Source organism: Pseudomonas sp. NPDC089406 (assembly GCF_044900265.1).
GTDB classification, from domain to species: domain Bacteria; phylum Pseudomonadota; class Gammaproteobacteria; order Pseudomonadales; family Pseudomonadaceae; genus Aquipseudomonas; species Aquipseudomonas fakonensis.
In genome coordinates, this window is sequence record NZ_JBJDNC010000006.1 from 1 (window position 1) to 115,343 (window position 115,343).

General features: G+C 61.7%; 97 protein-coding genes, 2 tRNA genes and 1 other RNA gene (1 of these 100 running past the window's edge). 48 read left to right on the forward strand and 52 right to left on the reverse strand.

The window, feature by feature from the left end:
- Positions 1-162 precede the first annotated feature (162 nt).
- The 9 genes from msrQ to mrcB all read right to left on the reverse strand — a co-directional run bounded on the left by msrQ (position 163) and on the right by mrcB (position 9,976).
- Positions 163-759, reverse strand: a complete 597-nt coding sequence (gene msrQ / locus ACI2KK_RS05825; RefSeq protein ID WP_404668225.1) for a protein-methionine-sulfoxide reductase heme-binding subunit MsrQ — start codon at positions 757-759, stop codon at positions 163-165.
- A complete protein-coding gene (msrP, locus tag ACI2KK_RS05830) occupies positions 759-1,772 on the reverse strand; it encodes a protein-methionine-sulfoxide reductase catalytic subunit MsrP (RefSeq protein ID WP_404668226.1) in 1,014 nt (337 codons plus the stop codon). The genes msrQ and msrP overlap by 1 nt, the downstream gene beginning before the upstream one ends.
- 77 nt (positions 1,773-1,849) lie before the next feature.
- Complete coding sequence (gene pssA, locus ACI2KK_RS05835) at positions 1,850-2,701, reverse strand: CDP-diacylglycerol--serine O-phosphatidyltransferase (protein WP_217841754.1); 852 nt, start codon at positions 2,699-2,701, stop codon at positions 1,850-1,852.
- A 152-nt stretch (positions 2,702-2,853) separates the two neighbouring features.
- Positions 2,854-3,870: a ketol-acid reductoisomerase gene (gene ilvC, locus ACI2KK_RS05840; protein WP_027594992.1), complete on the reverse strand. Its 1,017-nt coding sequence runs from the start codon at positions 3,868-3,870 to the stop codon at positions 2,854-2,856.
- A gap of 55 nt (positions 3,871-3,925) precedes the next feature.
- A complete protein-coding gene (gene ilvN, locus ACI2KK_RS05845; RefSeq protein ID WP_003250040.1) occupies positions 3,926-4,417 on the reverse strand; it encodes an acetolactate synthase small subunit in 492 nt (163 codons plus the stop codon).
- 1 nt (position 4,418) lies between these two features.
- Positions 4,419-6,143 (reverse strand): acetolactate synthase 3 large subunit, encoded by a 1,725-nt coding sequence (locus ACI2KK_RS05850; RefSeq protein ID WP_217887706.1) that lies wholly within the window; start codon positions 6,141-6,143, stop codon positions 4,419-4,421.
- A 407-nt stretch (positions 6,144-6,550) separates the two neighbouring features.
- Positions 6,551-6,883, reverse strand: coding sequence for a YqcC family protein (locus ACI2KK_RS05855; protein WP_404668227.1), 333 nt, complete (start codon positions 6,881-6,883; stop codon positions 6,551-6,553).
- Positions 6,880-7,629 (reverse strand): M48 family metallopeptidase, encoded by a 750-nt coding sequence (locus tag ACI2KK_RS05860; RefSeq protein WP_217841751.1) that lies wholly within the window; start codon positions 7,627-7,629, stop codon positions 6,880-6,882. The genes ACI2KK_RS05855 and ACI2KK_RS05860 overlap by 4 nt, the downstream gene beginning before the upstream one ends.
- A 25-nt stretch (positions 7,630-7,654) precedes the next feature.
- Positions 7,655-9,976 (reverse strand): penicillin-binding protein 1B, encoded by a 2,322-nt coding sequence (gene mrcB, locus ACI2KK_RS05865; RefSeq protein WP_404668228.1) that lies wholly within the window; start codon positions 9,974-9,976, stop codon positions 7,655-7,657.
- 118 nt (positions 9,977-10,094) lie between these two features.
- On the opposite strand from mrcB, the gene ACI2KK_RS05870 reads away from it, so the two are divergent.
- The 3 genes from ACI2KK_RS05870 to ACI2KK_RS05880 all read left to right on the forward strand — a co-directional run bounded on the left by ACI2KK_RS05870 (position 10,095) and on the right by ACI2KK_RS05880 (position 12,743).
- Positions 10,095-11,657, forward strand: a complete 1,563-nt coding sequence (locus ACI2KK_RS05870; protein WP_404668229.1) for an AAA family ATPase — start codon at positions 10,095-10,097, stop codon at positions 11,655-11,657.
- A gap of 98 nt (positions 11,658-11,755) precedes the next feature.
- The gene (locus ACI2KK_RS05875; protein WP_217887702.1) at positions 11,756-12,103 is read left to right on the forward strand and encodes a pentapeptide repeat-containing protein; all 348 of its coding nucleotides are present in this window, start codon (positions 11,756-11,758) and stop codon (positions 12,101-12,103) included.
- Between the two features lie 361 nt (positions 12,104-12,464).
- Positions 12,465-12,743: a TfoX/Sxy family protein gene (locus ACI2KK_RS05880; protein WP_217887701.1), complete on the forward strand. Its 279-nt coding sequence runs from the start codon at positions 12,465-12,467 to the stop codon at positions 12,741-12,743.
- 229 nt (positions 12,744-12,972) lie between these two features.
- Here the strand turns inward: ACI2KK_RS05880 and ACI2KK_RS05885 are convergent, their stop codons facing one another.
- The 4 genes from ACI2KK_RS05885 to ACI2KK_RS05900 are packed head-to-tail and all read right to left on the reverse strand — an operon-like array spanning position 12,973 to position 16,548.
- A complete protein-coding gene (locus ACI2KK_RS05885; protein WP_404668230.1) occupies positions 12,973-13,851 on the reverse strand; it encodes a ChaN family lipoprotein in 879 nt (292 codons plus the stop codon).
- An 11-nt stretch (positions 13,852-13,862) separates the two neighbouring features.
- Positions 13,863-14,630, reverse strand: coding sequence for a heme ABC transporter ATP-binding protein (locus ACI2KK_RS05890; RefSeq protein ID WP_404668231.1), 768 nt, complete (start codon positions 14,628-14,630; stop codon positions 13,863-13,865).
- The gene (locus tag ACI2KK_RS05895) at positions 14,630-15,667 is read right to left on the reverse strand and encodes a FecCD family ABC transporter permease (RefSeq protein WP_404668232.1); all 1,038 of its coding nucleotides are present in this window, start codon (positions 15,665-15,667) and stop codon (positions 14,630-14,632) included. The genes ACI2KK_RS05890 and ACI2KK_RS05895 overlap by 1 nt, the downstream gene beginning before the upstream one ends.
- On the reverse strand, positions 15,664-16,548 hold the full coding sequence (locus tag ACI2KK_RS05900; protein ID WP_404668233.1) for a hemin ABC transporter substrate-binding protein: 885 nt from the start codon (positions 16,546-16,548) through the stop codon (positions 15,664-15,666). Before ACI2KK_RS05900 ends, ACI2KK_RS05895 begins: the two co-directional genes overlap by 4 nt.
- A 146-nt stretch (positions 16,549-16,694) precedes the next feature.
- Here ACI2KK_RS05900 and ACI2KK_RS05905 point away from each other — a divergent pair, with 146 nt between their 5' ends.
- A complete protein-coding gene (locus ACI2KK_RS05905) occupies positions 16,695-17,039 on the forward strand; it encodes a Rieske (2Fe-2S) protein (RefSeq protein WP_404668234.1) in 345 nt (114 codons plus the stop codon).
- Here the strand turns inward: ACI2KK_RS05905 and sfsA are convergent.
- Together sfsA and ACI2KK_RS05915 are read right to left on the reverse strand one after the other, a co-directional pair.
- Complete coding sequence (gene sfsA, locus ACI2KK_RS05910; RefSeq protein ID WP_404668235.1) at positions 17,002-17,715, reverse strand: DNA/RNA nuclease SfsA; 714 nt, start codon at positions 17,713-17,715, stop codon at positions 17,002-17,004. The genes ACI2KK_RS05905 and sfsA overlap by 38 nt on opposite strands.
- Complete coding sequence (locus ACI2KK_RS05915; RefSeq protein WP_404668236.1) at positions 17,715-18,887, reverse strand: pyridoxal phosphate-dependent aminotransferase; 1,173 nt, start codon at positions 18,885-18,887, stop codon at positions 17,715-17,717. The genes sfsA and ACI2KK_RS05915 overlap by 1 nt, the downstream gene beginning before the upstream one ends.
- A 213-nt stretch (positions 18,888-19,100) precedes the next feature.
- Here ACI2KK_RS05915 and dksA point away from each other — a divergent pair, with 213 nt between their 5' ends.
- From dksA to ACI2KK_RS05985, 14 genes are all read left to right on the forward strand, one after another.
- The gene (dksA, locus tag ACI2KK_RS05920; RefSeq protein WP_217841741.1) at positions 19,101-19,544 is read left to right on the forward strand and encodes an RNA polymerase-binding protein DksA; all 444 of its coding nucleotides are present in this window, start codon (positions 19,101-19,103) and stop codon (positions 19,542-19,544) included.
- Positions 19,545-19,634: 90 nt separating this feature from the next.
- Positions 19,635-20,522, forward strand: a complete 888-nt coding sequence (gene gluQRS, locus ACI2KK_RS05925; protein WP_404668237.1) for a tRNA glutamyl-Q(34) synthetase GluQRS — start codon at positions 19,635-19,637, stop codon at positions 20,520-20,522.
- Between the two features lie 413 nt (positions 20,523-20,935).
- On the forward strand, positions 20,936-21,112 hold the full coding sequence (locus tag ACI2KK_RS05930; RefSeq protein ID WP_003250005.1) for a hypothetical protein: 177 nt from the start codon (positions 20,936-20,938) through the stop codon (positions 21,110-21,112).
- Complete coding sequence (locus ACI2KK_RS05935) at positions 21,096-24,071, forward strand: sensor histidine kinase (protein WP_404668238.1); 2,976 nt, start codon at positions 21,096-21,098, stop codon at positions 24,069-24,071. Before ACI2KK_RS05930 ends, ACI2KK_RS05935 begins: the two co-directional genes overlap by 17 nt.
- A gap of 4 nt (positions 24,072-24,075) precedes the next feature.
- Positions 24,076-25,527, forward strand: a complete 1,452-nt coding sequence (locus ACI2KK_RS05940) for a sigma-54-dependent transcriptional regulator (protein WP_404668239.1) — start codon at positions 24,076-24,078, stop codon at positions 25,525-25,527.
- Positions 25,528-25,871: 344 nt separating this feature from the next.
- The gene (locus tag ACI2KK_RS05945) at positions 25,872-26,384 is read left to right on the forward strand and encodes a hypothetical protein (protein WP_404668240.1); all 513 of its coding nucleotides are present in this window, start codon (positions 25,872-25,874) and stop codon (positions 26,382-26,384) included.
- Positions 26,378-27,772, forward strand: coding sequence for a polynucleotide adenylyltransferase PcnB (locus tag ACI2KK_RS05950; protein ID WP_217841737.1), 1,395 nt, complete (start codon positions 26,378-26,380; stop codon positions 27,770-27,772). The genes ACI2KK_RS05945 and ACI2KK_RS05950 overlap by 7 nt, the downstream gene beginning before the upstream one ends.
- Positions 27,769-28,251 (forward strand): 2-amino-4-hydroxy-6-hydroxymethyldihydropteridine diphosphokinase, encoded by a 483-nt coding sequence (gene folK, locus ACI2KK_RS05955; protein WP_404668352.1) that lies wholly within the window; start codon positions 27,769-27,771, stop codon positions 28,249-28,251. Before ACI2KK_RS05950 ends, folK begins: the two co-directional genes overlap by 4 nt.
- 245 nt (positions 28,252-28,496) lie before the next feature.
- Positions 28,497-29,297 (forward strand): 3-methyl-2-oxobutanoate hydroxymethyltransferase, encoded by an 801-nt coding sequence (gene panB, locus ACI2KK_RS05960; protein WP_217841736.1) that lies wholly within the window; start codon positions 28,497-28,499, stop codon positions 29,295-29,297.
- Entirely contained in the window at positions 29,294-30,157 is an 864-nt protein-coding gene (gene panC / locus ACI2KK_RS05965; protein ID WP_404668241.1) for a pantoate--beta-alanine ligase, read from the forward strand. The genes panB and panC overlap by 4 nt, the downstream gene beginning before the upstream one ends.
- 272 nt (positions 30,158-30,429) lie before the next feature.
- Positions 30,430-32,094 (forward strand): glucose-6-phosphate isomerase, encoded by a 1,665-nt coding sequence (gene pgi / locus ACI2KK_RS05970; protein WP_404668242.1) that lies wholly within the window; start codon positions 30,430-30,432, stop codon positions 32,092-32,094.
- A 238-nt stretch (positions 32,095-32,332) separates the two neighbouring features.
- Positions 32,333-34,267: an acetate--CoA ligase gene (acs, locus tag ACI2KK_RS05975; RefSeq protein ID WP_404668243.1), complete on the forward strand. Its 1,935-nt coding sequence runs from the start codon at positions 32,333-32,335 to the stop codon at positions 34,265-34,267.
- 37 nt (positions 34,268-34,304) lie between these two features.
- The gene (locus ACI2KK_RS05980; protein WP_404668244.1) at positions 34,305-35,174 is read left to right on the forward strand and encodes an oxygenase MpaB family protein; all 870 of its coding nucleotides are present in this window, start codon (positions 34,305-34,307) and stop codon (positions 35,172-35,174) included.
- A gap of 79 nt (positions 35,175-35,253) precedes the next feature.
- Positions 35,254-38,190, forward strand: a complete 2,937-nt coding sequence (locus ACI2KK_RS05985) for a DUF748 domain-containing protein (RefSeq protein ID WP_404668245.1) — start codon at positions 35,254-35,256, stop codon at positions 38,188-38,190.
- 259 nt (positions 38,191-38,449) lie between these two features.
- On the opposite strand, the gene ACI2KK_RS05990 is transcribed toward ACI2KK_RS05985, so the two are convergent.
- Entirely contained in the window at positions 38,450-38,863 is a 414-nt protein-coding gene (locus tag ACI2KK_RS05990; protein WP_404668246.1) for a VOC family protein, read from the reverse strand.
- A gap of 61 nt (positions 38,864-38,924) precedes the next feature.
- Here ACI2KK_RS05990 and ACI2KK_RS05995 point away from each other — a divergent pair, with 61 nt between their 5' ends.
- Positions 38,925-39,227, forward strand: a complete 303-nt coding sequence (locus tag ACI2KK_RS05995) for a putative quinol monooxygenase (protein ID WP_404668247.1) — start codon at positions 38,925-38,927, stop codon at positions 39,225-39,227.
- A gap of 285 nt (positions 39,228-39,512) precedes the next feature.
- Here the strand turns inward: ACI2KK_RS05995 and ACI2KK_RS06000 are convergent, their stop codons facing one another.
- A complete protein-coding gene (locus ACI2KK_RS06000) occupies positions 39,513-39,863 on the reverse strand; it encodes a BON domain-containing protein (protein ID WP_217887683.1) in 351 nt (116 codons plus the stop codon).
- 285 nt (positions 39,864-40,148) lie between these two features.
- Here ACI2KK_RS06000 and ACI2KK_RS06005 point away from each other — a divergent pair, with 285 nt between their 5' ends.
- Positions 40,149-40,595, forward strand: a complete 447-nt coding sequence (locus tag ACI2KK_RS06005; RefSeq protein ID WP_404668248.1) for a hypothetical protein — start codon at positions 40,149-40,151, stop codon at positions 40,593-40,595.
- A gap of 203 nt (positions 40,596-40,798) precedes the next feature.
- On the opposite strand, the gene pnp is transcribed toward ACI2KK_RS06005, so the two are convergent.
- From pnp to rlmE, 15 genes are all read right to left on the reverse strand, one after another.
- Positions 40,799-42,904 carry a polyribonucleotide nucleotidyltransferase gene (gene pnp, locus ACI2KK_RS06010; protein ID WP_404668249.1) on the reverse strand — a complete coding sequence of 702 codons (2,106 nt, stop codon included), beginning with the start codon at positions 42,902-42,904 and terminating at the stop codon, positions 40,799-40,801.
- A gap of 249 nt (positions 42,905-43,153) precedes the next feature.
- Positions 43,154-43,423: a 30S ribosomal protein S15 gene (gene rpsO, locus ACI2KK_RS06015; protein WP_110735089.1), complete on the reverse strand. Its 270-nt coding sequence runs from the start codon at positions 43,421-43,423 to the stop codon at positions 43,154-43,156.
- Positions 43,424-43,573: 150 nt separating this feature from the next.
- Positions 43,574-44,491 carry a tRNA pseudouridine(55) synthase TruB gene (gene truB, locus ACI2KK_RS06020; RefSeq protein WP_217887681.1) on the reverse strand — a complete coding sequence of 306 codons (918 nt, stop codon included), beginning with the start codon at positions 44,489-44,491 and terminating at the stop codon, positions 43,574-43,576.
- Positions 44,492-44,494: 3 nt separating this feature from the next.
- Positions 44,495-44,893 (reverse strand): 30S ribosome-binding factor RbfA, encoded by a 399-nt coding sequence (gene rbfA / locus ACI2KK_RS06025; protein ID WP_025340699.1) that lies wholly within the window; start codon positions 44,891-44,893, stop codon positions 44,495-44,497.
- Positions 44,894-45,010: 117 nt separating this feature from the next.
- Entirely contained in the window at positions 45,011-47,548 is a 2,538-nt protein-coding gene (gene infB, locus ACI2KK_RS06030) for a translation initiation factor IF-2 (RefSeq protein WP_404668250.1), read from the reverse strand.
- Between the two features lie 27 nt (positions 47,549-47,575).
- The gene (gene nusA / locus ACI2KK_RS06035; RefSeq protein ID WP_217841723.1) at positions 47,576-49,057 is read right to left on the reverse strand and encodes a transcription termination factor NusA; all 1,482 of its coding nucleotides are present in this window, start codon (positions 49,055-49,057) and stop codon (positions 47,576-47,578) included.
- A 59-nt stretch (positions 49,058-49,116) separates the two neighbouring features.
- A complete protein-coding gene (gene rimP / locus ACI2KK_RS06040; protein WP_217843515.1) occupies positions 49,117-49,575 on the reverse strand; it encodes a ribosome maturation factor RimP in 459 nt (152 codons plus the stop codon).
- Positions 49,576-49,703: 128 nt separating this feature from the next.
- Positions 49,704-49,780 (reverse strand) — tRNA-Met (locus tag ACI2KK_RS06045).
- A 99-nt stretch (positions 49,781-49,879) separates the two neighbouring features.
- A tRNA-Leu gene (locus tag ACI2KK_RS06050) sits at positions 49,880-49,965 on the reverse strand.
- Between the two features lie 20 nt (positions 49,966-49,985).
- Positions 49,986-50,384 carry a preprotein translocase subunit SecG gene (gene secG / locus ACI2KK_RS06055; RefSeq protein ID WP_404668251.1) on the reverse strand — a complete coding sequence of 133 codons (399 nt, stop codon included), beginning with the start codon at positions 50,382-50,384 and terminating at the stop codon, positions 49,986-49,988.
- Positions 50,385-50,388: 4 nt separating this feature from the next.
- The gene (tpiA, locus tag ACI2KK_RS06060; RefSeq protein ID WP_404668252.1) at positions 50,389-51,144 is read right to left on the reverse strand and encodes a triose-phosphate isomerase; all 756 of its coding nucleotides are present in this window, start codon (positions 51,142-51,144) and stop codon (positions 50,389-50,391) included.
- 66 nt (positions 51,145-51,210) lie between these two features.
- A complete protein-coding gene (gene glmM / locus ACI2KK_RS06065; protein ID WP_404668253.1) occupies positions 51,211-52,551 on the reverse strand; it encodes a phosphoglucosamine mutase in 1,341 nt (446 codons plus the stop codon).
- Between the two features lie 16 nt (positions 52,552-52,567).
- Positions 52,568-53,419 carry a dihydropteroate synthase gene (gene folP / locus ACI2KK_RS06070; protein WP_404668254.1) on the reverse strand — a complete coding sequence of 284 codons (852 nt, stop codon included), beginning with the start codon at positions 53,417-53,419 and terminating at the stop codon, positions 52,568-52,570.
- A gap of 8 nt (positions 53,420-53,427) precedes the next feature.
- Positions 53,428-55,335, reverse strand: a complete 1,908-nt coding sequence (ftsH, locus tag ACI2KK_RS06075) for an ATP-dependent zinc metalloprotease FtsH (RefSeq protein WP_217841718.1) — start codon at positions 55,333-55,335, stop codon at positions 53,428-53,430.
- 201 nt (positions 55,336-55,536) lie between these two features.
- Positions 55,537-56,163 carry a 23S rRNA (uridine(2552)-2'-O)-methyltransferase RlmE gene (gene rlmE / locus ACI2KK_RS06080; protein WP_217841717.1) on the reverse strand — a complete coding sequence of 209 codons (627 nt, stop codon included), beginning with the start codon at positions 56,161-56,163 and terminating at the stop codon, positions 55,537-55,539.
- A 102-nt stretch (positions 56,164-56,265) separates the two neighbouring features.
- On the opposite strand from rlmE, the gene yhbY reads away from it, so the two are divergent.
- On the forward strand, positions 56,266-56,574 hold the full coding sequence (yhbY, locus tag ACI2KK_RS06085; RefSeq protein WP_060509368.1) for a ribosome assembly RNA-binding protein YhbY: 309 nt from the start codon (positions 56,266-56,268) through the stop codon (positions 56,572-56,574).
- A gap of 153 nt (positions 56,575-56,727) precedes the next feature.
- On the opposite strand, the gene ACI2KK_RS06090 is transcribed toward yhbY, so the two are convergent.
- The 8 genes from ACI2KK_RS06090 to grpE all read right to left on the reverse strand — a co-directional run bounded on the left by ACI2KK_RS06090 (position 56,728) and on the right by grpE (position 67,136).
- Complete coding sequence (locus tag ACI2KK_RS06090) at positions 56,728-57,168, reverse strand: MFS transporter (RefSeq protein ID WP_404668255.1); 441 nt, start codon at positions 57,166-57,168, stop codon at positions 56,728-56,730.
- On the reverse strand, positions 57,146-57,628 hold the full coding sequence (greA, locus tag ACI2KK_RS06095; RefSeq protein ID WP_217841715.1) for a transcription elongation factor GreA: 483 nt from the start codon (positions 57,626-57,628) through the stop codon (positions 57,146-57,148). The genes ACI2KK_RS06090 and greA overlap by 23 nt, the downstream gene beginning before the upstream one ends.
- Complete coding sequence (carB, locus tag ACI2KK_RS06100) at positions 57,625-60,846, reverse strand: carbamoyl-phosphate synthase large subunit (protein ID WP_404668256.1); 3,222 nt, start codon at positions 60,844-60,846, stop codon at positions 57,625-57,627. Before carB ends, greA begins: the two co-directional genes overlap by 4 nt.
- A 106-nt stretch (positions 60,847-60,952) precedes the next feature.
- A complete protein-coding gene (gene carA / locus ACI2KK_RS06105; RefSeq protein ID WP_060509372.1) occupies positions 60,953-62,089 on the reverse strand; it encodes a glutamine-hydrolyzing carbamoyl-phosphate synthase small subunit in 1,137 nt (378 codons plus the stop codon).
- 312 nt (positions 62,090-62,401) lie between these two features.
- Entirely contained in the window at positions 62,402-63,208 is an 807-nt protein-coding gene (gene dapB / locus ACI2KK_RS06110; protein ID WP_369989611.1) for a 4-hydroxy-tetrahydrodipicolinate reductase, read from the reverse strand.
- A gap of 13 nt (positions 63,209-63,221) precedes the next feature.
- Positions 63,222-64,346, reverse strand: coding sequence for a molecular chaperone DnaJ (dnaJ, locus tag ACI2KK_RS06115; RefSeq protein ID WP_217841711.1), 1,125 nt, complete (start codon positions 64,344-64,346; stop codon positions 63,222-63,224).
- A gap of 208 nt (positions 64,347-64,554) precedes the next feature.
- Positions 64,555-66,480, reverse strand: coding sequence for a molecular chaperone DnaK (gene dnaK, locus ACI2KK_RS06120; protein ID WP_217841710.1), 1,926 nt, complete (start codon positions 66,478-66,480; stop codon positions 64,555-64,557).
- A 101-nt stretch (positions 66,481-66,581) separates the two neighbouring features.
- Positions 66,582-67,136 carry a nucleotide exchange factor GrpE gene (gene grpE, locus ACI2KK_RS06125; RefSeq protein WP_217841709.1) on the reverse strand — a complete coding sequence of 185 codons (555 nt, stop codon included), beginning with the start codon at positions 67,134-67,136 and terminating at the stop codon, positions 66,582-66,584.
- A 181-nt stretch (positions 67,137-67,317) separates the two neighbouring features.
- On the opposite strand from grpE, the gene recN reads away from it, so the two are divergent.
- A complete protein-coding gene (gene recN / locus ACI2KK_RS06130; RefSeq protein ID WP_404668257.1) occupies positions 67,318-68,991 on the forward strand; it encodes a DNA repair protein RecN in 1,674 nt (557 codons plus the stop codon).
- A 205-nt stretch (positions 68,992-69,196) separates the two neighbouring features.
- Here the strand turns inward: recN and fur are convergent, their stop codons facing one another.
- Entirely contained in the window at positions 69,197-69,601 is a 405-nt protein-coding gene (gene fur, locus ACI2KK_RS06135; protein WP_217841707.1) for a ferric iron uptake transcriptional regulator, read from the reverse strand.
- 97 nt (positions 69,602-69,698) lie between these two features.
- Here fur and bamE point away from each other — a divergent pair, with 97 nt between their 5' ends.
- The gene (gene bamE / locus ACI2KK_RS06140; RefSeq protein WP_369989607.1) at positions 69,699-70,220 is read left to right on the forward strand and encodes an outer membrane protein assembly factor BamE; all 522 of its coding nucleotides are present in this window, start codon (positions 69,699-69,701) and stop codon (positions 70,218-70,220) included.
- Between the two features lie 197 nt (positions 70,221-70,417).
- On the opposite strand, the gene ACI2KK_RS06145 is transcribed toward bamE, so the two are convergent.
- On the reverse strand, positions 70,418-70,852 hold the full coding sequence (locus ACI2KK_RS06145; protein ID WP_217841705.1) for a type II toxin-antitoxin system RatA family toxin: 435 nt from the start codon (positions 70,850-70,852) through the stop codon (positions 70,418-70,420).
- Between the two features lie 161 nt (positions 70,853-71,013).
- On the opposite strand from ACI2KK_RS06145, the gene smpB reads away from it, so the two are divergent.
- Entirely contained in the window at positions 71,014-71,496 is a 483-nt protein-coding gene (smpB, locus tag ACI2KK_RS06150; protein WP_011532120.1) for an SsrA-binding protein SmpB, read from the forward strand.
- A 160-nt stretch (positions 71,497-71,656) separates the two neighbouring features.
- Here smpB and ACI2KK_RS06155 read toward each other — a convergent pair whose 3' ends face one another.
- Positions 71,657-72,424, reverse strand: a complete 768-nt coding sequence (locus ACI2KK_RS06155) for an FCD domain-containing protein (protein ID WP_217841703.1) — start codon at positions 72,422-72,424, stop codon at positions 71,657-71,659.
- A 259-nt stretch (positions 72,425-72,683) separates the two neighbouring features.
- Here ACI2KK_RS06155 and ACI2KK_RS06160 point away from each other — a divergent pair, with 259 nt between their 5' ends.
- The 17 genes from ACI2KK_RS06160 to ACI2KK_RS06240 all read left to right on the forward strand — a co-directional run bounded on the left by ACI2KK_RS06160 (position 72,684) and on the right by ACI2KK_RS06240 (position 91,013).
- Positions 72,684-74,354: a lactate permease LctP family transporter gene (locus ACI2KK_RS06160; protein WP_404668258.1), complete on the forward strand. Its 1,671-nt coding sequence runs from the start codon at positions 72,684-72,686 to the stop codon at positions 74,352-74,354.
- A 60-nt stretch (positions 74,355-74,414) separates the two neighbouring features.
- Positions 74,415-75,560, forward strand: a complete 1,146-nt coding sequence (gene lldD / locus ACI2KK_RS06165; RefSeq protein WP_217841701.1) for an FMN-dependent L-lactate dehydrogenase LldD — start codon at positions 74,415-74,417, stop codon at positions 75,558-75,560.
- Between the two features lie 74 nt (positions 75,561-75,634).
- Positions 75,635-78,445, forward strand: a complete 2,811-nt coding sequence (locus ACI2KK_RS06170; RefSeq protein WP_404668259.1) for an FAD-binding and (Fe-S)-binding domain-containing protein — start codon at positions 75,635-75,637, stop codon at positions 78,443-78,445.
- 345 nt (positions 78,446-78,790) lie between these two features.
- Complete coding sequence (locus tag ACI2KK_RS06175; protein ID WP_404668260.1) at positions 78,791-79,039, forward strand: hypothetical protein; 249 nt, start codon at positions 78,791-78,793, stop codon at positions 79,037-79,039.
- A 305-nt stretch (positions 79,040-79,344) separates the two neighbouring features.
- Positions 79,345-80,616 (forward strand): PAAR domain-containing protein, encoded by a 1,272-nt coding sequence (locus tag ACI2KK_RS06180; protein WP_404668261.1) that lies wholly within the window; start codon positions 79,345-79,347, stop codon positions 80,614-80,616.
- Complete coding sequence (locus tag ACI2KK_RS06185) at positions 80,597-81,175, forward strand: hypothetical protein (protein WP_404668262.1); 579 nt, start codon at positions 80,597-80,599, stop codon at positions 81,173-81,175. The genes ACI2KK_RS06180 and ACI2KK_RS06185 overlap by 20 nt, the downstream gene beginning before the upstream one ends.
- 167 nt (positions 81,176-81,342) lie before the next feature.
- Positions 81,343-81,921 carry a hypothetical protein gene (locus ACI2KK_RS06190; RefSeq protein ID WP_404668263.1) on the forward strand — a complete coding sequence of 193 codons (579 nt, stop codon included), beginning with the start codon at positions 81,343-81,345 and terminating at the stop codon, positions 81,919-81,921.
- A gap of 142 nt (positions 81,922-82,063) precedes the next feature.
- Positions 82,064-82,639, forward strand: a complete 576-nt coding sequence (locus tag ACI2KK_RS06195) for a hypothetical protein (RefSeq protein WP_404668264.1) — start codon at positions 82,064-82,066, stop codon at positions 82,637-82,639.
- Positions 82,640-83,055: 416 nt separating this feature from the next.
- Positions 83,056-83,295 carry a hypothetical protein gene (locus ACI2KK_RS06200; protein ID WP_217887659.1) on the forward strand — a complete coding sequence of 80 codons (240 nt, stop codon included), beginning with the start codon at positions 83,056-83,058 and terminating at the stop codon, positions 83,293-83,295.
- Positions 83,292-83,543 (forward strand): DUF3077 domain-containing protein, encoded by a 252-nt coding sequence (locus ACI2KK_RS06205; protein WP_217887658.1) that lies wholly within the window; start codon positions 83,292-83,294, stop codon positions 83,541-83,543. Before ACI2KK_RS06200 ends, ACI2KK_RS06205 begins: the two co-directional genes overlap by 4 nt.
- Positions 83,544-83,709: 166 nt before the next feature.
- A complete protein-coding gene (locus ACI2KK_RS06210; protein WP_404668265.1) occupies positions 83,710-83,958 on the forward strand; it encodes a hypothetical protein in 249 nt (82 codons plus the stop codon).
- A 92-nt stretch (positions 83,959-84,050) separates the two neighbouring features.
- Positions 84,051-84,344: a hypothetical protein gene (locus tag ACI2KK_RS06215; protein ID WP_217887657.1), complete on the forward strand. Its 294-nt coding sequence runs from the start codon at positions 84,051-84,053 to the stop codon at positions 84,342-84,344.
- A 102-nt stretch (positions 84,345-84,446) separates the two neighbouring features.
- Positions 84,447-84,838: a transfer-messenger RNA gene (gene ssrA / locus ACI2KK_RS06220) on the forward strand.
- A gap of 187 nt (positions 84,839-85,025) precedes the next feature.
- Entirely contained in the window at positions 85,026-86,282 is a 1,257-nt protein-coding gene (locus tag ACI2KK_RS06225; RefSeq protein ID WP_404668266.1) for an integrase domain-containing protein, read from the forward strand.
- Positions 86,283-87,523: 1,241 nt separating this feature from the next.
- Positions 87,524-88,978, forward strand: a complete 1,455-nt coding sequence (locus ACI2KK_RS06230) for a DUF262 domain-containing protein (protein WP_404668267.1) — start codon at positions 87,524-87,526, stop codon at positions 88,976-88,978.
- Positions 88,975-90,168, forward strand: coding sequence for a DUF3696 domain-containing protein (locus tag ACI2KK_RS06235; protein ID WP_404668268.1), 1,194 nt, complete (start codon positions 88,975-88,977; stop codon positions 90,166-90,168). Before ACI2KK_RS06230 ends, ACI2KK_RS06235 begins: the two co-directional genes overlap by 4 nt.
- Positions 90,165-91,013, forward strand: coding sequence for a hypothetical protein (locus ACI2KK_RS06240; RefSeq protein ID WP_404668269.1), 849 nt, complete (start codon positions 90,165-90,167; stop codon positions 91,011-91,013). Before ACI2KK_RS06235 ends, ACI2KK_RS06240 begins: the two co-directional genes overlap by 4 nt.
- A 468-nt stretch (positions 91,014-91,481) precedes the next feature.
- Here the strand turns inward: ACI2KK_RS06240 and ACI2KK_RS06245 are convergent, their stop codons facing one another.
- The 4 genes from ACI2KK_RS06245 to ACI2KK_RS06260 are packed head-to-tail and all read right to left on the reverse strand — an operon-like array spanning position 91,482 to position 98,968.
- Complete coding sequence (locus ACI2KK_RS06245; RefSeq protein ID WP_404668270.1) at positions 91,482-94,532, reverse strand: type I restriction endonuclease subunit R; 3,051 nt, start codon at positions 94,530-94,532, stop codon at positions 91,482-91,484.
- 2 nt (positions 94,533-94,534) lie between these two features.
- The gene (locus tag ACI2KK_RS06250; RefSeq protein ID WP_404668271.1) at positions 94,535-97,300 is read right to left on the reverse strand and encodes an N-6 DNA methylase; all 2,766 of its coding nucleotides are present in this window, start codon (positions 97,298-97,300) and stop codon (positions 94,535-94,537) included.
- A complete protein-coding gene (locus ACI2KK_RS06255; protein ID WP_404668272.1) occupies positions 97,293-97,472 on the reverse strand; it encodes a hypothetical protein in 180 nt (59 codons plus the stop codon). Before ACI2KK_RS06255 ends, ACI2KK_RS06250 begins: the two co-directional genes overlap by 8 nt.
- Positions 97,469-98,968, reverse strand: coding sequence for an N-6 DNA methylase (locus tag ACI2KK_RS06260; RefSeq protein WP_404668273.1), 1,500 nt, complete (start codon positions 98,966-98,968; stop codon positions 97,469-97,471). The genes ACI2KK_RS06255 and ACI2KK_RS06260 overlap by 4 nt, the downstream gene beginning before the upstream one ends.
- Before the next feature lie 1,173 nt (positions 98,969-100,141).
- Between ACI2KK_RS06260 and ACI2KK_RS06265 the strand changes: the two genes are divergently transcribed.
- The 4 genes from ACI2KK_RS06265 (at position 100,142) to ACI2KK_RS06280 (ending at position 104,267) form a co-directional block, all read left to right on the forward strand.
- Positions 100,142-101,179, forward strand: a complete 1,038-nt coding sequence (locus tag ACI2KK_RS06265; protein ID WP_404668274.1) for a helix-turn-helix transcriptional regulator — start codon at positions 100,142-100,144, stop codon at positions 101,177-101,179.
- Between the two features lie 25 nt (positions 101,180-101,204).
- Positions 101,205-102,305: a hypothetical protein gene (locus ACI2KK_RS06270; protein WP_404668275.1), complete on the forward strand. Its 1,101-nt coding sequence runs from the start codon at positions 101,205-101,207 to the stop codon at positions 102,303-102,305.
- A 67-nt stretch (positions 102,306-102,372) separates the two neighbouring features.
- Positions 102,373-103,995 carry a hypothetical protein gene (locus ACI2KK_RS06275; RefSeq protein WP_404668276.1) on the forward strand — a complete coding sequence of 541 codons (1,623 nt, stop codon included), beginning with the start codon at positions 102,373-102,375 and terminating at the stop codon, positions 103,993-103,995.
- Positions 103,992-104,267, forward strand: a complete 276-nt coding sequence (locus ACI2KK_RS06280; RefSeq protein WP_404668277.1) for a YkgJ family cysteine cluster protein — start codon at positions 103,992-103,994, stop codon at positions 104,265-104,267. Before ACI2KK_RS06275 ends, ACI2KK_RS06280 begins: the two co-directional genes overlap by 4 nt.
- A 138-nt stretch (positions 104,268-104,405) precedes the next feature.
- Here ACI2KK_RS06280 and ACI2KK_RS06285 read toward each other — a convergent pair whose 3' ends face one another.
- Both ACI2KK_RS06285 and ACI2KK_RS06290 read right to left on the reverse strand, forming a co-directional pair.
- Positions 104,406-106,811, reverse strand: a complete 2,406-nt coding sequence (locus tag ACI2KK_RS06285; RefSeq protein ID WP_404668278.1) for a TonB-dependent siderophore receptor — start codon at positions 106,809-106,811, stop codon at positions 104,406-104,408.
- A 279-nt stretch (positions 106,812-107,090) separates the two neighbouring features.
- Complete coding sequence (locus ACI2KK_RS06290) at positions 107,091-108,422, reverse strand: MFS transporter (protein WP_404668353.1); 1,332 nt, start codon at positions 108,420-108,422, stop codon at positions 107,091-107,093.
- Between the two features lie 436 nt (positions 108,423-108,858).
- Between ACI2KK_RS06290 and ACI2KK_RS06295 the strand changes: the two genes are divergently transcribed.
- Complete coding sequence (locus ACI2KK_RS06295; protein ID WP_404668279.1) at positions 108,859-109,836, forward strand: hypothetical protein; 978 nt, start codon at positions 108,859-108,861, stop codon at positions 109,834-109,836.
- 184 nt (positions 109,837-110,020) lie between these two features.
- Here ACI2KK_RS06295 and ACI2KK_RS06300 read toward each other — a convergent pair whose 3' ends face one another.
- Positions 110,021-111,052: a YhcG family protein gene (locus ACI2KK_RS06300; protein WP_404668280.1), complete on the reverse strand. Its 1,032-nt coding sequence runs from the start codon at positions 111,050-111,052 to the stop codon at positions 110,021-110,023.
- Between the two features lie 119 nt (positions 111,053-111,171).
- On the reverse strand, positions 111,172-112,563 hold the full coding sequence (locus ACI2KK_RS06305) for an amino acid permease (protein ID WP_369989556.1): 1,392 nt from the start codon (positions 112,561-112,563) through the stop codon (positions 111,172-111,174).
- A gap of 427 nt (positions 112,564-112,990) precedes the next feature.
- Here ACI2KK_RS06305 and ACI2KK_RS06310 point away from each other — a divergent pair, with 427 nt between their 5' ends.
- Both ACI2KK_RS06310 and ACI2KK_RS06315 read left to right on the forward strand, forming a co-directional pair.
- A complete protein-coding gene (locus ACI2KK_RS06310; RefSeq protein ID WP_404668281.1) occupies positions 112,991-114,190 on the forward strand; it encodes an NAD-dependent formate dehydrogenase in 1,200 nt (399 codons plus the stop codon).
- A 5-nt stretch (positions 114,191-114,195) separates the two neighbouring features.
- Positions 114,196-114,672 carry an HPP family protein gene (locus ACI2KK_RS06315; protein ID WP_404668282.1) on the forward strand — a complete coding sequence of 159 codons (477 nt, stop codon included), beginning with the start codon at positions 114,196-114,198 and terminating at the stop codon, positions 114,670-114,672.
- 545 nt (positions 114,673-115,217) lie between these two features.
- Here the strand turns inward: ACI2KK_RS06315 and ACI2KK_RS06320 are convergent.
- On the reverse strand, positions 115,218-115,343 hold the 3' end of the coding sequence (locus tag ACI2KK_RS06320; protein WP_404668283.1) for a LysR family transcriptional regulator. 771 nt of this gene lie beyond the right edge of the window; the window shows 126 of its 897 coding nt (coding positions 772-897); the start codon falls outside the window, past its right edge — the gene reads right to left on this strand; its stop codon occupies positions 115,218-115,220.

Genomic DNA, 115,343 nt, shown 5'->3' on the forward strand with positions numbered 1-115,343 from the left:
TTGATTCTCAAGGAGTTTCGCGTTCCGTTGTCGCTGGAAGTGGGGCGCATTATAAGGGGATCTGAAACCCCGTCAACCCTTTATTTCAAATAATTGAAATATTTGCAGAAAAGGCCGGAGGAAGGCTTCCGAGGGCCCGCCACAATACATTCCACACCACCATCACCCCCTCCCCCACCTCGGCAACCGCCTCATCACACCTGGCACCCGCAACACCATCAACACCCCACCCACCGCCGCATAAATCGCCCACTCCCGCAAATCCGAACGCACGATCCACAAGAAATGCAGCAACCCCAACCCAAGCACGACATAAACCAGCCTGTGCAGCTTCTTCCACCTCGCCCCCAAGCGCTTCTGGCTGTATCGGTTGGAGGTGACCGCCAACACCAGCAAACCCAAAAACCCCAGCGCCCCCACAATAATGTAAGGCCGCTTGCGCAACTCCACCCCGAACTGCCCCCAGTCCAGCCCCAGGATGAACACCAGGTAAGCCGCTAGGTGCAGCACTATATAAGCAAAGCACCACAACCCCAGTTGCCGGCGCACCACCACCCACCCCGACCAGCCACTCAAACGCTGCAGGGGCGTCATGCTCAAGGTAATCAGCAGGAATACCAGCGCCCCCAGCCCCAGGCGAACCATAAGGATCTTCCCAGGGTCAGGGTCCAGTTGCCCGGTCAGTGCCTGATACAACCACCACACCGGAAACAGGCACCCGGCAATGAAGATGCCGAAACGAAACCACGGATAGCGCATCAATAGTTCTTCCGCAGGTCGAGCCCGCTATATAAAGAGGCCACCTCATCGGCATACCCGTTGAACATCTGCGTCTCCCGCACATTGGGGCTGAACAGCCCGCTGGGCAGGCGTCGCTCACGGGCCTGGGTCCAACGCGGGTGGTCGACCGTCGGGTTGACGTTGGCATAGAAGCCATACTCGGTCGGCGCCAACCCCTGCCAGGTAGTCGCCGGCTGCTCGGCCACCAGGCTGATGCGCACGATCGACTTGATGCTCTTGAAGCCATACTTCCACGGCACCACCAAACGCAGCGGCGCACCGTTCTGGTTGGCCAGCTCCCGCCCATACATGCCCACCGCCAGAATCGCCAGCGGGTTCATCGCCTCATCCAGGCGCAGCCCCTCTACATACGGCCAGTCGATCAGGGCAAAACCTGAGCGCTGGCCCGGCATGCTTTTCGGGTCCTGCAGGGTCTCGAAGCGCACATAACGCGCCTTCGACGTTGGCTCTACCTGCTTGAGAATCTCGGCCAGCGGAAAGCCCAGCCACGGGATCACCATCGACCAGGCCTCGACGCAACGCAGCCGGTAGATGCGCTCTTCCAACTGATAGGGTTTGACGAAGTCTTCCAGGGCATAGCGCCCGGGCTTGCCCACCTCGCCATCCACCACCAGGCTCCAGGGTTCGGTCTTCAGGCTGCCGGCATTGGCCGCCGGGTCGCCCTTGTCAGGGCCGAACTCATAGAAGTTGTTGTAGTGGGTGGCATCCTTGAACGGGGTAATGGCCTCCCCCTGCACAGTCACCGCCTGCCAGCGCGTGGCCCCCAGCTTATCGGCGAACCACGCCGGCGCCTTGCCGGGCTCGACATCGGCATAGCGCGATACCTCGGCGGCGGCCCCAAGCCGCGGCAAGGCGCCCACGGCGAGGCCCGCCAGGCTTGCACCCAGCAAATGGCGACGAGAGAGATAGATACCTTCGGGGGTGATCTCCGATGCTTTGCAATCGGAAGACCGGGGAAGCTTGATGAGCATGGCGGCTCCACAGTACGGGTAACTGATGTACCCGTAAGACTATGGAGCCGGCAGGTTATTCCGCGATTAAATCTTTGTCAGGTTTTGCGACGACGGGTGCGCAGCAGGTACTGCACCGGGCCGGAAATCGCATAAGCGAGGAAGATCAGCAGCAGAATGCGCGGCGGGTCGCTGAACACCACGGCGAACACCAGCACCACCGCCAGGATGGCTACGAAGGGTACGCGCCCCTTGAGGTCCAGTTCCTTGAAGCTGTTGTACTTGACGTTGCTGACCATCAGCATGCCCGCGGCAGCCACCAGCAGCGCCACCAGGAACGACAGCTTGGAGCCCTGGATACCGTAGTCGCTGAACGCCCACACGGTACCGGCCACCACACCTGCCGCCGCCGGGCTGGCCAGGCCGATGAAGTAACGCTTGTCGGCGGTGCCGACCTGGGTGTTGAAGCGTGCCAGGCGCAGCGCGGCGCCGGCCACATAGATGAAGGCGACCATCCAGCCGACCTTGCCCATGTCGCCCAGCGCCCAGCCAAACGCCAGCAGCGCCGGCGCCACACCGAAGGCGACCATGTCCGACAGCGAGTCGTACTCGGCACCGAAGGCGCTTTGCGTGTTGGTCATGCGCGCCACACGGCCGTCGAGGCCGTCGAGCACCATGGCGACGAAGATCGCGATGGCAGCAAAGGCGAAGTACTTGCTCGCCTCGCGCGGGTCACCGGCACTCAGGGCGCTCTGCGCGCTCATCGAGCTGATGATGGAATAGAAGCCGGCGAACAGGTTCGCGGTGGTGAACAGGTTGGGCAGCAGGTAGATGCCGCGGTGCCGGACCTTGCGCCCTTCGGCGTCGTGGCCTTCTTCAACATGCTCATCGACAGGTAGCAGGCTTTCGGCGTCGGAGGGCTTGTTCGGCTCTTCGGGACGTTCGCTCATTAAAAGTACCTTGCAACAGGGTGGAATATGTTCGACATGGGCCCGCGGAATGGGTTCTGACGGCGAGCCACTGATCGCTTTATACCAGATGCAGCCCGCACAAACGAAAAAACGCGGCCGAAGCCGCGTTTTTCATCTACCGAAGCAGGGCCTTAGTTCTTGGCCTTGTCGACGATCTTGTTAGCCGAGATCCAAGGCATCATCGAACGCAGTTGCTCGCCGATGATTTCGATGCCGTGGGCGGCGTTGTTGCGGCGCTTGGCGGTCATCGATGGGTAGTTGGTGGCGCCTTCGCTGATGAACATCTTCGCGTACTCGCCGTCCTGGATGCGCTTCAGAGCGTTGCGCATGGCCTTGCGGGATTCTTCGTTGATGACTTCCGGGCCGGTGACGTACTCACCGTACTCGGCGTTGTTGGAGATCGAGTAGTTCATGTTGGCGATACCGCCTTCGTACATGAGGTCAACGATCAGCTTCAGCTCGTGCAGGCACTCGAAGTAGGCCATTTCCGGCGCGTAGCCCGCTTCGACCAGGGTTTCGAAACCGGCTTTGACCAGCTCGACGGTACCGCCGCACAGAACGGCTTGCTCACCGAACAGGTCGGTTTCGGTCTCGTCCTTGAAAGTGGTTTCGATGATGCCGGTACGGCCGCCACCGACGCCTGCGGCGTAGGACAGGGCGACGTTCTTGGCGTTGCCCGAAGCGTCCTGGTAGATGGCGATCAGGTCAGGGATGCCGCCGCCTTTGACGAACTCGGAGCGAACGGTGTGGCCCGGGGCCTTCGGCGCGATCATGATCACGTCGAGGTCGGCACGCGGAACGACCTGGTTGTAGTGGATCGAGAAGCCGTGGGAGAAGGCCAGGGTGGCGCCTTTCTTGATGTTCGGCTCGATTTCGTTCTTGTACAGAGCGCCCTGGAACTCGTCCGGGGTCAGGATCATGACCAGGTCGGCAGCAGCGACGGCGGTGGCCACGTCGGCAACTTTCAGGCCGTGGGCTTCTGCCTTGGCAACGGTGGCCGAGCCTTTACGCAGACCGACGGTAACGTCTACACCGGAGTCCTTCAGGTTGCACGCCTGGGCGTGGCCTTGGGAACCGTAGCCGATGATGGCGACTTTCTTGCCCTGGATGATGGAAAGGTCGCAGTCTTTATCGTAGAAAACTTTCATGAAATACCCCTGGTTATATCTCGGCCCCCTGCGGAGCCATCGCTAATTTTTGAAGTTAGATGCTGAGCACTTTGTCGCCACGGGCAATGCCGGTGACGCCGCTGCGCACGGTTTCGAGAATCGATGCAGTGCCGATCGCCTGGATGAAGCTGTCCAGTTTGTCGCTGGTGCCGCTCAGCTGCACGGTGTACACGCTGGCGGTCACATCGACGATCTGGCCACGGAAGATATCCGTGGTGCGCTTGATCTCGGCACGCTGGGCACCGGTGGCCTTGACCTTGACCAGCATCAGTTCGCGCTCGATGTGGGCGCTCTCCGACAGGTCGACCAGCTTGACCACTTCGACCAGCTTGTTGAGGTTCTTGGTGATCTGCTCGATCACCTCATCATGGCCGACGGTGGTCAGCGTCAGACGCGACAAGGTCGGGTCTTCGGTCGGGGCCACGGTCAGGCTTTCGATGTTGTAGTTGCGCTGGGAAAACAGGCCGACCACGCGAGACAAGGCACCGGGTTCGTTTTCCAGCAGCAAAGAGATGATGTGCCGCATATCAGGTACGCTCCGTCTTGCTCAGCCACATGTCACGCATCGAGCCGTCCTTGATCTGCATCGGGTAGACGTGCTCGGTACGGTCGATCGCGATGTCGATGAACACCAGGCGATCCTTCATCGCAAAGGCCTCTTCCAGTTTCGGCTTGAGGTCTTTCAGGCTGGTGATGCGGATACCCACATGGCCATAGGCCTCGGCCAGCTTGACGAAGTCGGGCAGCGACTCGACGTAGGAGTGCGAGTGGCGGCCGTTGTAGGCCATGTCCTGCCATTGGCGGACCATGCCCAACACACCGTTGTTCATGTTGACGATCTTCACCGGCAGGCCGTACTGCATGCAGGTGGACAGCTCCTGGATGTTCATCTGAATGCTGCCTTCGCCGGTGACGCAGGCCACGTCCTGATCCGGGAAGTTCAGCTTCACGCCCATGGCCGCCGGGAAACCGAAGCCCATGGTGCCCAGGCCACCGGAGTTGATCCAGCGGTTGGGTTTGTTGAAGCGGTAGTACTGCGCCGCGAACATCTGGTGCTGGCCCACGTCGGAGGTGACGAAGGCATCACCATGGGTGACTTCGCACAGCGTCTCGATCACGTGCTGCGGTTTGATCACGCTGCCGTCGCCCTTGTCGTAAGGGAACAGGTCGCCATCGCCACGCCATTCGTCGATCTGCTTCCACCAGGCATCCAGCGCCGCCTTGTCAGGCTGCTCACCGATTTCTTTCAGAATGCTCAGCATCTCGTTGAGCACGCTTTCCACCGGGCCGACAATCGGCACGTCGGCCTTGATCATCTTCGAGATCGACGCAGGGTCGATGTCGATGTGGATGATCTTGGCGTTCGGGCAGAACTTGGCCGGGCCGTTGACCACGCGGTCATCGAAACGCGCACCGACGGCGAAGATCACGTCGGCGTTGTGCATGGCCAGGTTGGCGGTATAGCTGCCGTGCATGCCGAGCATGCCGAGGAACTGGCGGTCGGTACCCGGGAAGCCACCAAGGCCCATGAGGGTGTTGGTGACCGGCAGGTTCAGCGACTTGGCAATCTCGGTGAGGGCTTCGGAGCCACCACCCAGAATCACGCCGCCACCGGAGTAGACGATCGGGCGCTTGGCTGCCAAGAGCATTTCGGCGGCCTTGCGGATCTGGCCGGAGTGGCCACGTACAGCCGGGCTATAGGAGCGCAGCTTGACCTTTTTCGGGTAGATGTACTCGAACTTCTCGGCCGGGTTGGTCATATCTTTTGGAATGTCGACCACGACCGGGCCAGGGCGGCCAGACTGTGCCAGATAGAAGGCTTTTTTCAGAACTTCAGGGATTTCCGAGGCGTGCTTGATCATGAAGCTGTGCTTCACGATCGGCCGGGAAATACCGATCATGTCGGTTTCCTGGAAGGCATCGGTGCCGACCATGGTGCTGGGCACCTGGCCAGACAGGATGACCATCGGGATGGAATCCATGTAGGCGGTGGCAATGCCGGTGATGGCATTGGTCGCGCCTGGGCCGGAAGTCACCAGTACCACGCCGGCCTTGCCGGTGGCACGAGCGTAACCGTCCGCCATATGGGTAGCAGCCTGTTCGTGACGGACCAGGATGTGCTCGACTTCCGGTTCCTTGAACAGTGCATCGTAAACATGCAGGAGAGCACCGCCTGGGTACCCGTAGATATGCTTAACGCCTTCGTCGCGCAAGAAGCGGACGACCATTTCAGCGCCGGATAAGAGCTCCACGTTGTTCACCTCTAAAACGCCAGAATACCGCCCTCACTGGGCGGGTCTTAATAGGTTTACTGCCAAGCAGAGCATGAGCGAACGTCAGCACTGACTGAGCAAGTATTGGGAAAGCCCTGGTGTGTTGCGGGTCTTCCCACCCAGCGCGAGGTAACGCGTTGCGGGGTGTTACAAGTCGGCGCGGGTGTGCGCCTCATGATCTGCTTAGCGGGTCTGCTTCTGGCAGTCCCCCTACAGCGGAATCTGGATTCTTGTGATTTGGCGCCTACAAGTCAAGAAAAATTATTGCCAATTTTTCCGCAAGATGAATCGCAACCACCACTAAAAACCGATGCAGCAGCAGGAAAAACAAGATTTCCATAAAAAAGGGCCACAATCTGCGGCCCTTGAAGGAAAAACTGAAGAAATCAGGCGGATGGGCTGATCAATTGATCGAATGCTGCCAACAGCCGCCGCAGCTCCCGGCTTTGCTCCGGGCGGTCGGTGAACACCGTTTCGGCCATCACCAGGATGCCCGAGGCGCTGGGCAGCGGGTGGCCCTGTTCGAGAATGATCGCCATGCGCGGCAGGAAGATCCACTGCAGCCACTGCTCGAAGGCCATGCTGTCGACCGCGAACGGCACCGTGCTGGCCAGTGCTTCGGCACTGGGGGTGGCATCGCTCCACCAGCCCTGCACCTTGAGTTCGCGCTCGATCAGCAGCAGGTGGTCGGCGATATCCAGAATGCGCTGTTCCATCACAGGTTGACCTGCGCCTTCTGCCGCGCCAGTGCAGCACCGGCGCTGTCACCCTGCTTCTCGCGGGCCTGGGCGATGGTGTTCCACAGCTGGGCTTGCAGGTCCGGGCGGCCATTCGCGTAGGTCAGGGCGCGGCGGGCCAATTGCTCGGACTGCGCGGCATCCCCTTGCGACAGACGCACCTGGGCCAGGCGGAACAGCACCTGCGGCTCGCGCGGGGCGATGCGCTGGGCACGCTCCAGGCTGGAGGCCGCGCCGTTGAAGTCGCCACTGCCCTGCTGTTGCTGGGCAGTGGTCAGCAGCGCCAGCACCGGGCCATCGAGCTGCTCGTCGGCAGACAAGCCGCCGCTGCTGGCCCGCGGGATGCCGGTCGGCGCCGGGGTAGCGGCCGGGGCGCTCATCGAGGCGATGTCGAACGGCTCGTCAGCCACCGGGTTGGGGTTGGTGCTGATCGGGCCACTGCTGACCGGGCCCGGGGTGATCGGGCCGGTGCTGATCGGCGTGGTACTGATCGGCGAACCGCCGCTGCCCTGCGGGATCATCACGGTCACGCCGGAATCTTCCGGCAGCGACTGCGCCTGGCTGCTGCCACCGCTGGTCGGGTAGGCCGACGTGCGGTTGGCCGAGACGCGCTCGCTGTTGGAAACCCGGGTGCTCGAATCCACCACCGGGATGTTGCCACGCGGGACGCTGGCGCAGCCGTGCAGCACGGCCACCGCGGTCAAGGCAGGTATCCACCACTTGTTCACTTCACACCCTCTTCAAAGCTCGTGCTCAATTCATCCAGCCCTTAACCCAGTCCATGACCGATTCAGCCGGGTTCTGCTCGCCACCACAGGCAGCGCCGACGGGCGGTTCGCTGCCGCGAATATACGGCATCTGCACCGCTCCCGGACAGCTGGCGTCGGAACCCTGGCCGGTATGCGGGTCGATCCAGGCCTGCACCACGTTGTCCGGCTGCGGCATGTCCAGCGGCAGCGGGTCGGCCTTCTTCATGAAGCTGGTCCACACCTGCAGCGCGCCGGTGGCACCGGTGAACGGGGTCTTGCCGTTGTCGTCGCGGCCCAGCCACACCACCGCCAGCAGGTCCTGGCTGAAGCCGGAGAACCAGCTGTCGCGCGAGTCGTTACTGGTGCCGGTCTTGCCCGCCAAAGTCAGCGAGCTGGGCAGCACGTTGTACACCGAGCGGCCAGTACCTTCACGCATTACCCGCTGCATGGCGTTCTGCACCAGGTAGATCGAGCCCGGGTCGAAGGTCTGCTGAATCTGGAACGGGTAGCGCTTGAGCGGCTCGCCTTCGGCGGTGAGCACGCTGCGGATGCCGCGCATCGGCGTGTTGAAACCGCCATTGGCGATGGTCTGGTACATGGTCGCCACCTGTATCGGCGACATGCCGCCAGCACCCAGCAGCATCGCCGGGAACGCCGGCCAGTCCACCTGCACGCCCAACCGGCCGATGGTCTTGATCACGTTCGGCACGCCCACTTCCAGGCCCAGCTTGGCGGTGGACAGGTTCAGCGAGTTGGCCAGGCCCTGGTACAGGTAGATGGTGCCATGCGGGCGGCGGTCGTAGTTCTGCGGCCGCCACACCTGGCCATCGGCGCCCTTCACCGAGAACGGCTCGTCCTGCACCCAGGTGGTCAGGGTGTACTTGCTCGGTTGCTCCAGCGCGGTGAGGTACACCGACGGCTTGACCAGCGAGCCGATCGGTCTTGAGGCGTCCAGCGCCCGGTTGAAGCCGGCAAAGCCCGCCTGGCGGCTGCCGATCAGGGCCTGCACCTCGCCGGTTTCCGGGTTGGTGACCACCATCGCCGATTCCACCTCGTCGGCGCCCTTGCGCCCGGCCAGGCGCTTGAAGGTCTCGCTCATGGCGGTTTCGGCCTTCATCTGCAGAATCGGGTCGAAGCTTGTGAAGATGCGCAGGCCTTCTTCGGTCAAGTCTTCGTCGCGGTAGTCCTGGCGCAGCTGGCGCTTGACCAGGTCGAGGAAGGCCGGGAACGAGCTGTCCGCCAGGCTGCCGCGCTTGGTCACGCCCAGCGGCATCTTTTTCGCGGCATCGACCACTTCCTGGCTGGCCACGCCCTGCTCGGCCAGCAGGTCCAGCACCAGGTTGCGGCGCTGCAAGGCGCGCTCGGGGTAGCGGCGCGGGTTGTAGTAGGACGGGCCCTTGACCATGCCCACCAGCAAGGCGATCTGGTGCAGCTTCAGCTCCTGCAGCGGCTGGCTGAAGAAGAACTGGCTGGCAAGGCCGAAGCCGTGCACCGCGCGCTGGCCGTCCTGGCCGACGAACACCTCGTTGAGGTAGGCCTCGAGGATGTCACGCTTGTCGTAGTGAATCTCCAGCAGCACCGCCATCATCGCCTCGGTCAGCTTGCGGCTGAGGCTGCGCTCGTTGGTGAGGAAGAAGTTCTTAACCAGCTGTTGCGTCAGCGTACTGCCGCCCTGGCGCATGGCACCCGACGAGGTGTTGACCCAGATCGCCCGGGCGATCGACTTGGGCGACACGCCGAAGTGGCTGTAGAAGTCGCGGTCTTCGGTGGCGATCAGGGTTTCCAGCAGGTACGGCGGCACCTGGTCGATCTTGATCAGGATGCGGTCTTCGAGGTTTTTCGGGTAGATGCCGCCGATCATCAGCGGCTCCAGGCGCACCACGTCGAGCTTGCCGCCATTGGCGCCATTGAGCCCGGCCACATAGTCGCCCGAGAAGCGCACCCGCACGAACTGCGCTGGCTCCATGCCCTCGTAGAACTGGAAGCCACGGGTGTTGATGTCGATGGTGTTGCCGTTGACCGACGCCGCACCCGGCCCGTTGGCCGCGCTTTCCCGGCGGTAGCCGAGGGCATCGAGTTCGGTGAGGAAGTCGTTCTTGCTCAGCTTCTGGCCGACGAACAGCTCCAGCGGCCGGGCGTACACCTTGGCCGGGATGGTCCAGCGCTTGCCGGAGAACTTCTCCTGCACGGTGGCATCGAGGTAGACCGCGAAGCCGGCGATCACTACCAGGCCAACCAGGCTGAGCTTGATTGCCCAGCCCAGCCAGGCGCGGGCGCGGCCGGTCGGGCGTTGTTTGGGGGTGCGGGAATTTCGGGTACGTGTCATGGCGGCGGATTATACGCACTTTATAAAAGGGAGGCAGACGCCCCATTGGCGGTTTGCAGGGGCGGCACCATTGACCATAATGGCGCCTTCGAATTCCCTGACTCCCAAAGGAAGATCCGTGAGCCAAGCCCTGATCACCGCGTTGCAGAATCCCGCCCTTTATCCGCACCCGGTCGAAGGCTTCCAGCTCATCGAGACGCATATCTCCTGGGTGCTGCTGACCGGCGAGTACGCCTACAAGGTCAAGAAGCCGATGAACTTCGGCTTTCTCGACTTCACCCGCCTCGACCAGCGCGGCCACTTCTGCCGCGAAGAGCTGCGCCTGAACCAGCGCCTGACCGAAGGCCTGTACCTGGACGTGCTGCCGATCACCGGCAGTGCCGACGCCCCGCAGCTCGGCGGCGAAGGCGAGGCGATCGAGTACGTGCTGAAAATGCGCCAGTTCCCCCAGGGCCAGATGCTCAACACCCTGCAGGCCAACGGCGAGCTGAACGCCGGGCACATCGACCAGATGGCCCGGCAGATCGCCGAATTCCACTTGCAGGCGCCCAAAGTGCCGGTCGAGCACCCGCTGGGTACCCCGGACGCGGTCATGGCCCCGGTAGAGCAGAACTTCGAGCAGATCCGCCCGTTCCTCACTGACAAGGCCGACCTGCAACAACTGGACAACCTGCAAGCCTGGGCCCAGGACAGCTTCAAGCGCCTGCACGGCCTGCTCGAGGCGCGCAAGGCCAATGGCTTCATTCGCGAATGCCACGGTGACATTCACCTGGGCAACGCCACCCTGATCGACGGCAAGGTGGTGATCTTCGACTGCATCGAGTTCAACGAACCGTTCCGCCTGACCGACGTCTACGCCGACGTCGGCTTCCTCGCCATGGACCTCGAAGACCGCGGCCTCAAGTGCCTGTCGCGGCGCTTCATCAGCCAGTACCTGGAACTCACCGGCGACTATCAAGGGCTGGAGCTGCTGAACTTCTACAAGGCTTACCGCGCCCTGGTGCGGGCCAAGGTCGCCCTGTTCAGCATGCCTGCCGACGCCGACGGCGTGCAGCGCGCCACCACCCTGCGCACCTACCGCAACTACGCCAACCTGGCCGAAAGCTACAGCGCCATCCCGTCGCGCCTGCTGGCCGTCACCCACGGGGTTTCGGCAGTGGGCAAGAGCCACGTGGCCATGCGCCTGGTCGAAGCCCTGGGCGCCGTGCGGGTGCGTTCGGACGTGGAGCGCAAGCGCCTGTTCGGCGAGCAGCAGCAAGCCGAAGCCGGCCAGCTACAAGCCGGTATCTACGATGCTGATGCCAGCGCCGCCACCTACCAGCGCCTGCACGAGCTGGCCGCCACCATTCTGCGCGCCGGCTTCCCGGTGGTGCTCGATGCCACCTACCTCAAGGCCGAGCAGCGCCAAGCCGCGGCAACTGTCGCCAGCGAAACCGGCGTGCCGTTCCTGATCCTCGACTGCCACGCCCCGGAAGCGGTGATCGCCAGCTGGCTGGAGCAGCGCCAGGCCGAAAACGACGACCCGTCCGACGCCACCCTCGAGGTGGTCCAGGCGCAACAGGCCAGCCGCGAGGCACTGAGTAGCGATGAGCTCAAGCAAAGCACCCGCGTCGACACCCAAGCCGCCAGCAGCATGGACCAGGTGATCGAGCAGATCCGCCAGCGCCTGCCCGGCCTGTAACCTGCCAGGCGTGAAGCAGTCGACAGTTCACGCCTGAAGTCAGGCGCCTCCTGCGTGATGGCATTACAGTATCATCACGACCCAAAGGAGGCGCCGCCATGAACCAACCCCGTCAGCTGGACAACGTGCTATTTACCCTGGTTCGCGACGAGAAGATCGCCGAGTTCAACCGGGTCAAGGCCGCACACCCTTCTATCGACTTTCGTGGCGGCGATTTCCGTGGCCTCGACCTGCGCGAGCTGGATGTGAAAGGCATCGACTTCGCCGACGCGTACTTTCGCGCCGCCGACCTGCGCGGGCTCGACCTGCGCGAGAACGGCCTGGAAGGCGCAAGCCTTGCCCATGCGCAGATCTCCGGCACCTACTTCCCTGCCGAGCTGAGTGCCGACGAGATCCTGATGTCGGTGAAGTACGGTACCCGCATGCGCTACCGCACCGTGCGCTGACCGTTAACACAGGCTTGAGCATGTGACCTGTAGGAGCGGCCTTGTGTCGCGATGGGGCGCGTAGCGGCCCCACGATTTCGGTATCACGCGAAATCGCCGGGGCTGCTGCGCAGCCCATCTCGACCGGACGGCGCCCCGGCAAGGCCGCTCCTACAGGGATTGCATGAGCTTCAGGACAGGCAATAGACAGTTGCCACACCCGTTCATATACCTTCCCGCATTGACCTCAACCCACGCAAACCAAGCCCTCCGGTCGGCCCCGCTGGCAAAAGGCCGCGCATTCGCCAACCCCCGCTACACTCCTTCCTGACCTGCTCGCGATTTATCCCCATGACCCGTTCAGCCATCGCAAGGAGGCTCGATGAACGATGAATTGCAGCACCTGAAAAACCTTGGCAAGACCTCCGCGCAATGGCTGCACGCCGTGGGTATCCACAGTGCATCGGACCTTCGCCGCCTGGGCGCGGTGGGGGCGTACCAGGCTGTGAGAACGCGAGGCTTCCGGGCTTCAAAGGTGTTGCTGTACGCCATTGAAGGCGCCCTGCTGGACATGCACTGGAACGACCTGCCGGCCGAACGCAAGCAGGCGCTCAACCAGCAACTGGATGCAAAGTGCCCCGCAGCACGCGGCGAAAAATAATTTCGCAAAAGCCATTGACTGGGAAATGAGAATCGTTATGATTATCACAACTGGTCGCGAGACTGGTTGGATAAACTGAAAGCCCCTGGTTCGGACTCTCAGATTATCTCCTCATCAGGCTAATCACGGTTATTGACCCGCCAATTTGGCGGGTCTTTTTTTTGGCCCACCGAAAACACCGCAGGCCAGCGTGGGAGCGGGCTTGCCCCGCGATGGGCCCGGCGCCGCTTCAATGCCCCTCGCGCAACTGCGCGCAATAATCCTGCTCAGGCAACGCCGCGGTGTACCAGACGAAGTCGGCCATCCCGGGCTCCACCTCCTCCCCCACCTCGACCAACAGCACCACCTGGCTCTGCCCCTTGGCCCCCAGGTCTGCCAGGTGCAGCGGCACCCCCAAGTCTTTGCGCGCGTGATAACTGCCGGCAAACAACAGCGCCGGCTGCGGCGCTGCCAGCAAACGCTCGGCAATACGCCGGTCACGCAGCTGTTGCACAGCCAGCATCGCCGGCAGCTGGCTTTCGGGTAGCAGGTTGCAATGCCCGCCACGCACCTGCTCGCGCAACTCATCCAGCACGGCAGGCGCATTGGAGCGCGCCCCCGGCGGGCTCACAGGGTGGCGGTAAGCATCACGAACTTCGCCGGGCGACAGGTTCGCAGCCAGCAGCGGGTAAGGCTGCGCCAGCGCATGGCGCACGATCGGCCCATACAGCGACCAGTCCCAGCCGTCCTGCCAGGCCAGCGCCTTGGGTAAATCCGCCGGTAACGGCGCTTTGAGCGCATCCACCAAAGCCTGCTGTTCGGGCTGCAGCATCTCCAGCAACAGGCTGCCTTGCGGCCGGCGGCTTTCCAGCGCGCGCAACAGCCAAAGCTGCAGCGCATGGTGATCGGGGTTGTCGTGCTTCTCGCCCACCAGCACCCGCGGCGCACCGGCCAGGCGCTGCACCAGTTGCTCAGGCGCCAGCACCTGCCCAGTGGCCAGGTCGATTATCTGCCCAAGTTGCGCGTGGGTGCGCCCTTCACTGGCTTGCCAGGCCGGCAATGGCGCAAGGCTGGCCTGGCAGCCTGCCAATGCCAGGCATATCGGCAGGCACAACAGCAGTTGGCGCATGGTGCAGGCTCCTAGCGGGTGATGATCAGTGGGTGGCCACGCTCCGGGTGCGGCTGCACCAGCACCTCGATGCCGAACACCGCTTTGAGCGCCGTCGGCGTCAGTACCTGCTGCGGCGTGTCCAGCGCATGGCAGCGGCCCTGCTCCAGCAGCAGGATGTGATCACAGTAACGCGCCGCCAGGTTGAGGTCATGCAGGATCACCAGCACCGCCGCGCCGCGGTCGGCAAAACTGCGCACCGCCTGCAAGGTGGTGTGCTGGTGCAGCGGGTCGAGCGCCGAGGTGGGCTCGTCGAGCAGCAGCGTGGTGCCAGGCTCGCCCGGCCACAGCTGGGCCAGCACCCGCGCCAGGTGCACGCGCTGGCGCTCGCCACCGGACAACGCCAGGTAGCTGCGCTCGACCAGGTGCAGGGCATCGGCCGCCTGCAGCGCCGCCGTGACGATTTCGCGGTCACGCTCGCGGCCGCTGGCATGGGGCAGCCGGCCCATGCCGACCACCTCGGCCACGCTGAACGAGAAGCCCAGGGTCGACACCTGCGGCAATACCGCCAGGCGCCGGGCCCGCTCCTGCCCGGGCCAGTCGCTCAAGGCGCGGCCATCCAGCTGCACGCGCCCGGCGCTCGGCGCCAGCTCGCCACACAGCGCCCCTAAAAGGCTGCTCTTGCCGGCGCCATTGGGCCCAAGCACACCCAGCACTTGCCCCGGCTGCAGGCGCAGATGGATATCGTGCAGCACCTCGGTGTTACCCCGGGTCAGCGAGAGCCCTTCGACATCGAGCATCAGTTACGCCCTCGCACCAGCAAAAACAGGAAGAACGGCGCACCGATGAACGCCGTGACAATACCGATCGGCAGCTCGGCCGGTGCCAGCGCCAGGCGTGCGATCAGGTCGGCGAACAGCAACAGCGCGCCCCCCGCCAGCAACGAGCCCGGCAGCAATACCCGGTGGTCGGGCCCGGCCAGCAAACGCACCAGGTGCGGCACCACCAAACCAATGAAACCGATCAGCCCCGCCGCCGCCACCGCAGCCCCCACCCCGAGCGCGGTGCAGAACACCAGCTCGCGCTTGAGCGCCTCCACATCGACGCCCAGGTGGCGCGCCTCCGACTCGCCCAGCAGCAGCGCATTGAGCGCCTGCGCCCGGCGCGGCAGCCACAGGGCCACTGCCGCCGCCACCAGCAGCAACGGCCACAACCGCTCGTAACTGGCGCCATTGAGGCTGCCCAGATTCCAGAAGGTCAGGGTACGCAAGGTCGCGTCATCGGCCAGATACGTGAACAAGCCCACCGCCGAGCCGCCCAGTGCGGTCATGGCGATACCGGCCAGCAGCATGGTGGCGACGTTGGTCTGCCCGTCACGCCGCCCCAACCGGTAAACCATCGCCGTCACCCCCAGCCCGCCGATGAAGGCGCACAGCGACAGCAGGTAGGGCGCAAACCATTCAGGCATGCCGCCCAGCCAGCTACCGCCGACAATCGCCACCGCCGCGCCCAGCGCAGCGCCACTGGCCACGCCGACCAGGCCGGGGTCGGCCAGCGGATTGCGAAACAATCCCTGCATGGCCACCCCCGACAGCGCCAGCACCGCGCCCACCGCCAACCCCAGCAGGGTGCGTGGCAGGCGAATCTGCCCAAGGATCATCTCGGCCTGCTCAAGGCCGTCACCCGAAAGCGGCACCCCCAGCAAGCGCAAGCCCGCGCGCAGCGTGTCGATCAGCGGCAGGCTGACCGGCCCCAACGCCAACGACAGCCACACCGCCAGTAGGCACAGCAGCCCCAGGCCGATAAACAGCGTGCGCGGCCGGACCCGCGGCCTCATGGGTTGAGGCTGGGCTTGGCGGCCGGGTAGAAGCTGGCCGCCAGCTCATGCAGGGTGGCCGGCAGGCGCGGGCCCAAGCCACCGACCAGCAGGGTCGGGTCGAGGGACACCAGGCGCTTTTCGCGCACCGCGCGCGAGCCTGCCAGCGCCGGGTTTTCCTTGATCAGCGCCTGCAAGGCCTGCTCGCCGCTCAGCGCCCGGTCGGAGAACACCACCACGTCCGGGTCCAGCGCGGCCAGCGCCTCTACCGAGAAATTCTTGTAACCCTGGTGTTCAGCCAGGTTGCGCCCACCGGCCTGGCGCAGCACCCAGTCACCCGAGGTGCCCTGCCCGGCGATCAGCGGCTTGGCCCCGGCATGCCCGACCAGCAGCAACACACCCGGCGCCTTCTGCCCGGCCTGGGCCTGCTTGATCTGGCCTTGCAGCGTCTCCAGCTGGTGGCGGTAGTCGGCGGCAAGTTCAGCAGCTTTCTGTTCGCTGCCCAGCAGCACGCCCAACTGCTTGAGGTTCTCGTCCACTGCACCCAGTTCGGCCTTGCTGGAGAACAGCTCAACCCGCACCCCGGCCTTGCGGATCTGCGCCAGCACCGGCGGCGGGCCCATTTCGTCGGTGCCCACCAGCACATCCGGGCGCAGGCTGAGAATGCCCTCGGCCGACAATTGGCGCTGGTAGCCGATACTCGGCAGTGCCTTGAGTGTTTCGGGGTGCTGGCTGGTGGTATCGACCCCCACCAGCCGCTGCTCGCCCCCCAGCGCGCTGATCCATTCGCTGAGGGCGCCACCGGCGCTGACCCAGCGCTGCGGCAGTTCTGCAGCCAGGGTGTGGGACGACAACAGCAGGCCTGCGCACAGGGCAATCAGGGCAGAAGGGCGGCGCATCACGGGATTCCTTTGCAGAAGAGCGGGGCCGCACGCCTTGTGGCGGTCGGCAGAACTGCGCACCATAGCCAGCCTGGCGCGGCGAATGCGGGCAATTTGATAATTGTTCGCATTGAAGCGTCAAGTCACCCACCATTAAGATGGCTTAAATGCACTACCTTTGCCCCAGCGCCGCCCTTGCCGAAGGCCACAGCCGCGCGTTCAAGGTTGCCGACCTGCAACTGTTCGGCATCCGCCGCCACGGCACCGTCTACCTGTACCGCAACCGCTGCCCGCACCGCGGCATTGGCCTGAACTGGAACGCCGACAGTTTTCTCGACGACAGCGGCACGCTGATCCAGTGCGCGCACCACGGCGCGCAGTTCATCATCGACAGCGGCGAATGCATCACCGGCCCCTGCGCCGGCGATTGGCTGGAGGCCCTGGACTGCCTGGAAGACAGACAGGGCATCTGGCTCAACGACCCAGCAGCACCGGCAGCGGGCGATCGATGACGATACGCTCGGCATCCAGCCGCGCGCCATAGGCCAATACCTCGACACCATCGGCCACCGCTGCGCGCAGGGCCTGGGCGTAGGCCGCGTCGATCTCCTCGGCCGGGCGCACCGCCTCGATACCGGTCAGGTTCACGCAGTACAGCTGCACCGCGCGAATGCCCTGGCGCGCCAACGCCGCCAGCTCGCGCAGGTGCTTGGCGCCGCGCTGCGTCACCGCGTCGGGGAAGGCCGCTACGTTGGTGTCGGGGTAACCCAGGGTGACGCTCTTGACCTCGACATACGCGGGGCCTGAGTCGAACTCCAGGTAGAAGTCGATGCGGCTGCGCTCCTCGCCATAGGCCACTTCACGGCGCAGCGCGGTGAAACCGGCAAGCTCGGTGATAACCCCGGCGCGCAAGGCTTCTTCAACCAGCGGGTTGGCCCGCCCGGTGTTGACGCAGGCCAGCCGCCCCTGGGGCGTTTCGCTGATTTCCCAGGTGCCCGGCAGCTTGCGCTTGGGGTCGTTGGAGCGGCTGAACCACACCTGCCCGCCTTCACGCATGCAGTTGAGCATAGAGCCGGTGTTGGGGCAGTGAATGGTCAGCTGCTCGCCGTTGGGCAGCTCGATGTCGGCCAGAAAGCGCTTGTAGCGGCGCAGCAAGCGCGCCTGTTCCAGTGCAGGTAAGAACTCCATCAGCCTTGCCAACTCCGCAGGCCACGGGCAATGCGCTGCACCGCCTCTTCCAGGCGCGGCAGGCTCTGGGTGTAGGCGAAGCGCACATGGTGGCCGGCCTGGTGGCGGCCGAAGTCCAGGCCCGGGGTGAAGGCCAGGTGCTCGGTTTCGAGGAAGTGCCGGCAGAACGCGAAGGCATCACCGCCGAATGCGCTGATATCGGCATATAGATAGAAGGCCCCCTGGGGCTCTACGGCGATGCCGAAGCCCAATTCGCGCAGGGCCGGCAGCAGGTAGTCACGGCGGCGCGCGAACTCGCCGCGGCGCGCTTCCAGAATGGCCAGGGTCTCGGGCTCGAAACACGCAAGCGCAGCATGCTGGGCCATGCTCGGGGCGCTGATGTAGAGGTTCTGCGCCAGTTTCTCCAGGTCAGCCACCGCCGAGGGTGGCGCAATCAGCCAGCCCAGCCGCCAGCCAGTCATGCCGAAATACTTTGAAAAACTGTTGAGCACAAAGGCCTGGTCGTCCACTTCCAGCACGCTGGGGGCGTCCATGCCGTAGGTCAGGCCGTGGTAGATCTCGTCCACCACCAGGTGGCCATGGTGCTCGCGGGTGGCCTTGGACAGGCTGGCCAGCTCGTCGCGGTCGAGCACCGTGCCAGTGGGGTTGGCCGGCGACGCCACCAGGGCGCCGACGGTATCCTTGTCCCAATAACGCTCCACCAGGTCGGCGGTGAGCTGGTAGTTCACCTCCGGGCCCACCGGCACCAGCTGCGCACCGCCCTCGACCAAGCGCAGGAAGTGGCGGTTGCACGGGTAGCCCGGGTCGGCCAGCAGCCAGTGCTTGCCAGGGTCTACCAACAGGCTGCTGGCCAGCAGCAGTGCGCCTGAGCCGCCCGGGGTGACCAGCACCCGCTCAGGGTCCAGGTCGACGCCGTAGCGCTGGCCATAGAAGCCGGCAATCGCTTCACGCAGCTGCGGCAGGCCGCGGGCGGCGGTATAGCGGGTATGCCCGTTGGCCAGCGCGGCCTGGCCGGCGGCGACGATGGGCGCTGCGGTGGTGAAGTCCGGCTCGCCGATCTCGAGGTGGATCACGTCGTGGCCGGCGGCCTGCAGCTCGTTGGCACGGGCCAGCAGGGCCATGACGTGGAAGGGTTCGATGGCGCGACTGCGCGCACTGTGTGGCTGAGCCATGGGCCTTCTCTCAATTGGGTCTAGACTGGTGATTCTACCCGCGCACGCCAGCGAACGCGCCGCCGCTGTCGCTGTCAATAGCAGGCACAGAGCGGGGTAGCGCACCCCGAATCTATCTGGTAAGTTCGGCGGCTCGCAGTCGCAGGGCCGGCGGGCGCCGGAGATGGAAACAAGCCTGCGCATTGGATCAGATGAGTGAGAGGCGGTCTATTCATGTCCACCGTAGAAAAGCAAAAAGCCCAGACCATGTACGGTGTCGAACCCTACGTCGAGACCAAGGGCGAAGAATACATGGGCGAGCCCATGAAAAAGCACTTCACCAAGCTGCTCAATGCCTGGAAAGGCGAGCTGATGGTGAGTGTGGACCGTACCGTGGACCACATGAAGGATGAGGCAGCCAACTTCCCCGACCCGGCCGACCGTGCCAGCCAGGAAGAAGAATTCGCCCTTGAGCTGCGCAACCGCGATCGCGAGCGCAAGCTGATCAAGAAGATCGACAAGACCCTCGACAAGATCAAGGCCGACGAGTACGGCTGGTGCGACTCCTGCGGCATCGAGATCGGCCTGCGCCGCCTCGAGGCCCGCCCTACCGCCGACCTGTGCTTCGACTGCAAGGAAATCGCGGAGAAAAAGGAAAAGACCGTCGGCAAAGGCTGACCTCTGATCCCGTAAAGACGGGGCGTATTGATTGCAGGTGCAAGCCTGCAAGCGGTACGCCCCGTCTTCATTTATACAGCGGTGCAAGCCATGACCGACCCTCGCTACATCGGGCGCTTCGCCCCCACCCCCAGCGGCTTTTTGCACTTCGGCTCGCTGGTCGCCGCCCTCGCCTCCTGGCTGGATGCCCGCGCCGTCGATGGCCGCTGGCTGCTGCGCATGGAAGACACCGACCCACCCCGGGAAATGCCCGGCGCCCGCGACGCCATCCTGCAGACGCTGGAGCGCTACGGCCTGAATTGGGACGGCGAAGTGGTATTCCAGAGCCAGCGCCACAGTGCCTATGCCGAGGTGGTCGACCGCATGTTCAACCTGGGCCTGGCCTATGCCTGCACCTGTTCGCGCAAGCAACTGGAAGGTTACGACGGCATCTACCCCGGGCTGTGCCGTAACGCCGGCCACGCCCGCGAAGGCGCGGCGATCCGCCTGCGCGTGCCGGAGCTGCTGTACCGCTTCGACGACCGCGTGCAGGGCCGCTTCGAGCAGCACCTGGGCCGCGAGGTGGGCGACTTCGTCATCCAGCGCCGCGACGGGTTGTACGCCTACCAGCTGGCGGTGGTGCTGGACGACGCCTGGCAGGGGGTGACCGACATCGTGCGCGGCGCCGACCTGCTGGACAACACCCCGCGCCAGCTGTACCTGCAAGAGTTGCTGGGGTTCTCGCAACCGCGCTATTTGCACATCCCGCTGATCGTGCAGCCGGACGGGCACAAGCTGGGCAAGTCATACCGTTCGCCACCGCTCGAGGCCGATCAGGCGACGCCGCTGTTGCTGCGGGCGTTGCGGGCGCTGGGGCAGGAGGCGCCTGCCGAGTTGCAAGGCGCCAGCCCGGCCGAGGTGCTGGCGGTGGCCAGGCAGCAGTGGCGGCCAGAGCGCATTGCGCGGCAAATGAGCGTGCCAGAGGCCGAGTTACGCTGATGCCTGCCCTGGCCCTATCGCCGGCAAGCCGGCTCTCATAGAACAAATCACAACTCATTGATTTAGCAGGGTCCTGTGGGAGCGGGTTTACCCGCGAACACCGGCGAAGCCGGTGCCAGACTCCGCGTCGCTTGCTTCGCGGGTAAACCCGCTCCCACAGGGTATGTGGCGCGCTTACGAATTCTGTTCTCTGCGCGACAGCGCAGCCCAAAGGGCTGGGTGATCTCCTACAGGGTTTTGCGCCGCCTGTAGGAGCCGGCTTGCCGGCGATAGCGCCATTGCAGGTATAACCACGCGCAAAAGCCCAACAAATTCAACCCCTTGGCGAACCGTATCAATTCCGGCTACCCTCGCCCCAGCCATTTGCGCCAATAATAAGTCCAAGCCCGCAGCGCCCACTCATCGAGGCCAGCATGTACATCTATCGTTTGGTCCTGCTTCTGGTCGTGGGGATCTACCTGTTCTCCCCGGCCATCATGGACTGGTGGATCGAACCGACCGGTGCCTGGTACCGCCCCTACCTGCTCTGGCTGATCCTGATCGTCGTCACCTTCATCCTGCAGAGCCAACGAGATGCCGATGAGCTTTAGCCTGACCCAGATGATCCTGATCAGCGCCGCCTATTTGCTGGTGCTGTTCGGCGTGGCCTGGATCAGCGAACGCGGACTGATCCCGCGCGCGGTCATTCGCCACCCGCTGACCTACACCCTGTCGCTGGGCGTCTACGCCAGTGCCTGGGCTTTCTACGGCTCGGTCGGCCTGGCCTACCAGTACGGCTACGGCTTCCTCGCCTGTTACCTGGGTGTGTCGGGGGCCTTCCTGCTGGCGCCGGTGCTGCTGTACCCGATCCTCAAGATCACCCGCACCTACCAGCTGTCGTCGCTGGCCGACCTGCTGGCGTTCCGCTTTCGCAGCACCTGGGCCGGCGCGCTGACCACCATCTTCATGCTGATCGGCGTACTGCCATTGCTGGCCCTGCAAATTCAAGCCGTGGCCGACTCCATCAGCATCCTCACAGGCGAACCGGTGAAGGCACGGGTGGCGTTCGCCTTCTGCGCGCTGATCATCCTGTTCACCATCTTCTTCGGCTCGCGCCATATCGCCACCCGCGAGAAACACGAAGGCCTGGTGTTCGCCATCGCCTTCGAGTCGGTGATCAAGCTGCTGGCCCTGGGCGGCATCGGCCTGTATGCGCTGTACGGCGTGTTCGGCGGGCCCCACGAGCTGGAGGTGTGGCTGCTGCAGAACCAGACCGCCCTGGCCGCCTTGCACACCCCGTTGCAGGAGGGCCCGTGGCGCACCTTGCTGCTGGTGTTCTTCGCCTCGGCGATCGTCATGCCGCACATGTACCACATGGCCTTCACCGAAAACCTCAGCCCGCGCTCGCTGGTCAGCGCCAGCTGGGGCCTGCCGCTGTTCCTGCTGCTGATGAGCCTGGCAGTGCCGCTGGTGCTGTGGGCCGGCCTGCGCCTGGGCGCCAGCACCAACCCGGAATACTTCACCCTGGGGCTGGGCATCGCCGCCAACAACCAGGCCCTGGCCTTGCTGGCCTACGTCGGCGGGCTGTCGGCCGCCAGCGGGCTGATCATCGTCACCACCCTGGCGCTGTCGGGCATGGCCCTGAACCACCTGGTGCTGCCGCTGTACCAGCCGCCGGCCGAGGGCAACATCTACCGCTGGCTGAAGTGGACCCGCCGGGCGCTGATCGTCGCCATCATTACCGCAGGCTTCGTCTTCTACCTCACCCAGAACAACCACCAGAGCCTGGCCAACCTGGGCATCGTCGCCTTCGTCGCCACCCTGCAGTTCCTGCCCGGGGTGCTCTCGGTGCTGTACTGGCCGACTGCCAACCGCCGCGGCTTCATTGCAGGCCTTTTGGCCGGCATGCTGGTGTGGATGCTGACCATGCTGCTGCCGCTGCTGGGCAACCTGCAGGGCTTCTACATCCCGCTGCTGGACATGATCTACGTACTGGACGACACCAGCTGGCACATGGCGGCCATCGGCTCGCTGGCGGCCAACGTGCTGCTGTTCACGCTGATTTCGCTGTTCACCAACGCCAGCAGCGAGGAGGCCAGCGCCGCCGAGGCCTGCGCGGTGGACAACGTGCGCCGCCCGCAACGCCGCGAGCTGCACGCCGCCTCGCCCCAGGAATTCGCCACCCAGCTGGCCAAGCCGCTGGGCGCCAAGGCTGCGCAAAAAGAGGTGGAGCAGGCCCTGCGCGACCTCTACCTGCCGTTCGACGAGCGCCGCCCCTATGCCCTGCGCCGCCTGCGCGACCGCATCGAGGCCAACCTGTCCGGCTTGATGGGCCCAAGCGTCGCCCAGGACATGGTCGAGACCTTCCTGCCCTACAAGTCCGGCAACGAAAACTACGTCACCGAAGATATCCACTTCATCGAAAGCCGCCTCGAGGACTACCACTCGCGCCTGACCGGCCTTGCCGCCGAGCTCGACGCCCTGCGCCGCTACCACCGCCAGACCCTGCAAGAGCTGCCCATGGGCGTCTGCTCGCTGGCCAAGGACCAGGAGATCCTGATGTGGAACAAGGCCATGGAGGAGCTCACTGGCATTGCCGCCAAGCATGTGGTCGGCTCGCGCCTGGTGACCATCGGCGAACCCTGGCGCGGCCTGCTGCAGGGGTTCATCGACGTCCCCGACGAACACCTGCACAAGCAGCGGCTGGCCCTCGACGGCCAGCCGCGCTGGCTCAACCTGCACAAGGCGGCCATCGACGAGCCCCTGGCCCCGGGCAACAGCGGCCTGGTGCTGCTGGTCGAGGACCTCACCGAAACCCAGGCCCTGGAAGACAAGCTGGTGCACTCCGAGCGCCTGGCCAGCATCGGCCGCCTGGCCGCGGGCGTGGCTCACGAGATCGGCAACCCGATCACCGGCATCGCCTGCCTTGCGCAAAACCTGCGTGAAGAACGCGAAGGCGACGGAGAGATCATCGAGCTGTCCAGCCAGATCCTTGAGCAGACCAAACGCGTGTCGCGCATCGTCCAGTCGCTGATGAGCTTCGCCCACGCCGGTGGCAGCCAGCAGAACAGCGAGGAACCGGTGTGCCTGGCGGAGGTGGCGCAGGATGCCATTGGTCTGCTGGCGTTGAACCGGCGCAATTTCGAAGTACAGTTCTTCAACCTCTGCGACCCGGACCACTGGGTCGAGGGCGACCCGCAACGCCTGGCCCAGGTGCTCATCAACCTGCTTTCCAATGCCCGCGACGCCTCGCCGCCCGGCAGCGCCGTACGCGTGCGCAGCGATGTCAGCGAGCACACCGTCGACCTGATCGTCGAGGACGAAGGCAGCGGCATCCCGAAAAACATCATGGATCGCCTGTTCGAACCCTTCTTCACCACCAAGGACCCAGGCGAGGGAACCGGACTGGGTCTCGCGCTGGTCTATTCCATCGTGGAAGAGCATTATGGGCAAATCACCATCGACAGCCCCGCCGACATCGAACGGCAACGTGGTACCCGGATCCGCGTGACCCTGCCCCGGCATGTCGTAGCGACGTCCCCTGAAATTCGAGACCGTCGAGAGAATTGAATCAATGCCGCACATTCTGATCGTCGAAGACGAAACCATCATCCGTTCGGCCCTGCGCCGCCTGCTCGAACGGAACCAGTACCAGGTCAGCGAAGCCGGCTCGGTGCAGGAAGCCCAGGAACGCTTCAGCATTGCCACCTTCGACCTGATCGTCAGCGACCTGCGCCTGCCGGGCGCCCCGGGCACCGAGCTGATCAAGCTCGGCCAGGGCACCCCGGTGCTGATCATGACCAGCTACGCCAGCCTGCGCTCGGCGGTGGACTCGATGAAAATGGGTGCGGTGGACTACATCGCCAAGCCCTTCGACCACGACGAGATGCTCCAGGCGGTCGCGCGCATCCTGCGTGACCGGCAGAACGCGCCAGCCGCAACCGCTGCAGCCCCTGCCGCCGAAGCCCGCCCGGGCAACGGCAAGGCGGCCAGCGACAAGCCTGCTGCATCGGCCAACGGCGAAATCGGCATCATCGGCTCCTGCGCGCCCATGCAAGAGCTGTACGTGAAGATCCGCAAGGTCGCGCCCACCGACTCCAACGTACTGATCCAGGGTGAGTCGGGTACCGGTAAAGAGCTGGTGGCCCGCGCCCTGCACAACCTTTCGCGCCGGGCCAAGGCGCCGATGATCTCGGTGAACTGCGCAGCCATCCCGGAAACCCTGATCGAGTCCGAGCTGTTCGGCCACGAAAAGGGCGCGTTCACCGGCGCCAGCGCCGGCCGTGCCGGCCTGGTGGAAGCCGCCGACGGCGGCACGCTGTTCCTCGACGAAATTGGCGAGTTGCCACTGGAAGCCCAGGCACGCCTGTTGCGCGTGCTGCAAGAGGGCGAGATTCGCCGGGTGGGTTCGGTGCAGTCGCAAAAGGTCGATGTGCGCCTGATCGCCGCGACCCACCGCGACCTGAAAAACCTGGCCAAAGCCGGGCAGTTCCGCGAAGACCTTTATTACCGCCTGCACGTGATCGCCCTGAAGCTGCCGGCCCTGCGCGAGCGTGGCAGCGACGTCAACGAAATCGCCAATACCTTCCTCGCCCGCCAGAGCGCGCGGGCCGGGCGTGACGACCTGCACTTCTCCAGCGAAGCCGAACAAGCCATCCGCCATTACAGCTGGCCGGGTAACGTGCGCGAACTGGAAAACGCCGTGGAGCGCGCAGTGATTCTCAGCGAGAGCGCGGAAATTTCCGCCGACCTGCTGGGCATCGACATCGAGCTGGCCGACCTGGATGACGACGACGGCCTCGACAGCCTGCCGGCCCTGGTCAGCGGCAGCGCCAACAACGCCAGCCACGAGCCCACCGAAGACCTGTCGCTGGAAGACTACTTCCAGCACTTCGTGCTCGAGCACCAGGACCACATGACCGAGACTGAGCTCGCCCGCAAGCTGGGCGTCAGCCGCAAGTGCCTGTGGGAACGCCGCCAGCGCCTGGGCATCCCGCGGCGCAAGAGCAACGCCACCAGCGAGTAACCGCCCTGCCTGGGCGGGAGAATCCTCCTGCCCTGCTACTCCCCCATCGGCCTTTCTGGCCTCTTCGCGGGCAAGCCCGCTCCCACAGGATCGTCACCGGCCACAGAAGTGGCGCAGTACCTGTGGGAGCGGGCTTGCCCGCGAAAGGGCCGGCAAAGCCTGCCGCGCCCCCGAGGTAACACGGATCAGTTCCTGCAAAAATCTGTTACCTCTGCCCTGCGACGTAACAGCACACGAGGCGTACGGTAACGAAATTTCCACATTTGCCCGGCACAGAAAGCCGCCGGAATGGCCAAAACCCCCGGTTTCATTGGGTTTTCAAAAGTTGGCACGGCACCTGCTATATGTTTGGTACAAGAACAATAACAAGCACTGCAACTCAAAATAAGAACAAGACGAAACGGCTCACGCACAATAAAAACAAGACGGCGGAGGCGCAGCTAACTGATTCTTTTGGAGAGGAGTTGTGTTTGGGGCTTGCCCCACGATCAGGCAGAGAACAACAAAAACTGCACTTAAAAGCAGCACCTGAACTGATTGGACCGCAAGGTCAGCATCATCTCGGCGACCAAAGCAATCCGTTTGCTCTTTACCCCTGGTTTAGGGGTCGTTCACAAGCTTCGGGTTTTGTGAACAGGGCACTCAACAAAAACAAGAAGCCCAGCAAAAAAACAATAAGAGCACACAACGACTTGGTGGGGAGCTTCGGCTCCCCATTGTCGTTTCTGGCCCTCTGCAACGGGCCTTGGCATACCGCCTACACCATCCCTCCAGTAAATGCTAGAATCCCCGCCCATCATGCGGCCATTCTCATACCCTTGGCCGAACATTCCTTCAAACAGTGCATCCCATGCTGAAGAAGCTGTTCCAGTCTTTCCGCCCGCCCGTTCGAGGCCAACACCACAGGCGCACCACGCCTGAAGTGATCAACAAGAGCCAGCACTCGCTGCAGCGCAGCCAGTTCAGCCGGCATGCCGTGAACATCGTCGAGCGCCTGCAGTCGGCCGGTTACGAGGCCTACCTGGTAGGCGGCTGCGTGCGCGACCTGCTGCTGGGCATCACGCCCAAGGACTTCGACGTCGCCACCAGTGCCACCCCTGAACAGGTGCGTGCCGAGTTCCGCAATGCCCGTATCATTGGCCGGCGCTTCAAGCTGGTCCACGTGCATTTCGGCCGCGACATCATCGAAGTCGCCACCTTCCGCGCCCCGCACTCGGACGAGGACCAGGCCGACAGCCACCGTTCCTCGCACAATGCCAGTGGCCGCATCCTGCGCGACAACGTATACGGCACGCTGGAAGAAGACGCGCAGCGCCGCGACTTCACCATCAACGCCCTGTACTACGACCCGGTCAGCGAGCGCGTGCTCGACTACGCCAACGGCATGCACGATGTGCGCAACCGCCTGCTGCGCCTGATCGGCGACCCCACGCACCGCTACCAGGAAGACCCGGTACGCATGCTGCGGGCCGTGCGCTTTGCCGCCAAGCTGGACTTCGGCATCGAGAAGCACACCGTGGCACCGATCCGCGAGCTGGCGCGCATGCTGCGCGACATCCCGCCGGCGCGCCTGTTCGAAGAAAGCCTGAAGCTGTTCCTCAACGGCCAGGGCGCCATCACCTTCGAGATGCTGGTTGACCTGAACCTGTTCGAGCCGCTGTTCCCGGCCAGCAGCCACGCCCTCGAAGAGCGCCCGACCTACACCCACACGCTGATCAGCCAGGCCCTGAGCAACACCGACCTGCGCGTCAAGCAGGGCAAGCCGGTCACCCCGGCGTTCCTCTTCGCCGCACTGCTGTGGCCAGCACTGCCGGGCCGCGTGCTGCACCTGCAAAACCAGGGCGTACCGCCGATCCCCGCCATGAACGGCGCGGCCCACGACCTGATCGCCGAGCAGTGCCAGCGCATCGCCATCCCCAAGCGCTTCACCCTGCCGATCCGCGAGATCTGGGACATGCAGGAGCGCCTGCCACGCCGTAGCGGCAAGCGCGCCGACATGATGCTGGACAACCCGCGCTTCCGCGCCGGCTACGACTTCCTGCTGCTGCGCGAAAGCGCAGGCGAGGAAACCGACGGCCTGGGCCAGTGGTGGACCGACTACCAGGACGCCAACGACAGCGAACGCCGCGAGATGATCCGCGAGCTGGGCAGCCGCGACGACGGCGGCGCCAGCGGTGCCGGCCCACGCAAACGCAAGCGCAGTGGCAGCAAGCGCAAACGTGAGGACGACCAGGCGTGGGACTGAGCAGCACCCGCGCCTACATCGGCCTTGGCAGCAACCTCGACGAGCCCGCCGAACAGCTGCGCAGCGCCCTGCAGGCGCTGGGCCTGCTAAGCGGCACGCAGCTGGCCGCAGCCTCGGCGCTGTACACCAGCGACTCGCTGCTACCCGGCCAGCCGCGCTACACCAATGCCGTGGCCGCCATCGACACCCAGCTTGAGCCGCTGCAACTGCTCGACGCCCTGCAAGCCATCGAAAACGGCCAGGGCCGGGTGCGCAAAGAGCGCTGGGGGCCGCGCACCCTCGACCTCGACGTGCTGCTGTTCGGTGACCAGGTCATCGACGTCCCGCGCCTGAAAGTGCCGCACTACCACATGCACGCGCGCCCCTTCGTGCTCTACCCGCTCGCCGAGCTGGTACCCGCCGACTTCCGGCTTGCCGACGGCCGCGCCCTCGCGCAGCTGCTGCAGGACTGCCCGTTCGTCGGCCTGGAACGCCTGTAATTCGGGCGTTTCGGGCGGCGGTAACGCCAGTAACACCTGTGCCGTAACAATGCGGTAACAGGGTCATTGACTTCCCCCACCCCGCTCACGACTATAGGCGTCCCGCGGCGCCACACGGCCGCAATCACCCATTTAGGCCCGGACGGACTTGTGCCCGAACATCACGATGATGATGTGCCGCTCCGATTGATGAAGACACGCGTTGTACGCAGTTGTTTCACAGCGCCTGAACGAGGATGCCCTACATGCCTGAAGTAACCCTGACCACCCTGAACGGCCTCAAGGCCAAGGGTGAAAAGATCACCATGCTGACCTGCTACGACGCCACCTTCGCCAAGGCTGCCAGCGAGGCCGGCGTCGAAGTGCTGCTGGTGGGCGACTCGCTGGGCATGGTCCTGCAAGGCCATGACAGCACCCTGCCGGTCAGCAATGACGACATGGCCTACCACACCGCCTGCGTGAAGCGCGGCAACCAGGGCGCGCTGATTCTTGCCGACCTGCCGTTCATGGCCCACGCCACCACCGAGCTGGCCTTCGCCAACGCCGCCCAGCTGATGCGCGCCGGCGCGCACATGGTCAAGATCGAAGGCGCCGCCTGGCTGGCCGAGACCATCCGCCTGCTGGCCGACCGCGGCGTACCGGTGTGCGCGCACATGGGCCTGACCCCGCAGACCGTCAACGTGCTCGGCGGCTATAAAGTACAGGGCCGCGCCGAGGCCCAGGCGCGGCAGATGCGCGCCGACGCCATCGCCCTGGAACAGGCCGGCGCCGCCATGCTGCTGCTCGAGTGCGTGCCCAGCGAACTGGCCGCGGAAATCACCCAGGCGGTAAGCATCCCGGTGATCGGCATCGGCGCCGGCAGCGCCACCGATGGCCAGGTGCTGGTGCTGCACGACATGCTCGGCCTGTCGCTCACCGGCCGCGTGCCGAAGTTCGTGAAGAACTTCATGGCCGGCCAGCCGGATATCCACAGCGCCCTGGCCGCCTACGTGCAGGCGGTCAAAAGCGTCAGCTTCCCTGCCAGCGAACATGGGTTCAGCGCATGAATACCGTCAAGACCGTCCGTGAACTGCGCGCCGCCGTGGCCCGCGCCCGTGGCGAAGGCAAGCGCATCGGCTTCGTGCCGACCATGGGCAACCTGCACAGCGGCCATGCCGCGCTGGTGACCAAGGCCGCGCAACGTGCCGACTTCGTGGTCGCCAGCATTTTCGTCAACCCGCTGCAGTTCGGTGCCGGCGAAGACCTCGACAAGTACCCGCGCACCTTGGCCGCCGACCAGGAAAAACTGCTCGAAGCCGGCTGCCAGCTGCTGTTCGCCCCCACCGTCGAAGAGATGTACCCCGACGGCATGGCCGTGCAGACCCGGGTCAGCGTGCCGCAACTGTCCGAAGGCCTGTGCGGCGCCAGCCGCCCGGGGCACTTCGAGGGCGTGGCCACGGTGGTCAGCAAGCTGTTCAACATGGTCCAGCCGGACCTTGCCGTGTTCGGCGAGAAGGACTTCCAGCAACTGGCGGTGATCCGCGCCATGGTGCGCGACCTGAACATGCCGATCCAGATCATCGGCGAGCCGACCGTGCGCGCCGAAGACGGCCTGGCGCTGTCGTCGCGCAATGGCTACCTGAGCGCCGAGCAGCGCGCTGCCGCCCCGGCGCTGTACCGTGTGCTCAGCGCCATGGCCGAGGCGATCCGCCGTGGCCAGCGCGACTTCGCGGCGCTGCTCGCCGATGGCCAGGCGCAGCTGGATGCGGCGGGCTTTCGCAAGGACTACCTGGAAGTGCGCCACGCCCTGACCCTGCGCCCGGCGCAGGTCGATGACCGCGACCTGGTGGTGATTGCCGCCGCGTACATGGGTAACACCCGGTTGATCGACAACCTGTACCTGCACCTGGAAGACCGCAGCGCCTGACAGCACACCTGTAGGAGCGGCCTTGTGTCGCGAAAGGGTCGCGTAGCGGCCCCAGGATTTGCGCATCATGCAAAATCGCCGGGGCCGCTTTGCGGCCCTTTCGCGACACAAGGCCGCTCCTACAGAGTGCGTGTGTGCTCTCGAGAATATTTCATCCCCCGCCCCACCCTCCCCCATTCCCGCCTTGCAGCCATTGCCTATAATGAGCAGCTTGCAACTGGCAAAGACTACCAGTGTCAAAGCCTGACCATGCCCCAAGGAAACCATCCGCAATGGCGTATTACCGCACCCCCCACGATGTCACTGCGCTGCCGGCCTGGCAGGCACTTGCGCAACACCGCGACGCCATGCAGGGCTTCAGCATGCGCGAAGCCTTTGCCGCCGACGGCAAGCGCTTCGACCAGTTTTCCCTGAGCAGCTGCGGGCTGTTCCTCGACTACTCGAAAAACCTCATCACCGAGCAAACCCGCGACCTGCTGGTCAACCTGGCCAACGAAGTCGACCTGGCCGACGCCATCAAGGCGATGTTCAGCGGCGAAATCATCAACGCCTCCGAAGGCCGCCCGGTGCTGCACACCGCCCTGCGCCGCCCGGTCGGCGACAAGCTGAGCGTCAACGGCGTCAACGTGATGCCCGACGTGCACAAGGTGCTGAACCAGATCACCGAGCTGGTCGGGCGCATCCACGACGGCCTGTGGCGCGGCTACAGCGAAAAGCCGATCACCGACGTGGTCAACATCGGCATCGGCGGCTCGTTCCTTGGCCCGGAGCTGGTGTCCGAGGCCCTGCTGCCCTACGCCCAGCGCGGCGTGCGCTGCCACTACCTGGCCAATATCGACGGCAGCGAGTTCCATGAGCTGTCGGCCAACCTGCGCGCCGAAACCACGCTGTTCATCGTCTCGTCGAAGTCGTTCAACACCCTCGAGACCCTGAAAAACGCCATGGCCGCGCGTACCTGGTACCTGGCCCAGGGCGGCTCGGAGGCCGAGCTGTACCGCCACTTCATCGCCGTGTCGAGCAACAAGGCGGCGGCGGTGGCGTTCGGTATCCGTGAAGAGAACATCTTCCCGATGTGGGACTGGGTGGGCGGGCGTTACTCGCTGTGGTCGGCCATCGGCCTGCCAATCGCCCTGGCCATCGGCACCGCCAACTTCAAGGAGCTGCTGTCCGGCGCCTACACCATGGACCAGCACTTCCAGACCGCGCCGTTCGACAAGAACATGCCGGTGCTGCTGGCCCTGCTGGGGGTGTGGTACGGCAACTTCTGGAACGCCAACAGCCACGCGATCCTGCCGTACGACCACTACCTGCGCAACATCACCAAGCACCTGCAGCAGCTGGACATGGAGTCCAACGGCAAGAGCGTGCTGACCGACGGCACGCCGGTGAAAACCGACACCGGCCCGGTGATCTGGGGTGGCGTCGGCTGCAACGGCCAGCATGCCTACCACCAGTTGCTGCACCAGGGCACCCAGCTGATCCCGGCCGACTTCATCGTGCCGGTAGTAAGCTTCAACCCGGTGGCCGACCACCACCAGTGGCTGTACGCCAACTGCCTGTCGCAAAGCCAGGCGCTGATGCTTGGCAAAACCCGTGAAGAAGCCGAAAGCGAGCTGCGTGCCAAGGGCCTGAACGAAGCCGACATCGCCAAGCTGGCGCCGCACAAGGTGATCCCGGGCAACCGCCCGAGCAACACCCTGGTGGTCGAACGCATCAGCCCGCGCCGCCTTGGTGCGCTGGTGGCGATGTACGAGCACAAGGTGTTTGTGCAAAGCGTGATCTGGGGCATCAACGCCTTCGACCAGTGGGGCGTGGAGCTGGGCAAGGAGCTGGGCAAGGGCGTGTACCAGCGCTTGGTCGGCAGCCTGGAAGAAAGTGCAGAAGATGGCTCGACCCAAGGCCTGATCAACTACTTCCGCGGGCGTCACCGCGGCTGACTCACCCCGACACACCGCCGCTCTGTGTAGGAGCGGCCTTGTGTCGCGAAAGGGCTGCGAAGCGGCCCCAATATATCAGCACCACGCAGAATCGCCGGGGCCGCTACGCGCCCCTTTCGCGACACAAGGCCGCTCCTACACGGACCGCATGTTCCTCAAGGAACATCACCTCTGGCTACACTGTCCATCGAATAACCGCCGCTGTCCCTCGCCCCTAACAAGAGCAGGACCACCCGCCATGTTCGATATCCGCAACTACCCCGAGGCCCTGGCCACCAGCCAAGCCGCCACGCTTACCGACGCTGACTACCAACGCCTCTACCGCCAATCGGTGGAAGACCCCGACACCTTCTGGGCCGAACAGGCCAAGCGCCTGGACTGGGTGAAACCCTGGTCAAGCGTGCAGCAGTGCGACCTGAAGTCCGGCGAGGCCCGCTGGTTCGACGGCGGCCAGCTCAACGTCAGCTACAACTGCATCGACCGCCACCTGGCCCAGCGCGGCGAGCAAACCGCCCTGCTGTGGGAAGGCGACGACCCCACCGACAGCAAAGCCATCACCTACCGCGAACTGCACAAGCAGGTCTGCCGCCTGGCCAACGCTCTGAAAGCGCGCGGCGTGAAGAAAGGCGACCGGGTGTGCATCTACATGCCGATGATCCCCGAGGCCGCCTACGCCATGCTCGCCTGCACGCGCATCGGCGCCATCCATTCGGTGGTGTTCGGCGGTTTTTCCCCGGACGCCCTGCGTGACCGCATCCTCGACGCTGACTGCCGCACCGTGATCACCGCCGATGAAGGCGTGCGCGGCGGCAAGCGCATACCGCTCAAGCACAACGTCGACAAGGCCCTGGCCAGTTGCCCGGCAGTCAGCAGCGTATTGGTGGTGCGCCGCACCGGTGGCGATGTCGCCTGGAGCGAGGGCCGCGACCTCTGGTACCACCAGGCATGCGAAAACGCCGGCGACGACTGCCCGCCCGAGCCAATGGGCGCCGAAGACCCGCTGTTCATCCTGTACACCTCCGGCAGCACCGGCAAACCCAAGGGCGTGCTGCATACCACCGGCGGTTACCTGCTGCAGGCCACCCTCACCTTCAAGACAGTGTTCGACTACCGCGACGGCGAGGTGTTCTGGTGCACCGCCGACGTGGGCTGGGTCACCGGCCACAGCTACATCGTCTACGGCCCGCTGGCCAACGGCGCGGTGTCGCTGATGTTCGAGGGGGTACCCAACTACCCGGACACCTCGCGCTTCTGGCAGGTGGTGGACAAACACCAGGTGAACATCTTCTACACCGCCCCCACCGCCCTGCGCGCGTTGATGCGCGAAGGCGCCGGGCCGCTGCAAGGCACCTCGCGCAAAAGCCTGCGCCTGCTCGGCAGCGTCGGCGAGCCGATCAACCCCGAAGCCTGGGAGTGGTACTTCGAGCAGGTCGGGCAAAAACGCTGCCCCATCGTCGATACCTGGTGGCAGACCGAAACCGGCGGCATCATGCTCACCCCGCTGCCGGGCACGCCACGGCTCAAACCCGGCTGCGCCACCCAGCCGATGTTCGGCGTGCAACCGGTGCTGCTGGACGAACAGGGCAAGCTCATCGAAGGCCCCGGTGCCGGGCTGCTGGCCATCAAGGCCAGCTGGCCGGGGCAGATCCGCAGCGTGTACGGCGACCACCAGCGCATGGTCGACACCTACTTCAAGCCCCTGCCCGGCTACTACTTCACCGGTGACGGCGCGCGCCGCGATGCCGACGGCGACTACTGGATCACCGGGCGTATCGACGATGTGATCAATGTGTCCGGCCACCGCATCGGCACCGCCGAGGTGGAAAGCGCCCTGGTGCTGCACGACAGCGTCGCCGAGGCCGCCGTGGTCGGCTACCCCCATGACCTCAAGGGCCAGGGTGTGTATGCCTTCGTCACCCCCATGAACGGCGTGACAGCCGACGATGCGCTCAAGGCCGAGCTACTGGCCCTGGTCAGCAAGGAAATCGGCAGCTTCGCCAAGCCGGAACTGATCCAGTGGGCGCCGGCCTTGCCCAAGACCCGCTCGGGCAAGATCATGCGGCGTATACTGCGCAAGATCGCCTGCAACGAGCTGGACAACCTGGGGGACACCTCCACCCTGGCCGACCCCAGCGTTGTGCAGGGGCTGATCGACAAGCGCCTCAACCAGTAACCCGCGGCCCGGGTGGCCGCCCGACAGCAAGGCCGCCATGGAAGCCCTACGCCGCCGTATCGAAACCCAGGTCATGAGCCTCACCGGGCTGGCCCTCGGCCAGCTCGACCTGGAAACGCCCAAGGGCGACCCGGGGCTGTTCGGCCCGCAGAGCATCAGCTGGCAGGTGCACGGTGACTTCCCCAGCATGCTGGTGGGCGGCATCAGTGCATTGATGCTGCAACTGCTGCACCCGCTGGCCCTGGCCGGGGTGTGGGACCACTCGAACTTTCGCCACGACCTGCTCGGGCGCCTGCGCCGGACCAGCCAGTTCATCTCCGGCACCACCTTCGGCTCGCTGCGCGACGCCGAGTGGCTGATCGACAAGGTGCGCACCATTCACCTGCAAGTGGTCGGCACCGCCCCCGACGGGCGCCCCTATGCCGCCAGCGACCCCGACCTGCTGACCTGGGTGCACGTGGCCGAGGTGAGCAGCTTCCTCGCCGCCCACCTGCGTTACCGCAACCCGCACCTGCCGCGCGCGCAACAGGATGCCTACTACGCCGAGATCGCCCTGATTGCCGAACGCCTGGGGGCCCGCGACGTACCGCGCTCCTGCGCGCAAGTGGAGGCCTACCTGCAACGCCTGCGCCCACAACTGCAATGCAGTGCCCGTAGCCTGGAGGTGGTCGACATTCTGCTGCGCGCCCCGGCCCCCAGCCGCCTGGCCGAGCCGGTCGGCAAGCTGATGCTCAAGGCCGGTATCGACCTGCTGCCAGAGTGGGCCGCGCAGATGCTCAGTCTTGAGCAATCGGCACTGGAACGACGCCTGGTGCGTCTGGGCCTGGCCAGGACCGCTCCGCTGCTGCGCTGGGCCATGCGCGACGGCTCGGCGCACCGCGCCCGGCGGCGCATGGGCCTTGAATAAGGTATTTTGGTCGGCTCAGCGGAACCCATTTAACGTGCCATACTCCAAGCACTCCAGCCTGATACAGACGATGCGACACATGCCCAAAGGATTGACCCGCGCCGTCGGCGCCCTGCTGGCCCTCGTGGCCCTGTACAGCCTGCTCGGCTTCCTCATACTTCCCGGCATTGCCCTGCGCATCGCCAACCAGCAACTGGCCCAGTACGCCACGCTGCCGGCCCACCTGCAGCGCATCGAACTCAACCCGTTCAGCCTCGAGCTGACCCTGTGGGGCCTGCAGATCGGCGAGCCCGGCAAGGAGCAGGTGGGCTTCGAACGCCTGTACGCCAACCTGTCGCTGGACAGCCTGTGGACCAAGGCCCTGCACCTGGACGCAGTAGAGCTGGACAAGCCGCGCACCGAGCTGTTGTTCGCCAAGGACGGCAGCCTCAACCTGACCCAGCTGTTCAAACTGCCGCCCAGCGAGCCCAAGGCCGACGAGCCGCCCAGTGACCCGTTCCCGCTGCGCATCGGCAGCATCAAGCTCAACGAAGGCTACCTGCACTTCGAAGACCTGCGCCCCAGCGAGCCGATCGAGTTCCTCTACGACGCGATGAACCTTGAGCTGAAAAACCTCAGCACTCTGCCCAACGACAACGCCGACATGACCCTGGTGGCCAACGGCCCGAATGGCGGGCGTATCGACTGGAGCGGCACCCTGAGCCTGGCGCCGATCGCCTCCGAGGGCACCTTGAAAGTCGCCGACGGCAAGATGAAGCTGTTCTGGCCCTATGTGCGCGACGCCGTGCCGCTGGTGCTCGAGGACGGTGTGGTGAACCTCGAAACCCACTACAAGCTCAACCTCGCCAAAGACACCGAGCTGCTGCTGGACAACGTCCAGTTGCGCGTCGCCCCCTTCGCCATCAAGGCCCCGGACGGCCGCCCACTGGCGCGCCTGGCCAGCCTTGAGGTGAGTGAAACCTCCATTGACCTGGCCAAGCAGCTGGTCACCGTCGGCAAGGTGCGCAGCGAGAAGCTGGAAACCTGGGCGGCGCTGGAAAAGGACGGCCAGCTCGACTGGCAGAAACTGTTCGCCAGCCAGCCAGCCAAGGCCACGCCTAAAGAAAAAGCCGAGCCTGCCGCCGCCGAACCGAGCGACAAGGAGAAGGCCGCCAAGGCGCCCAGCAAGCCCTGGCAGGTGCTGCTCAAGGATGTGCAGGCGCGCAACTACCTGGTGCACCTGGCCGACCGCAGCCAGAAGGAGCCGGTGGCGCTGGACGTCGGCCCGCTCAACCTCGATTTGCAGAATTTCGACAGCCTCAACCAGTCGCCCTTCACCCTCAAGCTCGACACCGGCGTGGGCAAGCAGGGCAAATTGCAGGCGGCCGGCCAGGTCAACCTGGCGCCGGTCAGCGCCAAGCTGGATGTGGCCACCCGCGACATCGACCTGCGCGTGGCCCAGGCCTACATCAGCCCGTTCATCCGCCTGGAGCTGCGCAGCGGCATGCTCTCCAGCGACTTGAAAGTCGACCTGAAGAACACCGCACCGCTGGCCTTCGCCATCACCGGCAAGGCTCAGGTCAACCAGTTGCACACCCTCGACACCATCAAGAACCGCGACTTCGTCAAATGGCAGCAGGTCAACGTCGATGGCCTGTCATACGTGCACGGCGACGCCCTGTCGATCGACAAGGTTACCCTGCTGCAGCCCTATGCCCGCTTCATCATCAACGAAGACCGCACCACCAACGTCGATGACTTGCTGATCCCGCAACCGGCCGGGGCCCCGGCCACCAGCCAGAAACCGGCCACCAGCAAAAGTGCCGACAAGCCACTGGGCATTCTCATCGGCCAGATCAACATCAACGACGGCTCGGCCAACTTCGCCGACCTCACTCTCACCCCCAACTTCGCCACGGCCGTGCAGCAGCTCAATGGCCAGATCGGCACCATCGACAACCGCAAGTCGGTGCCGGCCAAGGTCGACGTGAAGGGCAAGGTGGACCGCTATGCGCCGGTGACCATCAAAGGCGCGCTCAACCCGTTCAACCCGCTGGCCAGCCTGGATATCGCCACCAGCTTCAAGCGCGTCGAGCTGACCACCCTGACCCCCTACTCCGGCAAGTTTGCGGGCTTTCGCATCCGCAAGGGGCGGCTGAACCTCGACTTGCACTACCTGATCACCAACGGCCAGCTCAAGGCCGAGAACAAGGTGGTGGTGGAGCAGCTGCAACTGGGTGAGAAGGTCGACAGCCCCGACGCGGTGGACCTGCCGATTCGCCTGGCCATCGCACTGCTTAAAGATACCGAGGGCAAGATCTCCATCGAGCTGCCGGTAACGGGTGATCTGAACAACCCGCAGTTCAGCGTGATGCCGATCGTCTGGCAGACCCTGCGCAACCTGGTGCTGCGCGCAGCCCAGGCGCCGTTCAAGCTGCTCGGCGGACTGATCGCCGGTGGCGGCGCCGAGGACCTTGGCAACGTGTCGTTCGCCGCAGGCTCCAGCGACCTCACCCCCGACGCCCAGGGCGCCCTCGACAAGCTGGCCTCGGCGCTCAAGGAGCGCCCAGAGCTGCGCCTGGAGATCGAAGGCACCGCCGCCCAGGCCAGCGATGGCCCGCTGATCGCCCAGCAGCGCCTGGAGCGTGAATACCAGGCCACCTGGTACAAGATCCTGCAGCGGCGCGGCGACAAGGTACCGGCCAATGCCTCGCTGCTGGTGGTGGACGACAGCGACAAGCCGGCGATGCTCGAAGGCATCTACCGCAACCGTCTGAAACAGCAGCCACCGGCCGAATGGCAGCAACTTAGCCGCGACGAGCGTAGCGCCAAGCTGCGCGAGGCGGTGATCAAGTCGTGGGCCGAGAGCGCCGTGTTGCTGCGCAACCTGGGCCAGGAACGGGCCAGCAGCATCAAGGACTACCTGGTCGACAAGGGCCAGCTCGAAGACGACCGCGTGTACTTCATCGACGCCACCCTCGGCCAGCCAGAAAGCGATGGCCGGGTGGTAACGCCGATGCACCTGGATGCCGAGTAAGCGCTTATCGCAAGCTTCGTCAGTGCCCACAGGATTGTGCGTAACTCGAACAGCGCACTGTGCCTGTGGGAGCGGCTTCAGCCGCGAACACCGGCAGAGCCGGTGCCATACACCGCGTCGCTCGCTTCGCGGCTAAGGCCGCTCCCACAGGGATTGCATAAGCTTAAAGCCAGTGCCGTACCTGTAGGAGCCGGCTTGCCGGCGATGAGGCCGGTTCAGGCAGCACAAGACAGTTGCTCCCACAGGATAGCCGCTGGTTTCAAGCCAGGCGCTGCCCCGACACCGACGGGTGATACAGCGGCTGCACCTTGTTGCCCGCCGGGTCCAGCAAATGGAAACTGCGCGCCCCGTCACCATGGTTGAACGGGCGGTCCAGCAGGGTCACACCGCAGGCCTTGAAGTACTGGTACCAGGCCTCCAGCTCCTCCACGCTGTCGACGATGAAACCGTAATGGTCCAGGGTCTGGAAGCCATTGGCCGCCATCGCCCCGCGCCCCAGCGACAGGTTGTCGTTGCCGCAGGTGAGGTACACCAGGTCTTCGTTGGCGCGGTTCAACACCTGCATGCCCAGCACATCGACGTAGAAGCGCTCGCACTCCTCCAGGTTGGGTACCAGCAGGGCGATATGGCGCAGGCCATTCAGGCGGCCCGGGCGGCTGGGTAGATCGGACATGGGTAGCACTCCTGTTTTTGTATACAATTCACAATAGAATTTAAAACAAAAGGAGTGATCTGTGTACAGCCTGTTTATCAAGACCCGGGTAAAGCCCGGCAGCGCCGACGCCTTCCTCACCGCCATCCAGGCCAACGCCGCAGCTTCAGTGGCCACCGAGCCGGGTTGCCTGGTGTTCGATGTGTCCCAGGACCGCGAAGACCCTGACGTGATCTACCTGTACGAGATCTACCAGGATGACGCGGCCTACGAGGCCCACACCCTGACCGCGCATTTTCGCGACAGCCGGCCGCTGGTGGCGCCGCTGATCGTCGAGCAGGTGTATTACGAGAGTGAGGTGGTGGCGCGCAACCCGGTCAATTGAGCATCCTGCGGCTGCGCAGCCTGTGCCGGCCTCATCGCCGGCAAGCCGGCTCCTACAGGTACGGCACTGGCCTGAAGCTAGTGCAATCCCTGTGGGAGCGGGTTTACCCGCGAAGCAGGCGACGCGGTGGCTGGCACCGGCTATGCCGGTGTTCGCGGCTAAAGCCGCTCCTACAGGGCCCTGCAAGCCAGCAAGATCGGGCTCGACAACAAACAAGAACCCCGGCAGATGCCGGGGTTTTTGCGGGATAGGTTGGCCAATTCCTTTTGGCCGACGGGACATTCCTTAATCGGCTTTCAGGCCATCAGCCGAGACGGCCTGTACGCCCTTGATCTTCTTGGCGATGGCCACGGCCATCTCTTTCTGCGCATCGGTGATGGCAACATCCGAGGACAGCGAAACCACGCCTTTGTTGGTTTCAACCTTGATGTCGCTGCCTGGCACGCCTTTCTCGGTCATCAGGTCAGCCTTCACCTTGGTGGTGATCCAGGTGTCGGAAGTGGCTTCCTTGGCTTTGGTCACCTCACCGGCCGCCAGCTGCATCGGGGCCTGGGTGGACTGCTGGGCGAATGCCGCGTTAGCCATGGTCAGGGTCAGAGCGGTAGCAGTAGCGGCAGCAATGGCGAACTTCTTCATGTGGGTCACTCCTGTTGTTCGAAAGGTCTGCGCCGTGGTTTTTGGCGGCAGGTAATAGATAGATTGCACGCCACGTGCCAGCTTTTGCGTTTCGCTTGTTCCCTTTTAAAACAATGAGTTAGGAATAATCCAAGAGATAACCGGTCGTGCAATTTGCAATCCGGGCCGGTTTGCTACGTGCAAGATGCAAGTGCGCCTGGCAGCTGTTCGGCGCAGCCGGGTATAAGATTGCCCAGCGGCCCAGCAACGGGTCGATTGATCGCGCAAGGAGTGCAGAGGTAGCTGATGAGAAGCAGAATTCTTGCAGGTAGCAGCCGTCGCATCTGGCTGGCCGCCTCGCTTTTGGGCAATGCAGTGTTGCTCGGCAACCTCTCCTGGGGCCCGACCACCTCGCCGATCTCAACCCGCGTGCCTTTGCGCATCGAAGCCCCCGTGGATGACGGCAACAACTACGTGCTCCCGCCCGGCACCAGCCTGTACCCCGACAAGGCCTTTGCCGAAGGGCATCAGCGCTACATCCTGTACCTGTACCACAAGGGCGTCATCGCCCATGAAGACGTCCCGATGCAGGCGCAGTACGCAGGCAGGCTGATCAACCCGCTGTGGTTGTCGGATATCGACACGCAGAACGCCGGCAAGCCTGTGCCGAGGAAGGAAGATGTGTTGGCCGCCCTTCGCGCGAATACCCTCAGCCGGGATGAGCTGGCCGACATTCTGCGCTCACAGCCTTAAGCCAGCCCTGCAAAAAACGCAGGCATAAAAAAACCCCTCGGTGATAGTGCCGCCGGGGCTGCCTTGCAGCCCATCGCCGGCAAGCCGGCTCCTACAGGGAACGCGATCTTCTGTAGGAGCCGGCTTGCCAGCGATGGGCCGCAAAGCGGCCCCGGTTACAGCACTACCCCCGAGGGGTCCTTGCATTCAGCCCGAAGGCCGAATCAGACGCCCGATGCCTTGGCAGCGGCAACGTCCTTGATCGACAGCTTGATACGGCCGCGGTTGTCCACGTCCAGTACCAGTACTTCAACTTCCTGGCCTTCTTTGAGGATGTCGGTGACTTTCTCGACGCGAGCATCGCTCAGCATGGAGATGTGCACCAGGCCGTCCTTGCCCGGCAGGATGTTGACGAAGGCGCCGAAGTCGACGATGCGCTCGACCTTGCCGACGTAGATCTTGCCAATCTCGGCCTCTGCGGTGATACCCAGGATGCGCTGCTTGGCAGCCTCTGCCGCTTCCTTGGTTTCGCCGAAGATCTTGATCGAGCCATCGTCTTCGATGTCGATCGAAGCCTTGGTCTCTTCGCAGATGGCGCGGATGGTGGCGCCGCCTTTACCGATGACGTCACGGATCTTGTCGGTGTCGATCTTCATCGCGATCATGGTCGGGGCGTTGGCCGACAGCTCGGTACGCGACTCGCCGATGATCTGGTTCATCTGGCCGAGGATGTTCAGGCGCGCTTCCAGGGCCTGGCCCAGGGCGATTTCCATGATCTCTTCGGTGATGCCGTTGATCTTGATGTCCATCTGCAGTGCGGTAACGCCTTTGGCGGTACCGGCAACCTTGAAGTCCATGTCGCCCAGGTGGTCTTCGTCACCGAGGATGTCGGTGAGGATGGCGAACTTCTCGCCTTCCTTGACCAGGCCCATGGCGATACCGGCAACCGGCGCCTTCATCGGTACACCGGCGTCCATCAGGGCCAGCGAAGCACCGCAGACCGAAGCCATGGAGCTGGAACCGTTGGATTCGGTGATTTCCGACACGACACGGATGGTGTAGGGGAACACGTCAGCGGCCGGCAGCATGGCCTGGACCGAACGGCGGGCCAGACGGCCGTGGCCGATTTCGCGACGGCCAGCACCGCCCATGCGGCCACACTCGCCCACCGAGAACGGCGGGAAGTTGTAGTGCAGCATGAAGGGGTCTTTCTTCTCGCCTTCGAGGGTGTCCAGCAGCTGGGCATCACGGGCGGTACCGAGGGTGGCAACCACCAGGGCCTGGGTTTCACCGCGGGTGAACAGGGCCGAGCCGTGGGTCTTGGGCAGCACACCGACTTCGATGTTCAGCGGGCGCACGGTCTTGGTGTCGCGGCCGTCGATACGTGGCTTGCCGTTGACGATGTTTTCGCGAACGGTGCGGTATTCGATTTCGCCGAAGATCTCTTTGACTTCGCCGGCCGATGGCTGGCCTTCTTCGCCGGAGAACTTGGCGATGGCCTGGTCACGCAGCTCGCCCAGGCGCGCATAGCGGTCAGCCTTGACGGTGATGGTGTAGCCCTGGGAAACGGCTTCGCCGAACTCAGCGCGGATGGCGTTGAACAGCTCGGTGTTGGCAACGGCTGGTTTCCAGTCCCAGGTCGGCTTGGCAGCTTCGGCAGCCAGCTCTTTGACCGCCTTGATCACGGCCTGGAATTCGTCGTGGGCGAACAGTACGGCGCCCAGCATCTGGTCTTCGGTCAGCTCTTGGGCTTCCGACTCAACCATCAGTACAGCAGACTCGGTACCGGCCACGACCATGTCCAGGCTCGAAGCCTGCAGCTGCTCGTAGGTCGGGTTCAGCAGGTAACCGGTGCTTTCGTGGAAGGCAACGCGGGCAGCGCCGATCGGGCCTTCGAACGGAATGCCGGAGATCGCCAGGGCAGCCGAGGTACCGATCATCGCGGCGATGTCCGGGTCGGTCTTCTTGCTGGTCGAAACCACGGTGCAGACAACCTGCACTTCGTTCATGAAGCCTTCCGGGAACAGCGGGCGGATCGGGCGGTCGATCAGGCGTGAGGTCAGGGTCTCTTTCTCGGAAGGACGGCCTTCACGCTTGAAGAAACCACCTGGGATCTTGCCGGCGGCGTAGGTTTTTTCCTGGTAGTGCACGGACAGCGGGAAGAAGCCCTTGCCCGGGTCGGCTTGCTTGGCACCGACCACGGTCACCAGCACGGTGACGTCGTTGTCGACGGTAACCAGCACGGCGCCGGTTGCCTGACGGGCAATGCGGCCCGTTTCGAGAGTAACGGTCGATTGACCGAACTGGAATTTCTTGATTACCGGGTTCACGGTTTCCTACCTTTTCAGTGGCTCTTGGGGGAACTGGTTCTTGCGAATTCTTGGGCAGAACGGGGAATCGGCCCCATTGACCGTCCAGATACAACACGAGGCTGGGAGCCTGGCGCCAAGCGGAACAATCCGCTCAACATTGCCAGGCTGCCAACCTCGGAGATACGCGTGGCGTGCCCGACGACAATGCTGCGAAGCAGCATAGCCGAAGCTTGCGACACGCCATGCACACCACTGACCAGGCCGCTATTAGCGACGCAGGCCCAGGCGACCGATCAGGGCGCTGTAACGAGTGGTGTCTTTGCCCTTCAGGTAGTCCAGCAGCTTACGACGCTGGTTAACCATGCGAATCAGGCCACGACGCGAGTGGTGGTCTTTTTCGTTGGCCTTGAAGTGGCCTTGCAGCTTGTTGATGTTGAAGGTCAGCAGGGCAACCTGAACTTCCGGGCTACCGGTGTCGCCTTGGGCTTGCTGATAGTCTGCAACGATTTGGGCTTTTTCTTCGACGCTGAGGGCCATTTGGCTTCTCCTGATAAACGGAACCCGCAAGCGGGGTCCAATAGGCCAGGGACTGGATCCCTGTATTAATAAAAAGAGTAATGACCGTGCCTACTGACAGCCATCCTCAAGTCCGCAGGGCAAAGCGTTGACCTCGCCCTGTGGGTTCGGTCATTCCGACCGAATCAGCCGACGCGGCGCAATGCGCCCGTCTTCGCTCACTTCACCGATACCGATGAAGCGACCATTGTGATCCTGCACCCGGACCATGCCGAACTGTGGGGCATCCGGGGCGCGTACTGCCTGGCCATGCAGCCAGTAAAACGAACTGTGCTCGGACAACAGCACCAGCGGCCAGTCCTGCAGCCCGCTGTCGGACGGCATCAGGAAGCGATCGAGCGCTTCGTTGCCACCTTCGGCGTGGGCCGCTTCGAGCTCTTCGAGCGTGACGGTCTGCGCCAGTTCGAAGGGGCCTGCCTGGGTACGGCGCAATTCGGCGACGTAGGCACCACAGCCCAACGCCTCGCCCATATCCTCGACCAGCGTACGAATATAGGTGCCTTTGCTGCAGCCAACCGACAGGCGTGCACGGGTGCCTTCGCACTCGAGCAGTTCAAGCCGGCCAATAGTAACAGAACGCGCCTCGCGCTCCACTACTTCCCCTGCACGCGCCAGTTTATACAGCGGCTGGCCATCGCGCTTGAGGGCCGAGTACATCGGCGGTATCTGCTGGATCTGCCCGCGAAAACGCGGGATCACCGCCTCGATATCGGCGCGACCAACGGTCACCTCACGGGTTTTCAGGACTTCGCCTTCAGCATCCCCGGTGGTGGTGGTCTGGCCCATCTGCATCACTGTCTCGTAGCCCTTGTCGGAATCGAGCAGGTACTGCGAGAACTTGGTGGCTTCACCGAAGCACAGCGGCAGCACGCCACTGGCCAACGGGTCGAGGCTGCCGGTGTGGCCGGCCTTTTCCGCGTTGAGCAACCAGCGAACTTTTTGCAGCGCGGCGTTGGAGGTGAACCCCAGCGGCTTGTCGAGCAGGATGATGCCGCTGACGTTGCGGCGGATACGTTTGACCTGGGCCACCGCTTACTCCTCGGCGTCCGGCTTGTCGGCATCCTTGTGCAGACGGTCTTCGGCGACCGCGCGCTCGATCAGTGCCGACAGGTGGACACCGCGGCTGACGCTTTCGTCGAAGTGGAAGTGCAGTTGCGGCACGCTGCGCAGTTGCATCGAGCGGCCCAGGTGCAGGCGCAGGAAGCTCGCGGCACTGTTCAGGGCCTTGAGCGACTGCTGCACGGCGTCCGGGGTTTCTTCGCCCATGACGGTGATGAACACCTTGGCGTGGCCCAGGTCGCGGCTGACGTCGACGGCGGTGATGGTCACAAGGCCCACACGTGGGTCCTTGACTTCGCGGCGGATCAGCTCGGCCAGCTCACGCTGCATCTGATCGCCAATGCGTTGGGTACGGCTATATTCTTTGGCCATTCTGGCTACCTGTAACTTAAAGCGGCAAACGCCCGGTCAAGCTTCTGGCCTGACCGGGCGCTGCCTGCAGAGACGCTGCCAACCGCCCTGCAACGGGGGTTGGCAACGGGCTCACCCTTACAGGGTACGAGCCACCTGGACTTTCTCGAAGACTTCGATCTTGTCGCCGACCTTGACGTCGTTGTAGCTCTTGACGCCAATACCGCACTCCATGCCGTTACGCACTTCGGCAGCATCGTCCTTGAAGCGACGCAGCGATTCCAGCTCGCCTTCGAAGATCACCACGTCGTCGCGCAGTACGCGGATCGGACGGTTGCGGTACACAGTACCTTCGATGACCATACAGCCGGCGATGGCGCCGAACTTCGGCGAACGGAACACGTCGCGCACTTCGGCCACGCCCAGGATGTTCTCGCGAACATCGCTGCCGAGCATGCCGGTCAGGGCCTTCTTGACGTCTTCGATGATGTCATAGATCACGTTGTAGTAACGCATATCCAGACCTTCCTGCTCGACGATCTTGCGCGCACCGGCATCGGCACGCACGTTGAAGCCGAACAGCACCGCGTTCGAGGCCAGTGCCAGGTTGGCGTCGCTCTCGGTGATACCACCGACGCCGCCACCGATCACGCGAACCTGAACTTCGTCGTTGCCCAGGCCGCCGAGCGAACCCTGCAGCGCCTCGAGCGAACCACGCACATCGGTCTTGAGGACGATGTTGAGGGTCTTCTTCTCTTCCTGACCCATGGTCTCGAAGATGTTTTCCAGCTTGCCGGCGTGAGCGCGGGCCAGCTTGACCTCACGGAACTTGCCTTGACGGAACAGGGCAACTTCACGGGCTTTCTTCTCGTCGGCAACCACCGACATCTCTTCGCCAGCGTCGGGAGTACCGTCCAGGCCAAGGATTTCGACCGGGATCGACGGGCCGGCTTCTTTCACCGGCTTGCCGTTCTCGTCGAGCATGGCGCGCACGCGGCCATAGTTGGAGCCGACCAGGACCATGTCGCCCTGACGCAGGGTACCGTCCTGAACCAGGATGGTAGCCACCGGGCCGCGGCCCTTGTCCAGGCGCGATTCGACCACGACACCACGACCAGGTGCGGTCGGGGTGGCCTTGAGTTCGAGGATCTCGGCCTGCAGCAGAACGGCTTCGAGCAGCTCGTCGACGCCGGTACCCATCTTCGCCGAAACCTTGACGAACGGAGTGTCACCACCCCAGTCCTCGGAGGTCACGCCTTCGACGGACAGCTCGTTGCGGATGCGGTCCAGGTCTGCACCTGGCTTGTCGATCTTGTTCACTGCAACGACCAGCGGCACGCCAGCAGCTTTCGCGTGCTGTACGGCTTCGCGGGTCTGCGGCATCACGCCGTCGTCCGCCGCCACCACCAGGATAACGATGTCGGTGGCCTTGGCACCACGGGCACGCATCTGGGTAAACGCAGCGTGGCCCGGGGTATCGAGGAAGGTGACCATGCCACGGTCGGTTTCGACGTGGTAGGCACCGATGTGCTGGGTGATACCGCCGGCTTCGCCAGCAGCAACCTTGGCGCGACGGATGTAGTCGAGCAGCGAGGTCTTACCGTGGTCAACGTGGCCCATGACGGTCACGACCGGAGCACGCGACTCGGTCTGGCCTTCGAACTTCAGCGATTCGGCCAGGGAGTCTTCCAGGGCGGTGTCGCTGACCAGGGTGACCTTGTGGCCCAGCTCTTCGGCGACCAGCTGAGCGGTTTCCTGGTCGAGCACCTGGTTGATGGTGACCGGGGTACCCAGCTTGAACATGAACTTGACCACTTCAGCGCCCTTGACGGACATCTGGTTGGCCAGCTCGGAAACCGTGATGGTTTCGCCGATGGTGACGTCACGGATGACGGGACCGGTCGGGTTCTGGAAGCCGTGCTGGTTGCGCTTCTTGCCTTTGCCCTTGCCGCCGCGACGACGGAAGCCATCGCTTTCTTCGTCGGTGGTACGGGGGGCTGCGCGTGGAGTCGGAGCCTTTTCCTTCTCCTTGACCTTGACCTTGACCGACATGCGCGGCGCATCGCCACGGCCGGCGGCAGCCGGGCCACCACCGCGACGGTCGTCGTCACGGGAACGGCTTTCGTTGCGGCGGGTCTCGTCTTTTTTGCGCTCGGCAGCACGGGCGGCGGCGTCTTCGGACACCGGCGCGTTGGCCACTACCGGGGCAGCAACCGGAGCCGGCTCGGCCTTCGGCGCGGGCGCAGCGGCCGGGGCCTCGGCGGCCTGACGGCGTGCCTGCTCCTCGTTGCGCTGACGCACTTCGGCCTCGACCTTCTCGCGCGCGGCGTTTTCAGCGGCGCGGCGCTCTTCCTGCTCGCGTTTCTGCTCAGCCTGGATCTCTTCCGGGCTGCGCTGCACGAATACTTTCTTCTTGCGTACTTCTACGCTGATGCTCTTGCTACCGGCGACACGCAGCGTGCTGGTGGTTTTGCGCTGCAAGGTAATCTTGCGCGGCTCTTCCGCCTTGCTCTTGTGGCTGCTCTTCAAATGAGTCAGCAGGGTCTGCTTCTCATTGTCGGTCACTACCTGACCGGCGTCGGTGTGCGGCAGACCTGCCTCACGCATCTGCTGCAGCAGGCGCTCTACCGGTGCCTCGACCTCTTGGGCCAGTTCTTTCACCGTGACTTGCGTCATGCACTTCTCTCCTCAGGCCGCGCCTAATTACTCGAACCAGTGGGCTCGGGCGGCCATGATCAACTTGCCGGCACGCTCTTCGTCGATGCCGTCGATGTCGAGCAGATCGTCGATCGACTGCTCGGCCAGGTCTTCGCGGTTAACCACGCCGCGCACCGCCAGTTCGGCCGCCAGGTCTTTGTCCATGCCCTCGAGGGAGAGCAGGTCTTCAGCCGGATGGGCGTCTGCCAGTTTTTCTTCGGTAGCGATGGCCTTGGTCAACAAACGGTCCTTGGCTCGAGCGCGGAGCTCATTGACGATATCCTCGTCAAAGCCATCGATGTTGAGCATTTCTTCCAACGGTACGTAGGCAATTTCTTCGAGGCTGGTGAAGCCTTCGTCGACCAGCACTTGTGCCAGCTCCTCGTCGACTTCCAGTTCATCGATGAAATTGCGCAGGATGTCGCCGGTTTCAGCCTGTTGCTTGGCCTGGATGTCCTTCTCGGTCATCACGTTCAGGGTCCAGGCGGTCAGCTGGCTGGCCAGACGGACGTTCTGGCCGCCACGGCCGATAGCCTGGGCCAGGTTGTCCTCGGCAACGGCGATATCCATCGCATGGGCGTCCTCGTCAACGATGATCGCGGCAACCTCTGCCGGCGACATGGCGTTGATGACGAACTGCGCCGGGTTCTCGTCCCACAGGACGATATCCACACGCTCACCACCCAACTCGCCGGATACGGCCTGGACGCGCGAACCACGCATGCCGATACAGGCACCTTGCGGGTCGATGCGCTTGTCCTTCGAGCGGACGGCGATCTTGGCACGCGAACCCGGATCACGGGAGGCGGCCATGACTTCGATGAGGCCTTCGGCGATTTCCGGCACTTCGATGCGGAACAGCTCGATCAGCATCTGTGGCGCGGTGCGCGACAGGATCAGCTGCGGGCCGCGGTTCTCGGTGCGGATTTCCTTGAGCAGCGCACGCAGGCGCACGCCGACACGGAAGGTCTCACGGGGAATGATGTCTTCGCGGGCCAGCAACGCTTCGGCGTTGTTGCCCAGGTCGACGATGACGTTGTCGCGGGTGACCTTTTTCACGGTACCGGAGATGATCTCGCCCACGCGCTCGCGGTAGGCATCGACCACCTGGGCGCGCTCGGCCTCGCGGACCTTCTGCACGATGACCTGCTTGGCGGTCTGCGCGGCGATGCGGCCGAATTCGATCGACTCGATCTTCTCTTCGATCACGTCACCGACCTTGGCGTCCGGGTGCGTGTCCTGGATTTTTTCCAGCCAGGTCTCGATCGCCGGGTCATCCAGGTCGTTTTCATCGACCACGGTCCAGCGGCGGAAGGTCTCGTAGCTACCGGTGTGGCGGTTGATTTCCACACGCAGGTCGACTTCGTCCTCAAAACGTTTTTTGGTCGCAGTGGCCAGGGCCACTTCCAGCGCTTCGAAAATGACGCCGGGCGGTACACCTTTCTCGTTGGATACCGATTCAACAACCAGCAGTACTTCTTTGCTCATCGTACGCCTCGCCTTGCGCAAGCCATTGGGCCCGGAATATCCGCCGGGCCCGGCACGTCTCAGTCAAAACTGGGAATAATATTGGCCTTGTCGATCGAGTCGATCGGCAGCAGGAACTCATGACTGTCCACCTGGACCACCACATCCTGCTCCTCCACACCGCGGAGAAGGCCCTGGAAGTTACGACGCCCTTCAAAAGGCGTGCGCAGCTTGATCTTCACTTGTTCGCCGGCATGCGAGGCAAACTGTTCCAGAGTGAACAGCGGGCGATCCATGCCTGGAGAGGACACCTCGAGGGTATATTCACTGCTGATCGGATCTTCCACGTCGAGGATGGCGCTGGCCTGACGGCTGACCGCTTCGCAGTCCTCCACCAGAATGCCGCCTTCCTTGTCGATATAGACGCGCAGTACCGAATGCTTGCCCTGAGAGACGTATTCGATCCCCCAGCACTGATAGCCCAGACCCTCGACAACCGGGGCCAACAAGGCCTGCAACTGTTCTAGCTTGCTCGACACCTGAACCCCCTCGTGCATGCTGTGCAAATAAAAAATGGGCGAAACGCCCATCCCTGAAAGCGCCGTTGGACAACGACGCCAAAACTGTCGGCTAGCAAAAAGCCCCTTAAAAGGGGCTTTGCTAAAACTGGTTGCGGGGGCTGGATTTGAACCAACGACCTTCGGGTTATGAGCCCGACGAGCTACCAAGCTGCTCCACCCCGCGACAAAGCTGGGGCGAAAGTATAAGACCGAACCCTGTACAGGGTCAATCCGACCTCCACCTGCAAGAAAGCCCGCTCAAAGCGGGCTCTCATGCTTCAATTGGTACCGAGAAGGGGACTCGAACCCCTACACCCTATGGGCACAACCACCTCAAGGTTGCGTGTCTACCAATTCCACCACCTCGGCAATACTACTTTTGAAACCCGTTACTTCTGCTCTTGAGCCGGAGGAGGTACATCACCAGAGTTAGGGGTGGTTTCGCTCTTCTGCTGTTGGAGCACCGGTACGTCATCATTAACTGCCGGTTTTTGCTGCTCTTTAACTTCAAGCACCGCGGGATCTGGAAGACCGGCTTGGCCAAGCTGGTGAGCTTGTTGCTTCGCGAAGTATCCTAACCCAAGTGCTGTCAAAAAGAAAGTGGCAGCGAGTATAGCAGTCAATTTACTTAGGAACGTTGCAGAGCCTTGGCTCCCGAACACAGTATTAGAAGCACCTGCGCCGAAAGATGCACCTGCTTCGGCACCTTTACCCTGTTGCAGCAGAACCAGCACTACCAGCGACAGCGCTGCCAACAGATGAAAAACAACGATAACTGTTTCCAGCATTTGTTCAGTTTCCTGCGGCGCGACAAATTGCACCGAATTCGTCTGCGTTCAGGGACGCTCCACCAATGAGCCCCCCATCGATATCCGGCATGCCGAACAGTTCGGCCGCATTGGCCGCCTTCACGCTGCCGCCGTAGAGAAGCTGCACGTTACCGGCAACTTCAGCGTCCTTCGCTGCCAGCTGCTTGCGGATGGCGGCGTGCACATCCTGGGCTTGCTGGGGCGAGGCCGTCAAACCAGTACCAATGGCCCAAACAGGCTCATAGGCAATGACCGCATTGGCAAAAGCCTTGATACCGAAGGTGTCGATAACACTGCTTAGTTGACGCCCTACAACTTCCAGCGTCTTGCCTGCCTCGCGCTCTTCGAGAGTTTCCCCTACACAGAGCACCGGCGTCAAACCACTTTTCTGAGCGGCTGCAAACTTCTGATTCAGCACTTCGTCACTTTCGCCGATAAGCTGGCGACGTTCGGAATGGCCAATCAAGACCAACTTGCAACCCACTTCAGCCAACTGACTCGGTGCAACTTCGCCGGTCAGCGCGCCTTGTTCAGGCTGTATTGCAGAATTCTGTGCACCTACGATGATCCCCTTGCCTTTCAGCCCATCGACGACTTCGTTGATGAACAGGGCCGGTGGAAACACCGCAACTTCGATACCGTCGGGAACGAGCATCTCGCTCAAACCCTGGGTCAGCTCAGCGACGCTGGCGCGGGTACCGTGCATCTTCCAGTTACCAGCTACCATGGGGCGACGCATGCTTTACCTCGTCGGTCAAAGTGGGCGCAGATCTTACCCAACCCGATCTGCGCTGGCAAGCCTCTTTCAGGCACAAACTTCTGCGACCAGCCTGGCCAGGGTTTCGGCATGGCCGCGCACCTGGCCTTCGTCATCACCCTCGACCATCACCCGCACCAGCGGCTCGGTACCGGACTTGCGCAGCAGCACGCGACCACGGCCGGCCATGGCCTCGGTGGCCTTGCTACTGGCCTCCTGGACCAACGGGTTTTGCAGCGGGTCGTCCTTGCCGGCCTCGAAGCGCACGTTGATCAGCACCTGCGGGCACTTGCGCACGTTCTGGCGGGCCTGGGCGAGGTTTTCGCCGCGGCGCTTGAGCGCCATCAGCACCTGCAGCGCGGCGATGATCGCATCACCGGTGGTGGTGTGGTTGCAGCACACCACGTGCCCGGAGTTCTCGCCACCCAGCAGCCAGTCGCGCTCGAGCAGCTCGGCCATCACGTAGCGGTCGCCGACCTTGGCCCGCACGAACGGGATGTCCAGCTCCTTGAACGCAAGCTCCAGGCCCAGGTTGCTCATCAGGGTACCAACCACGCCGCCCTGCAACTTGCCACGGTCGTGCAGGTCGCGGCCGATGATGTACAGCAGCTCGTCACCGTCGACGATGGCGCCGGTGTGGTCGACCATCAACACGCGGTCGCCATCACCGTCGAAGGCAATGCCCAGGTCGGCATGGCCCACCAGCACGGCAGCCTGCAGCGATTCGATATGGGTCGAGCCGCAGTTTTCGTTGATATTCAGGCCATCGGGTGCTGCATGCAGCACGGTAACCTCGGCGCCCAGCTCGCGGAACACGCTGGGGGCGACCTTGTAGGTGGCGCCGTGGGCGCAGTCGACCACGATCTTCAGCCCGGCGAAGCTGGTGCTGGTAGGCACGCTGCTCTTGCAGAACTCGATGTAACGGCCCGCAGCATCGTTGATGCGCGACACTTTGCCCAACTTGCCTGACTCGACCACAGTCATCGGCTGGTCGAGCAATTCCTCGATCATCAGCTCGACTTCGTCCGGCAGCTTGGTGCCGTTGCCGGAGAAGAACTTGATGCCGTTGTCGTCGTGCGGGTTGTGCGAGGCACTGATGACGATGCCGGCTTCGGCGTGGAAGGTGCGGGTCAGGTAGGCGATGGCGGGCGTGGGCATCGGGCCCAGCAGCAGCACGTCGGCGCCGGCGGCGGACAAGCCAGCCTCGAGCGCGGACTCGAACATGTAGCCCGAGATCCGCGTGTCCTTGCCCACCAGTACGCGGCAGTTGCCATGCTTGCGGAAGGCCATGCCTGCGGCCCAGCCGAGTTTCAGCATGAAGTCCGGGGTGATGGGAAACTGGCCAACGCGGCCACGGATACCATCGGTACCAAAGTATTTTCTGCTCATAGGGACTCCAGTGTTCTTATTCGGCGCTCTGTACAGCGGCGATCATGCGTACCACGTCGACGGTCTCGGCCACATCGTGCACGCGCAGGATGCTCGCACCCTTGGTCATGGCCAATGCGGCCAAGGCCAGGCTGCCGTACAACCGCTCGTCGACCGGGCGGTTCAGGGTGAGGCCGATCATGCTCTTGCGCGATACCCCCACCAGCAATGGCCGGCCCAAGCGGTAGAGCGCTTCCATGTGCTTGAACAGGCTCAGGTTGTGCGCCAGAGTCTTGGCGAAACCGAAGCCTGGGTCGAGGATGATGCGCTCGGCAGCAATGCCCGCAGCCGCACAGGCCGCCATGCGCTGCTCCAGGTAGCGCCCGACATCGGCGGTTACGTCGTCGTAGTGCGGGTTGTCCTGCATGTTACCCGGCTCGCCGCGCATGTGCATCAGGCACACCGGCAGGCCGGTATCGGCTGCCGCGTCCAGCGCACCGTCACGCTCCAGGGCGCGCACGTCGTTGATCAGGCCGGCGCCCAAGCGGGCCGACTCGCGCATGACTGCTGGCGTTGAGGTATCGACCGAGATGACCACGTCCAGGCGGCTGTTGATCGCCTCGACCATTGGCGCGACGCGTTCCAGCTCCTCGGTGGGCGACACCGCACGCGCACCGGGGCGAGTGGACTCGCCGCCAATATCGATCAGCGTGGCACCGGCCGCCACCATCGCTTCGGCGTGGCGCAGGGCTTCGTCACGCTGACTGAAGCGACCGCCATCGGAGAACGAGTCGGGGGTGATATTGAGAATGCCCATGACATGGGTACGGGACAAATCAAGAACCCGGTTGCCGCAAGGCAACCGGGTCGGGTACTGCTGTGAGGTCATAGAAAGCCTTAGTGCTGTGCAGCTGGCCCGCCGATCGGCGATTCCGGACGGTCACCCTGGGAGGCCTGGTTGCCAGAAGTACCGGCATCGTTGTCCCAGTCGCGCGGCTCGCGCGGGGTGCGGCCAGCCATGATGTCGTCGATCTGGTCGGCATCGATGGTTTCGTACTTCATCAAGGCCTCGGCCATGGCGTCGAGCTTGTCACGGTTGTCGGTGAGGATCTGCTTGGCCGTGGCGTAGCACTGGTCGATGATGCTGCGCACCTCGGAGTCAATCAGCTTGGCGGTCTCGCCCGACACACTGGCGTGCTGGCTGCCGGCACTGCGACCGAGGAACACTTCGCCCTCTTCTTCGGCGTACATCAGCGGGCCGAGCTTCTCGGACAGGCCCCACTTGGTGACCATGTTCCGGGCGATCTGGCTGGCACGCATGATGTCGTTGGAGGCACCGGTGGTGACGCCATCGAAGCCCAGGGTCATTTCTTCGGCGATACGGCCACCGTACAGCGAGCAGATCTGGCTGATCAGAGCGCGCTTGGACAGGCTGTAGCGGTCCTCTTCAGGCAGGAACATGGTCACGCCCAGGGCACGACCGCGCGGGATGATCGACACCTTGTAGACCGGGTCGTGCTCGGGCACGACGCGACCGACGATGGCGTGGCCGGCCTCGTGGTAAGCGGTGTTCTGCTTCTCTTTCTCGGACATGACCATGGTCTTGCGCTCGGCACCCATCATGATCTTGTCTTTGGCCAGCTCGAACTCTTTCATCTCGACCAGACGCTTGCCGGCACGGGCAGCGAACAGCGACGCCTCGTTGACCAGGTTGGCAAGGTCCGCACCGGAGAAGCCAGGGGTACCACGGGCGATGACCGCCGCGTTGACGTTTTCGCCCAGTGGCGCCTTGCGCATGTGCACTTTCAGAATTTGCTCGCGGCCACGGATGTCCGGCAGGCCGACCACCACCTGGCGGTCGAAGCGGCCCGGGCGCAGCAGCGCAGGGTCGAGTACGTCCGGGCGGTTGGTGGCGGCGATGACGATGATGCCATCGTTCATCTCGAAGCCGTCCATCTCCACCAGCAACTGGTTGAGGGTTTGCTCACGCTCGTCGTGACCACCGCCCATGCCGGCGCCACGGTGGCGACCAACAGCGTCGATCTCGTCGATGAAGATGATGCACGGTGCGTGCTTTTTAGCCTGCTCGAACATGTCGCGCACACGGCTGGCACCCACGCCGACGAACATCTCGACGAAGTCGGAACCGGAAATGGTGAAGAACGGCACCTTGGCTTCGCCGGCAATGGCCTTGGCCAGCAGGGTTTTACCGGTACCGGGCGGGCCGACCATCAGCACGCCACGCGGGATGCGGCCACCCAGGCGCTGGAACTTGCCCGGGTCACGCAGGAATTCGACCAGCTCGCCGACTTCTTCCTTGGCCTCGTCGCAACCGGCGACGTCAGCCAGGGTGGTTTTCACCTGGTCTTCGGACAGCAGGCGCGCCTTGCTCTTGCCGAAGCTCATCGGGCCGCCCTTGCCGCCCGCTCCGCCCTGCATCTGGCGCATGAAGAACATGAACACGGCGATGATCACCAGGATCGGGAAGCTGGCGACCAGCAGTTGCGTCCAGATGCTCTGCTGCTCAGGTTGCTTGCCTTCGACGGTGACGTGGTTGTCGACCAGGTCGCCAATCAGGCCGTTGTCGGTGATGGCCGGACGGACGGTCTTGAAGTTGTCGCCGTCGGTGCGCTTGCCGGTAATGATGTAGCCGTCGACGGTCACGCGCTCGACCTTGCCATCCTTGACCTGCTGGATGAAGTCGGAATAGTTGAGGGTCTGCGGCTCGTTAGGGCTCGAGAAGTTGTTCATCACCGTCACCAGGACGGCGGCGATGATCAACCAGAGGATCAGATTCTTTGCCATGTCGTTCAATTCGCTACCCTCTGAGGCCGGCGCACGACGCAACCGTGCCTCGCATGATATTCATCGCCCTAACTTACTACATTACCTACGCACACGCAGGCACCGTCTGTAACCCTTTGTGAAAGCTAGACTACACGAAGTTCGGACGATCCTGACGCAGTGGCCGATTGGAAATAACTATCAGCCACCACGCAAAACCGCTCACGCCCCCTTGAATCCTCGCCCCAGCAGGTACTGCTCACGGGAGCGGTCCCGCGACGACGAAGGCTTGCGCATCTGCACCTTGTCGAACTTGCTGCGCACTTCCTTCAGGTAAACGTCGAAACCTTCACCCTGGAAGATCTTGATCAGGAAGTCGCCGCCTGGGCGCAGTACGCGGCTCGCCAGGTCCAGTGCGAGCTCGCAGAGGAACATGGCGCGCGGGATATCCACCGCGGGCGTACCACTCATATTGGGGGCCATGTCGGAAATCACAAGGTCCACGTGCGAATCGCCCACCGCCTGCAGGATTTGCGCAAGCACCTCGTCCTTGGTGAAGTCACCCTGGATGAAGGTCACGTCGGCGATGGCGTCCATTTCCAGGATGTCCGAGGCGATCAGCCGCCCCTGCCCGCCGATCAGACGGCTGGTCACCTGCGACCAGCCACCCGGGGCTGCGCCGAGGTCGATCACGCTCATGCCAGGGCGGATGAGCTTGTCCTTTTCCTGGATCTCCAGCAGCTTGTAACTGGCGCGCGAACGGTAGCCGTCCTTCTGCGCCTGCTTGACGAAGGGGTCGTTGAAATGCTCGCGCAGCCAGTTTGCGCTGCTTTTGGAACGTTGTACCACGGGGCACCTCGATGATATGCGTCGTGTTTGACTGGGCGGAGCCACAGGCCCTCGGGTAAAATGCCCGTCAATTTTACAGAATCAGACGAAAAGGGTCAGATTATGCCGCTCAACAACGAGCAGAAGAAGCAATACAAGTCCATTGGTCATGACCTGAAGCCGGTTCTGATCGTCGCGGGCAATGGTTTGAATGAAGGCGTCGTCGCCGAACTGGAACGCGCCCTGGTCGATCACGAACTGATCAAGGTCGAAATCCGCTCGGAAGACCGTGAAGAACGTGCTGCCGTCATCGCCGAGCTGTGCAAGGCCGGCCGCGCCGAACTGGTGCAGACCATCGGCAAGAAGGCGCTGATCTACCGCAAGAACCCGCAGCCGAACAAGCAGCTGTCCAATATCCACCGTTACAAGTAACGATCGGACGCAGGGCTGAAAGGCCCTGTGGGAGCGGGCTTGCCCGCGAAGCAGCCACCGCGATGGATGGCACGGGCTTCGCCCATGTTCGCGGTGGTCCGGCACTCCGGCAAGCCCGCTCCCACACGTACCGTACAGGCCCGAGATGCCCGGCTAACGCCGCGCCCTCACCGGAACCGGCTGGGCCACCAGCACGATGCCGGAGAAACCCAGCACCAAAAAGCAGAACATCTGCCAGCGCTCGCCCACGGAAATCCCGTAGCGCAGCGTGTAATAACTGATGCAGGCAGCAAAGCCGAGCAGCAGCATCTGGCCGCGAAACTGCCGCCACCAGGCCGCCAGGCCATCCACCCTCGCCAATACCGCCAGCTGCACCAGCAGCCCGAGCATGGCCACGCCGATCAACCAGCGGTCGATCTGCCCGGCCACGTCATGCACCAGCAAGGGCGCAAGACCACTGACTTTCAGCGCCGGCACCAACCCCACGTGGAACACCCAAAGGCCGCCGACCCAGAACACCTGGGCCAGTTGCCAGAGGATACCCTCGAGGGAAGGCGCCCGCAGGCGCCGGTCAGATGTGCTTGACTTCGACAATCTCGTACTCGACCGTGCCGCTTGGCGTCTTGACGACAACAGTGTCGCCCTCTTCCTTGCCAATGATGGCGCGAGCGATCGGCGCACCGGCCGAGAGCTTGCCCTTCTTGATGTCGGCCTCGTCCTCGCCAACGATCTGGTAGGTCACCTGATCGCCGGTTTCGGTGTTTTCCAGGTCCACGGTGGTCCCGAAAATCACCTTGCCGGTGTGGGCGATGGTGGTGACGTCGATCACCACCGAGTTTTGCAGGCGGCCTTCGATGTCACGGATACGCGCCTCGACCATGCCCTGCTCCTCACGGGCGGCATGGTATTCGGCGTTCTCCTTGAGGTCGCCCAGCTCACGGGCCTCGCCGATCGCCTGGCTCAGGCGCGGGCGCTCGGTCTTGCTCAGGAACAGATGCTCTTCTTCCAGGGCGCGAGCGCCCTGGACGGTCATCGGGTACTTGGTAATGCTCATGCTTTGAGTCCTGCATGCAGATCCTGCAGGCGACGAACGGTCTTTTCCGGACCGAATTTCAGCGCCTCGCAGATGGCTTCACCGGCCGCAATGGTGGTGGTGCAGTAGATCTTGTGTTGCAGCGCATTGCGGCGAATCGAGTACGAGTCGGCAATCGACTGGCGGCCTTCGGTGGTGTTGATGATCAGCGACACTTCGTCGTTCTTGATCATGTCGACCACGTGCGGGCGGCCTTCGGTCACCTTGTTCACACGGCGCACTTTCAGGCCGGCCGCTTCGATCACCTTGGCGGTGCCGGCGGTTGCGACCACTTCGAAGCCCAAGGCGATCAGGTCGCGGGCAACGCCAGCCACTTGTGGCTTGTCGTCGTCACGCACGCTGATGAACGCGGTACCACCAGTCGGCAGCACTTCGCTGGCACCCATCTGGGCCTTGGCGAAGGCTTCACCGAAGCTGTCGCCGACGCCCATGACTTCACCAGTGGATTTCATCTCAGGGCCGAGGATCGGGTCAACCCCCGGGAACTTGGCGAACGGGAAGACGGCTTCCTTGACGCTGTAGAAGTTCGGGATAATTTCCTGGGTGAAGCCCAGCTCTTTCAGGGTTTTGCCAGCCATGACGCGGGCCGCGATCATCGCCAGCGAAGTGCCGATGCACTTGGAGACGAACGGCACGGTACGCGAGGCGCGCGGGTTGACTTCGATCACGTAGATCTTGTCGCCCTGCAGGGCCAGCTGCACGTTCATCAGGCCGACAACGCCCAGTTCCAGGGCCATTTTCTTGACCTGAACGCGGACTTCGTCCTGCACTTGCTTGCTCAGCGAGTAAGGCGGCAGCGAGCACGCCGAGTCACCGGAGTGAACGCCGGCCTGTTCGATGTGCTGCATGATCGCGCCGATGACCACGTCGGTACCGTCGCACACCGCATCCACGTCCATCTCGATGGCGCAGTTGAGGAAGTGGTCGAGCAGTACCGGGCTGTCGTTGGACACTTGTACCGCTTCACGCAGGTAGCGCTTGAGCTCGTCCAGTTCGTAGACGATCTCCATGGCGCGGCCGCCCAGTACGTAGGACGGGCGCACCACCAGCGGGTAGCCGATGCTGCCGGCAGCGCGGATGGCTTCATCTTCGCTGCGCACGGTGGCGTTTGGCGGCTGCAGCAGGTTCAGGCGCTGCACCATCTGCTGGAAGCGCTCGCGGTCTTCGGCGCGGTCGATGGCGTCCGGGCTGGTACCGATGATCGGTACGCCGGCTTCTTCCAGGGCGCGGGCCAGTTTCAGCGGGGTCTGGCCGCCGTAGTGGACGATCACGCCTTTGGGTTTTTCGACGCGGCACACTTCCAGCACGTCTTCCAGGGTCAGCGGCTCGAAGTACAGGCGGTCGGAGGTGTCGTAGTCGGTGGAGACGGTTTCCGGGTTGCAGTTGACCATGATGGTCTCGTAACCGTCTTCACGCAGCGCCAGGGCCGCGTGCACGCAGCAGTAGTCGAACTCGATGCCTTGGCCGATACGGTTCGGGCCGCCACCCAGGATCATGATCTTGTCGCGGGTCGACGGATTGGCCTCGCACTCTTCCTCGTAGGTCGAGTACAGGTAGGCGGTGTCAGTGGCGAACTCGGCGGCGCAGGTGTCGACGCGCTTGTACACCGGGAACACTTCGAGCTTGTGGCGGTGACGGCGCAGGTTCTTGTCGGTGATACCCAGCAGCACGGCCAGGCGCTGGTCCGAGAAGCCCTTGCGCTTGAGGCGCAGCATGTAGTCCTTGTCGATCGCCGACAGGGCCAGGGTCTTGACCTTCTCTTCTTCCTTGATCAGGTCTTCCATCTGCACCAGGAACCACAGGTCGATGCCGGTCAGTTCGAAGATTTCTTCGATGGTCATGCCCGAACGCATGGCGTCGGCCACGTACCAGATACGCTCGGCGCCCGGTACGGTCAGCTCGCGCTTGAGGATGCTGGCAGCGTCGGCGCTGGCCAGGTCGACTTTCGGGTCGAGGCCGCAGGCACCGACTTCCAGGCCGCGCAGGGCTTTCTGCAGGGACTCCTGGAAAGTACGGCCGATGGCCATGACTTCACCCACGGATTTCATCTGGGTGGTCAGGCGGGCGTCGGCTTTCGGGAATTTCTCGAAGGCAAAACGCGGCAGCTTGGTGACGACGTAGTCGATCGACGGTTCGAAGGACGCCGGGGTGCGGCCGCCGGTGATGTCGTTCTGCAGTTCGTCGAGGGTGTAGCCGATGGCAAGCTTGGCGGCGATCTTGGCGATCGGGAAGCCGGTGGCTTTCGAAGCCAGGGCGGACGAACGCGATACACGCGGGTTCATCTCGATCACGACCATGCGGCCGGTGTTCGGGCAGATACCGAACTGCACGTTGGAGCCGCCGGTTTCGACACCGATTTCACGCAGCACCGCCAGCGAGGCGTTGCGCATGATCTGGTATTCCTTGTCGGTCAGGGTCTGTGCCGGTGCGACAGTGATCGAGTCACCGGTGTGCACGCCCATCGGGTCGAAGTTCTCGATGGAGCAGACGATGATGCAGTTGTCCTTCTTGTCGCGGACCACCTCCATCTCGTATTCCTTCCAGCCGATCAGCGATTCATCGATCAGCAGCTCCTTGGTCGGCGACAGGTCGAGGCCGCGGGCGCAGATTTCTTCGAACTCTTCACGGTTGTAGGCGATGCCGCCACCGGTGCCGCCCATGGTGAACGACGGGCGGATGATGCACGGGAAGCCGAGCTTCTCGAGCACCGCATTGGCCTCTTCCATGCTGTGGGCGATACCCGAGCGCGGGCACTCGAGGCCGATGTCTTTCATCGCCTTGTCGAAGCGCGAACGGTCTTCGGCCTTGTCGATGGTGTCGGCGTTGGCACCGATCATCTCTACGCCGAACTTCTCCAGAACGCCGTGGCGCTCCAGGTCCAGGGCGCAGTTCAGGGCAGTCTGGCCACCCATGGTCGGCAGGACGGCGTCGGGGCGTTCTTTCTCGATGATCTTGGCCACCGACTGCCACTTGATTGGCTCGATGTAGGTGGCGTCGGCCATGGCCGGGTCGGTCATGATGGTGGCCGGGTTGGAGTTCACCAGGATGACGCGGAAACCTTCCTCGCGCAGGGCTTTGCAGGCCTGGGCGCCGGAGTAGTCGAATTCGCAGGCCTGGCCGATCACGATCGGGCCAGCGCCGAGAATCAGGATGCTTTTGATGTCTGTACGTTTTGGCATGGTTGTCACTCAAATCCGCGGGTCAGTCGGCAAGCCGTCTTGAACAATCTGGGTCAGGCGCTTCCGGGTGCGGCGTTCGCCGCCCCGGGGCCTTGATGCAGGATGCTCAGCGGCGCTTGGCCATGGCATCGGTGAAACGATCGAACAGTGGCGCGACGTCGGTCGGGCCTGGGCTCGCTTCAGGGTGGCCCTGGAAGCTGAACGCGCTCTTGTCGGTACGCTCGATACCCTGCAGGGTGCCGTCGAACAGCGACTTGTGGATGGCGCGAACGTTGCCCGGCAGGGTGGCTTCGTCTACGGCGAAACCGTGGTTCTGGCTGGTGATCATGACCACGCCGGTGTCCAGGTCCTGGACCGGGTGGTTGGCACCGTGGTGGCCGTGGCCCATCTTGACGGTCTTGGCGCCGGAGGCCAGGGCCAGCAGCTGGTGGCCCAGGCAGATACCGAACACAGGGATCTCGGTCTCGAGGATCTCTTTGATCGCCTGGATGGCGTAGTCGCACGGCTCGGGATCACCCGGGCCGTTGGACAGGAACACGCCGTCCGGGTTGAGTGCCAGCACTTCGCTGGCCGGGGTCTGGGCCGGTACCACGGTCACGCGGCAGCCACGGGCGACCAGCATGCGCAGGATGTTCAGCTTGACGCCGTAGTCGAAGGCAACCACGTGATACGGCAGGTCGGCAGCGTCGATGGTCGGGTGGCTGTCGGTTTTCAGCTCCCACACGCTGGAACGCCACTCGTAGCGCTCCTTGGTGGAGACGACCTTGGCCAGGTCCATGCCTTTGAGGCCCGGGAAGGCGCGGGCAGCGGCGATGGCCTGCTCTTCGGTGATGTTGTCACCGGCGAGGATGCAGCCGTTCTGGGCGCCTTTTTCGCGCAGGATACGGGTCAGGCGACGGGTGTCGATGCCGGCGATGGCAACGACGTTGTTGGCCTTGAGGTACTCAGGCAGCGACTGGGTGTTACGCCAGTTGCTGGCCAGCAGCGGCAGGTCACGGATGACCAGGCCGGCAGACCAGACGCGGTTCGACTCGGCGTCTTCCGGCGTGGTGCCGGTGTTGCCGATGTGCGGGTAGGTCAGGGTGACGATTTGCTGCGAGTAGGAAGGGTCTGTAAGGATTTCCTGGTAGCCGGTCATAGCGGTGTTGAATACCACCTCACCGACGGTCTGACCGTCGGCACCGATGGCTTCACCGCGGAAAATACTGCCGTCGGCAAGGGCGAGTATGGCTGGCTTTGTCAAGAAGACCTCCCGTAAATCAAGCATGAAAGGGCGATCGCAGGTTGCAAAAAAGCGGAGTGACGTATGGACACGTCACCCCGCTTTCATGTGCTGAATTCAATTCGCTGCGCGCTTTTAGTGGACACACTAAAGCTGTAGCTTACAGAAAAGTGCGTTTTGGGTCTACCGCATATGTGTCTCTAAAACACATGAATGCGACAGAACCCGGATCGGCGGCGCCTGCTTCGCGGGCAAGCCCGCTCCCACAGGGACCGCACCAGGCCCGAAGGCAATGCCGTACCTGTAGGAGCCGGCTTGCCGGCGATCGGGCCATCAATGCAGTTCGAGCACATCCTGCATGTCATACAGCGCAGGCTCGCGCCCATCCAGCCACAGCGCTGCACGCACCGCGCCCTTGGCGAAGGTCATGCGGCTCGAGGCCTTGTGGGTGATCTCCACGCGCTCGCCTTCGGCGGCGAACAGCACGGTGTGGTCACCGACCACATCACCGGCACGCACCGTGGCAAAACCGATGGTCTGGCGGTCACGGGCGCCGGTCTGGCCTTCACGGCCATACACCGCCACCTCGCGCAGGTCGCGCCCCAGCGCCTGAGCCACTACCTCACCCATGCGCAGGGCAGTACCCGACGGCGCATCGACCTTGTGCCGGTGGTGGGCTTCGAGAATCTCGATGTCCACCTCGTCTCCCAGCACACGGGCCGCGGTATCCAACAGCTTCAGGCACAGGTTCACGCCCACGCTGAAGTTGGCGGCGAAGACGATCGGGATTTCCTTGCCCGCCTCCACCAGCAGCTGCTTTTCTTCGGCGCTGAAGCCGGTGGTGCCGATGACCATGGCCTTGCCCGCCTTGCGGCAGAACGCCAGGTTTTTCAGGGTCACCGACGGGTGGGTGAAGTCGATCAGCACATCGAACTCGTCGACCACCTTGGCCAGGTCGTCGACGATCGGCACGCCGATGCGCCCCAGGCCGGCCAGTTCACCGGCGTCGGCACCCACCAGGGTGCTGTCCGGGCGGTGAATGGCGGCGGTCAGGCCAGCCTTGGGCGCCTGCTGCTGCACAGCCTCGATCAGCACCTTGCCCATGCGCCCGGCGGCGCCCATCACTGCAATACGTCGCATAGCCTGCTCCTTGTCAGAGATCGCCGAAGAAGCGCTTCACGCCTTCGAACCAGCCACTGGCCTTGGGCGAGTGGGAGCTGTCGACTTCCAGCGAGCTGCGCAACTCTTCGAGCAGTTCGCGCTGGCGACGGCTGAGGTTGACCGGCGTTTCTACCGCGACGCGGCACAGCAGGTCGCCGGCACCACCGCCACGCACTGGCGCCACACCCTTGCCACGCAGGCGGAACTGCTTGCCGGTCTGGGTGCCTTCAGGAATTTTCAGCTTGACCCGGCCATCGAGGGTCGGCACTTCCAGCTCGCCGCCAAGGGCTGCGTCGGTGTAGCTGATCGGCACTTCGCAGTACAGGTGCTTGCCGTCGCGCTGGAAGATCGCGTGCTCGCGCACGCTGATGACCACGTACAGGTCACCGGTCGGGCCGCCATGGGCACCGGCCTCGCCTTCGCCGGACAGGCGGATGCGGTCACCGGTATCAACGCCGGCCGGCACCTTGACCGACAGGGTCTTGTACTCTTCGACACGGCCTTCGCCATGGCACGAGGTGCAGGGGTCGGTGATGATCTTGCCCTGGCCATGGCAGCGCGGGCAGGTTTGCTGCACCGAGAAGAAGCCTTGCTGCATGCGTACCTGGCCGATACCGCCACAGGTCGGGCAGGTCGACGGGGTCGAGCCCTTCTTGGCGCCGGAGCCGTCGCACGGCTTGCAGTTGACCAGGGTCGGCACGCGGATGCTGACCGTGGTGCCACGCACCGCTTCTTCGAGGTTCAGCTCCAGGGTGTAACGCAGGTCGCTGCCGCGCTGGGCACCGCTGCGACCACCGCCACGACCACCACCGAAGAAGTCACTGAATACGTCACCGAAGATGTCGGAGAAGTTGGCGCCGCCGAAGCCTGCACCGCCGCCACCCATGCTCGGGTCGACACCGGCGTGGCCGTACTGGTCGTAGGCGGCACGCTTGCTGGCGTCAGACAGCACTTCGTAGGCCTCGTTGGCCTCCTTGAACAGGTCTTCCGACTCTTTGTCGCCGGGGTTGCGGTCCGGGTGGTACTTCATCGCCAGACGGCGGTAGGCCTTCTTGAGGTCGCCTTCGCTGGCGCCGCGCTCGACACCCAGGACCTCATAAAAATCACGCTTGGACATAGGTCATTTGCACTCTTGGGGTGTTTGGCACCGGCGCGCAGCTGTCGCGCCGTGCCGCCAACACCTGCCGCCATACGCGAATGCGCCCAGACAGATGCTGTAAAAATTCTCGTGTTCCAGACACGCCAACGCGGGAGCAAGCCCCCGCGCGGCGACATCCTACCAGTTCACCGCGCTAAGCCGGTGAACGGGCGACAGCATGCAACGATTACTTCTTGTCGTCGCCTTTGACTTCTTCGAACTCGGCGTCAACCACGTCATCGTGCTTGGCTTCAGGCTCGGCCTGCTGGGCGCCGCCCTGCGGTTGCTCGGCCTGCTGCTCGGCGTACATCTTCTGGGCAACCGGGGCCGACACCTTGGACAGCTCCTCGACCTTGGCGTCGATGGCAGCCTTGTCGTCGCCTTTGACAGCGGCCTCCAGGGCAACCACGGCCGCTTCGATGGCGGTTTTCTCTTCGGCAGTGACCTTGTCACCGGCGTCGACGACCATCTTGCGGGTCGAGTGCACCAGCGCGTCACCCTGGTTACGGGCAGCGGCCAGCTCTTCGAACTTGCGGTCTTCCTCGGCGTTGGCCTCGGCGTCACGCACCATGCGCTCGATCTCTTCGTCCGACAGGCCGGAGTTGGCCTTGATCACGATCGACTGAGCCTTGCCGGTGGCCTTGTCTTTGGCGCCGACGTGCAGGATACCGTTGGCGTCGATGTCGAAGGTCACTTCGATCTGTGGCACGCCGCGTGGCGCTGGCGGGATGTCCGACAGGTCGAACTTGCCCAGCGACTTGTTCTGCGCGGCTTGCTTGCGCTCGCCCTGCAGCACGTGGATGGTCACGGCGCCCTGGTTGTCGTCGGCAGTCGAGAACACCTGCGACTTCTTGGTCGGGATGGTGGTGTTCTTCTCGATCAGCGCGGTCATCACGCCGCCCATGGTTTCGATACCCAGGGTCAGCGGGCTGACGTCCAGCAGCAGTACGTCTTTCACGTCACCGGCCAGTACGGCGCCCTGGATGGCAGCACCCATGGCCACGGCTTCGTCCGGGTTGACGTCCTTGCGCGCTTCTTTACCGAAGAAGTCGGCAACGGCCTTTTGCACCATCGGCATACGGGTCTGGCCACCGACCAGGATCACGTCGTCGATCTTGCTGGCGTCGATGCCGGCGTCTTTCAGGGCGATGCGGCAAGGCTCGATGGTACGGTTGACCAGGTCTTCGACCAGCGATTCCAGCTTGGCGCGGGAGATCTTCACGTTCAGGTGTTTCGGGCCGGTCGCGTCTGCAGTGATGTACGGCAGGTTGACGTCGGTCGACTGGGCCGAGGACAGCTCGATCTTGGCCTTTTCAGCGGCTTCTTTCAGGCGCTGCAGGGCCAGCGGGTCGTTCTTCAGGTCCATGCCGGACTCTTTCTTGAACTCGTCGACGAGGTAGTCGATCAGGCGCATGTCGAAGTCTTCGCCACCCAGGAAGGTGTCGCCGTTGGTGGCCAGTACTTCGAACTGGTGCTCACCGTCGACTTCGGCGATTTCGATGACCGAAACGTCGAAGGTACCGCCACCCAGGTCATAAACGATGACGGTGTGGTCGCCCTTGGCCTTGTCCATGCCGTACGCCAGTGCAGCGGCGGTCGGTTCGTTGATGATGCGCTTGACTTCCAGGCCCGCGATGCGGCCGGCGTCTTTGGTGGCTTGGCGCTGGCTGTCGTTGAAGTAGGCCGGTACGGTGATGACCGCTTCGGTGACCGGCTCGCCCAGGTAGTCCTCGGCGGTCTTCTTCATTTTTTTCAGCACTTCGGCGCTGATCTGCGGCGGCGCCATGTCGTTGCCGTTGGCTTGTACCCAGGCGTCACCGTTGCCGGCCTTGACGATCTTGTAAGGCACCAGCTTGATGTCTTTCTGCACGACGTCTTCTTCGAAGCGGCGGCCGATCAGGCGCTTCACGGCGAACAGGGTGTTGTGCGGGTTGGTGACGGCCTGGCGCTTGGCCGACTGGCCAACCAGGATTTCGCCGTCGTTGGCGTAGGCCACGATCGAAGGGGTAGTACGCGCGCCTTCGGCGTTTTCGATGACCTTGACGTTACCGTTTTCCAGGATGGAGACGCAGGAGTTGGTGGTCCCCAGGTCGATACCGATGATTTTGCCCATGTTGATTCTCCCGAAACTTGAATTGGGTGGCAGCGGCTACATTGGCCAACTGCGGTAATACTTGAGTGCTTGACACCTAGATGGGGATGCCCCGACAGATTTCAAGCCTTCTCGTTGATCGATGGCTGCGGCGCGGCCGGCGCCTTGCTGACCACCACCATGGCGGGGCGCAGCAGGCGGCCGTTGAGCAGGTAGCCCTTCTGGAACACGTTCAGCACGCTGTTCGGCTCGACATCGGCGCTTTCCTGCATGGCCATCGCCTGGTGGTGCTCGGCGTTGAACGGCTGGCCGTGCGGGTCGATGGCTTCGAGGTTGTAGCGCTTGAGGGTGTCCTGGAACATTTTCAGGGTCAGCTCGACGCCTTCGCGGATCTTCTTCACCTGTTCGTCTTCGACGTTGGAGTGGGCCAGGGCCAGCTCCAGGCTGTCGATCACCGGCAGCAGGTCGCCGGCGAACTTCTCCAGCGCAAACTTGCGCGCCTTGTCGACTTCCTGCTCGGCGCGGCGAATGCTGTTCTGCGCTTCGGCAGCCACACGCAGGGACTGATCCTTGGCCGCGGCCAGCTGCTCCTCGAGCTCCTGAACGCGGGCGCCGGTATCCACTGCAGCGGCCTCTTCGGCATTAAGGTCTTTCTCGTTCAGCTGTTCGTCAGCCATGGGGTCTCTCCTCCACAATTTCTGTTGTACGAGCAAAGCTCGCCGTGTCTGCCGGCTATATGGGGCCGGAAAAACCAGCTTCAAGGGCAAGGGCGCTTTTCCACATTCATCGGGCGGGCATTGTCAGCAGGCGCAAAACCACTGTATAAATAACCAGACCTCAGCCCTCGGGAGCCGCCCCATGCTGCTGCACCTGTCCATTCACAACTACGCCATCGTCGAACACCTCGACCTCGAACTCGCCCGCGGCATGTCCGTGATCACTGGCGAAACCGGGGCTGGCAAATCGATCATGCTCGATGCCCTGGGCCTGGCCCTGGGTGACCGTGCCGACAGCGGCGTGGTGCGGCCCGGCGCAGACAAGGCCGACATTCTGGCCACCTTCGACCTGGGCGACATCCCCGAGGCCCACACCTGGTTGGCCGAGCGCGACCTCGAAAGCGACGGCCCGTGCATCCTGCGCCGGGTGATCACCGCCGAAGGCCGCAGCCGCGGCTACATCAACGGCACGCCCTGCCCGCTCGGCGACCTCAAGGCCCTGGGCGAGCTGCTGATCGACATCCACAGCCAGCACGAGCACCAGTCGCTGCTGAAAACCGACACCCACCGCCGCCTGCTGGACGAATACGCCGGCGCCATCGACCTGGCCCGCCAGGTGCAACTGGCCGCCCGCCGCTGGCAGCAGACCCGCCAGGAGCTCGAGCGCCTGAGCAATTCCGGCGACGAACAGCGCGCGCGCCACCAACTGCTCAGCTATCAATTGGAAGAGCTGGACAACCTGGGCCTGGGCGAAAACGAGCTGGTGCAGTTGGAGCAGGAACACAAGAACCTGACCAACGCCGAAGCATTGTTCGGCATCTGCCGCCAGGTCATCGACCAGTGCAGCGAAAGCGACTCGGGCAACGTGCTCAGCGCCCTGACCGTCAGCCTCAACCGCCTCACCGCCGTGGCCAACGCCCCCAAAGCCCTGGGCGAGGCAGTCAACCTGATCGCCAGCGCGCAAATTCAGGTAGAAGAAGCCGTCGGCGAGCTCAACCGCTTCCTCGACCACTTCGACGCCGACCCCATGCGCCTGCAAACGCTGGAAGAACGCCTGGACGCCATCTACACCCTGGCCCGCAAGCACCGCGTGCACCCCACCGAGCTGCCGCACCTGCAGCAGCGCCTGATGGAAGAAATCGAAGGCCTCAATGCCAGCGACGAGTCCATCGAGCGCCTGGGCGAAGAACTGGCCGCCTACGCGCAGCACTATAAAGAGAAGGCCACCGAGCTGAGCGCCCTGCGCCGGCAGGCCGCCACCCAGCTGGCCACTGCCGTGGAGCAGGAGATCCAGCGCTTAGGGATGCCCGGCGGGCGCTTCTGCATCGAGCTGACCCCTTTCGAGCACGCCGAACTGTCGCCCCACGGCCTGGAACAGATCGAGCTGCTGGTCAGCGCCAACCCCGGGCAACCGCTCAAGGGGCTGGCCAAGGTCGCCTCGGGCGGCGAGCTTTCGCGTATCAGCCTGGCGATTCAGGTGATCACCGCGCAAACCTCACGCATCCCCACCCTGGTGTTCGACGAAGTGGACGTCGGCATCGGCGGCCCCACCGCCGAGATCGTCGGCCAGTTGCTGCGCCGCCTGGGCGAGCGCGGCCAGGTACTGACCGTGACCCACCTGCCGCAGGTCGCAGCCCAGGGCCACCACCACCTGTTCGTGCACAAGGTGCGCCACAGCGACACCACCCACACCGCCGTGGCCAATCTAGGCAAGCGCGAGCGGGTGGAAGAAGTGGCACGCATGCTGGGCGGCATCGACCTGACCAAGGAATCCCTGGCCCATGCACGCAAGATGGTGGTGAGCAGCAAGGCATAGCCAGCACGCAATCGCCTGTAGGAGCGGCCTTGTGTCGCGAAAAGGGCGCGTAGCGGCCTCAGGATCTATGCATCATTCGATGACTGCAGGGGCTGCTGCGCAGCCCTTTCGCGACACAAGGCCGCTCCTACAGCGGTCTTTACCCCCCTAGAAAACACAAAGGCGACCCGAAGGTCGCCTTTGCTGCCCATAACGACGTAAATCGTTACTTCTTTTTACGCACGTAGAGGACCAGGTTGTGGTCCACCAGTTCGAAGCCGTGCTCGGCCACGATTTCCTTTTGCCGGCGTTCGATCTCGGCATCCATGAACTCGATGACTTCGCCGCTATCCACGTTGACCATATGGTCGTGGTGGCCGCCGTCAGCCAGCTCGAACACCGCATGGCCGCCGTCGAAGTTGTGGCGAACCACCAGGCCAGCCGCTTCGAACTGGGTCAGAACGCGGTACACGGTCGCCAGGCCAACGTCCTCGCCAGCCTCCATCAGCGCCTTGTAGACATCCTCGGCACTCATGTGACGCTGCTCGGTAGAGTCGAGCATCTGAAGAATCTTGACTCGAGGCAGGGTCACCTTGAGGCCGGCTTTGCGCAATTCGCTATTTTCAACCATGGTCAGCTTTCTCGCCGATGCTGCTTCGCAGCTTCTCTTAATACGGGTATGATCGGGGTTTACGTTGTCCAGCCAAGATAGTGGAAGTCGCCCACCGATGCAAAACAACACCAAGCTCTTGCTAACCAGCCTCACCCTCGTGGGACTGCTCGCACTCGCCGGTTGCTCGTTTCCCGGGGTTTACAAAATCGACATCCAGCAGGGCAATGTCGTCACGCAGGACATGATAGACCAATTGCGCCCGGGAATGACCCGCCGGCAAGTAAGGTTTATCATGGGCAACCCCCTGCTCCAGGACACCTTCAACACCAACCGCTGGGACTACCTGTACAGCCTGCAGCCCGGTGGTGGCCAGCGCCAGCAAGAGCGCATGAGCATCTTCTTCAACGAGAGCGACCAACTGGTCAGCCTGGCCGGCGACTTCATGCCAGGTGTCAGCCGCGACCAGGAAATTCTCGGCGGCAGCGGCGACACCACCGTCAGCCCGGCCCACCAAGGCCAGCCTGCCGAGAAGCCGGCCAAGGCAGGCTCGCTGGAAGACTCGATCCAGAAAGAAATCGACACCATCGAGACCACCCCGGTGCCCACCCCGGCCCCGCTGGAAACCTCACCGCAGTAAACACTGCGCACAAAAAAGCCCGGGCATTGCCCGGGCTTTTTTATTGGCCGTGTCTAGGCCCTGTAGGAGCCGGCTTGCCGGCGATGAGGCCCGCTTGGGCAGCACAAGGCCCATTGGGTGGCACCGGCTTTGCCGGTGATCGCCGGCAAGCCGGCTCCTACAGGGGCGGCGTGAACAGAAAAGGCCCTCGTTGCCCCTCAGCTATACAGCTGCTTGGCCCGCTGGCAGAACGCATCGACCATGGTATTGGCCGCCTGGTTGAACAGCGGGCCCAGGGTGGCGCGCACCAGGGCGCCGGCGTAATCGAACGACAGGTCCAGGCTGATCTTGCAGGCCTTCTCGCCCAGCGGCTTGAACACCCACAGCCCATGCAGCTGGGTGAACGGCCCCTCTTCCAGGTTCATCTCGATGGACTGCCCCGGCACCAGCACGTTACGCGTGACGAAATGCTGGCTCATGCCGCCCTTGGCCACATCCAGCTTCGCCCGCATGTGCGTGTCGCTCACCTCGATCACCGTCGAAGCCGAGCACCAGGGCAAGAATTGCGGGTAGCTGGCCACATCGTTGACCAGGTCGTAAAGCGCCTGGGCAGGGTATGGCAGCAGGGCCGAGCGTTGAATATGGGTAGTCATCCAGGCATCACTTCCAAACGGGGCGGCGGCGCCTCGCAGCGCCGGAAAAACAGTTCTGATCAACAGAACAAGGCCTCCATTGTCAGGGATTCGTCCTACAGGCTCAAGCGCAGCTAAACCCCGTAGCCGAGCGCGCGGCGACTCCCTATAATGCGGCCCCTATGGCTAAGCAAAAGAAACATCCGACCGGGACCATCGCGCAGAACAAAAAGGCGCGACACGATTACTTCATCGAACACAAGTTCGAGGCCGGGCTGGTCCTGTCCGGTTGGGAAGTAAAGAGCCTGCGGGCCGGCAAGGCGCACCTGACCGACAGCTACGTGCTGCTCAAGGATGGCGAAGCCTGGCTGTTCGGCAGCCACATCACCCCGCTGACCACCGCCAGCACCCACGTCATCGCCGACCCCATCCGCACCCGCAAGCTGCTGCTGAACAAGCGCGAGCTGGAGCGCCTGGAAGCCGCCGTGGCGCAAAAGGGCTACACCTGTGTGGCGATGTCGCTGTACTGGAGCAAGCACCTGATCAAGTGCGAAATCGCACTCGGCAAGGGCAAGAAGGAGTTCGACAAGCGCGACACCGTGCGCGAGCGCGACTCCAACCGCGAGCTGCAGCGCACCATGCGCAACAAGGGCAAGGAAGAGTAATTTCTGCCCTGCGCGGTCACTGTAGGAGCGGCCTTGTGTCGCGATAGGGCTGCGCAGCAGCCCCGGCGATCTTCAATGATGCAAAAGGCCTGAGGCCGCTGCGCGCCCTTTTCGCGACACAAGGCCGCTCCTACAGAAACCGTGAAAGCGGGCGAAGTCTCTACCGCCCGCTGCGCCGCTCTGCCCGCGCCACCCGCTGAGCCTCTTCCTGCGCCTCTTCCAGCACCTCCTGCACATACAGAATGTGCCGGCTGGACACCTCCCGCGCCTCCTCGGCTCGCCCCTCGACAATCGCCTGGTACAACTCGCGATGCTGGCTGATCAGCATGTCGCGCGTTTCGCTGCGCTGCTGGTACATGCCGCCGATGTTGGTGACCACGTTGCGCTTGAGCAAATCGAACAGCCCGCGGATGGTGTGCAGCAGCACCGCATTGTGGCTGGCCTCGGCAATCGCCAGGTGAAAGCGCGCATCGGCCGCGCCCTCCTCCGCCCGGCTGACCTCGTCAACCCGGTTGTAGCAGTCCTGCAGCGCATCGAAGGCCACCTTCAAGCGCTCGCGGTCCGGCCCGGTGGCGCGCTGCGCCGCGTAGTAGGCGCAGGACGCCTCCAGCGTATGGCGAAACTCCAGCAGGTCGCGCTGCGCCTCGGGGCTGCCTTCGAGCAATTTGAGCAGCGGGTCGCTGAAGGTCGAGCCCAGTGACTCGGCCACATAGTTGCCGCCGCCCTGACGGCTGACCAGCAGCCCCTTGGCCACCAGCTTCTGGATCGCCTCACGCAACGACGGGCGCGACACCCCGAACTGCTCGGCCAGGGCCCGCTCGGCCGGCAGCCGCTGCCCCGAGGTCAGCGTGCCTTCCAGAATCATCCCTTCCAACCGATCGACGATGTCGTCGGACAGGCGCCGTTGGCGGACCTGATCAAAAACCATCACATGCTCTCCACAAACCCCGGCGGTACCGGGCCGGGGGCGCCTATTCTGCGCCTAACCAGCCCACCCCGACACCCATCAGTTGGCGTTTTTCAGCGCCACTCAGTCGCCCGCTCATCGGCATGCGACCAAAGTTTTCCACAGGACAAATTGACACACCCACGAAGTGGCTTTTAACCTAGCGACCAGCCATTGTAAATTGGTCTTACCAATTATCCAATGCCAGTGCCTGACCAACAACAATTAGGGGCCACCCCGTATGCAAACCTGGCAACAACTCTATACCCCGCTCGGTAGTCTCGGCCTGTCCGCACTGGCGGCGGTCGTTCCCATCGTGTTCTTCTTCCTCGCCCTCGCCGTGTTCCGCCTCAAGGGCCACGTCGCCGGCAGCATCACCCTTGCACTGTCGATCCTGGTGGCCATCTTCGCCTTCCAGATGCCCGTGGACATGGCCCTGGCTGCCGCCGGCTATGGCTTCCTGTACGGCCTGTGGCCAATCGCCTGGATCATCGTTGCCGCGGTGTTCCTCTACAAACTCACGGTCAAGAGCGGCCAGTTCGAAGTGATCCGCAGCTCGGTGCTGTCGATCACAGACGACCAGCGCCTGCAGGTGCTGCTGATCGGCTTCTGCTTCGGTGCCTTCCTTGAAGGCGCAGCCGGCTTCGGCGCCCCGGTGGCCATCACCGCCGCACTGCTGGTGGGCCTGGGCTTCAACCCGTTGTACGCCGCCGGCCTGTGCCTGATCGCCAACACCGCACCGGTAGCCTTCGGCGCCCTGGGTATCCCGATCATCGTCGCAGGGCAAGTCACCGGTATCGACGCCTTCCACATCGGCGCCATGACCGGCCGCCAGCTGCCGCTGCTGTCGCTGTTCGTGCCGTTCTGGCTGGTGTTCATGATGGACGGCCTGCGCGGCGTGAAAGAAACCTGGCCTGCCGCCCTGGTAGCCGGCCTGAGCTTCGCCGTCACCCAGTACTTCACCTCCAACTTCATCGGCCCGGAGCTGCCGGACATCACCTCGGCCCTGGCCAGCCTGATCTGCCTGACCCTGTTCCTGAAAGTCTGGCAGCCCAAGCGCTCGTTCAGCGAAGCTAAGGGCAGCGTCGGCGCCGCTGTGGTGCAGTCGGGTGGCAGCCAGCCAACCCCGTACAGCTTTGGCGAGATCTTCAAGGCCTGGTCGCCGTTTTTGATCCTCACCGTGCTGGTGACCATCTGGACCCTCAAGCCGTTCAAGGCCGCGTTCGCCCCAGGCGGCGCGATGTACAACTTCGTGTTCAACTTCGCCATCCCGCACCTTGACCAGCTGGTGATCAAGACCGCCCCGATCGTCACCGCGCCTACCGCCATGCCGGCAGTGTTCAAGCTCGACCCGATCTCCGCCACCGGCACGGCGATCTTCCTGTCGGCCCTGATCTCCATGGCCGTGCTGAAGATCAACTTCAAAACTGGTCTGACCACTTTCAAAGAAACCTTCTGGGAGCTGCGCTGGCCAATCCTGTCCATCGGCATGGTGCTGGCCTTCGCCTTCGTCACCAACTACTCCGGCATGTCCTCGACCATGGCCCTGGTACTGGCCGGCACCGGCGCTGCGTTCCCGTTCTTCTCGCCGTTCCTCGGCTGGCTGGGCGTGTTCCTGACCGGCTCCGACACCTCGTCCAACGCCCTGTTCAGCTCGCTGCAGGCCACCACCGCCCACCAGATCGGCGTCAACGACACCCTGCTGGTCGCGGCCAACACCAGCGGCGGCGTAACCGGCAAGATGATCTCGCCGCAGTCCATCGCCGTGGCCTGCGCCGCTACCGGCCTGGTCGGCAAGGAATCGGACCTGTTCCGCTTCACCGTCAAGCACAGCCTGTTCTTCGCCACCATCGTCGGCCTGATCACCCTGATCCAGGCTTACTGGCTGACCGGCATGCTGGTTCATCACTAAAGTGAAAGGGGCCGGGCGCCAGGCGCCCGGCATCTCCTACCACCCACGCTGCGAGAATCCATGATCATTTCCGCCTCTACCGACTATCGCGCCGCGGCCCAACGCAAGCTGCCCCCCTTCCTGTTCCACTACGCCGACGGCGGCGCCTACGCCGAGCACACCCTGCGCCACAACGTGTCGGACCTGGCCGGCATCGCCCTGCGCCAGCGCGTGCTGAAGAACATGTCCGAGCTCAGCCTAGAGACAAAGCTGTTCGACGAAACCCTGAGCATGCCCGTGGCCCTGGCCCCGGTTGGCCTCACCGGCATGTACGCCCGCCGCGGCGAAGTGCAGGCCGCCCGCGCCGCCGCCGCCCACGGCATCCCGTTCACCATGTCCACCGTGTCGGTATGCCCGATTGAAGAAGTGGCCCCGGCCATCGACCGGCCGATGTGGTTCCAGCTTTATGTATTGAAAGACCGCGGCTTCATGCGCAACGCCCTGGAACGTGCCAAGGCCGCCGGCGTGAAAACCCTGGTATTCACCGTCGACATGCCGGTGCCCGGCGCCCGCTACCGCGACGCCCACTCCGGCATGAGCGGCGCCAACGGCCCGCTGCGCCGCGTGCTGCAAGCCATGACCCACCCCGAATGGGCCTGGGACGTCGGCGTGATGGGCCGCCCGCACGACTTGGGCAACATCTCCAAATACCGCGGCAACCCCACAGGCCTGGCCGACTACATCGGCTGGCTGGGCGCCAACTTCGACCCGTCGATTTCGTGGAAGGACCTGGAGTGGATTCGCGAATTCTGGGACGGCCCGATGATCATCAAGGGCATCCTCGACGCCGATGACGCGCGCGACGCGGTCAAGTTCGGCGCCGACGGCATCGTCGTCTCCAACCATGGCGGTCGCCAGCTCGACGGCGTGCTGTCCAGCGCCCGCGCCCTGCCGGCCATCGCCGACGCGGTCAAGGGCGACATCAAGATCCTCGCCGACTCCGGCATTCGCAGCGGCCTGGACGTGGTGCGCATGATCGCCATGGGCGCCGACACCGTACTGATCGGCCGTGCCTTCCTGTGGGCCCTGGCCGTGCATGGCCAGGCCGGGGTGAAGAACCTGCTGGAGCTGTTCGAAAAAGAAATGCGCGTGGCCATGGTGCTGACCGGGGCCAAGACCATCAGCGAGATCACCCGCGATTCGCTGGTCCGCGAACTGGGCGCCTGAGCGCCCGCACCCGATACCGCCTGAATGACCGGGGCACGCCGCGCGCAGACGCTGCGGCCCCGCGAGGAGACTGCATGAGCCTGCCTGCCGCGTTCCTGCGTGATGCCGAGCGCCTGATCCCCGCCGAACGCCGCTTCGACGACCCCACCTCGACCCTGGCCTTCGGTACCGACGCCAGCTTTTACCGCTTGATACCCAAGCTGGTGGTGCGGGTGGAATCCGAAGACGAAGTGGTCGCCCTGATCCAGCTGGCCCAGCGCGAGCGCGTGCCGGTGACCTTCCGCGCCGCCGGCACCAGCCTCAGCGGCCAGGCCATCAGCGACTCGGTGCTGATCGTGCTCGGCGATAACTGGAACGGCCGCGAAATCCGCGGCCAGGGCGAGCAAATCCGCCTGCAGCCCGGCGTCATCGGCGCCCAGGCCAACGCCTGGCTGGCCCCCTACGGGCGCAAGATCGGCCCGGACCCGGCCTCGATCAACGCCTGCAAGATCGGCGGCATCGTCGCCAACAACGCCAGCGGCATGTGCTGCGGCACCGCACAGAACACCTACCACACCCTCGCCGGCCTGCGCCTGGTACTGGCCGACGGCACCCGCCTGGACAGCGAAGACCCGGCCAGCGTGGCCGCCTTCGAACACAGCCACGCCGCCCTGTTGAACGAGCTCGCCCGCCTGGGCCGCGAGACCCGCGCCAACACCGCGCTGGCCGAACGCATCCGCCACAAATACCGACTGAAAAATACGACCGGTCTGTCGCTGAACGCACTGGTGGACTACGACCAGCCGCTGGATATCCTGCAGCACCTGCTGGTGGGTTCCGAAGGCACCCTGGGCTTCATCAGCGCCGTCACCTACGACACCGTGCCCGACCACCCGCACAAGGCCAGCGCCCTGTTGGTGTTCCCCAGCGTCGAAAGCTGCTGCCGCGCCGTCACCGTGCTCAAGCGCCAGCCCGTGTCGGCCGTGGAGCTGCTGGACCGGCGCAGCATGCGCTCGGTGCAAGAGATGCCCGGCATGCCGCTGTGGGTCAAAGGCCTGTCGGATAACGCCTGCGCCCTGCTGATCGAGTCCCGCGCCGCCAGCCAGAGCCTGCTGCACGAGCAGCTCGGGCAGGTGATGGCCTCCATCGCCGACTACCCGCTGGAGCAAAAGGTCGAGTTCAGCGAAGACCCCGCCGTGTACAACCAGCTGTGGAAGATCCGCAAGGACACCTTCCCCGCCGTCGGCGCCGTGCGCCAAACCGGCACCACGGTGATCATCGAAGACGTCACCTTCCCCGTCGAGCAGCTCGCCGAAGGCGTCAACCGCCTGATCCAGCTGTTCGACAAGCACCGCTACGACGAAGCGATCATTTTCGGCCACGCGCTGGAAGGCAACCTGCACTTCGTCTTCACCCAGGGCTTCAACAGCGCCGAAGAAGTCGCCCGCTACCAGGCCTTCATGGACGACGTGGCGCAGCTGGTGGCCGTGGAGTTTGGCGGCTCGCTCAAGGCCGAGCACGGCACCGGCCGCAACATGGCGCCGTTCGTCGAGCTGGAATGGGGCAATGACGCCTACCAGCTGATGTGGCAGCTCAAGCGCCTGCTCGACCCCAACGGCATTCTCAACCCCGATGTGGTGCTGAGCACTGACCCCGACATCCACCTGAAAAACCTGAAACCGCTGCCCGCCGCCGACGAAATCGTCGACAAGTGCATCGAATGCGGCTTCTGCGAACCCGTGTGCCCCTCCAAGGGCCTGACCCTCAGCCCGCGCCAGCGCATCGTGATGTGGCGCGACATCCAGGCGAAAACCCGCGCAGGCGAAAACACCCGCGAGCTGCTGCAAACCTACCAGTACCAGGGCATCGACACCTGCGCCGCCACCGGCCTGTGCGCCCAGCGCTGCCCGGTGGGCATCAACACCGGCGAGCTGGTGAAGAAGCTGCGCAGCCAGGCTGCCGAGCACATCAAGACCGCCGACTGGCTGGCCGAGCACTTCCACACCACGCTACGCGGCGCGCGCCTGACCCTGGCCGCCGCCAACGGCGCACGCAAACTGCTCGGCGCCCCGCGTATGGCGCGCATCAGCGCCAGCTTGAGCAAAGCCAGCAACGGCCGCCTGCCACAGTGGACCCCGGCCATGCCACAGCCGCTCAAGCCCATCGACTTCGGCCCGGCCAGCAACGACGCCCGCCCACGGGTGGTGTACCTCGCCGCCTGTGTGTCCCGCGTGATGGGCCCCGCCTACGACGACCGCGAGCAAAGCTCGCTACTGGACAAAACCCGCGCCCTGCTGGAAAAGGCCGGCTACCAGGTCGTCTTCCCCGGCAACGCCGACAGCCTGTGCTGCGGCCAGCCGTTCGCCTCCAAGGGCTACACCGAGCAGGCCGAGCACAAGCGCCAGGAACTGATTGCCGCGCTGCTGCACGCCAGCCGCGGCGGCCTCGACCCCATCTACTGCGACACTAGCCCATGCACCCTGCGCCTGGTCCAGGACCTCGGCGAAACCCGCCTGGACCTCTACGACCCGGTGCGTTTCATCCGCACCCACCTGGTGGACAAGCTGGAGTTCACCCCGCAAGACGAGCCGGTGGCCGTACACGTAACCTGCAGCACCCAGCACCTGGGCGAAAGCCAGGCGCTGATCGACCTGGCGCGGCGCTGCAGCAAGCAGGTGGTGATCCCCGAGGGTATCCACTGCTGTGGTTTTGCCGGCGACAAAGGCTTCACCACCCCCGAGCTGAACGCCCACTCGCTGCGTACGCTGAAGGATGCCGTGCAGTATTGCAGCGAAGGCATCTCCACCAGCCGCACCTGCGAGATCGGTTTGTCCAGCCACAGCGGCATCGACTACCACGGCCTGGTGTACCTGGTAGACCGCGTCACCCGGGCGCGCAGCCTCTAAGCCACCGGGCCGCCTGTGGGAGCGGGCTTGCCCGCGAACACCGGCGCAGCCGGTGCCAGCCAACGCGTTGCCTGCCTCACCGCCCCCGCTCCCACAGGCACCACACGCCCCTCAAACCTGCGCAGTACCTGTAGGAGCCGGCTTGCCGGCGATTGGCCCTCAACCCCTCCCCCCTCTCAACCACCAGACCTTTCCCACACCAAATTCAGACCAAGCTGAATATGCACCCCTCCCCCCGGCAGGCATCGTCCGCAACGCACGGATCGCCGCCAAGGCCTGCGGAAAAGCGCGGCATCGGCCCCCAAACCTCCTCCCAACTGCTCATTCTCTGAGCGAGAGGCCGACATGTCAGAGCTCTACCTGATGGGTTACACCTTGGCGGCGGCTTTTCTGCTCGACTGGCTATGCCGCTCAACAACCTTGCGCGGCACGCTGTACCTGGTGCTGATGGCCGTCAGCATCACCAGTTGCTCCCAACTGGGCGAACGACAGGTGCTGCAACTCGATGGCGGCCAATGGGGACTCATGTTCGCCCTTGCCGGCCAACGCCTGCTGTTCAAACGCTCGCACTATTCCCGCAACCAAGGCGAATGAGCCCGGCACCCGCCTGCAATCCGCAGATCGTGGGAGCGGGCTTGCCCCGCGATAAGGCCCCAAACCTGTAAGAAATTTCCGAACCTGCAACCAAATGCTTCAGCGCGAAAACCAATCAGACCTTTCCTACGTACTTATGGGAATCGGCCACATAGCAGCCCAAATCCCCCAACGATAACGTCCCACGCCACTGCCCCAAGTACCCGGCGCAGCTCCCCGGCACCCCGTCACGACCATTGCTCACGGACCGAGACCGTCCTGGCCCAGGTGCCTTTCCAACGCATCGTTCGATACCAAGGAATGGCATGATCCCTACCGCTAGACTCGGCGACACCCACTTCCGCCCCCTCCCCGGCCACGGCATCACGCCCATCGTGTCCGCCTCGCCCACCACGCAAATCAACTCCCTGGGCGCCGCTCGCGTCGGTGATGTCTGCGGCTGCGGCGCGGTCATCACCGCCGGCTTCCCCTACATCACCATCGACGGCCAGCCAATGGCCCACCTCGGCAGCCCCACCAGCCACGGCGGCACCATTCTCACCGGCAGCCCGGACACCTTCGGTGGCTTCATGTTCGGCGGCGAGGCCAGCCAAACCGTCGTCGATTTCGCCAAGCTCGGCGCCGTGCGCCCGGACGGCTCGGTGGACGAGCAACTTATGGCGGAACTGCTGGCCGACCCGCAGTTGCAGCAAAGGGCGCTGCTGTCCGGCGCCCTGCTGAACCCCAGCAGCAAAACCCCGCCGGCACCCAGCCAAACGACCACACCCGAACTGATCGCGGTCGCCGGCAGCCAGCATGACGCCGGCTCGGGCAACAAGATGATGTTCATCGGCCAGGCCGTGCGTGAACTCGCCGAGTTCAAGCGCAACAAGCCGACGCTGATACGAACACTGGTGGTATTCACGCCGTCGTATAACGAACAGATGCTCAGGGCCGCCCGCGAATCCGCTGTCGCCTACAAGGCCGAATATGTGGAAGTGGCAACCGCCCAGGCACTTATCGACTACCTGAACGAGGGCAAGGACCGAACGCAATTTCCCATCGAGCAACTGGCGCTGTTCAGCCATGGCGTACCGCAGCAGGTTGCCTTCGGCTATCAACTCGCCAGCGACTTTGACATGGCGCTGACCATGCTCAACTACGAACAGATATCGCCCCAGGCTTTTACCCGTAAGGCGCAGATCGACAGTTATGCCTGCCGTACCGGCATGGGCAGTCTCTCCGAGTCTGCAATTGAGGACAGCATTCAGTTCTCGCCGCAAACCCATCAGAGCCTGGCTCAGTTGCTGGCTGACCATCTGCGGGTCAAGGTGCGCGCGTTCGTGCGCCGCTCGGACTACAAGAATACTTGGGGGTCATTTGAGGAGCGGCAGTGGGGCAAGCTTTGTGGGATTAGTGGTAATTCGGCTCCGGATGGCGCGTGGTGCAGTAAGTGGAACCGTCTAAAAGCTGAACGGAGGTTTAAAGATCAAGATCAAAATTTTACTTACCAGAGGATGGGGGCCATGAATCCTGTGATTTCGGGCGATACGCCGATTGGTGCACCTGGAGGCCTCCTTGAGTTTCTACCGAAGTAAAAGATTCTGGATTGCCTTTATTTTCATCTGCCCGGCGCTACTGCTAGCGACACTCTACGGCATCAAGACAATGACCAGCGTATATAAAAAAGACTTGGGCAACGGCGTTGTGATCTATGCAGACGACTATGTGAAATCTGGCCAGTGGGTCTTCGACTGTGAGTATGGACGCCTGATCAGCCGCCAGCCAGTCACACCCCCCATTACCGAGTTGCAAAGTGCTAGCGAATTAACCATCGAATCCATGTATTCCCTCAGAGAGCCCGATTTACCAGCAGCAAAATCCATGATTAGATCCGCCACTGCAATACCGGGATGGTACAAGAACCTTCGCTACCTATACTCTGGAATTGATGAGTACGGAGGTATAATTATACACGGCTTCGATATGCTAGTTGAGCATGAAGACCGACAATGGGCTTTGATTATATGGCAACAAATTCTGTCCCCTAGCACATCAGATTTTTTTGTTACCGCTAAACTTTACGACCCTGAAAACTATCTTGACCACACCAAGGCGTTAGAGGCTGCGAGGAAAAGCTGCCCTATACCGCAATGACAGCAACGCGGTAGGTCCTCTGATTGCGATGCAGTCTTTTTACCGGGGCGCTCTAGCGAGCGTAACCCCGAAACGTATGACGCCCCCAAAATTCCCGGAGTCTGAATGCATGGGATACGAGCCTTTTTTGACCAGTTCGGTGCAGCTCCCCCTTTGAGGAGGCACCAATGAGTTTCGTTCGACGCAGAGGCATCCAGGTTGCCTTCATCCTAGTTGCTCCTTTGATTTATTTTTCGGTCAATTACGCAGTGAAACCTATGATCAGTGTATTCAAAAAAAACTTCGGCAACGGCGTGGTGATCTATGCCGACGAGTATGTGAACACAGGCAGCTGGGTATTTGACTGCCGCTACTCACGCCTGATTAGTCGCCAACCGTTACCTGCGCCAATCGCAGCACTGCAACGCGCTGACAAGCTCACGATTGGCTCCATGTATAACCTCCAGCCATCCGATGTGGTGCTAGCAAAGCAAGCGATCAGAACCATCACAGCAAAATCTCAGTGGTATAAAAACCTGCGTTACCTTTACTCCGCCCTTGACGAGTACAGCAATATCGCCGCCCATGTATTCGACTTGCTGGTTCAACATGACGGTCGGCAATGGGCTTTTCACGTGTGGCAGGACATACAACCCAATGGAACTTCTGGATTCACGATTTTCGCTGAATTATACGACCCCGAAAACTATATTGGCTACACCAAGGCACTAGAGGCGGCGGCAAGAAGTTGCCCAACACCTCAGTAAAAATCTCCGTAACGACCGACTAACGTGGCTAGCCTTACCATACCGAGGCCGGGGGAGCAGGATTGTCCCGCAGAGGGGGCAAGGAAAAACCTTAACTCCCTTAATCAATTCGCTAGCCTCATTGCTCTATCAGGAAAGCACGATGCATTATCTCCGCAGCAAAAGCTTCTGGCTCGTTTTCACCATGATCGCTCCTTTGATATTTTTCACTGGCTACTACGCATTCAAAGCAATGACGAGCGTATACAAAAAAGACCTTGGCAATGGCGTAGTCATCTACGCCGACGACTACGTAAAAAGCGGAGACTGGGTATTCGACTGCAGGTATTCACGCCTAGTAAGTCGCGATGCGCTACCCGTACCGACCTCGAAGTTGGCACAAAGCGAATACTCTTTCGGCAGCATGTATCACCTGAGTAAAGCTGACCAGAAAACTGCGAAAGCCCTCATTAGAGCCACCACTGCAACCCCCGACTGGTACAGGAATCTGCGGTATGTATACTCCGGACTAAGCGAATACAGCGATATCAGAGCACATCTATTCGATCTGCTCATACAGTATGAAGGCCGAACGTGGGGCTTGAGAGTTCGTCAAAACATTCAACCCAATGGTAGCTCAAACTTCGAGATTGCAGCCGAGCCCTACGATCCGAAAACCTATATTGATTATGGCAAAGCCCTTGAGTCGGCGGCCAGAAGCTGCCCGGCCCCGCAGTAAAGCATCACCTCAACGAGTTGCTACCGAGATACTCCTGCTCGCACGGAAAACGTGGGAGCGGGCTTGCCCCGCGATAGGTCCCAAAACCTGTAAGACATTTCCGAACCTGCAACCAAATGCTTCAGCCGAAAACACGTTCGGACCTATCCTACGCAACTGTCGGAAGCAGCCACGTTGCCGGGCAAGAACCTCAGGAATAACTTCACCGGGTCGCCACTATTTGGTGACCGGGTGTGAGAATCCTGTAGTTTCAAGAAATTCAGCGTTTGCTCTATGGCAGCCGTGTGCGGGCAGGCTTCGGCCTGACCGGGTTTCTTGTGCCCCGGATTCTCACCCCGTCCACGGCTGCCACCCTTCGGCTTGTGAGATTGCTCGGCGGGTGGTGTTCTCCCAAGGCAGCACAAGAGATACACCCCATGAAAAAGATCGTCCCAGACCCACCGCACCTGTTCCGCTACCTCACCCTCTCCCCCAACCTCACCCCCGAAACCGCGCGCACCGAAGCCGACGCCCTGATGACCTGCCTGCACCAGGTCCTGGACCTCTACTTCGACAGCGCCGAAGAAGACCAACGCCAAACCCTCATCAACACCAGCCTCTACCTCAGCCAGCTCCTGCAACCCCTGACCCGCCACGCAGCAGGAGCCCAGCCATGACCGACCAACCTCGCCAACACCACACCGCCGGCGTCACCACTTACATGGAGCTCTACAGCATCCAGCCCGGCATCCCCTTCGAGCACGCCTTCGGCGAGCTGTCCGTCCTGCTCGGCTGCATCCGCCACCTCACCTGCGAAGCCGAAATGGAAAGCGACCTGATCGCCGGCAGCTCCGCGCGCATCCTAAGCGCCATGGCCAAAGCGCTGATCGACGACATGGAAATCGGCATGAACCGCAGCACCTGACCACCCGCCATGCCTTGCAACCGGAGCGAGCCTGCGTGGGAGCGGGCTTGCCCCGCGATAGCCCCTGAAAACCGCAAAACATCTCCAACCCCAATCCCAGCCACGACCACCAGCGGACTTGGCCTAGTCCCACAGCAACATCCCCCCATCTGATAGCGAGGCCAGCATGGCAGCCGTCTCATTTCTCGTTTACCTGTTGATCTCGAGCGTCCTGCTCGACTGGGCATGCCGCTCGAAAATGCTGAGAAGAGCCTTGTACGCAGTACTGATGGCCGCCGGCATCACCACCTGCACCCAGCTGGGCCCACGCGAAGTACTACACCTCGATGGCAGCACGTGGGGCATGGTGTTGGCCCTGGCCGGCTTCCGCCTGCTGTTCAAACGGTCGCATTACCGCCGAGCCCGCGAAGGCTGAGCCTGCTCCCCCTCACCCCGATGGAACCCTCGCCAACCCCGCGCAGTCCACCCAACAGGCCCACCTTCCCGAGGCCTCACAAGGAGACACCCATGAAAGGTACTGCGCTATCCGCCCTGTTCGCGGCCGCCACCCTGCTGGCCTCGCCTGTGTTTGCCGCCGATGACCTGTGCGCCATCAACCTGCAGAAGATCGATGACAGCATGGCCACCGCCGGCGCCACCTCCGAAGGCCTGGACAAGGCCGTCACCGAGCACGTCGACCAGGCCAAGGCCGCCCAGGCCAAGGGTGACACCAAGCAATGCATCGCCATCACCAGCAAGGTGCTGGAGCGCCTGGAAAAAACCGAGAAAGGCAGCGGCACCTCCGGCGGCAGCGGTACCTGACCCCTGCGCACGGGCGGCGCACCCCGCTGTCGACGCCGCCCGCGCAAAGGCGTATACTCCGCCCTGCACGCCGTAAAAAGCGCGCCAGCTAGAGCTGAGTGTGGGGCCGATTAGGATTCGACGCCGGTAGCGAAACTCTAGGTGCATGCCGAGTTGGTAACAGAACTCGTAAATCCACTGTTGCAACTTTCTATAGTTGCCAATGACGAAAACTACGAGGGTTACGCTCTCGCTGCGTAAGCAGCTGAGCCCGCTCTCCTGGTAGCTTCGGCTCCAGCAATCATCAGGGGATGCCTGTAAACCCGAAATGATTGTCATACAGAACAGGATCGTCGTGCAGCACGTTGGGGGCGAAGCGACTAAAACTTACCCAACTCGTCCAAAGCACCCTGCCCGTCGGGCGGCTGCGGATTAACTCAATAGACACGGCTAAGCATGTAGTACCGACAGCGGAGTACTGGCGGACGGGGGTTCAAATCCCCCCGGCTCCACCAAATGATCAAACAAAGACGTCCACGGACGTCTTTTTTTGTGCCTGCGATCCAGTAAATACGCGGCCTTCAGCGCTTTGGTGGTCTTTTGAGAGTTTTTGAGTTCCAGCCATTTGGGTATTCCAGACGGTATTCCAGCCCACCCGGTGCTAATCTTTGGAATACCGAATCAGTGCCTGAGGACAATCTCATGCCTGCTCAAAACCTCCGCCTCTCCGATCGACAGCTCAAGGGAGTCAAACCGGCGTCCAAGGATTACGTCCTCACAGACGGTGACGGTTTGCAGCTCCGCGTACGCAGCAACGGCTCGTTGCTGTGGAATTTCAACTACCGCGAACCGGTGACTAAAAAGCGCATCAACATCGGCTTCGGGACCTACCCCGAACTGTCACTGGCGAATGCACGAAAGATGGCAGTCGAAGCGCGCGAACTGCTCGCCCAGGGCATAGATCCCAAGGTGCAGCGCAATACGCTGAATGAAGCCAAGCGCGCAGAAACTGAACACACCTTCGAGAACGTGGCCACCGCCTGGTTCGAGCTCAAGAAAGACTCGGTGACCCCGGCCTACGCCGAGGACATCTGGCGGTCGCTCACGCTGCACGTGTTCCCCGATTTGAAGACGACACCACTGACGAAAATCACCGCGCCGATGGTGATCGGACTGCTTCGCCCAATCGAAGCGAAAGGCAGCCTGGAGACGGTCAAGCGACTTAGCCAGCGGCTAAACGAGATCATGACCTACGGCGTAAACTCCGGCCTGATCTTCGCCAACCCGCTCAGCGGCATCAGGGCAGTCTTCAAGAAGCCCAAGAAAGAAAATATGGCTGCGCTTCCGCCCGAAGAGCTCCCCGAGCTCATGCTAGAGATCGCGAACGCCAGCATCAAACGCACCACGCGCTGCCTGATCGAATGGCAGTTGCACACGATGACTCGCCCCGCCGAGGCGGCAACTACTCGCTGGGCAGACATCGACTTTGAAAAGCGTGCCTGGACCATCCCAGCAGAGCGGATGAAGAAGCGCCGCCCACACAGCATCCCGTTGAGTGACCACGCTCTTGCATTGCTGGAGTCATTGAAGACTCACAGCGGCCATCGCGAATACGTCTTCCCGGCAGACCGCAATCCGCGCACCCACGCCAATAGTCAGACCGCCAACATGGCGTTGAAACGTATGGGCTTCCAGGATCGGTTGGTGAGCCACGGCATGCGCTCGATGGCCAGCACCATCTTGAATGAGCATGGCTGGGACCCGGAGCTTATTGAGGTTGCACTGGCGCATGTTGACAAGGATGAGGTGCGGAGCGCCTACAACCGAGCCGACTACATCGAGCGCCGACGACCGATGATGGCGTGGTGGAGTGAGTACATTCAGAAAGCCGCCACCGGCAGCCTACTCGCCTCCGTATATGGCCAAGTCAGAGACAAGAACGTGGTGCCGATCCGCTAGAGCTTTACAGGCGCAATAACGGCGGCGACAGCAACTGAGCGCTCAAGATTCAGGGAAAGCAGCCTCGTTTATCCGCTTGTCAGCGCGGGTCCATCCAAACAGGGCTGCAAAGCCGCCCTGTTTGGATGGACCTCACTTTGAAGAGCTAAAAGCCACGACGTTGTCCGGGATTTACCACAGAATTCCACCGATGGATAACCGCTTTTCACGTCCCAAGAGCGCTGATTTTCGGCCCTTGACCGGGTTTATCCGTAGGCGTAGAACTGGCCGTGCAAAGGCTGTCGATGACAGCACCCCAGGTGGCCCGAACCTTCAAGGTCACGCCGCTCCCGCGGTGGTTCAGCCCAAGTACGATTCGCATCCGGCAGCTCGTACGGTCACTACCCATGTGATGGATGCTCTTACACATATAGCGCTCGTGCGCCAGATACACCGTACCTCGCTGCCCTGCAGCAACCTATCCGCTTGGCCGAATACTGCGCCAACCTGTGCCCGTCTCTTTCTTCTGGAAAGAGACGGGCACTTCTACCACTGCTGCAGCCCTGATCGCACAAGGCTTTGCGGCATTCCCCCCTCGTGACAATCGGCGTGACAAACGCCGATGTCACCAGCAACAACGCTGTAGATGATGGTGCCGCAGACCAAGGAATGGACTGCACCTGACTGACAGTCAGGTATGCCCCGGTCATCGCATTGCTGCTTGCACATGGCTCAGGATCTCGCGGCACTGGTCTCGTCAACCAATGCAGCCTCCACCCGCCCACCGGTAACGGTGCTCAGGAGGCCAGATCATGAGATGCCCTTGCTCCCGGACGTAAGGAGCCGCCAGTCCCGCGTAGAGGACATTCCCCACAGGTCGCAGGGGCCTTGATCCCTGATAACACTCAGCATTCTTGGCGGGATGACGTGGGGTCGGGTTCGAAGCTCAGTGGCTAAAGGCCTAGGCCATGGAGTTTCTTGCCATCATGGGTGGGGACTGAGCCATACAGCCCGCAGGTATGAGGATAATTTTTCTCTGGTCATAGCGAGACTGCCGAAAACGCGCTGAGCGTCTTGCGCTCAAACTAGCTTAGGTGGTTTCCGTCGACGCATTGAGCAAGAGGCCAAACCCGCACCTAATCTGGTAAAACTCACTGGTCAATAGGCTCCATATCATGCTCACGAGATGCGGAGAGCTGCACTTAATAGCAGTAACAGCCGGTATCAAAGCGCCTGAGCCAGTAGGAGCCTAGCGACAACGCTTGTCTGGCTTGGAAATTTTCTCGCAGCGGCGCAGGCTCGCGGTACTCTTACCTGACGAGCTAGAATACCCCTGTGATGACGCCTTGGGAGAAAGGTCTTTGTTAATATTCGTACGAATGGCTAATGGTGAGTCAGTTCCCATCCAGCTCATTGAGGGTAAAGTCAAGCTGAGAGGACGGCGAAAATGGCTATCTGAGAATCCTAAAGTACAGATTTTAAGGTTTTCAGATGGCCGCATTGAGACGGATATTGCTGACAACATTGATTCAACGCCCGAAGAAATTATAGAGCAACTTCTATCAAACCTCAATGAAGAGGAAGTTCAGCAAAGCGGTGGCATAGAATATGTAGATCTCGAATCCGAGACTCCCGATGAGTTTGTCTACCCTTATGATCCTGAAACCATACGCATCGACACCAAGCCATTCAACATAAGCTTGGTCTACGAGATGATTGAAGATGGCGATATAAACTTATCGCCTGATTTTCAGCGTAAATTCGTGTGGACAGACAGCGGAGCTAGGTCCAGGCTCATAGAATCCATAATGCTTAGAATTCCGCTACCTGTTTTTTACATGGCTCAAGATCGGAGCGGGCAATTACAAGTAGTTGATGGACTACAAAGGTTAACGGTCATCCAACAATTCTTAAGCAATAAGCTCCGCCTAAAGGATCTTGAGTATTTAAAAAACGAAGAAGGAAAGTATTTCAAGCATGAAGACCCGAACATGTGCATCGACCAGCGCTATAGAAAGCGAGTCATGCAAACTCAGATTCTGGTTAATATTATAGATCCACAAACACCAGTTGATGTTAAATTTGACATATTTAAACGGATCAACCAAGGGGGCAGGCCACTGAATGCGCAAGAGATACGAAACTGCATGTCGTCTCCAGCTACAAGGCTTTTGATCCAGGACCTTTGTAACTCAAATGAATTTTTGGACGCGACCTGTCACAGTATAGGCAGTGTAAGAATGCAGGATCAAGAGTTGATTTTACGCTTCCTTGCGTTTCGCCTATCAGAGTATGAAATTCTGGAGGAGTATTCGGGAAGCATGGATCGTTTTCTCGATAAAGCAATCGACGCTTTGAACGATGCCACTACTGATGTCCTTGAAGCGCTAAAAGATAGCTTTCTAAATGCCATGACAAATGCCACTCATCTTTTTGGAAGCTATGCATTTAGAAAATGTCTACCCGAACATCTTGACCCAGATAGTCGTCGCCGCTTAATAAACAGCTCCCTATTCACAACATGGTCACTGGCTCTAGCAGACTATAGCTTCAGCGACGTATACAATGTACCAAGTGGCCAGTTTGCATACTATCTAGCGGAAGAACTCGAAAGTGACGAAGAGCTATTTGACTCTGTCACTTCTGGCACAAACGATCGACGAAGAATATCCTACGCATTAAATGTATTTTCCTCTATGTGCAAGGAGCATATATGATCAGCAGCTTGGAAGTAAAAAATTTTAAGTGTTTTAAATCTGCGCACATCCCGCTAAAACCTATCACAGTAGTTTGTGGCGGCAATGGTGTAGGCAAGTCCAGTATGATCCAAACGCTTCTACTTATGAGGCAGGCAGCGGATCAACTGCGTAAGCTTGAAGACGCCGGCGCTATTTTGGAGGAAGCTGATGTAGAGTTCCCAATTAAACTTAATGGCCCATACCGCCTTGCCCTTGGAAATAGCCTGCGACTTACAAATGATGAATTAGACTCTGATGAACTCGAAATAAAAATCATACCGGAGTCTAATCCTTCTTCAGCTGTGGATCTGAAATTTGTCTCGGACGTCCTTAATGCGAAGGTTACTGTTCAAGCACACTACCGAGGCGGTCGCTCATCAGAAATTTTTAAAAAAACTGGTTTGCTTCCTATATTTTCAGATCAGTTCCACTATCTTGTCGCAGAGCGAAACGGACCACGTGATCTAAGTGAGGTTTCGGATGAGAGATATCTGACGACAGGATTAGCAGGAGAGCATACAGCCGACGCGATTGCACGTGCTGAAGCACAGAATCATGTTGTACACGAAAAGCTTTGTATCCTCGAGGGCTCTAACCTTTTCAAAGTTCAGCTTGAGGGCTGGATGAGAATGCTAGTTCCAAATATCAAACTTGTAACTCATCCTTACCCTGAGATCAATCGTGTTCGGCTTAGTTTGGAAAAGGCAGGTACACCTGTTGACTCTCTCTTACCAACTAGTACAGGCTTTGGTATAAGCTACGTTTTACCAATAGTAGTAAGCGGTCTTTTGTGCCCACCAGGTGCTATGTTAGTTGTAGAAAACCCTGAAGCACACTTACATCCAGCAGCCCAGTCCGCGATCGGACAGTTCTTGGCAGTAGTTGCGAGCACTGGCGTACAAGTCGTTGTCGAGACCCATTCTGAAAATGTAATTAATGGTGTTCGACTTTCAGCCGTACGCGACTTGATCAACTCTGACGAGATTGGGGTAGTGTTTCTCTCTGCCATAGATGGTGATACGCAGCCGAAAATTGATTCCATTTTAGTTGATAAATTAGCAGAGTTAAGCTCTTGGCCGCGCGGCTTTTTTGATCAACAAGGGTCTGATCTGGCAGCTCTAATGGCTGCACGCAGGGCTAAACGTTCAGCAATGGAAGCTAGCAAATGACTCGTTTGGTACATCATGAAATCAGCAGATATTTAGAGGCGAGTGTCAGTAGGGGGGACGAACTGGAGGATCTTATTGATAAAGTATTCTGCTTATTCCAATGCATAATTAAATCCGGAGAGCCCGTATACAAAGAAGAAGCATTGTACGAGGTTGAGATATGTCCTGGAGTGACTCTTTGCGACTTAATCTATGGTTCGACAGATAGTGGTTTATCTCGCGACTGCCTCTACGCATTCAGATCAATGATTGATCAGTCCCCCATTATAAATACAGAAGATTTAGGCAAGGCTACGTTAATCGGTACGATTGGAGTTATTCCCGGAGAGTCAGAATTTGATCTAGACCTTGAAGGTGACTGGATTTCTTTTGTTCGTAGAGACCTAGTACAGAACCATAAATCTCTAGAGAATTTTTATGCAGATTTCTCAATCGCCTTCCCCCGTTTAAAGTTTAGCAACAAATTCCCTCAATGCATGGACACTTTTGCTGGCGGACATAGCGGCTACGCTGGAGTAATCACGCGCTCACTTTCATCTTTAAATGATGACTGGACAGGATTTGTTGCTGGTGACTTACCAGCCACTTTGCGAGAGTTCTCAACTTCAAGTCGATGCCCAACAAGCTTAGAAGGCAATGGTGATCGTAAAGATGCATTGACCTTTCCGTTTTCAACCATATCGGAACGCTCAGAATTTATCCTATGTGAGCCACATATGAAGTTAGAATCCTCTGACGCCGTAGGTGATACTGAATATTACTACCACAGAATTTATTTCAGCCCACGCTTCCACAACGGATTTGGTGAAAAAATCTTGGTTGGCCATGCAGGGAAGCACCTTTGATAAGATCATAGGATCACTTCGGCATTGATTAGCATTTTGTACATATAAGTGTTCTTATTTCAGCACAGAGTCTCACCATGGTGAGCTGGTTCCGGAAATCGAGATCGTGCATCTGAGAATAACTTGCAGCTTTGAGTGCGGTGATTCTGTAACGCTTACAGCTCAGAACACGCCAGAATGACCTGAGCTTTAAGGGATTCACTGTAGGTACGGCGCCGAGGACGTATGAATTATATCCGCTTGATGGGCCAGAAATGGTGTCCACTTAAATTGAGTGGGCACCATGACCTTCGGCGATATCGGGAAGGTGTGCTGGGCTGACGGATAAGCTTCCTGTAGCTTTGTGCTGACATGCCCAACGACTATTCTCATAGCAGAACGCACGCACCCCGCAGATACAATTTACCTACTAACTGATCACTATTTAGCAACATAGAGTTAAATAGCACGGCACATACCTGAGCAATCTTAGTAATGTTCTTCAATATAGGCGTATGCCTTCTCAAATAGGCCCTTGTCTTTACTCAGGCCGAACTGTGCGAGGGTTAGCATTAATGCTTTCTGGATCTCGCGCGGGCCACTGTTGGAGTTCTGCCAGCCCTCAAAGCGAGTAGCATTGACGATTTTGTCGATCTGCTCGACCACATCACCAATCAGCCTCGGCGTGGTTTCCGGACGTGTTTCCAGGAAGAGTTTGGTCAGTGCCTGCTTGTTGTCTGCCTCCGTTACCACCGGGTCACCGGTTTCACGCTCGGCCTGCACCGTATCTTTAGCGGCATCCAGTAGGCCCTTAAGCCAATCGATGGCCTTAATTACGCCCGCTTCGTATTCTCGGCGCAGTTTCTCCAAGCGCTCGCCCAGCTCGACAAATACAGCCTCGCTATGGCCGCGCAGACGTCCCATCAGGTCTATTTCCAGCCGGCGCGCACGTTTTTCCTGCTCTTTCTCGGTCAGGGTGAAGATCGCGTGCTCATCCATGATCAGCTCATCGATGTCATCGCGTATGCGACTGATATCGGTGTGCTCATGAATCATCTTGATGGTCTCGGGCCCTAACGCGGCCCAGACCAGCGCCCCCGTTTGACCAACCGGGCGTACTGATTCATAGATTTGCGCCAGCCATTTGAAATCCTGGCGGTAGGGTGTCAGGAAAGGGTCGGGGTTGATGGCCGACCAGAGTTTGGCCAGCACGCCAAAGGCTGCGGCAAACTCATCGCGTTTTTTATTGTCCGGCAAGCATTCCTGTGCGGCCAGGATGCCGTCGAAGCCTGCCAGGGTGCGGTCCACGTTCGGGAAGAAGGCCAGACACAGCTTCAACTGCTCTGGCAGCAACTCCTTGAATTTCTCGATGCCTTCGACAATCCCGTCGATCTCTTCCGGGTTATAGGCCAGCGCTGTGCGCAGGTTTTCGAATACCCCCAGGTAATCGATGATCAGGCCCATGCGCTTGACCACCCCGTCTGCCTCATACAGGCGGTTGGTGCGGCACATGGCCTGCAGCAAGGTGTGATCGCGCAGCGGCTTATCCAGGTACATGCAGTAGCAGATTGGTGCATCGAAACCGGTCAGCAGCTTGGCGGTCACGATCAGCAGTTGTAGGGGTTGTTTCGGGTCTTTGTAGGTTTCCAGCAGGTTTTTCTGCGCCTGCTCTTCACCATCGAATTTCTGCCAGCGCTCAAAGTCGGCTTGCTTGATCGGTAGATCGAGCTCTTCCTTCCACCTGTTCCAGTCCTTGTTGAGCTTGCCGCTCTCATCCTTCACCGGAGCCTGGTCGAGGTTCATGACCACCTCCAGTGCGTCGAAACCCAGCATGTGACCAAGTAGGTAATACATCTGCACGCAGGCATCGCGGTCATAGACCACCACCATGGCCTTCATCTTTTTCGGCTGCACATGGCTGCTAAAGTGTTCGGCAATGTCGGCACTGATGGCCTCCATACGCTTCGGTGCCTTGAGCATCACGGCCAGCTTGCCGGCGCGTTTGGACAGGGTGGCCTTTTCGTCCTCGTCCAGGTTGTTGTCTTTGACCAGTTGCTCGAACTCTTCGTTGATCGCCTCACGGTCGACCCGCAATTCGGCTAAACGGGGTTCGAACTTAACCGGGTTAGTGGCTCCGTCGCGGATCGATTGTTTGTAGCTGTAGCGGTTCATATAGCGGCCAGGATCTTCATCGGCGCCAAACAGCTTAAAGGTATTGCGTTCGATACCGGAGATCGGGGTGCCGGTCAGGCCGTAGAAGTGGGCATTGGGCAGCGCCCAGCGCATCTTCTCGCCCAAGCCGCCTTCCTGGGTGCGGTGGGCTTCATCCACCAGTACGATGATGTTGTCGCGACTGTTTAGGCCCGCCAGGTTGTGCTCATCGATCTCAACATCTTTGAACTTGAAAATGGTGGTGATAAGGATGCCGCGGCTGTCCTGCTCGATATGTTCACCGAGCTTTTTACAGCTCTGCACCTTGATCAGGTTTTTCACATCGGCGCCGCCGAAGGTCTCGCTAATCTGGCTGTCCAGGTCGCGGCGATCGACCACGATCAGCACGGTGGGGTTTTTCAGCTCGTTGTCGGCCCGCAGCATCTTGGCAGCATAAAGCATCAGCAGCGACTTGCCCGAACCTTGGAAGTGCCAGATCAGGCCTTTTTTCGGGTAACCCTGTTTGACCCGCTCAACAATCTGCTTGGCCGTCTCGAACTGCGGGTAACGCGGCAGCAATTTGATGCGTATGGGCGGTGTGTCTTTACCGGTTTTATGGGTAGAGAACAGCGCAAAAGAAGCCAGCAGTTGCAGAAGGGTTTGCGGGTTCAGTAGCCCTTCGGTGCTCGCCAGCACGGAGGCCAGGGTGTCGGGAATATCCTCACGCTGATCGGTGTGGTGCCAGGGGGCCCAATCTTTGACCCGGGCATTGATCGCTCCGTAGGCAAAGGTTTTGCCCTCACTGGCGAAGCACAGCAGGTTGGGTACGAAAAAGGCTTTTGCATGCTGCCAATAGTGTTTTTTGCCGCCCATAAAGTCAGCGGCACCGTCCTGCCAACTGACGCTGGGGCGAGTGGCGCTTTTCACTTCACCTACCACCAGCGGGATGCCGTTTACATACAGCACAATATCGAAGAACACCTCTCCAGCCGCGACATAGTGCACCTGTTGGGCCACTACAAAGTGGTTGTTGTCGAGGTTTTCGAAGTCGATCAGATTGATGGTGACATGTTCACCATTCTCACCAATGGCCAAGGTTTTTTCGGCGAGCAGCCACGCCTGGAAATTCTCGTTGGCCCGGACCAGGCCACTGTGCGGGGCCTCCAGCATTACACCGCGCAGCTTATGAATTACTTCATCGGCGTAATCCGGCTGTTTGTCGATAGCTGGGTTTAACGAACACAACGCGTCTTTTAGCCACTCATCGACAAATATATCCTGCGCCTTCTTGGGCAGGCTCTCGCCGTGGCAGTAAGTCCACTTCCCCCCACTTAAATTTTTTAAGCGGTCGATAATTCCATTTTCGGTGACAGTATGCTCGTTAAACATTCTCAGGCCTGCCTAAGGAAATCTTCAAAAACAGATGCTCTTAACCTTCTCAGATCAGAAAGCTTGATTGATGCAATATTGATAGCTTCCAAAAGCTCTCCAATAGAATTATTGATCAACTTCTGCTGCGCGTCTGAAGGAATCGCTATTTTCAGTTTGGAAAATGAACTCTTGTTAATTTTTTTCATACTCCCGCTTGTGCCAGCAGCTATCATTTTTATTTGAGATCTAGCGCATGGCGAAAGCAGATAATTTTTTAAGAACTCCTTCGACACAAGATCTTCCTTTACATTCAATCGCCACATTGTGTCAGGGAATATAGCACTCCTCTCAAGTTCATCTTTGTAAATTCCTGCAAAACCAACTAAATCCGCTGTGTTTGCCCTAGAAACCAATAGATCTCCATTGCCCAGCCTCAATTCTCTTGAAAATTTCTGAGCCTCTATAGATTTATATCCATTAGTTTGAAATCCATGCCGGGTCAAGCAGTTTAGATTCAAGACATAAAAACCAGTATCTTTATCAACTGCAGAAACCGAGTCTCCGCTTTCTGGGGGACTCATCAAAATATCTTTAATTTGATAATTAGTCCAGCCACCAACAAGTTCGCAGTTATTTTTTGCACACACATCGGAACTGTCTTTGAATGCGTTCAATTGAACTGCACGCAAGCATTCTTCAAGGGCGAGAATTATAGATCTAATCGCCTCTTCTTGGTCAGCGACTCTATGGAGGACCTTCAATATCCGCGCCTGCGCCTTAACATCAGGGACATAAAACTCATACCCTTCAATATCCGACCAGTTTATATATGGATTTGTAGACCCCTTTGAGTTAACAACGGAATGTCGAGTGAATCCTTCGGACAACATGATGAATGGCAGTAAGCGTCCATCAAAAAACCCACAATCCGCTGGTTCTATGACATAAGTGGTGTTTGCGGTGACCCCATCAAAATCCGCTACAGCCACTTTCTTCAAATATGTTCGTCTTGAGCCATAGAGTATTTGACCTTTTCGAAATATGCGATGAAATGCGGGCCCCACATAGTCATCAGAGAAGGTGCCATACCTCCTCACTCTTAAGTCTTCGGTATCCATATGACCACCCTCTACATATCTTTCGAAGGGGTTATTCTCTCGATCTACAGATTCCTTACACTGCCTAGCGACATCGCTAAATTTTAATCTCTGCCAACCATCAGACAATGTTCTTTCAAATCGCTCGATTGCTGGACTCAAGGTTTTGGTGGTGGATATTTCTTCTGAAGAAAAACCCAATTCAGCGAGGTTTTTTAACAATCTGCTAGTTTGCTTTTTCAAACGGACGCGACTGACTTTCCAGGCTTCAATGGCGTGTTCGATCTCATGCAAACCCCCATCGCTGGGGGACTGCACATAAAGCGGTATCGACAAATTGTGTTGGTTCTCGCGAATCGCTTCGATATCCACCAGCGCAGTAATGGCCGAAGATTTGTCCGGCGCGAAGTAGGCTTCGGTTAGTACGGCGAGGTCATCGTCCGAAAGGCGACTATGTGCGCGCTCGCGTGTGACATGTTCGATTCCATTGATAAACAGGATCTTGCCTTTGCGCTCAGGGGGTTTGTTGCAGTTGATCACCACCACGCAGGATTCCATCGGCGAGTTATAGAAGAGATTGGGGCCAAGGCCAATCACTGCTTCGATAATGTCCGACTCGATCACCTGCTTACGGATGGCCTGTTCCGAGTCACGGAACAGCACGCCGTGGGGCCAAAGCATGGCGGCTCGGCCGGTATCGGGCTTCAGGCTCTTGATGATATGGGTGTAAAAGCCATAGTCGGCGCAGCCCTGGGGTGGCACGCCGTAAAAGTTACGGCCATAAGGGTCGGCAGCGAACTTGTCGCGGTTCCATTTTTTGATGGAGTACGGCGGGTTAGCGAAGATCACGTCGAACTGTTTGAGCTGGTCGTTATCGATAAATTTGGGCTCGGCCAAGGTATCGCCGCGCAGCACTTCAAACTCTTCGATCTCATGCAGGAACATGTTCATACGGGCTATGGCGGAGGTGAGCAGGTTCACTTCCTGGCCATAGAGTTTGACACTGCGCCATTCTTTACCTTCGTCCCGCAGGTCCATCACCGCATTGAGCAGCATGCCGCCGGTGCCGCAGGTGGGGTCATAGGCGGTTTCACCGGGTTTGAGACCCATGATGCGGGTCATCAGGTGCACCACGGTACGATTGGTGTAGAACTCGGCGGCAGTGTGGCCAGAGTCGTCGGCGAACTTCTTGATCAGGTATTCGTAAGCTTCGCCCAGGTCATCTTGGGCCACCGACTTGATGCCAAGGGGGATCTTGCTGAAGTGCTGAATCAGGTCGGCCAGCAGGTGGTCGGGTAGACGCTCTTTGTTGGTCCACTGGGCATCGCCGAATACGCCGTGCAGGCGTTCGTTGTGAGTCTCGATCAGGCGCAGGGCATTCTGGATGGCTTCGCCAATGTTCTTGCTGGTATGGCGTACCTTTTCCCAGCGCGCCTCCTGGGGAATGTGGAAGCGGTGAAACATGGGCATGACGGAATAGTCGGCATCGCCCTCGTTGACCTCCATGGCCTCGACATACTCTTCTAGGTAAACGTCGGATAGGCGTTTATAGAACAACAGCGGGAAGATGTACTGCTTATAATCGGAGGCGTCGATCTGCCCGCGAAGAAACTCGGCCGCTCCCCAAAGGAGGTCTTCGAGTTTCTTTTTGCCAAGTTGAGAGGCCTGGTTTTTCTGGTACTCAATCATTCTTACGAGTCTTGTCTAATAGCTGATGAGCAAGCTGGCTCAGGTCGGCGAGGCGTTTGTCTGCGCTGGCAACAACTTCATGTTGGCATTTCTGGTGAAGCTGCTCGTACTGCGACTCGGCGTGTTGCTTAATGAACTGCGAGGTGTTGCTGTCAGCGCTATTCATGCTCATAGCTCAAACCCTTCCTTGATCAGCAGTTGCTCCAGCTCCTGCTCGGCCTGCTCCAGTGCGGCCAGTTTCTGCTGAAAGTCTTTCAACGCCTCTTCGACGGTGATTGTTTCTTCTTCCAGTGGCTTTTGCACATAGCGAGCAATGTTCAGGTTGAAGTCGTTTTCGGCAATTTCACCCAGCGGCACCCAGCGCGCTACTCCTTCCAATGCTATGGCAGAGGGGCCTTGCTGATACTGCTCTAGGTAGATCTGGTAAATCTGATCCGCCTGGGCATTGCTCAGGGTGTTATGCGCGCGGCCTTTGGTGAAAATCTTCTCGGCATTGATGATAAGTACATGATCACGATGCTCATCAGGGCGCTGCTTGCGCAGCAACAGGATGCAAGCCGGGATAGCGGTGCCGTAAAACAGGTTGGGCGCTACACCGATAATGGCTTCGATGCGGTTTTCTTGGAGCAGGCTGGTGCGGATTCGGCCCTCTGCCGCACCACGGAACAGCACGCCATGGGGCAACACAACCGCCATTCGCCCATCGGCATTGAGGGAGGCGAACATGTGCTGTACCCAGGCAAAGTCACCGTTGGTTTTCGGGGCCAGGCCTTGACTGTTGCGGCTGTAGGCGTCCGCCGCCCATTGTTCATGACCCCACTCACTGAGGCTGAACGGTGGATTGGCGATCACACAATCAAAGGTTTCGAGCCGGTCGTAGATCAGAAACTTGGGCTCACGCAGGGTATCTCCACGAACAATCTCAAAGTCTTCCTGGCCGTGGAGAAACAGGTTCATGCGGGCAATGGCTTCAGTGGTCAAGTTCTTTTCCTGACCTTTGAGCTTCAGCAGCCGGGGATCACCCGTGTTTTCTCGAACGTGGTGAATGGTCTCCAGCAACATGCCTCCCGTACCGCAAGCCGGGTCATAAACGCTTTCGCCCGCTTTGGGGTCAAGAATATTGACCATCAGCCGCACAATGGTGCGCGGGGTGTAGAACTCACCGGCTTTCTTGTTGGCTTTGTCAGCAAAGCGCTTGATCAGGTATTCGTAGGCGCGCCCCATATCGTCGTTACGAACGCTGGCAACCCCTAGATCGACTTTGTTGAAGTGGTTGAGCAGCGTGGCTAGCAGCTCATCCGACAGGCGCTCTTTGTTGGTCCAGCTAGCATCGCCGAAGATGCCATGCAGTTGAGGATTCGCTTGCTCTACGCCTAGAAAAGCATCCTTGAGTGCTTTGCCAATGTCGTGCGACTTGGCGAACACGTCATCCCAGTGGCTGCCTAAAGGCACCTGAATGCGATGGAAGATTTTCTCGCGCGCAAGGTCCGCGCTGCCGACCTTGGCCAGCACCTCTTCAAACTCTTCGTCATATACATCGCAGATCCTTTTGAAGAACAGGATCGGGAATATGTAGGTTTTATAGTCAGAGGCATCGATGGGGCCGGTGATGATGTGCGCGGCGTGCCATAGGTGGGCTTCAAGGTCTTTTAAGTTAATCAGGGTCATTTTTACTCGAAAAAAATCTTGCGCAGCTGGTCGGATAGCCTGCTCCGATGGATGGCTACGGATCAACCGATTGTACTGGATATCATCGAACGGTAAGCGCGCGATCTAGAGACAAGCCTCGGTCGCGCAGCAGATCGGGGCAAAAAACTCAGACAACTGTGCCCGAGGCTGATGAACGGCTGTGCCGCTGGTTTGATCGCAGTCCTGACGCCGATTCTACGCCCACTGTCGGAGCAGGAGCTCGCACAGGTCTGTCGTAGGTGAACGACGCTCCGCTCGGCCGAGCTTGGCCAGAGGTCGGCTACCGAGCGACACCACTGATTGTCGCCAGGCGAGGAATCGATGTCATGGTATTCCAACTGGTATCCCGGCTTGGAGCTCCAACCTCACATTATGATTATTAATCAACATATTACCGAGCTCATTCAAATCCCCCCGGCTCGCCCACGAACGTCTTTTCTGTGCCTGAAGTACCGTAACAATGCCCCCCGATCAGGAGAAATCTTCAGAAAGGACTGCCGCAAAATCCATTTGTTGAATACCCCCGCCCCCTGCCCCCCAAGAAACCCTCCCCCTCACGTGCTCTCCCCCCACAAAATCGCCTGTCGCCATTCCCCCCACTGCCCTTGCCTCTCAAGAAGGTACATCCATGCCAACCACTCCTCCGCCCTACACCTTGGCCTTCCAGGACTGCGTCTAGAAGCAGACCTCCCAGACGATGACGCGCCAGCCCTGAACGGTGCCATGTTCATCCACTGCCCCACCTGCCCCCCTCCGCTTCAGCTTCGCACCGCCACTCGAAAGCAAGTCCTCAAAACACACCTCAAGCAATTCCTGCCGCTCCACCGCTGAAGCGTCACCAGCGCGACACAGCTTGTCGCCCCCCCTGCGCACAATAAACCTCATCTCACAGAGGACCTGACGATGAAAAACCTGCTCGCAACCATCGGATTCTTCGTAGTGCTGACCAAAGGCTACGCGTTCTACCGCGAATACAACGAGATGAAACGCGAGCGCGCAGCGCGCCAGCCTGCCGCAGGCTGAATCGAAGCGAAATTCCCCGGCGCCCCCTCCTAACAACTAATGGCATAAAGCCATTCTATTGAGTAGGATTCCGCTCAACTTGACGCCAGCCTCTGGCGCTCGGTCGAGACATAGAACCAGGAAGTTGCCATGTCACAAGCGAAGGATACGCTGCTCAGGCTGTTTGCATTGCTGCGTCTGATACCCACCGAACCTCAGCGCATTGCAACACCAACCCTGCTCGAAAAACTCCATGACAGAGGCTTCTCGGTCACCCTGCGCTCGATCCAGCGAGACTTGAGTCGGTTGTCGATCCCGTTCTCCCTGCAATGCGACGACAGCGAGACGCCCTTCCGCTGGAGCTTTACCCGCGAGGCACCTCTCAAGCTGGAAGACATGGACGCGCCGACTGCATTGGCGCTGTTCCTCTCGGAAAGCCACCTAAGCCCGATTCTGCCGCAAAGTGTTCTGGACCAACTGGGTCCGCAGTTTCGTCGCGCTCGCAATTTCCTCCAGGGATTGGGAGGCAATGGCCTGGCCGACTGGGCAAAGCGCGTGCGCTCGCTCCCCAATGGCAAGACCCTGCTCCCGGCGCAGCTCAGTGCACACACGTGGGCCCAGGTATCGGCCGGCCTGCTGGAGCGTAAGCAGCTGGAGGTGGCCTACCGTAGCCGCAGCAAGGGCAAGCTCAAGCGCTTTCGCCTGCACCCGGCGGGCCTGGTGTCCCGCCATTGCGTGAGCTACCTGCTGGCCTCCGTGAATGACTACAGCGACCTACGCCAGTTTGCCCTGCACCGCATCAACGAGGTGAGCGTGCTCGATGACGCCGCCAACGTGCATGAAAGCTTCGACGTGGACGCCTACATCGCCAGCGGCGTTTTCAGCCACCGCGAAGCCGAAGCCGAGATCGAGCTGCTCGCCGACATACGCCCACAGATCGCAGACCTGCTCCGTGAAACACCACTGAGCCAACAACAGACGTTGTCCGGCCCTTGCGAACAGGGCTGGTACCGCCTTCAGGCCACGGTGCCACTGGACCGCGAAACGCTCTACTGGATCTTCGCCCTGAACGACAACATTCGCCTGTACGCACCTCAGGTATGGGTAGATGAGATTCGCGATCGATTGAATTCGATGCTGGCCCTTTACCAGAACGCTCACCTGAATCCCCAACCGCAACCTGCCTGACCCCAACACTCAAAAGGACATTGCCATGCCACTTCCTCTCATCCTTGGCGCCGCGGCGCTGGTAAGCGCAGCCTACGGAGCCAAGAAAGGCTACGACGGCTATCAGAAGCACTCGGAAGCCGATGACATCGTCAACGCTGCCAAAGCGCGTTATGCCGACAAGAAGGACGCATTCGACGCACAGGAGAAAGCAACCAACGCCGCACTGGAGACGCTGGGCCGGGATGAGTTGGAGATCGGCAAGAAGTTCGACGAATTCAAGACACTCGCCAACGACTTGCTGGAGAAGCTCAACGCAGACCGCCAGGACAAGCTGAAGATCAATATTCCGAAGCACAAGCTGCAGAGCATCGAGAGCTACAGCTACACCGCTGTGGGTGTGCTCGGGGCCACCGCAGGTGCGGGCCTGGCCGGCGCGGCCGCCGGGTTTGCCGTATACGGCGGCGTCATGGCGCTGGGCGCAGCCTCCACCGGCACCGCCATCTCGTCGCTGGCCGGAGTTGCGGCAACCAACGCAACGCTGGCAGCAATCGGCGGCGGCTCGCTCGCTACTGGTGGCCTGGGCATGGCCGGCGGTACTGCCATTCTGGGCGCTGCGGTAGCAGGCCCAGTGCTGGCAATCGCCGGCTGGGCTTACAACAGCCATGGCGAAGAAGCACTGAAGAATGCGCACAAGGCAGACCGCGAAGTAGACAGTGCGATCACCAAGCTGCAAAAAGCCCAGCAGCAGTTGAGCAAGGCAGAAGACTACGCCTTCGACATCAACGACGTGCTCAAGTCGGTATATGGACAGTTCGACAAGTACTTCGAACATCTCAAGTACGTAGCCCGCCGTATCGAAGACATGCGTTCGCGCAAGCTCGACCCACAGGCTGAAATGGCCAGCATGAGCGAGACCATCGTACGTGCAATCAACAACGGCTTTACCCTGGCCGCGATCCTGGTCGACCTGATCACTACCCCGCTGTTCAAGGTCAAAGAAGTGAACGGCAATGTGGTCAAGGACAAGAACGACATCCCGGTCATGGCGACCGATGCCGATGGTTCGATGATCCTCAACAGCGCCAAGCTGGACGAGCAGATCAGCGAAACCAAGGCCAAGGCGCAAGGCGTCGAGCCCGCCTGATGCCCCGCGCGGGGCCGAAAAGGCCCCGCCACCGCTTGCCCTTCACTCATTCGTCATGGACGCTCCTATGCACGCCGCAGCGCAAGAATTCCCCTGGGCCGAAGAGCTCGAAAGAACGGTTATCACCAGCCTCACCACCAGCTTTGGCCTGGACTTCCTGCTGTTCAAGGACAAGCTGGGTGGCGAGGTGGACACCATCCACAACGTGCGCAACGGGGTTTGGGCGACCGAGGCAGAAAAGCAACGCTTCGAACAACGTGGCGAGTATGACTCCACGCCATACCACCAACACGCGAACTACATTGCCACCGGCCAGCGAGACAAGGCCAGCCAGGCGGCGGGCACCCTGGACGACCCTTATCGCAATACGGTGATGGCTGCCCATGAACAACGCAACCTGGACCATGTAATCAGCGCCAAGGAAATCCACGATGATGCTGGCCGGGTGCTGGCCGGTCTCAGTGGTGTGGAGCTGGCCAACCAGAGCAGCAACCTGCAGACCACTCACGAGACGGTCAACAAGTCGAAGAAACAGACGCCGATCAACGAATACCTGGACAGGCTGCCTGGCCTGATATCCAACCATGAAAAATCGCTGGCTGGTGACCGTGCACGCCTGACGAAAATGCCGCGCGACACCCCGCAGCAGCAGCATGAAGCTCGCGCACTGGAAGACAAGATCCGCAAGACCGAGAGCAAGATCAACGAGCTCAAGGCCGTGGACCCAGAAGGCATGCGCAAGCGTGATGCAGAGGCCCGCGCGCCCTACGACCAGCAGATCAACGCGGCCTATTACACCAGCAGCGCATTTCTGCACCAGACCGCGCGCGCGTCCGGGGCAGCCGGTTTGGCAATGGGTACACGCCAGATGCTCGGGCTGGTGATGGCAGAGGTCTGGTTCGAACTGCGTGCGCAACTTCCGGAGCTGCTGGACAAGCTCAAACACAAGTTCAGCCTGGAAGCCTTCGTCGACAGCTTCACCAAGTCACTCAAGGGCATCTGGGCCCGGGTGCGAAAGCGTTTCAAAGACTTCCTCACAGCCTTCAAGGATGGCGTGTTCGCCGGAGTGCTTGGCAGCCTGAGCACCACGGTGTTCAACATCTTCGCCACCACCCAGGCAATGGCGATCAAAATCATCCGTGAGCTGTGGGGCCAACTGGTCAAGGCCATCAAAGTGATGGTGTTCAACCCTGACCAACTCAGCTTCGTGGAGCAGTGCCAGGCGGTGACATCGTTGCTGTCGGTGGGCGTTTCCACGGTGGTAGGCACCATGGCCTACACCCAACTGGTGCCATTGCTGAGCTTCCCGTTCGGCACAGAGCTGGCCGCGTTTGCCGGTGCGCTGGTAACAGGCGTGATGACCCTGGGCTTGAACTACTTCCTGCTGCACAGCGCGATGGCTCGCAAGCTCTGGGCATTCATCGAATCGCTGACGCCGCACGCCGGCACGGTGCGCGAATTCCAGGCGCTCAACGCAGAACTGGACCGTTACCTGCTGGAACTGAGCCGGCTGGAGTTCAACATGGACGTGGAGGAGTTGCAGGCCTTTACCTTGGAGCTCGAAGCGTGCAATGACGAGATCCAACGCAGTGCGATTCTCAAGCAGGCAGTGGAGGCACGCGGTATCGATTTGCCGTTCGAGGTAGGTAACACGGCCAGCACGCGCAGTTGGCTGGCTTCGCTGGTATGACGCTACCGGCGTTCCCTTGTAGTCAATGCGGGCTGTGTTGCCGCAGTGTGCACTTGGCAGAACAAACGCAGTACCTTGATCGAGGGGATGGCGCTTGTCGGCATTACAACGATGCCGACAAGCGCTGCCTGATCTACGAGACCCGCCCGGACATCTGCCGGGTCGACCGGCAGTACCGAATGCACTATGCCGAGCGATTCAGCTGGGAGGCATTTGTCGAGGCAAATGTTGAGGTCTGCAAGATCCTGCAGGATCAGGACCACCTGAACTGAGCGGCCGAGTTGCGCCGTGGTTTTGCAAATAGGTGTCGTGCGTACGCAACCCTACGCTGTTCTGCTGAAGACAAAAAGGACATCCAGGGCCCGCTTAAAGCGGGCCCTTCCCTTTCACAATACCGCTCCCCTCTCACCTCACCAGCTATAACTAACCTTAGCCGTAACCTCCCGCCCCGGGTTGTAGTAATTCGCCGTCCCCGCCCCCACCACATGCTGCTCATTCAGGAGGTTACTAACGTTGACCGCCAGGTCCGTCCCCTTGGCAATCTTGTAATTAAACGCCGCATCAAACAGCGTAGTCCCTTCGGTGCGCTTGGTATTGGCCGCATCCATGTAGTAAGCCCCCACATACCGCGCCCCCAACCCCACGCTCACATCGGTCCCGGGCAAATCGTAGTAGCTCCACAACGAAGCGGTGTGGTTCGGCGCAGTGGTGAACTCATTACCTTCAAGCGAAGTACCGTCACGCAAGGTGCCACGCAGCACATCCGACTTCATATACGAGTAGGCACCGATCAGGCTCAACTCCTGGGTCACCTGCACCTTGGCCTCCAGGTCCAACCCGCGGGCGCGGGACTCGCCCACGTTCTGCTGCTCGATAATCCCGCTAGGCAACACCACGGCAATGCTCACGTTCTCCTGGGTAAGGTCGTACACAGCCGCGGAGAACATGGCGTCCATCTCCATCGGCGAGTACTTCACGCCCACTTCGTACTGGCGGCCGGTTTGCGGGGTCACGCCCACCTGGGGCGGCGAGACGGACTCGACCATGCTCACGTAGGTCGACACTTCGTCGGTGACGATGTAGGTCAAGGCGCCGCGGTAGGAGGTGGCGTTGTAGTGGTCGCGCTCATCGATGGTGGTGGGGGTGCTGAACAGGTTGTAGCCCTTGCTGCTCAGGTCCATCGAGTCGTTGCGCACACCGGCGGTGACGATGAAGCGGTCGTAGAACGACAGGTTCTGCTGCAGGAACACGGCCTTGGTGGTGACGTCGTTCTTCTTCGCGGTGTAGGGCGCAAGCGTTGCCGGCACGCCGGTGAAGACCGGGTTGGCGATGTCGATCGACGACACGGTGTCGTACACCGAGCTCTCTTTGGTCGAGGAGTTGAGGTACTCCACGCCCACCAGGCTGCTGCTGTCGATGTGCTCGAACTGGTGGTCGTACTGCAGCATCAGGTTGCCGTTGAACTGGTTGGCATCGCTGTCGGTGCCCAGCAGGTAACGGGGGATGGTGGTGCCCACGCGCGTGGCGGAGTCGCTCAGGTAGACGTAGCCGTAGTTGTCGGTCAGCTCGCTGTAGCGCAGGTTGCCGCGCAGCACGAAGCCGTTGTCGAAGTCGTGGGTGATGTTGCTGCTGAGGCTGGTGCGCTCGACGTCGTGGTAGTTGTAGCTGGGCTCGCCGTAGAACTTGTCGCGGTCGTACTCCTTGTCCAGCGGGTAGCCGCCGCTGTTGGGGGAGCTGTTGGTCTTGAGGTAATCGAGAATCACCGTGGCCGAGGTGTAGTCGGTGGGGGCCCAGGTCAGGCCGCCCATCACGAAGCGGTTGTCGTCCTGCGAGTGCTCGTACTCGCGGTCGCTGTTCTGCATCTTGGCGGTGAAGCGGCCGGCGAGGGTGTTGCTTTCGTTCAGCGAATCGCCCACGTCGATGCCGGTTTCGCGGTGGTTGTACGAGCCGTAGGTAACGTAACCCTGGCCGAACTGCTCGAAGCGCGGCTGCTTGGTGACGAAGTTCACCGAACCGCCTGGGTCGGCCGGGCCGAACAGGGTGGAGTTGGCGCCACGCAGGATTTCAATGCGCTCGTAGGCGAACGGGTCTTCGCGCACGCCGCGCATCGAGCTCAGGGTCAGGCCGTCGCGGTAGGTGGTGGCCTGGAAGCCGCGAATCTGGAAGTAGTCGTTGCGGTCGTCACTGCCGTAGAAGTCGCTGACCACGCCGGGGGTGTACAGCAGGGCTTCTTCGGTGGTGCTGACGCTGCGTTGCTCAAGCTCCTTGCGGGTCACCACCGACACCGAGGCCGGGGTGTTGAGGATGCTGGTGGCCACTTTGCCGCCGACCCAAAGCTCCTTGGCCACTACCGAGTTGCTGTCATCGCCGGCATCCACCTTCACCTTGGCGTTGATGATCACCGGGGCCAGGCGGTAGTCCTCGGTGGCGCCGATTTCCAGCGGGCCGGCGGGCTTTGCTGGCACTACCAGCAGGTAGGCGGTGGGGGTTTGCTGGTCGACTTGCAGGTCGTTGCCTTGCAGCAGTGCGGCCAGGGCGGTTGGGGTGTCGAGGGCGCCGCTGACGCCGCGGGTGGTGCGCCCGGCCACGCTGGCGGCCTCATACGACAGGCTGATGCCGGCCTCGCGAGCGAAGCGGTCGAGTGCCGGGGCCAGCGGGCCGGCCGGGATGTTCCACTGCTGCACCGGGCTGTGCTGCCCGGCGGGCGCGGTTTGCGCCAGGGCCGGCAGGGTGTGGCTGCCGACCAGCAGGCCCAGGGCAGCGGCCTGGATGGCGCGGCTCAGGGGGTGGCGCAGTGGGATCGGGGACGCACTCATTTTCTCGCTCCGTACGGGGTCGACAGGTTGGCCTGTATTGCGGCCTTTTCTGCTTGCCGAACGAGAATGAGAAAGTACCTCATTTATTTTTGAATATTGAATCGGGGATCGGGGTGTAGTGCTGCGCGCCACACCTTTTGTAGGAGCGGCCTTGTGTCGCGAAAGGGCTGCGCAGCAGCCCCGGCAATCCCGGGTGATGCCGAGACCCTGGGGCCGCTGCGCGCCCCTTTCGCGACACAAGGCCGCTCCTACAGAGGCGGCGTCAACTCAATGAATCCCTCAACGCGCCAGCGACGCGGCCCGCTCCAGGCTCATGCCCTTGGTCTCCGGCGCCAGCCACACCGACACGATCAGGCCGACCACCGACACCACCGCCGCAATCAACATGGTGTTGTTGATGCCCAGGTGCAGCAGCGATACCGGCACCAGCCAGGTGCCCGCCGCCGAGCCGATGCGCGACATCGACGCGCCCATGCCCACGGCGAACGCACGAATTTCAGTGGGGAACAGCTCGTTCGGGTACACCAGCTCCAGCACCTGCGCGCCACCGATGAACAGCGCATAGGCACCGAACAGCACCAGCACCAGAATCTCGGAGCCATCGGAGAACACGCCCAACCCCAGCAGTGCCAGGCTCGACCACAGGAAGCTGTGGATGATCAGCGGCCGGCGCCCGAGGGTGTCGATCATCTTGGTGGCGACGATGCAACCAACCACGAACAGCAGGGTAATCAGCACCGAGCCGTACGATGCCCAGGCGCCCTTCAAATTCAGCGCCCCCAGCACCACCGGCGCGAAGGAGTACACCGCAAACATCGGCACCACCGCCGCGCTCCAGAACACCGAGACGAACAGCATGCGTTTGCCGTAGCCCGAACGCACCAGGTCCAGCAGGGTGACCTTCTGCTCGGCATCCTGGGCGGGCACGTTGGCCAGCGAGAACGAGGCGCCGTACACCTGCTTGATGATGCGTTCGGCTTCATCCAGGCGGCCTTTGCTCATCAGCCAGCGCGGCGACTCGGGGGTTTTCAGGCGCACGATGAACAGCAGCGCGCCGAGTACCGCGGAGCTTGCCAGGGCCAGGCGCCAGGCTTCGTCACCGCCGTAGGCGAGGATCAGGTTGCCGACGATGTACGACAGCGCCGCACCGGCAAACCACAAGATGGTCAGGCCGGCCAGGCGCGGGCCGCGGTTTTTCTGCGGTAGGAATTCAGTGAGCAGCGAGCCTGCCACCGGGTATTCCAGGCCGACGCCGATGCCCACCAAGAAGCGCAGGATGAACAGCGCCATGCCCGACTCGACCCAGAAGCTGCCCACAGAACCTACGATGAACAGGATGGGGCCAACGAAGAACAGGCGCTTGCGGCCGATCTTGTCGGTCAGCCAACCGCACAGGAAGCTGCTGAAAAAGGTGCCGAGCATGGCCGAGGCGGCCACCAGGCCCTGCCAGAACGAGTCCAGCTTCAGGTAGTCGGAAAACTGCACGATGACCACGCCGATGATGCTCAGGATGTAGCCATCCAGCACCCAGCCGCCGCCGGCGCGAGCGGTCATCAGTTGGTGGAAGCCATTGATTGGTACATCTTCGATGGAAGTATTGTTCTTGTTCATCATACCCAGCCCCTTCGGCATTGATTATTTTCGGGCAAACAGCGCCCGTGCCCGGGATAACTCCCAAGCGCAACAGCGGCATAATCAATGCGCGGATTTTTTATATTTAACGGCGGCAAGGCCGCCTGACTGCAACTGGCCCTGGAGTGCCTAAATGGCCAGTAGTTCGGCGGATTAGAGCGCCCGCTTTGGCTGGCTGTCAACGCGCTTATAGCGGCTTTCGGCTGTCCGGTACGTTATAGTCTCGTTTTGGCCAGTTCACGACTTGCCGGGAATATTCATCACCTGCAAAACAGTTAAATTATTGCCCTGTAACATGGCCATAACTTCAACTTTCAAAATGCTCGAAAGTTACAGCTATTTCATCGCGGCCTGAAACCATACAGGTAAGCTAGTATGTGCCAGCCCATTGCGGGCTCCTCAAAGGTACGCCTGCATGCAACGCCTGTGGATAACCGCCCTGCTCGCCCTGCTGCTTTGCGCTCATGCCAACGCCGCAGCGCAAACCCTGCACCTCGGCCAGGGCCCGGGTTACGACTTGCTCGTCTATGGCAATGCCGACCAGCCCCAGGCCCGGCGCGCGGTGATCATCGTCCATGGCGTGCGGCGCAACGCCGAGGACTATTACCGCAGCGGCAAAGCGCTGCTGCACAACGCCGGCCTCGACCACGCGAGCACCTTGCTGCTGGCCCCCAACTTTCTTACCGCAAGCGACCCGCAGGCCCGCGCCAGCATGCCGCTGTGGCCCAAGGGCCTGTGGATGCATGGCAGCGAATCGACCGATGGCCAGCGCGGCATCGCCGCCTTCAGCGTGCTCGACGATTTGCTCACCTACCTGGCCGACCGCCAGCGTTATCCACAGCTGCAGGAGATCGTGCTGATCGGCCATTCAGCCGGCGCGCAGTTGATGCAACGCTACGCCGTGCTGGGTGAGGGCCAGGCGCAAGGCATCCGGGTGCGCTATGTGGTTTCCAGCCCGTCTTCGTACCTGTACCTGGACCGCAACCGGCCGCAGGGTGATGGCTTTACCGACCAAGGCCTGTGCCCGGGCTATGACCGCTACCGCTATGGCCTGGAGCAACCACCGGCCTATCTCGCCCGCCAGGGGCTGGATGCGCGCCAGTTGTTCCGGCGTTACGCCGGGCGGGATGTGATCTACATGGTCGGGGCGCAAGACAACCATGCCGACAGCAAGGTCATGGACCACAGCTGCGGCGCCGAGGCCCAGGGGCGCAATCGGGTCGAGCGGCAGTTGGGTTATTTACGCTATGAGGGGTTTCTGTCCCGGGCCTGGGGCGTGGCCATTGCCCACCGGCAGTTTCAGGTGCCGGGTGTGGGGCACAGTGCCGAGCGGTTGCTTGCGGCGCCAGTGGTTGCGCGGGGCTTGTTTGCAAAACCTGCGAGCAAATCGTGATTTTGCATGATGCCGAAATCCCGGGGCCGCGTTGCGGCCCATCGCGACACAAGGCCGCTTCCCACAGGGACCGCATAGCCCTCAGGTCTGCGTTACACCTGTAGGAGCCGGCTTGCCGGCGATGAGGCCGGCACAGGCTGCACAAGGCAGTTGCCCCCATACAAAACCCGGCTGCACCCCAGTATCAATCCCTAACCCCCAACGCATAAAACTCCTGCAACTTGGCCTGCAACAACGCCTTGTCCGGCAGCCGTGTCTGGTACTCGGCAATTAACGCAGGCGACAGGCTGCGGTTGAGGGCGTACTCGACCACTTCATCTTCCTTGCTGGCGCACAACAGCACACCAATCGCCGGGTTCTCGTGGGCCTTGCGTTCGTTGCGGTCCAGCGCTTCAAGGTAAAAGTCCAGCTTGCCCAGGTACTCGGGCTCAAAGCGCCCCACCTTCAACTCGATGGCCACCAGGCAGTTCAAACCGCGATGGAAGAACAACAAATCCAAAGCGAAATCGCGGCTACCAACCTGCAACGGATACTCCGACCCGACGAAGCAGAAGTCCCGGCCCAGCTCGATCAGAAAATCTCGCAGGCGGGCCAGCAGCCCCTGATGCAGGTCGGCTTCTGCATGCCCGCCCGGCAGGTCGAGAAACTCGATCATGTACGCATCGCGAAACACATCAAGCGCGGTGGGGTGGGCCTGTGTCAGGGCCGCCGAGGCCTTGGCCGGTTGCGCCAAGCTGCGTTCGAACAGCGAGGCCTTGAGCTGGCGCTCGAGCTCGCGCTTCGACCATTTCTCCTGAACAGCCATACGCAGGTAAAAAGCCCGCTCTTCAAGCCGCTTGCACTGGCTGAAAATGGCCAGGTTATGGCTCCAAGGCAATTGTCTCACCAGTGGTGAGACAATTTGATCATCCCGATACGCTTCATAAAACTGGCGCATCCGGAACAGGTTCACACGGGTAAAGCCTCGCAACCCCGGCTGAGTAAGCGCCAGATGCTGCGCCAGTTGGCTGATCACTCCATCGCCCCACTCAGCCCTTTCCAGCTTGCGGCTGATATACGCCCCCACCTGCCAGTACAACTCGATCAACTGCGTGTTCACCGTCTGTACCGCGCGCTGACGGGCAGATTGGATCAACGTCAGGACCTCATCGAAACGCTCATCCTTGGTCGCCTGCGCAGCGCTCGGCGACCGTTCCTCACTGGGTGTGCTCTTCATGCAACGACTCCCTGGCAAAACCCGGAGTCTATGCCCGCCCTCCCGCATAATCGCCCACACAACTGTTGCAAAAAGAAAGGGGCGCCCTCTGGCGCCCCTCCCCGTTCACACCTGCCAAATCACCCCGCCGACCGCGCCGCCACCGCGCGCTTGTGCCCGCGCGTGGTCACAATCCCGAGGAACGAAATCACAATCGCCAGGCTCAACGTGGCGCTCACCTCGGCCCGGTGCTCTTCGGTGTACATCATCACCGCCAGCGCCCCGCTGATGAAAATGATCACCGCCCAGGTCAGGTACGGGAACAGCCACATGCGGAACTTGAGGTTGGCGTTCTCGCGCTCCAGCCGCCCACGCATACGCAGCTGCGAAATGGCGATCACCAGGTACACCAGCAGCGCGATGGCGCCACTGCTGGCCAGCAAGAACTCGAACACGCCCTTGGGTGCGAAGTAGTTGAGGATGGCAATCGCCGCGCCGATCAGCGTGCTGCCAAACACTGCGGCGCGCGGCACGCCCACCTTCGAGGTGTTCTTCAGCATGGCCGGGGCATCGCCGCGCTTGGCCAGCGAGTACATCATCCGCGAGGCAATGTAGATCGACGAGTTCATGCAGCTGGTCACCGCGATCAGCACCACGAAGTCCACCATCAGCGCCGCGTTGGGGATGTTCATGATTTCCAGCGCGCGCTGGTACGAGCCCACCACCGCGAGCTGCGGGTCGTTCCACGGCACCACCGAGATGATCACGAAGATCGACAGGATATAGAAGGTGCTGATGCGCCAGATCACCGAGCGGGTGGCCTTGGCGATGTTGCGCGCCGGGTCACTGGACTCGGAGGCGGCGATGGTCACCGCCTCGGTGCCGATGAAGCTGAACATCACGGTGATGAACGCCCCCACCACCGCCGACCAGCCCTTGGGCGCGAAGCCGCCGTACTCGTTGACCAGGGTGCTCAGGCCGCTGACCTCGCGGTTGGGCAGCCAGCCCATCAGCGCGGCGAAGCCCAGGCCGATGAAGCCCAGAATGGCGGTGACCTTGAGGATGGCGAACCAGAACTCGAACTCGCCGTACTTGGCCACGCTGAACAGGTTGGTGCAGGCCAGCAGCAGCACCGAGGCCAGGGCGAAGATCCAGCTGTCCACCTGGGGGAACCAGGCGTTGAGCACATGCCCCGCGGCCAGTGCCTCGATGGGGATCACCAGCACCCAGAACCACCAGTACAACCAGCCGATGGTGTAGCCGGCCCAGCGGCCGATGGCCTGGTCGGCATAGGTGGAAAACGAGCCGGTATCGGGGTGGGCCACGGCCATTTCGCCGAGCATGCGCATCACCAGCACTACCAAAGTGCCAGCCACGAAGTAAGAAATTATGGTGGCGGGGCCGGCCGCCGCAATGGCGTGCCCGGAGCCCACGAAAAGCCCTGCACCGATGATGCCGGCAATCGACAGCATCGTTACATGACGTGGCTTGAAACCTTGTGCAAGGTTGCCATCAGTTCCCACGGTGTTCATTGATCTTGTTCTCTTTTTGCTGACACAAGGAAGGGGCAGAAGGCGTAGGCGAAACAGTATCTCCTTGAAAAACAATCAGAATGACACGTCGCTCACGCTCTGTTGTTGACCTTGTTCACGCTTTCACAGAGCAACGCACCAGCGAATTCGAGGTTCATTTAAGCCGCGTGGGGCATGGGGAAATTATTCGAGAACGCCCCGAAGGTGCGCGATCACGACACGGCATTTCCGTTCACGCCAGATGTCGCGATTGGCTTGTCTGAAAACGACAAGTGCCATCAAAAAGCCTTTAGCCAGGGCTTTGCGGCTTGATAACCCACGCCTATCTCGCCATCCGGTCAAACGATTGGCCGCCCGGCCTCTGCCTGGTCAACCATCGGCGGCATGCGGCAACCCTGCGCCGCATGCCAATGACAAGGAGAAGATGATGGCCAAGATTGTCTGCGTGCTTTACGACGACCCGGTAACCGGCTACCCGCAAAGCTATGCCCGCGATGACCTGCCCAAGCTCGAGCGCTACCCCGACGGGCAGACCCTGCCGACCCCGCACGCCATCGACTTCAAGCCCGGTGCGTTGCTCGGCAGCGTCGGCGGTGAACTGGGCCTGCGCAAGTACCTGGAAAGCCAGGGCCACCAGCTGGTGGTCACCTCCAGCAAGGACGGCGCCGACAGCGTGCTGGACCGCGAGCTGCATGACGCCGAAATCGTCATCTCGCAGCCGTTCTGGCCGGCCTACATGACCGCCGAGCGCATCGCCAAGGCGCCAAAGCTGAAGATGATCGTCACCGCCGGCATCGGCTCGGACCACACCGACCTGCAGGCGGCCATGGAGCGCGGCATCACCGTCGCCGAAGTCACCTACTGCAACAGCCACAGCGTGGCCGAGCACGTGCTGATGATGATCCTTGGCCTTGTGCGCAACTACATCCCGTCCTACAACTGGGTGGTCAAGGGCGGCTGGAACATCGCCGACTGCGTGGCCCGCGCCTACGACCTCGAAGGCATGAACGTCGGCACCGTGGCCGCCGGGCGCATCGGCCTGCGGGTGCTGCGCCTGCTCAAGCCGTTCGACGTCAAGCTGCACTACATGGACCGCCACCGCCTGCCCGAAAGCGTGGAACGTGAGCTCAACCTCACCTACCACAGCACCCTCGAAAGCCTGGCCAAGGTCTGCGACGTGGTCACCCTGAACTGCCCGCTGCACCCGGAAACCGAGCACATGATCAACCAGGACACGCTGAAGTTCTTCAAGCGCGGCGCCTATCTGATCAACACCGCGCGCGGCAAACTGTGCGACCGCAACGCCATCGCCGCGGCGCTGGAAAGCGGCCAGCTGGCCGGTTACGCCGGTGACGTGTGGTTCCCGCAGCCGGCCCCGGCCGACCACCCGTGGCGGCACATGCCGCACCACGGCATGACCCCGCACATCTCCGGTACCACCCTGTCGGCACAGGCGCGCTATGCCGCCGGCACCCGCGAGATCCTCGAGTGCTACTTCGAGAACCGGCCAATCCGCGAGGAATACCTGATTGTCCAGGGTGGCAACCTGGCTGGCGTCGGCGCGCACTCCTACAGTGCCGGCAACGCCACCGGCGGCTCCGAAGAAGCCGCGCGCTTCAAGCGCTGACCGGCATGACGGCCTCTACAACCGCCGTCAGCACCCCGGCCCGACGCCGTACAGCAGTGATCCTGCTGGCCGGCCTCGGCTCGCTGGCAGGCTTGGGCGCGGTGGGCGCCCTCGCCCACTTCAGCAGCAATGCCTGGGTGATGGGCTCCTTCGGCGCTTCGTGCGTGCTGTTGTTCGGTTTCCCCGACGGGCCGTTCTCGCGGCCGCGCAACCTGGTCGGCGGGCACCTGCTGTCGTCTGCCATCGGTTTGCTGGTGCTGCACCTGTGCGGGCCGGACTGGTACTTCATGCCACTGGCCGGGGCCTTGGCGTTGATGCTGATGCTGGCCACCGACACCGTACACCCGCCGGCCGGCAGCAACCCGGTGATCATCTTCCTGGCCCAGCCGGGGTGGGATTTTCTGGTGTTGCCAACCCTAGCGGGGGCGCTGGTGCTGTTGGTCATCAGCCAAGTATGGCGCCGGGCCGCCCGGCCCAGGTAAGCCTGTGCCGGCCCTATCGCCGGCAAGCCGGCTCCTACAGGTACAGCGCAGGTCTGACAGGCATGCGGTCCCTGTAGGAGCGGGCTTGCCCGCGATAGGGCCGCCACGGTCTTGTACTGCCTGCACTGGCCTCATCGCCGGCAAGCCGGCTCCTACAGGTGCAGCGCAGGTCTGACGGGCACGCGATCCCTGTAGGAGCGGGCTTGCCCGCGATAGGGCCGCCTGCACTGGCCTCATCGCCGGCAAGCCGGCTCCTACAGGTGCAGCGCAGGTCTGACGGGCACGCGATCCCTGTAGGAACGGGCTTGCCCGCGATAGGGCCGCCTGCACTGGCCTCATCGCCGGCAAGCCGGCTCCTACAGGTGCAGCACAGGTCTGACAGGCACGCGGTCCCTGTAGGAGCGGGCTTGCCCGCGATAGGGCCGCCTGCACTGGCCTCATCGCCGGCAAGCCGGCTCCTACAGGTACAGCGCAGGTCTGACGGGCATGCGGTCCCTGTGGGAGCGGGTTTACCCGCGAAGAGGCCGGCACAGCCACAACCCGGCTCAAGGCAAAACCCGATCCGCCCACCCCTGCAAATCCAGGCTCTCCAGCTCGCGCAACGCCGCCGCCAGCAACGGGCTGCGCACCGCCTCGTCACGCACCAGCAAACCGATCTCGCGGTTCAACGC

What these genes read in the sequence shown, in the direction of transcription:
- msrQ (WP_404668225.1), bottom strand. Translation starts at nt 759, where the DNA reads ATGCGCTATCCGTGGTTTCGTTTCGGCATCTTCATTGCCGGGTGCCTG.
- msrP (WP_404668226.1), bottom strand. Translation starts at nt 1,772, where the DNA reads ATGCTCATCAAGCTTCCCCGGTCTTCCGATTGCAAAGCATCGGAGATC.
- pssA (WP_217841754.1), bottom strand. Translation starts at nt 2,701, where the DNA reads ATGAGCGAACGTCCCGAAGAGCCGAACAAGCCCTCCGACGCCGAAAGC.
- ilvC (WP_027594992.1), bottom strand. Translation starts at nt 3,870, where the DNA reads ATGAAAGTTTTCTACGATAAAGACTGCGACCTTTCCATCATCCAGGGC.
- ilvN (WP_003250040.1), bottom strand. Translation starts at nt 4,417, where the DNA reads ATGCGGCACATCATCTCTTTGCTGCTGGAAAACGAACCCGGTGCCTTG.
- mrcB (WP_404668228.1), bottom strand. Translation starts at nt 9,976, where the DNA reads ATGACACGTACCCGAAATTCCCGCACCCCCAAACAACGCCCGACCGGC.
- ACI2KK_RS05875 (WP_217887702.1), top strand. Translation starts at nt 11,756, where the DNA reads ATGAACCAACCCCGTCAGCTGGACAACGTGCTATTTACCCTGGTTCGC.
- ACI2KK_RS05880 (WP_217887701.1), top strand. Translation starts at nt 12,465, where the DNA reads ATGAACGATGAATTGCAGCACCTGAAAAACCTTGGCAAGACCTCCGCG.
- ACI2KK_RS05885 (WP_404668230.1), bottom strand. Translation starts at nt 13,851, where the DNA reads ATGCGCCAACTGCTGTTGTGCCTGCCGATATGCCTGGCATTGGCAGGC.
- ACI2KK_RS05890 (WP_404668231.1), bottom strand. Translation starts at nt 14,630, where the DNA reads ATGCTCGATGTCGAAGGGCTCTCGCTGACCCGGGGTAACACCGAGGTG.
- ACI2KK_RS05895 (WP_404668232.1), bottom strand. Translation starts at nt 15,667, where the DNA reads ATGAGGCCGCGGGTCCGGCCGCGCACGCTGTTTATCGGCCTGGGGCTG.
- ACI2KK_RS05905 (WP_404668234.1), top strand. Translation starts at nt 16,695, where the DNA reads ATGCACTACCTTTGCCCCAGCGCCGCCCTTGCCGAAGGCCACAGCCGC.
- sfsA (WP_404668235.1), bottom strand. Translation starts at nt 17,715, where the DNA reads ATGGAGTTCTTACCTGCACTGGAACAGGCGCGCTTGCTGCGCCGCTAC.
- ACI2KK_RS05915 (WP_404668236.1), bottom strand. Translation starts at nt 18,887, where the DNA reads ATGGCTCAGCCACACAGTGCGCGCAGTCGCGCCATCGAACCCTTCCAC.
- dksA (WP_217841741.1), top strand. Translation starts at nt 19,101, where the DNA reads ATGTCCACCGTAGAAAAGCAAAAAGCCCAGACCATGTACGGTGTCGAA.
- gluQRS (WP_404668237.1), top strand. Translation starts at nt 19,635, where the DNA reads ATGACCGACCCTCGCTACATCGGGCGCTTCGCCCCCACCCCCAGCGGC.
- ACI2KK_RS05930 (WP_003250005.1), top strand. Translation starts at nt 20,936, where the DNA reads ATGTACATCTATCGTTTGGTCCTGCTTCTGGTCGTGGGGATCTACCTG.
- ACI2KK_RS05935 (WP_404668238.1), top strand. Translation starts at nt 21,096, where the DNA reads ATGCCGATGAGCTTTAGCCTGACCCAGATGATCCTGATCAGCGCCGCC.
- ACI2KK_RS05940 (WP_404668239.1), top strand. Translation starts at nt 24,076, where the DNA reads ATGCCGCACATTCTGATCGTCGAAGACGAAACCATCATCCGTTCGGCC.
- ACI2KK_RS05945 (WP_404668240.1), top strand. Translation starts at nt 25,872, where the DNA reads ATGTTTGGTACAAGAACAATAACAAGCACTGCAACTCAAAATAAGAAC.
- ACI2KK_RS05950 (WP_217841737.1), top strand. Translation starts at nt 26,378, where the DNA reads ATGCTGAAGAAGCTGTTCCAGTCTTTCCGCCCGCCCGTTCGAGGCCAA.
- panB (WP_217841736.1), top strand. Translation starts at nt 28,497, where the DNA reads ATGCCTGAAGTAACCCTGACCACCCTGAACGGCCTCAAGGCCAAGGGT.
- panC (WP_404668241.1), top strand. Translation starts at nt 29,294, where the DNA reads ATGAATACCGTCAAGACCGTCCGTGAACTGCGCGCCGCCGTGGCCCGC.
- pgi (WP_404668242.1), top strand. Translation starts at nt 30,430, where the DNA reads ATGGCGTATTACCGCACCCCCCACGATGTCACTGCGCTGCCGGCCTGG.
- acs (WP_404668243.1), top strand. Translation starts at nt 32,333, where the DNA reads ATGTTCGATATCCGCAACTACCCCGAGGCCCTGGCCACCAGCCAAGCC.
- ACI2KK_RS05980 (WP_404668244.1), top strand. Translation starts at nt 34,305, where the DNA reads ATGGAAGCCCTACGCCGCCGTATCGAAACCCAGGTCATGAGCCTCACC.
- ACI2KK_RS05985 (WP_404668245.1), top strand. Translation starts at nt 35,254, where the DNA reads ATGCCCAAAGGATTGACCCGCGCCGTCGGCGCCCTGCTGGCCCTCGTG.
- ACI2KK_RS05990 (WP_404668246.1), bottom strand. Translation starts at nt 38,863, where the DNA reads ATGTCCGATCTACCCAGCCGCCCGGGCCGCCTGAATGGCCTGCGCCAT.
- ACI2KK_RS06000 (WP_217887683.1), bottom strand. Translation starts at nt 39,863, where the DNA reads ATGAAGAAGTTCGCCATTGCTGCCGCTACTGCTACCGCTCTGACCCTG.
- ACI2KK_RS06005 (WP_404668248.1), top strand. Translation starts at nt 40,149, where the DNA reads ATGAGAAGCAGAATTCTTGCAGGTAGCAGCCGTCGCATCTGGCTGGCC.
- rpsO (WP_110735089.1), bottom strand. Translation starts at nt 43,423, where the DNA reads ATGGCCCTCAGCGTCGAAGAAAAAGCCCAAATCGTTGCAGACTATCAG.
- rbfA (WP_025340699.1), bottom strand. Translation starts at nt 44,893, where the DNA reads ATGGCCAAAGAATATAGCCGTACCCAACGCATTGGCGATCAGATGCAG.
- infB (WP_404668250.1), bottom strand. Translation starts at nt 47,548, where the DNA reads ATGACGCAAGTCACGGTGAAAGAACTGGCCCAAGAGGTCGAGGCACCG.
- nusA (WP_217841723.1), bottom strand. Translation starts at nt 49,057, where the DNA reads ATGAGCAAAGAAGTACTGCTGGTTGTTGAATCGGTATCCAACGAGAAA.
- secG (WP_404668251.1), bottom strand. Translation starts at nt 50,384, where the DNA reads ATGCTGGAAACAGTTATCGTTGTTTTTCATCTGTTGGCAGCGCTGTCG.
- tpiA (WP_404668252.1), bottom strand. Translation starts at nt 51,144, where the DNA reads ATGCGTCGCCCCATGGTAGCTGGTAACTGGAAGATGCACGGTACCCGC.
- glmM (WP_404668253.1), bottom strand. Translation starts at nt 52,551, where the DNA reads ATGAGCAGAAAATACTTTGGTACCGATGGTATCCGTGGCCGCGTTGGC.
- folP (WP_404668254.1), bottom strand. Translation starts at nt 53,419, where the DNA reads ATGACCTCACAGCAGTACCCGACCCGGTTGCCTTGCGGCAACCGGGTT.
- ftsH (WP_217841718.1), bottom strand. Translation starts at nt 55,335, where the DNA reads ATGGCAAAGAATCTGATCCTCTGGTTGATCATCGCCGCCGTCCTGGTG.
- yhbY (WP_060509368.1), top strand. Translation starts at nt 56,266, where the DNA reads ATGCCGCTCAACAACGAGCAGAAGAAGCAATACAAGTCCATTGGTCAT.
- greA (WP_217841715.1), bottom strand. Translation starts at nt 57,628, where the DNA reads ATGAGCATTACCAAGTACCCGATGACCGTCCAGGGCGCTCGCGCCCTG.
- carB (WP_404668256.1), bottom strand. Translation starts at nt 60,846, where the DNA reads ATGCCAAAACGTACAGACATCAAAAGCATCCTGATTCTCGGCGCTGGC.
- dapB (WP_369989611.1), bottom strand. Translation starts at nt 63,208, where the DNA reads ATGCGACGTATTGCAGTGATGGGCGCCGCCGGGCGCATGGGCAAGGTG.
- dnaJ (WP_217841711.1), bottom strand. Translation starts at nt 64,346, where the DNA reads ATGTCCAAGCGTGATTTTTATGAGGTCCTGGGTGTCGAGCGCGGCGCC.
- dnaK (WP_217841710.1), bottom strand. Translation starts at nt 66,480, where the DNA reads ATGGGCAAAATCATCGGTATCGACCTGGGGACCACCAACTCCTGCGTC.
- grpE (WP_217841709.1), bottom strand. Translation starts at nt 67,136, where the DNA reads ATGGCTGACGAACAGCTGAACGAGAAAGACCTTAATGCCGAAGAGGCC.
- recN (WP_404668257.1), top strand. Translation starts at nt 67,318, where the DNA reads ATGCTGCTGCACCTGTCCATTCACAACTACGCCATCGTCGAACACCTC.
- fur (WP_217841707.1), bottom strand. Translation starts at nt 69,601, where the DNA reads ATGGTTGAAAATAGCGAATTGCGCAAAGCCGGCCTCAAGGTGACCCTG.
- bamE (WP_369989607.1), top strand. Translation starts at nt 69,699, where the DNA reads ATGCAAAACAACACCAAGCTCTTGCTAACCAGCCTCACCCTCGTGGGA.
- ACI2KK_RS06145 (WP_217841705.1), bottom strand. Translation starts at nt 70,852, where the DNA reads ATGACTACCCATATTCAACGCTCGGCCCTGCTGCCATACCCTGCCCAG.
- smpB (WP_011532120.1), top strand. Translation starts at nt 71,014, where the DNA reads ATGGCTAAGCAAAAGAAACATCCGACCGGGACCATCGCGCAGAACAAA.
- ACI2KK_RS06155 (WP_217841703.1), bottom strand. Translation starts at nt 72,424, where the DNA reads ATGGTTTTTGATCAGGTCCGCCAACGGCGCCTGTCCGACGACATCGTC.
- ACI2KK_RS06160 (WP_404668258.1), top strand. Translation starts at nt 72,684, where the DNA reads ATGCAAACCTGGCAACAACTCTATACCCCGCTCGGTAGTCTCGGCCTG.
- lldD (WP_217841701.1), top strand. Translation starts at nt 74,415, where the DNA reads ATGATCATTTCCGCCTCTACCGACTATCGCGCCGCGGCCCAACGCAAG.
- ACI2KK_RS06170 (WP_404668259.1), top strand. Translation starts at nt 75,635, where the DNA reads ATGAGCCTGCCTGCCGCGTTCCTGCGTGATGCCGAGCGCCTGATCCCC.
- ACI2KK_RS06175 (WP_404668260.1), top strand. Translation starts at nt 78,791, where the DNA reads ATGTCAGAGCTCTACCTGATGGGTTACACCTTGGCGGCGGCTTTTCTG.
- ACI2KK_RS06180 (WP_404668261.1), top strand. Translation starts at nt 79,345, where the DNA reads ATGATCCCTACCGCTAGACTCGGCGACACCCACTTCCGCCCCCTCCCC.
- ACI2KK_RS06190 (WP_404668263.1), top strand. Translation starts at nt 81,343, where the DNA reads ATGAGTTTCGTTCGACGCAGAGGCATCCAGGTTGCCTTCATCCTAGTT.
- ACI2KK_RS06195 (WP_404668264.1), top strand. Translation starts at nt 82,064, where the DNA reads ATGCATTATCTCCGCAGCAAAAGCTTCTGGCTCGTTTTCACCATGATC.
- ACI2KK_RS06200 (WP_217887659.1), top strand. Translation starts at nt 83,056, where the DNA reads ATGAAAAAGATCGTCCCAGACCCACCGCACCTGTTCCGCTACCTCACC.
- ACI2KK_RS06205 (WP_217887658.1), top strand. Translation starts at nt 83,292, where the DNA reads ATGACCGACCAACCTCGCCAACACCACACCGCCGGCGTCACCACTTAC.
- ACI2KK_RS06210 (WP_404668265.1), top strand. Translation starts at nt 83,710, where the DNA reads ATGGCAGCCGTCTCATTTCTCGTTTACCTGTTGATCTCGAGCGTCCTG.
- ACI2KK_RS06215 (WP_217887657.1), top strand. Translation starts at nt 84,051, where the DNA reads ATGAAAGGTACTGCGCTATCCGCCCTGTTCGCGGCCGCCACCCTGCTG.
- ACI2KK_RS06225 (WP_404668266.1), top strand. Translation starts at nt 85,026, where the DNA reads ATGCCTGCTCAAAACCTCCGCCTCTCCGATCGACAGCTCAAGGGAGTC.
- ACI2KK_RS06235 (WP_404668268.1), top strand. Translation starts at nt 88,975, where the DNA reads ATGATCAGCAGCTTGGAAGTAAAAAATTTTAAGTGTTTTAAATCTGCG.
- ACI2KK_RS06240 (WP_404668269.1), top strand. Translation starts at nt 90,165, where the DNA reads ATGACTCGTTTGGTACATCATGAAATCAGCAGATATTTAGAGGCGAGT.
- ACI2KK_RS06245 (WP_404668270.1), bottom strand. Translation starts at nt 94,532, where the DNA reads ATGTTTAACGAGCATACTGTCACCGAAAATGGAATTATCGACCGCTTA.
- ACI2KK_RS06250 (WP_404668271.1), bottom strand. Translation starts at nt 97,300, where the DNA reads ATGATTGAGTACCAGAAAAACCAGGCCTCTCAACTTGGCAAAAAGAAA.
- ACI2KK_RS06255 (WP_404668272.1), bottom strand. Translation starts at nt 97,472, where the DNA reads ATGAGCATGAATAGCGCTGACAGCAACACCTCGCAGTTCATTAAGCAA.
- ACI2KK_RS06260 (WP_404668273.1), bottom strand. Translation starts at nt 98,968, where the DNA reads ATGACCCTGATTAACTTAAAAGACCTTGAAGCCCACCTATGGCACGCC.
- ACI2KK_RS06265 (WP_404668274.1), top strand. Translation starts at nt 100,142, where the DNA reads ATGTCACAAGCGAAGGATACGCTGCTCAGGCTGTTTGCATTGCTGCGT.
- ACI2KK_RS06270 (WP_404668275.1), top strand. Translation starts at nt 101,205, where the DNA reads ATGCCACTTCCTCTCATCCTTGGCGCCGCGGCGCTGGTAAGCGCAGCC.
- ACI2KK_RS06275 (WP_404668276.1), top strand. Translation starts at nt 102,373, where the DNA reads ATGCACGCCGCAGCGCAAGAATTCCCCTGGGCCGAAGAGCTCGAAAGA.
- ACI2KK_RS06280 (WP_404668277.1), top strand. Translation starts at nt 103,992, where the DNA reads ATGACGCTACCGGCGTTCCCTTGTAGTCAATGCGGGCTGTGTTGCCGC.
- ACI2KK_RS06285 (WP_404668278.1), bottom strand. Translation starts at nt 106,811, where the DNA reads ATGAGTGCGTCCCCGATCCCACTGCGCCACCCCCTGAGCCGCGCCATC.
- ACI2KK_RS06290 (WP_404668353.1), bottom strand. Translation starts at nt 108,422, where the DNA reads ATGAACAAGAACAATACTTCCATCGAAGATGTACCAATCAATGGCTTC.
- ACI2KK_RS06295 (WP_404668279.1), top strand. Translation starts at nt 108,859, where the DNA reads ATGCAACGCCTGTGGATAACCGCCCTGCTCGCCCTGCTGCTTTGCGCT.
- ACI2KK_RS06300 (WP_404668280.1), bottom strand. Translation starts at nt 111,052, where the DNA reads ATGAAGAGCACACCCAGTGAGGAACGGTCGCCGAGCGCTGCGCAGGCG.
- ACI2KK_RS06305 (WP_369989556.1), bottom strand. Translation starts at nt 112,563, where the DNA reads ATGAACACCGTGGGAACTGATGGCAACCTTGCACAAGGTTTCAAGCCA.
- ACI2KK_RS06310 (WP_404668281.1), top strand. Translation starts at nt 112,991, where the DNA reads ATGGCCAAGATTGTCTGCGTGCTTTACGACGACCCGGTAACCGGCTAC.
- ACI2KK_RS06315 (WP_404668282.1), top strand. Translation starts at nt 114,196, where the DNA reads ATGACGGCCTCTACAACCGCCGTCAGCACCCCGGCCCGACGCCGTACA.